The organism is Streptomyces avidinii (assembly GCF_045161815.1).
Taxonomy (GTDB): Bacteria; Actinomycetota; Actinomycetes; order Streptomycetales; family Streptomycetaceae; genus Streptomyces; species Streptomyces avidinii.
This window is the reverse complement of the sequence record NZ_CP108863.1, coordinates 3,669,033-3,781,887: the sequence shown is the minus strand read 5'-3', so window position 1 is coordinate 3,781,887 and position 112,855 is coordinate 3,669,033. Positions and strand designations below refer to the sequence as shown.

The window sequence follows — 112,855 nt, the reverse complement described above, 5'->3', positions numbered from 1 at the left end:
CCTCAGCCGCTTCGCGGATCTGCATCAGACGCCCAGAGACATCGAAGAAGCCGTGCGTTCCCGGATGAAGCGGCAAGAGGGGCTGTACGACTCCGGAAAGCGCTACCGAATCCTGTTGTGGGAAGCGGTTCTCCATGCTCGGATCTGTTCGCCCTCGGTACTCAGCGCCCAGCTCGACCGACTGCACGGTGTGATCGGCCTCGACACCGTGGAACTGGGGATCGTCCCCCTCGGGGCGGCTCTGCAGATCCCGCCAGGACTCGGATTCTGGATCTACGACGACCGGCAGGTGGTCGTGGAGACCTGGCACGCGGAACTCTGGCTGGACGACACCGACAGCGTCGCCACCCACCTCCGGGCCTGGCAGGCCCTCCGTGAATCCGCCGCCTTCGGAGCGGACGCACAGTGCGTGATCAGCCGGGCACGTCGGGCAGTGGAGGCGCCGGGATTCGGATGGTGAGACGAAGAGGGCCCGGCGTCCCCCGTTAGAATCGACAAAACAGCCACCTCTTCCGCCGGAAGGCCGCCCCGTGCCAGAAGCACCCTCCGCCGCCCACGACAGCGCCCCGGACACGGTTCTCGTCGTCGACTTCGGCGCCCAGTACGCCCAGCTCATCGCCCGCCGCGTCCGCGAGGCACGGGTCTACAGCGAGATCGTGCCGAGCTCGATGCCTGTCGACGAGATGCTGGCCAAGAACCCCAAGGCGATCATCCTCTCCGGCGGTCCGTCCTCCGTGTACGAGGCGGGTGCCCCGCAGCTCGACCGCGCGATCTTCGAGGCCGGCGTCCCCGTCTTCGGCATGTGCTACGGCTTCCAGCTGATGGCCGTCACCCTCGGTGGCCAGGTCGACAACACCGGCGCCCGCGAGTACGGCCGCACCCCGCTGGCCGTCTCCAAGAACGGCTCCACCCTCTTCGAGGGCACCCCGGCGAACCAGTCGGTGTGGATGTCCCACGGCGACGCGTGCTCCGCCGCCCCCGAGGGCTTCACCGTCACCGCGTCGACCGACGTCGTGCCGGTCGCGGCCTTCGAGAACGACGAGAAGAAGCTGTACGGCGTGCAGTACCACCCCGAGGTGATGCACTCCACGCACGGCCAGCAGATCCTGGAGCACTTCCTCTACCGCGGCGCCGGCCTCGCCCCCAGCTGGACCACCGGCAACATCGTCGAGGAGCAGATCGCGGCCATCCGCGAGCAGGTCGGCGACAAGCGCGCCATCTGCGGCCTCTCCGGCGGCGTGGACTCCGCAGTCGCCGCGGCCCTCGTGCAGAAGGCCATCGGCTCGCAGCTGACCTGCGTCTACGTCGACCACGGTCTGATGCGCAAGGGCGAGACCGAGCAGGTCGAGAAGGACTTCGTCGCCGCGACCGGCGTGCAGCTGAAGGTCGTCGACGCGCAGGAGCGCTTCCTGACCGCGCTCGCCGGGGTCTCCGACCCGGAGACCAAGCGCAAGATCATCGGCCGCGAGTTCATCCGCGTCTTCGAGCAGGCCCAGCTGGAGATCCTCCAGGAGGACGGCCCCGCGGTGGCCTTCCTGGTGCAGGGCACCCTGTACCCGGACGTCGTCGAGTCCGGCGGCGGCACCGGCACCGCCAACATCAAGTCCCACCACAACGTGGGCGGGCTGCCCGACGACATCGAGTTCGAGCTCGTCGAGCCGCTGCGCCAGCTGTTCAAGGACGAGGTCCGGATGGTCGGCCAGGAGCTCGGCCTGCCGGACGAGATCGTCCAGCGCCAGCCCTTCCCGGGTCCCGGCCTCGGTATCCGCATCGTCGGCGAGGTCACCAAGGAGCGCCTGGACCTGCTCCGCGAGGCCGACGCCATCGCCCGCCACGAGCTCACCGCGGCCGGCCTGGACCGCGAGATCTGGCAGTGCCCGGTCGTCCTGCTCGCGGACGTCCGCAGCGTCGGCGTCCAGGGCGACGGCCGCACCTACGGCCACCCGATCGTGCTGCGCCCCGTCTCCTCCGAGGACGCGATGACCGCGGACTGGACGCGCATGCCGTACGAGGTGCTCGCGCGGATCTCGACCCGCATCACCAACGAGGTGCCGGACGTGAACCGGGTGGTCCTCGACTGCACGAGCAAGCCCCCGGGCACCATCGAGTGGGAGTAGTCCCACCCGGATCGCCGTGAAGCCGCCGCCCGTACCCGCGGGCGGCGGCTTCGCCGTTTCTCTGGCCAGTTGGCAGGGCCCCGGGTACCTTGCGCGGCGAACCGAGCCGTCCGAGGGAGCGCCCATGCCGGATCAGCCCGTACCCGTGCCCGTGGAGCGGCTGGGTCTGGAGATGCCGCCCGTGCACGACACCGTCGAGGCGGCGCGCGCCCACCGCAAGGAACGGCTCGCCGAGGCGCTGCGGCTGCTGGCCCGCCTCGGCCACCAGGACGGGGTGGCCGGGCAGATCACCGCACGGGACCCGGAGTTCGAGGACTGCTACTGGGTGAACCCCTTCGGCCGGGCCTTCGGCGCGCTCACCGCGGACGACCTGCTGCTGGTCGACGGGGACGGCCGGGTGGTCCGCGGCGGGCGCCGGGTCAACCAGCTCGCCTTCGCCGTGCACGCGGCCGTGCACCGGCGGCGGCCCGAGGTGGTCGCCGTCGTCCGTGCGCAGGGCCCGTACGGGCGGGCGCTCGCGGCGCTGGGCGAGCTGCTGGCCCCGATCACCGAGGAGGCCTGCGCCTTCTACGAGGACCATGCGCTGCTCGACGAGTACTCCGGGGCCGACGAGCCGGAGCGGACCGCGCTCGCGCTGGGCCCCTACAAGGCGCTGATCCTGCGCAACCGGGGACTGCTGACGGTGGGGGATTCGGTGGACGCCGCCGTCTGGTGGTTCATCGAGGCGGAGCGGGCCGCGCAGGTGCAGCTGATCGCCCGGGCCGCCGGGAAGCCGGTGCCCGTCGACCACCGCGCCGCGGCGCTGACGCGGGAGCGGTTCGGCTCCGATCTGGCGGCCTGGGTGAGCTACCAGCCCCTCAGGGAACTGGTGGCGTCAACATCATGAACCGTTAATCACCTGCTCTGACATCGTGCGCAATCCGGAGCACTGTCGCAGTGGTGCACAATTCGCTGGCATTGCACCGTAGTTCAGAGAGGCGGCACGCACGTGGCTGTCCAAGAGATGTCCCGAGGTACCCACACCACCGCCTGTGCCTGCGACGAGTGCGCACGGGAGGGCCACCGTCGCGCCGTCGCCGCGTTCCTGGAGAAGCGTGACGAGTTCGCCTCCGGCCAGGGCGTACCGGCCGCCGTGGCCCACTCGCTCGGCGCCTCCCGGCAGTGGGTCTCCGACGAGCTGACCCTGTCCGCCCGCACCGTCGCCGACCGGGGCCGGGAGGCAGGCAGCTCCTGGCTGTACCTCTTCTCCCGGCGGGCCGTCCTGGCCGTCTGGATCGCCGCCGGGGTCCTGCTGCTGGTGCAGGTCGCCGCCGCGCTCGGCACCGGCTGGTCCACGGCGCGTACCGCCGGGCTGCTGGCCGCCCTGGTGCTGGCCGGGCTGCTCACGGTCGCGGCCCGCGCCCAGTCGGTGCGCGGCGGGCTGCTGGCCCCGCTGGTCGGTGAGGACAACCGGCTGTCCACCTCCAAGGCGGTGCCCAGCGCCTGGGTGGTGCTGACGGCCTTCGCCGCGCTGCTGCCCGCGCTGCGGCTGGCCGCCTCGGCGCCCGGGCCCGAGCGGCAGGCGCTGTACGCGGGCCTCGCGCTGGACCGGGCGCTGCCGCTGCTGGCGGTGGTATCGCTGACCTCCGCCGTGGCGGTGCTGGTCCGCCGGGTGGTGTCCGTACGGATCATGGGCCAGCGGTTGCAGAAGCTGCCGGCCGACCGCCCGCGCGGGGTGGACCTGCTGACGGACGACGCGGGCCGCGGGAGCTTCCCGGACGCCCAGTACGTGCTGGTCTCGACGGTGGTGCTCGGCTACGCCGCGGCCTCGCTGGCGCGCTTCCCGGACCGCTTGCCGCAGCTGCCGTGGGCGCTGGCCCTGCTGGTGGCGCTGTCCGCCGCGGTGTACCTGGCGGCGAAGTACGCGGAGGGCAGCCGTCCGCTGGTGCTGTCGGTGGTGCGCAGACGGGAGCCCGGGGATCTGGACGCGGCCGTCCGCCCCGGGGACGACATCGAGATCCGGGGCGTGGGCTTCGTACCGCCCGGGGCGCAGACGCCGGAGATGCTGGCCCGTCTGGTCGTACGGGTCGGGGCGGTGCACGTGCACGTGCCGCTGGTCCCGGTGGCGGGCGGATTCACGAATCCCTCCGACGCCGTGCTGACCGTGCCGGTCCCGGCGGAGGTGGAGCCGGGGCGCGTCGAGATCCAGGTGGTCACGGCCGCGGGGGTGGAATCCAACCGCTGCACCATCGATGTTGCCGAGTGATCGGGGTACACATGTCCCGTGAACCGAACCGATGTTCTTGAAACCGACGCCCCGCGCGGCGCCGTGGGGCTGCGCGAGCTGGCCTCCCGGCACGCGCTGCTGCCCCTGCGGCTCTTCCTCGGCGTGACCTTCGTGTACGCGGGGATCGACAAACTGACCGACCCGGCGTTCCTCTCCGCCTCCGGCGACGGCTCCATCGGCGACCTGATGCGCGGGGTGCGCGACACCTCCGCGATCCCCGGCCTCGTGGACCTGTCGCTGAACTCGCCCGTCGGCTTCGCCGTCGCCCTGGCCGTCGGGGAGATCCTGGTCGGCCTCGGGGCCCTGGTCGGCCTGCTGACCCGCGTCGCGGCCGTCGGCGGAGCGCTCATCGCGCTCAGCCTGTGGCTCACGGTGTCGTGGGCGGTGACCCCGTACTACTACGGCAACGACCTGATCTACCTGACGGCATGGACTCCTCTGATCCTCGCCGGAGCGCCCTACCTGTCGCTGGACTCGGTGATCCGGTCGCGCCTGTCCCGGCGTACGGCGTAGGTCACCAGCCCCACCAGCGCCGCCAGCGAGAGCCCGCCCAGGGTCATCGGGATGATCGCGAACCAGGGCAGGTCCGCACGGCCGGTGCTGTCCAGCAGGTAGAGCACGCCCGCCGCCACCAGGACCAGTCCCGCGATCAGCCGTCCCGGCTGGAACTCATGACGCCGCACGAGCCACCTCCACCAGTCCCAGACCCGCACTGAGGTGCAGGTCGATCGTTCCGCCGGCCTCGGTGCCGGCCGCCGGCGCGAGGGTCTCCGTACGGTTCTGCTCGCCGACCTGCTCGATCCGGTCCGCGCGGTCCCCGGGCAGCTGCACGTCGCCCGCGCGCCGGATGGTGACATCGGCCTGCGCGGTGACCTCCCGCGGCAGGACCACCTTGAGCCGGCCCGCGTCGATGGAGGCCTCGACGGCCACGGTGGTGCCCTTCGGCACGTCCAGCCCGCTCAGGTCCAGCGTGGCGAGCCCGGTGCCCGCCTCGTACACGGGCCGCACGTCGGCCACCGCGGCCGGACGCCACTCGACCCTGCGCCAGTCGGTGCCGACCTCGCGGGGCAGCACGGCCGCGCCCGCCAGCAGGCCCGAGGTGAACAGGGCGAGCACGATCGTGCCGAAGCCGGTGCGCCCCGCCAGGGAGCTGACCGCGAGCCCCAGACCGAAGACGACCAACGCGGCGGCGAGCCCGGTCTGCAGCGCCTCGCCGAGCGGATTGCCCTCCCAGGTGGCGGCGGTTCCCGCGATCCCGGCCAGCAGTGCCAGTACGAAGACCCGGCCCCCGATGCCGCCGCGCGGGCGGGCCGGGGCGGCGGGCGCCTTCGCGGGCGACCGCGGGGTGCGGCCGGCCGCCACGGGGTCCACGGTGTCGTCGGGCCCCCACAGGTACCCCGTCCCGCCGACCGGGCCGGTCGTACCGTCCTTGACCAGCGGATCCCGCCACCAGGACGGGCCGCCGGGGGTGGGCGGCGCCTTCGTCTCCGGCGGGGCCGGCGAGTGCCCGGCGCGGTGGGCACTGCCGGCCGGATCGGGCGTCTGCGCCTCGGGCTGGAAGGTGTGCCGCTGCCGCTGCGACCAGTACGCGGCTCCGCCCAGCGCCAGGACGACCAGTACGGAGAAGGCCGCCAGCCCGCCGTTGTCCAGCATCGACAGGAACAGCGCGCAGCCCACCAGCGCGGCGAACACGGCCGCCAGCGTCGCGCCCTCGACCCGGCCGGTCAGCAGCTTCTTCGCCTCGCTGTCCTCCTCGCCCTCCTGGGGGAGCAGCAGCCACGCGAAGCCGTAGAAGATCAGACCGACGCCGCCGGTGACCGCGAGGACGCCGAGGACGATGCGGAAGACCACCGGGTCCAGGTCGAAGTACCGGCCGAGGCCGCCGCACACGCCCGCGAGGACCTTGTCGCGCTTGCTGCGGCGCAGGGGCGGCCTGGCATCGGCCGCCCGGGGGGCCCCGGGCCCGGCCGGCGGGGCGTCGTGTACTTCGGTCATGGGTCCATGGTGACGGGCCGCGGAAGCGGAGGGCATCGGGCCCTACCCTGGTGCAACCCTGATATCCCCCCGGTACAAGTGGGGGGATGCCCTGATGACCGGCCCCCGCGGGGCGTGTGACCCTTGGTGACATGCCCGTAGCCGCCGCTCCCCGTACCCCGCACGCACAGGACGCCGACGAGGTCCCGCAGCGCAAGCTCTACCGCAGCGCCGACGGCCGGATGCTCGGCGGTGTCGCGCGCGGTCTCGCCGGGCATCTCGGACTGCCCGTGGGGTGGGTGCGCCTCGCCTTCCTGCTGCTGTTCATGTGGGGCGACGGGCTGGGCGTGCTGCTGTACGCCGCGTTCTGGGTCTTCGTACCGCTCGGCGTCGGCGGCCGGACCGGGCACCGCTCCTTCTTCGAGACGCTCCCCGACGGCAGCCGCCGGCTGCGCAAGCCCGACCGCGGGCAGATCACCGCGCTGATCGCCCTGTTCATCGGCGCGGGCATCTTCATCTCCAAGGTGCAGCTCGGCGGCGCCTCCGGCCGGTACGTGTGGCCGACGCTGCTGGTCGGCGCCGGGGTGGTGCTCGTATGGCGGCAGGCCGACAACGCCCGCCGCGCCCACTGGTCCACGGCCGTCGGACGGCACGGCCGCCTGCTGCAGGCGGCCCGCGCACTGGCCGGCGTCGCCCTGGTCGGTGTGGGCCTGACCGTCTTCATCGTCGTACGGGGCTCCGCCGCGCAGCTCGGCAACGTCCTCACCGCGACCCTGGCCGTCCTCGTCGGCGTGGCGCTGCTCGCCGGGCCCTGGCTGATCCGGATGACCCAGGACCTCTCCGAGGAACGGCTCATGCGCATCCGCGCCCAGGAGCGCGCCGAGGTCGCGGCCCACGTGCACGACTCGGTGCTGCACACCCTCACCCTGATCCAGCGCAACGCGGAGGACGTCTCCGAGGTACGCCGCCTCGCACGGGCGCAGGAACGCGAACTGCGGAACTGGCTCTACAGACCCGAGGGCACCGGCAAGGACGAGGCGGAGGAACCGGCCACCCTCGCGGAGGCCGTGAAGAAGACCGCGGCCGACGTCGAGGACCACCACGGCGTCCCGATCGAGGTCGTCGTCGTCGGCGACTGCCCGCTCGACGAGGGCCTGGTGGCGCAGATCCAGGCCGCGCGCGAGGCGATGGTCAACGCCGCCAAGTACGGTGGCGAGGGCGGGCCGGTACAGGTGTACGCGGAGGTGGAGGGGCGGACGGTGTTCGTGTCCGTGAGGGACCGGGGGCCGGGCTTCGACATCGACGCGGTACCGGGCGACCGTATGGGCGTACGAGAATCGATCATCGGCCGGATGCAGCGCAACGGCGGGACCGCACGGCTGCGGTCCGCGCCCGACGGCGGCACGGAAGTCGAGCTGGAGATGGAGAGGGCGGCGAACGCAGCATGACCGAGGCCGGAGAGAACGCAGGCGCGGGGGAGACCAGGCGGGTCCGGGTGGTGCTCGTCGACGACCACAGGATGTTCCGTACGGGAGTGCAGGCCGAGATCGGCGAGACCGAACGCACGGGCGTCGAGGTCGTCGGCGAGGCCGCCGACGTCGACCAGGCCGTCACCGTCATCACCGCCACCCGGCCCGAGGTGGTCCTGCTCGACGTGCACCTGCCCGGCGGCGGCGGCGTCGAGGTGCTGCGGCGCTGCGCCCCGCTGATGGCGGCGGCCGTGAACCCGGTGCGGTTCCTGGCGCTGTCGGTGTCGGACGCGGCCGAGGACGTCATCGGGGTCATCCGGGGCGGTGCGCGCGGGTACGTCACCAAGACCATCACCGGGACCGACCTGGTGGACTCGGTCTTCCGCGTGCAGGACGGGGACGCGGTGTTCTCGCCGCGGCTGGCCGGCTTCGTGCTCGACGCGTTCGCCTCGACGGACGCGCCGCCGGTCGACGAGGACCTGGACCGGCTCACGCAGCGCGAGCGCGAGGTGCTGCGACTGATCGCGCGCGGGTACGCCTACAAGGAGATCGCCAAGCAGCTCTTCATCTCGGTGAAGACGGTCGAGTCCCACGTCTCCGCCGTCCTGCGCAAGCTCCAGCTGTCCAACCGGCACGAGCTGACCCGCTGGGCGACGGCCCGCCGCCTGGTGTGACGTACGCCCTCCGACCTGCGGTGTGACCGACACCGCAGGCCGACCGGGCAACCGGGAGCGCGCACGCCGCCCTCTACGGTGGCGTGATGAGCTTGACGGGGACACCCTTCTTCGTGGCGGTGATCGCCCTGACCGCGATCGCCGTCATCCTTCCGCTGGCCGTGTGGAGCAAGGTGCGCGGCCCTGCCGTCGTACGCACCGCGCTGCGCGCGCTGATGGTGGTGTTCGCCCAGGTCACCGCAGTCGCCGTAGTGTTCGTCGCCGTCAACCGGGCCGAGCACTTCTATGCCTCCTGGGGCGACCTGTTCGGCACCGGCAAGTACGTCACCGCCGCCCCCGACCTCGGCCCGGACGGGCTCGGCGGCAAGAAGGTCGAGGAGGCGCCGAAGGTCAAGCAGGAGTTCCAGCCCGTCGAGGGGCTGGGCGGGCGGGTCAGGAAGACCGAGCTCGACGGCAAGATCTCCGGCGTGAAGGGCGACGTCATGGTGTGGCTGCCGCCGCAGTACGACGATCCGGCCTACAAGGACAAGAAGTTCCCCGTGGTGGAGCTGATCCCGGGCATACCGGGGACGGGCAAGTCCTGGTTCCAGGGGGTCAAGGCCCACGAGGTGCTGGAGCCGCTGATGAAGAGCGGCAAGGTGCAGCCGTTCATCCTGGTCTCGCCGCGCGCCATGCTGGTCGGCAACGGTGACACCGGCTGCGCGAACATCCCCGGCAAGGTCAACGCGGACAGCTGGTTCAGCGTCGACGTCCGCAAGATGGTCGTCGACAACTTCCGCGCCTCGGACGACTCCCGCACCTGGGGCGTGGCCGGGTACTCGGCCGGTGCCTACTGCGCCGCCAAGCTGGCGATCCTGCACCCCGACCGCTACAGCGCGGCCGTCTCCCTGTCCGGCTACAACGACCCCGGCCAGGAGCCCTCCTCGCTGGTCGCCCAGGACCCGACGCTGCGGACCACGCACAATCTGAAGAACCTGCTCAAGGCCACCCCCGCGCCGCCCGCGGTCTCGCTGTGGATGTCGGGGGCCGAGCACGACGGCTACCTGTCCGGCACGGACCTCAAGGCGATCGCGAAGAGCCCGACCGTGGTGCACGCGGAGAAGGTCGTCGGCGGGCACAACCTCGAATCGTGGTCCAAGCAGCTGCCGCAGACCTTCGGCTGGCTGAGCACCGTGGTCAAGAAGCCGTAGTGGTCACGAGGCCGTAGGGGTCAGGCGGGGCGGGAGGCGCCGGCCCAGGGCATCGAGTCGATCGGTGCCAGCCGGACCGTCGAGCCGGGCCGCGGGGCGTGGATCATCTGGCCGTTGCCGACGTAGAGGCCGACGTGGGTGACCCCGGAGTAGAAGAACACCAGGTCGCCGGGGGCCAGCTGGTCGCGTGAGACGCGCCGGCCGGCGTTGATCTGGGTGTAGGTGGTGCGGGGCAGCGAGACCCCGGCCGAGCGCCAGGCCGCCTGGGTGAGGCCGGAGCAGTCGAAGGACCCCGGGCCGGTCGCGCCCCAGACGTACGGCTTCCCGATCGCGGTGTGCGCGAAGGCCACGGCGCGGGCCGCGCGCGAGCCGTCGGACGGGGGCGGGGGCGCCGGCGTACTGCCCTTGGGGGCGCCGGGTGCGGCCGGTGCGGCGGCCGGGCCGCCGGGCGACCGGGCCTCGTAGGCGGCCCGTTCCTCGGCGGTGAGCCGGGCCAGCAGGTTCTTGGCGGCGGTGAGCTTCCCCTCGATCACGGCCTTGTGCCCGGCGATCTCGTCCTGCCGGGAGCGGAGGTCGGCGAGCCGTCCGGCGGCCTGGTCCCGCAGCTTGCCGACCTCGTCGAGCCGGCGGCGCACGGTGGTGATCCCGGCGGCGTTGCGGTCGCCGGCTCGGGCGATGAAGGAGGCCTGGGAGAGGTATTCCTGCGGGTCGGACGCGAGCGCGAGCCGTACGGTGGTGCCCAGGGAACCGCTGCGGTACTGGGAGGCGGCGAGCGTTCCGAGCGCGCTGCGGGCGGTGTTCAGCTGGTCGGTCTTGCGGGCGGTCTCCTCACGCAGTCCGGTCAGCGCGCGCTCGGCCTCGTCCGCCTGCTCCTTCGCCCCGTTGTACCGCTCGGTCGCCGCCTCGGCCTCCTCGTAGAGCCGGTCCACCTCGGACTTGACCTGGTCGGGTGTGAGCCGGGGGTCGGCCTGGGCGGTGCCTTCGAAGGCGGTGGCGGTGGCAGCGCCCGCGAGGGCGAGGGTGGCGGCGGTCGTCCGTGCCGGGCCGCCGGAGAGCGTGCGCTGCCTGGGCTTTCGATGACTGGCCACGAGGGCCTCACGTCCTTCCTCTGTCGGTGCTTGGAGGAGGACGCTAGACCCGCAGGTAACGGACGGATGACGAGATGATCGTAAGTGGCTCGATATGACCGGAGCTGGCCACCCGGGACCGGAGCGGATCGTTCCGGTGTGGGTCAGTGCCAGAGAACGGCGATGAAGATGTTGATCACGGTCAGCCCGCCGACCGCGCCGAACAGCGCCTTGTCCACGTGCTCGTCGTCCCGCTTGACGTAGACGAGACACAGGATCACGAAGAGGATCGCGAGCTTCACGCCGACCTTGATGTTGTTGACGGGGTTCCCGTCCATCTGGTTGAGGCCGACGAGCACCACACCGGTCACGAGCATGGTGAGCGCGCCGTGCAGCATGGCGGGCGTGAAGCGGGCGGTGCCCGCACTCATCGCCTTCATCTGCGTCAGGAAGCCGCCGAGGAGGGAGGCGATCCCGATGATGTGCAGGCCGACGAAGACATTGATGAGTACGTCCATGGCGTCGAGCGTACGGGGTGGCCTCCGGCGGATTTCCACCGGTCACCGCAGTGCCGGGGGCGACCGGATCGGCCGGCGGAACGGGGTCGGCCGAGGAACCGGATCAGCCGAAGAACCGGGTCAGTTCGGCCAGGACGGTCTCCGGCCGCTCCTCCGGGAGGTAGTGGCCGCTGCCGTCGACGCGGACGACCCGGGTGTCGGTGCCCAGCGCCGGGACCGCGGCGAGCAGGCGTTCGTAGTTGCTGTGCTCGCCGCCGAGCGCGAGCAGCGGGGCCGTCACGGGGGAGTAGCCGGCGAGGTCGTCGATGTCCTGGCGGAAGGCCCGGTACCAGGCGTTGCCGGCCCGGATCGCGTCCGGGGTGTCGTACGCCCGCGCGTACACGGCGCGGGAGCGGGCGTCGATGGAGGCGGGGTCGGTGGTCATGGACGCGAACAGCTGGTCCAGCAGCAGGTGGTAGCGGCCGGCGAGGAGCTGCTCGGGCAGTCCCTGCACCTGGTTGAAGGCGAACCACCACAGGTGGCGGGCCTCGGGCCGGGGCAGCAGCGGCAGCTGCGCCCAGGCCTCCTCGGGGTGCGAGACGTCGAGGAGGGCGAGCCGGCGGGTGGCCCCGGGGTGGTTGGCGGCGTGGGCGTAGGCGACCATCGCGCCGATGTCGTGCCCGGCGAGATGGGCCGAGCCGATGGCGAGGTGGCCGAGGAGGGCGTGGACGTCGGCCGCCATCGTCTTCTTGTCGTAGCCGCTGTCGGGCTTGGCGGAGCCGCCCATGCCGCGCAGGTCGACGGCGATCACCCGGTACCGGCGGGCCAGGTCCGGCAGCACCTTGTGCCACTGCCACCAGGTCTGCGGCCAGCCGCCGAGGAGGACGAGAGGTTCGCCGCTGCCGCCCTCCACGTAGTGCAGGCGGGTGCCGTTGACCTCGGCGTGGTGGCTGGTGAAACCGCCGTCGAGGGAGGCGGCGAGAGAGGCGTCGTCGAGGGAGGCGGCGAGAGAGGCGTCGTCGAGAGGGGCGGAGGGGGCGGTGGGCATGCGAAGTCCTCACGGAAGGGTGCACGGCGGATGACTGTTCGAAGATCTCGAACGGTCTGAATGTACGAGATCCTCGAACGGTTTGGCAATATCCGTACGAGATCTGCGTACAGTGAGGGCATGCCTGCCGCAGCCGAGCTGACCCACCCCGCCGCCGACCGCATCGAACTGGTCGAGGTCCTTGCCGCGCTCGGACATCCCGTCCGCCTGGAGATCGTCCGCAGACTCGCCTCCGGTCGGGCGGCCTTCTGCGGCGAGGTCGTGCCGGACCTGCCCAGGTCGAGCGTCACGCACCACCTCAAGACGCTGCGCGAGAGCGGTGTGATCTGCCAGCGCCCCCAGGGCCGCAAGCTCTACCTCGCGCTGCGCCGCGACGACCTCGAACGCAGCTTCCCCGGCCTGCTGGCGATCGTGCTGGGCGACGTCCCCCCGGCAGGGGAATTTCCCGCGGCGGAACCGGCTGTCGGTCCCGCACCCTAGACTCGGATGGCGATGAGCAGCCTCTTTGACGACAGTTTCCTGGCGGACCTCACCCCCTCCGACGAGGTCCCGCCGCCGCCCGAGGAGCACGCCGCCCCGGAAGCGGGCGCGGACGACCTCTTCGGGGGGCGGTTCGACGTACCCATGAGCGGGGACGCGTACTACCGGGACGGCGCCCCCCGGCCCGTCATCGACCCGGCGGCCCTCCTCGACGGCCTGAACACCGAGCAGGCCGCGGCCGTGGTGCACGCGGGGTCCCCGCTGCTCATCGTGGCCGGCGCCGGCTCCGGCAAGACCCGGGTGCTGACCCACCGCATCGGCCACCTGCTGGCCGCGCGGAACGTCCACCCGGGGCAGATCCTGGCGATCACCTTCACCAACAAGGCCGCCGGCGAGATGAAGGAGCGCGTCGAGGGCCTGGTCGGCCCGCGCGCCAACGCCATGTGGGTCTCCACCTTCCACAGCGCGTGCGTGCGTATCCTGCGCCGCGAATCCAAGCGGCTCGGCTTCACCTCCTCGTTCTCGATCTACGACGCGGCCGACTCGAAGCGCCTGATGGCGCTCGTCTGCCGCGACCTGGACCTGGACCCGAAGAAGTTCCCGCCGAAGGCCTTCAACGCCAAGATCTCGAACCTGAAGAACGAGCTGATCGACGAGGAGGCCTTCGCGGACCAGGCCGCAGGGGGCACCTCCCAGACGGAGTCTGGGGGAGGTTTCGAGAAGACGCTCGCCCAGGCGTACGCGATGTACCAGGGGCGGCTGCGCGAGGCCAACGCCCTCGACTTCGACGACATCATCATGACCACGGTCCACCTGCTCCAGGCCTTCCCGGACGTCGCCGAGCACTACCGGCGCCGCTTCCGGCACGTCCTCGTCGACGAGTACCAGGACACCAACCACGCGCAGTACACGCTGGTGCGCGAGCTGGTGGGCACCGGCTACCCGGACCTGCCGCCGGCCGAGCTGTGCGTGGTGGGTGACGCCGACCAGTCGATCTACGCCTTCCGCGGCGCGACCATCCGCAACATCCTCCAGTTCGAGGAGGACTACAAGGACGCGACGACGATCCTGCTGGAGCAGAACTACCGCTCCACGCAGACGATCCTCTCCGCGGCCAACGCGGTCATCGAGCGCAACGAGAACCGCCGCGCGAAGAACCTGTGGACCGAGGCCGGCACCGGTGCCGTCATCACCGGCTACGTCGCGGACACCGAGCACGACGAGGCCCAGTTCGTCGCCGACGAGATCGACCGGCTGACGGACGCGGGCGACGCCAAGGCGGGCGACGTCGCGATCTTCTACCGGACCAATGCGCAGTCGCGTGTGTTCGAGGAGATCTTCATCCGGGTCGGACTGCCCTACAAGGTCGTCGGCGGCGTCCGCTTCTACGAGCGCAAGGAGGTCCGCGACGTCCTCGCGTACCTGCGCGTTCTGGCGAACCCGGAGGACAACGTCCCGCTGCGGCGCATCCTGAACGTCCCCAAGCGCGGCATCGGCGAGCGCGCCGAGGCGATGATCGACGCCCTGGCGATGCGCGAGAAGATCACCTTCCCGCAGGCGCTGCGGCGCGTGGACGAGGCCTTCGGCATGGCCGCGCGGTCCACCAACGCGGTCAAGCGGTTCAACGTGCTGATGGAGGAGCTCCGCACGATCGTCGACTCGGGCGCGGGCCCGGCGGTGGTGCTGGAGGCGGTGCTGGAGCGTACGGGCTACCTCGCCGAGCTCCAGGCGTCGACCGATCCGCAGGACGAGACCCGGATCGAGAACCTGCAGGAACTCGCGGCGGTGGCGCTGGAGTTCGAGCAGGCGCGGGAGGCCGCGGCGGCGGAGGCCGCCGAGACGGGCGCCCCGGCTCCCGGGCCCGGCACCCTGGCCGAGTTCCTGGAGCAGGTCGCGCTCGTCGCCGACTCCGACCAGATCCCGGACGAGGACACCGAGGGCACGGGCGTCATCACGCTGATGACCCTGCACACCGCCAAGGGCCTCGAGTTCCCGGTGGTCTTCCTGACCGGCATGGAGGACGGGGTCTTCCCGCACATGCGGGCCCTGGGCCAGACCAAGGAGCTGGAGGAGGAGCGCCGCCTCGCGTACGTGGGGATCACCCGGGCGCGCGAGCGGCTGTACCTGACCCGCTCCAGCATGCGCAGCGCGTGGGGCACGCCCTCGTACAACCCGCCGTCGCGGTTCCTGGAGGAGATTCCCACGGAATACCTCCAGTGGAAGCGGACGGGCGCCACGCAGAAGCCGGCCGGCCCGATGCGCAGCTCGGGGTACGGGTCGTCCTCGTCCGGTTCGGGGAAGGCGACCTTCGGCACCTCGCCGGAGGCGTTCCTGTCCTCGTCGCGTACGAAGTCGGGCCCGTCCGGTTTCGCGACGCGGCGGGCCGCCGACAAGCCGGTCATCGCCCTGGTGGTCGGGGACCGGGTCACGCACGACCAGTTCGGGCTCGGCACCGTCATGGAGGTCAAGGGGGCGGGCGCGGACGCGCAGGCCACCGTCGACTTCGGGGACGACAAGCCCAAGCGGCTGCTGCTGCGTTACGCGCCGGTGCAGAAGCTGTAGGGCGGGGGGTACGGCGGGCGACCGCGCGGCCTTCGGGCCGCGCGGCGGTTACGTCGGGTCCAGGCCCTTGCTGCGCAGCCACGCCAGGGGGTCGATCGCGGATCCGCCGCCGGGCCGGACCTCGAAGTGGAGGTGCGGGCCGGTGGAGTTGCCCGAGTTGCCCGAGTAGGCGATCACATCGCCCGCCTTGACCTTGCCGCCGCGGATCTTGGTGGAGCTGAGGTGGCAGTACCAGGTCTCGGTTCCGTCGGGCGCGGTCACTATCGCCATGTTCCCGTAGGCGCTGTTGTACTGGGTGCGCACGGTGCCGTCGGTGGCCGCCATGACCGGGGTCCCGTAGGAGACCGGGAAGTCGATGCCGGTGTGCACCGACATCCACATGCCGCCGGCCTGACCGAAGTTGGCGCTGAGGCCGTGCTGGTTCACGGGGATGGCGAACTTGGGGCGGGCGGCCTCCTTGGCCGCGGCCTCCTCCGCCTTCTTCTTCTTTTCCTCTTCCTGGCGCTCGCGCAGGTCGATGCGCTCCTGCGTGCGGCTCGCGCGGTCCGCGAAGTCGCCCGCGTCGGCGCTGAGCGCGACCAGTTGGGTGTCGAGCTTGGTGTTCGCCGCGACCGGCTTCACCGAGGCCGGGTCGGGCGCGGCCATCGTGGTGGTGTCCTCGGCGGGCCGGTCCGTGCCGGTGAGGCCGCCGACGGAGGCGGCCGCGACGCCCGCGACGCCCATCACGCAGGCGGAGGGAACGGCCACGGTCAGCAGGGCGGAACGCTTCGCCGGGCTGCGGCGACGGCTGCCGGCGTTGCCGCCCGCCTTGGCGCTGCCGCCCGCTTTCGCGTTGCCGCCCGTCTTGGCGGCGGTCCGGCGTGCGGCGCGCGGAGCCGCGGTCACGGGCATGGCCTGGGTGGGGAGGTCGTGGACCTCGTGCAGCGCGTGCACCCCGGGCAGCTCGTCGACTTCGTGCGGCTCGTGAGGCTGGTGCGCCTCGTGGGTTTGCTGAGCCTCGTAGGTCTCGTAGGTCTCGTCGACCTGGGGCGTCTCGTCGGAGAGCACCTCGAAGACGGCGGTCTCGCTGTAGGTGTCGGCCCCGGTTCCGGTCACGGTCCCGTAGGCGTAGCCGACGGAGGTCGCCTCGTACGTGTACTCCTGCTGCACCGGTGCGGGCGCGGGCTGGTACTCGTAGGCGTAGGCCGCCTCGGGCCGGTCCTGGGTCTCGGTGACGGTGTTCCAGGCGGTGGCGTCGTAGGCGCCGGTCTCGGTACCGGTGGTGCCGTAGCCCGGCATCGCCCAGTGGCCGGTCTGCTCGCCGGTGGTGTCGTAGCCGAAGGAGGGCTGCTGGTAACCGGTGTAGCCGGCGTAGCCGGACTGGTCCGTGCTCGGCGTGGTCCAGGCGCTCGCGTCCCAGCTCCCGGTGGTGTCCTCGGGGGCGGCCTGGGTCGGGATCGTGGACAGGTAAGGGTCCTGCGAGGCCTGCGAGGTCCATGCCGTGGTGTCGTACGCGCCGGTGTCGTAGGAGCCGTAGGCGGCGTAATTGACCCCCTGGCCCTGCGTTTCGTAGGAAACGTAGGTCGAGTCACCAGCGAAAGCGGTGGTGGAAAGGCCGTCATACCCGGCATCCGGGTACTGGCCCGACGAGGGGCGGTCGTTCACCAACTTCTCTTTCGCCTCGGCAGTGGGGGCCTGGGTGGCCGGGAACTCGAAGTTCACCGGAGGAGAGCAGTGGCGTGACTGTACCCGGCGGTTACTCGCAACGACAATCTTCGCCGGGTCCTCAGATCTCCGGAACCGGGCATTCGGCCGTCTTTCGGTCGCCGAAAGACGCACCCTTGGCCTTGAGTTCGAAATTCGTTCGACTGTCGGCCGCTTTTCGGTCAGGCGACGGAAGCGGCATCCGCGCCCGCGACGGCGGTCGGGCCGGGCCCGTCGAGGGCCTGCCGGACCGCTGCGATGACGGCGGGATGGGCGGCCAGCGCGAGATGTCCGATGCCGGTGACCTGCACGTTCTCCACACACAGGTCCGGGTGTTCGATCCGCGCCGCGCCGACCGGGGACATCAGCGTGTCGAACTCGCTCCAGAACGCCACGCACCGGGTGGCGCAGCCGGGCGCGGGCTCGGCCAGCTCCGCCAGCACCTCGGAGTCCGGGCGTATCTGCCGTATCAGGGGGTGCGCGTCCATGAAGGGGGCGACCAGCGTGCCGGAATGCGGGGTGCCGAGGGTGACGAGGGTGCGGACGCGAGTGTCGCCGCCGAGCCGCTGCACGTAGTACCGGCCGACCAGCCCGCCCAGGCTGTGCCCGACCAGATCCACCCGGTCCTGTCCGGTGCGCTCGCACAGCTCCTCGACACGCCGGGCGAGTCGGCGGGCGGTGACGCGCAGGTCGAGGGTGAACGGTGAGTAGTTGTACGCCTCCACGTGCCGGCCTCCCGCCCCGAGGGCGCGGCGCAGCATGACGAAGACGGACCGGTTGTCGGTGAACCCGTGGAGGAGGAGGGCGGGCGGGCGTGTCGCGGGCGGGCGCGCGGTGACCTTCTCCTGGCACACTCCGGTGGGGTACAGCAGAAGGTGCCCGCCGAACACCATCACCTCGAGCGCGCCGGCCCGCAGCGCGGCGCCGGACAAGGGCACGGACATGGGTAAGCACAGCCCCATAGACGGCCTCCCCTGAGCCTTTGTGGGACGACGGCCGTCGCGCCACCGTGCCGTGCGGCTGTCGGCACGGTGGCGCAATGCCGTCCCACGTGTGATTTCCCCCTCGTGGTTGACCGCGAAACGGCGGCGTGCGCGATGCTGTACTTAACGTTCGTTCACTCGGGAGGCAGTGCGATGGGTGTGACCGGTCCGATCCGTGTGGTGGTGGCCAAGCCGGGTCTCGACGGCCACGACCGCGGGGCCAAGGTGATCGCGCGGGCGCTGCGGGACGCGGGTATGGAGGTCATCTACACCGGCCTCCACCAGACCCCCGAGCAGATCGTGGACACCGCCATCCAGGAGGACGCCGACGCGATCGGCCTCTCGATCCTCTCCGGCGCCCACAACACGCTGTTCGCGCGCGTGCTGGAGCTTCTCAAGGAGCGCGACGCGGAGGACATCAAGGTCTTCGGCGGCGGCATCATCCCGGAGGACGACATCGGCCCCCTGAAGGAGAAGGGCGTGGCCGAGATCTTCACCCCGGGCGCGACGACGACCGCCATCGTGGACTGGGTCCGCGGCCACGTCCGGCAGTAGTCCGGCCCCGCCGGCGCTTGAGGCGCGGGGCCAGGGCTCCCGGCCCCGCAGAGCCTGTGGGGCGGGGCTGCCTGCGCCAATCCGGCCCCGCCGGCGCTTGAGGCGCGGGGTTCGGGGCGGAGCCCCGGGTCCCGCGGAGCGGGACCCCCGGGCCTGGCCCCCCGCAGGGGCTAGGCCAGCTCGGCCAGCATCGCCGCGCGGAGCCGAAGCGTGGCCACCAGCCGCTGGAAGGCCTCGGCCCAGTACGAGGCCGCTCCGGGAGCCTCGTCAGGCAGGGCCTGCGCGGCCGCGGTCAGGGCCTCCAGCCGGTCCGCCTCCGCAGGGTCGAGGCAGCGCTCCGCCAGTCCCATCACTCCGCTGAAGCTCCACGGGTAGCTGCCCGCGTCCCGGGCCGTGTCGAGTGCGTCCACGACCGCCCGGCCCAGCGCCCCCGCCCACGGGACCGCGCACACCCCGAGCAGCTGGAAGGCCTCCGACAGGCCGTGGGCCCGTATGAACTCCGACACCCACTGCGCCCGTTCCGCGTCGGGCAGGGTCTCCAGCAGTTTGGCCCGCTCCGCGAGAGAGGCCGTGCCCGGACCCGCCGCGGGCGGCGCGGAAGCCGGGCCGAGCAGGGCCCGCGACCACGGGGCGTCGCGCTGGCGCACCGCCGCCCGGCACCACGCCGCGTGCAGCTCCTCCGTCCAGCCGTCGCCGGCGGCCACCGGCAGCGCCACTGTCTCCGCCGGACCGAGCCCCCCGAACCGCTCCCGCCAGCACGACAGCGGCGCCGCCTCCACCAACTGCCCCAGCCACCAGGCCCGCTCCCCGCGCCCGGCGGGCGGCCGCTTGACCACCCCGTCGCGGAGCATCCCCGCATCGCACTCGGCCGGCGGGGTCACTCCCTCCGGGCCGACGCAGGCCAGCGCGCGCTCCGCCATCCGCCCCGCCAGCGCCGAAGCCGGCAGAGCCGACAGCAGTTCGGCGGCCGTGGCGCGGACATTGCGGCTGCGGTCACCCAGTGCCGCCTCCAGGAACGGCTCGTCCCCCTCGGACAGTCCCACCCTCAGCGAATCGAGGAACATCAGCCGGTCCTCGGCCCGTTCGGTGGCCCAGGTCGTCGACAGCAGCCGTGGTGCGGCCGCCGCCTCGTGGGCCCGGACCGCCCCGAGCAGGGCGACCCGCTCCGCGAACAGTCCTTCCTGCCACAGCCGTTCCACCCCCGCCCGGTCCGTCACATCCGGTAGTTCCCCGGCGCCGCCCGCCCCGCCGCGCAGGGCGAACCGCCAGTCCGGATTCATCCGGGCCAGCCACAACCCCCGCGGCCCGGCCAGGGCCAGGGCCTGCGGGCGCAGGTCCGTACGGGCCCGGGCCGCGTCCAGCAGCGCCGGTACGAGCGCGTTCGGCGAGCGGTAGCCGTGCCGTGCGGCGGCGGCCAGCCACTGCGGGAGCAGCTCCGTCAGATCCGGGGCGGTCCCGCGCCGCCCCCCGCCGTTCACCGGTCCGCTGCGGTCGGCCAGCAGCTGGGCGAGCCGCCGGCCGGCCGCCTGCGGCGGCGCGGGCCGCGGGTCCCGGGGTGCGGGCTCCGGGCGCGGACGCGCCGCGGCCGGTCGCAGCCCGGCCCGGCGCCGTACGGCGTGCACGGCCGCCGCGTCCAGCAGTGCTTCCGGCGAGCCCGTCGGGCCCCCGCCCCGGCGCCGGTCGGTGCCCAGCAGCGCGGCGGCGACCAGCTCCTCCCACTCCCCGTACCCCTCGTCACCCTTCTCCATCGGGCCCCTCCCTCGTCGCTCGTCGCTCGTCGTGTGCTGTGCTCCGGTCCCGCCCCCTCCACGGGACCGGAGCGGTCGATGTCCCCGTCTGCCCGCGTTCAGCTGGCGTGGTTGTCGTTCATGCAAGCCCCCCGGCTCGTTGTCGTTCGGTGTGACGGCGCCCCCCGGCGCCGTACATCTCCTCGCCGTCCCGAAAGACGGCACAGGACCCCCCAGGCCCCCTGCGATGTGGTGTGTGTTCCTGCTCCTGGTCAGGCCAGGGCGACGGGCTCGGTCGAGCCCGGCTGCCAGGCCGTCAGCGGGGTGAAGCCGCGGTGGCCGCATTCGCCGAACACCGTCACCGGGCCCCCGCCCGACAACGCGGCCAGCTGCCACAGGCTCCCGCGTGAGCGGCTGCCGCCCCCGGTGAGGGGCACCGGCAGGGCGGAGGTTCCCTCCGCGTCCGCCAGCTGCCAGCCGAGCTCTCCCGGTATCGGGACCACCGGACCGAGCACCACAGGCCAGGACTCCAGCCACGGGTCCTCCCGCAGTGCCGCCCCGTACGCCTCCAGCGCCGCCCCCGTGCTCACCCCGGCCGGCACCTCCGCGCACGGCACGGCCGCCGCGAAGCTCTCACCGAGGTCCGCCCGCAGTCCCGCCGACCCGGGCCGGAAGCGCATCTCCGCCTCCAGCACCAGCCCCACCGGCATCGCCAGCCCCGGTGCCCGCCCGGGCGGACCGAAGTCCAGCACCAGAGCGGGCCGCCCGCCCGCCAGCCCGCGCAGCCATATCCGGCGGGTGGTGAGCCGGCCGTCCGGCGACACCGTGTCGTTCTGGGCGAGCACCAGCCAGCGGTCCCGTACGGCCTCCCCCTCCCCGGAGGCCGGTAGTCCCACGCGGCTGCGCACCGTCGCCGCCAGCCCTTCCGGCAGCCCGGCCACCCCCCACCACGCCCGGTCGAGCAGGTGCAGCAGCGCCGCCTCCTCCAGCATCCGGGCGGGCCAGCCGGGGCCGCAACTGGGTATCGTCCCCAACTCCCTTACCCGACCGGCCAGTCCGGGTGCCTGTGCGTCGACCATGCGGGCCGCCGTCTCCTCCCACCCCGCGTATCCCGCCTGCTCCTGGCCCGCGAGCCCGCCGCGCAGCAGATCGGCCAGCCGCTGCTCCAGCTCGGTGACGCCCGCGCCGATCCGGGCCGCCCGCCGCTCGGCCCGCCGCCGGGCCCCCTCCTCGTCGACCGGCGCGGCCCTCCCGCCCGCCGGCCGCGCGGCCTTGGCCGCCCGGTCCGCGAGCCACTGCGCGGCCCAATCCGGTGCTTCGGTCGGCTCGCCGGCCCCCTCCGCCGACCAGAGCAGCAGCAGCCCGAGCGCGTGCTTGCAGGGGAACTTCCGGCTCGGACAGGAGCACTTGTAGGCCGGTCCCGTCAGATCCACGACCGTGCGGTACGGCTTGCTCCCGCTGCCCTTGCACAACCCCCACACAGAACCGGAAGCGGAACCTCCGATCTGCAACCACGGCCCTGCGCCGCCGAGTCTGCCTCCCGCCTTGCGTGAGGCATCGTCAGGAGCCAGATTCAGTACCTGTTCCGCTGTCCAGCGGTCCCCCTGATCAGTCATGGGAACCACCGTAGAGACCGCCACTGACAATCGCTCTGACCTGCAACAACGCGAGGAGTAGGGTCCGTTGTCAGTGGCGTGGTGCACCTTGGATGCAGCAGTCGGAAGCGGCTGCCGAGCATTGGAGGGGGACCATGACCATGCCCGAGACCGAGCAGCGAGCAGAAGCTCTGCGGCCGCACGCCGAAGACGCCTTCGCACACGAACTGAAAGCCCTGGCGGCCGCCGACGACCGGCCCCGCCCGACCCGCTGGAAGCTCTCCCCGTGGGCCGTCGCCACCTACCTGCTCGGAGGCACGCTCGCCGACGGGACGGTGATCACACCCAAGTACGTGGGACCGCGCCGCATCGTCGAAGTCGCCGTCACCACCCTGGCCACCGACCGCGCCCTGCTCCTGCTCGGCGTCCCCGGCACCGCCAAGACCTGGGTGTCCGAACACCTCGCGGCCGCCGTCAGCGGAGACTCCACCCTCCTCGTGCAGGGCACCGCCGGCACGCCCGAGGAAGCCATCCGGTACGGCTGGAACTACGCCCGGCTGCTCGCCCACGGCCCCAGCCGCGAGGCGCTCGTCCCCAGCCCCGTCATGCGGGCCATGGCCGACGGCATGACCGCCCGCGTCGAGGAGCTCACCCGCATCCCCGCCGACGTCCAGGACACCCTCATCACCGTCCTGTCCGAGAAGACCCTGCCCATACCGGAACTGGGCGACGAGGTGCAGGCCGTGCGCGGCTTCAACCTCATCGCCACCGCCAACGACCGCGACCGCGGGGTCAACGAGCTCTCCAGCGCGCTGCGCCGCCGCTTCAACACCGTGGTGCTCCCGCTGCCCGCCACCGCCGACGCCGAGGTCGACATCGTCGCCCGCCGCGTCGACCAGATGGGCCGCGCCCTCGACCTGCCGGCCGCGCCCGAAGGCCTGGAGGAGATCCGCCGGGTCGTCACCGTCTTCCGCGAGCTGCGCGACGGGGTCACCGGCGACGGCCGTACGAAGGTGAAATCGCCCAGCGGCACCCTGTCCACGGCCGAGGCCATCTCCGTCGTCACCGGCGGTCTGGCCCTGGCCGCCCACTTCGGGGACGGCGTACTGCGCCCCTCCGACGTCGCCGCCGGCATCCTCGGCGCCGTGGTCCGCGACCCGGCGGCCGACAAGGTGGTCTGGCAGGAGTACCTGGAGGCCGTGGTCCGCGAGCGCGACGGCTGGAAGGACTTCTACCGGGCCTGCCGGGCGGTGACCGTATGAGCCCGGCCACCGCACGGGCCGGGGGACCGCTGCTGCTGGGCGTACGGCACCACGGGCCCGGCTCCGCCCGCGCCGTCCGGGCGGCCCTGGACGCGGCCCGGCCCGGGGCGGTGCTGATCGAGGGCCCGCCCGAGGGGGACGCGCTGCTGCCGCTCGCCGCCGACCCGGGGATGCGGCCGCCCGTGGCGCTCCTCGCGCACGCGGCGGACGATCCGGGCCGGGCCGTGTTCTGGCCGCTGGCCGGGTTCTCGCCCGAGTGGGTCGCCATCCGCTGGGCCCAGGAGCACGAGGTCCCGGTCCGGTTCATCGACCTCCCGGCGGCGCACTCGCTCGCCGCCGACGGGGACCGGCCGCAGGCGGACAGTCCGGAGGGGGGCGAGGCCGACGCCGTCCGGCTCGACCCGCTCGCCGTACTGGCCGAGACCGCCGGGTACGACGACCCCGAGGGCTGGTGGGAGGACGTGGTCGAGCACCGCGGAGCCCGGGGAGCGGGAGAGGACGTGCTCGGCGCCTTCGAGGCGCTCGGGGAGGCCATGGGAGCCCTGCGCGAGGCGTACGGCGACGGCGGCCACCACCGCGACCTGGTGCGCGAGGCGTACATGCGGCAGCGGATGCGCGCCGCCCGCCGGGAGTTCGGCGACGCCTACGCCGTGGTGTGCGGGGCCTGGCACGTCCCGGCGCTGCGGGCCAGGACCACCGTGGCCGCGGACAAGGCGCTGCTGAGCGGCCTGCCCAAGGTCAAGGTCGAGACCACCTGGGTGCCCTGGACGCACCGCAGGCTCGCCCGGGCCGGCGGGTACGGCGCGGGCATCACCTCGCCCGGCTGGTACGCCCACCTCTTCACCGCCCGGGACCGGCCCGTCGAGCGGTGGCTGACGAAGGTCGCCGGACTGCTGCGGGAGGAGGACCGGCAGGTCTCCTCGGCCCACGTCATCGAGGCGGTCCGGCTCGCCGAGACCCTCGCCGCGATGCGAGGCAGGCCGCTGCCCGGCCTGACGGAGACCCTGGAAGCGGTCCGGGCCGTGATGTGCGACGGCTCCGACATCCCGCTCGCACTGATCGAGGACCGCCTCGTCGTCGGCGACGTGCTCGGCGAGGTCCCGGACGGGGCACCGGTGGTACCCCTCCAGCGGGACCTGACACGGCAGCAGCGGACGCTGCGGCTCAAGGCCGAGGCCGAGGACCGCGAGCTGGAACTCGACCTGCGCAAGGACACCGACACGGCGAAGTCCCTGCTGCTGCACCGGCTGCGGCTGCTCGGCATCGGCTGGGGCACCCCGGTCGCCTCCCGGTCCGGCACCGGGACCTTCCGGGAGACGTGGCGGCTGCGCTGGGAGCCGGAGCTGTCGGTGCGCATCGCCGAGGCCGGAATATGGGGGACCACCGTCCTCGGGGCGGCCACCGCCAAGGCCGAGGCCGACGCCGCCGGGGCCGAGGAGCTCGGCGAGGTGACGGCGCTGGCCGAGCAGTGCCTGCTGGCCGGCCTCGCGCAGGCGCTGCCCGCCGTACTGCGGGCCCTCGCCGACCGGGCCGCGCTGGACACCGACGTGGCGAAGCTCGCCAAGGCCCTGCCGGCGCTGGCCCGCTCGCTGCGGTACGGGGACGTGCGCGGCACCGACGCGACGGCGCTCGGCGTCGTGGCGGCCGGGCTCGCCGAGCGGATATGCGTGGCGCTGCCGTCGGCGTGCACGGCCGGACTGGACGCCGACGCGGCGGCGGAGATGCGCACGCACGTGGACGGGGTGCACGGGGCCGTCGGCCTGCTGGCGGACACGGACGAGGGACTGCGGGAGCGCTGGTCCGCGGTGCTCGCGGTGCTGGCCGACCGGGACACCGTGCCCGGCCTGATCCGCGGCCGGGCGGCCCGGCTGCTCCTCGACGACGGCCGGCAGCCGGCCGAGGAGACGGCCCGGCTGATGGGGCTCGCCCTGTCCCCGGCCTCCTCCCCGGCCGATGCGGCGGGCTGGATCGAGGGCTTCGCGGGCGGGAGCTCGGGCGGGGGCACGCTGCTGGTCCACGACGACCGGCTGCTGGGCCTGATCGACACCTGGCTGGTGGGAGTGCCGGAGCGCGCGTTCACCGACGTACTGCCGCTGCTGCGGCGGACGTTCGGGGCGTACGAGCCGGGCGTGAAGCGGACCCTGGGCGAGCTGGTCCGCCGCGGCCCGGGCGGTTCCGCCGTCGCGGTGACGACGGGCGCGGCCCCCGAGGGCTTCGCCCCGGAGCTGGACCCGGTCCGGGCGGACGCGGTGGTGGGGCTGGTGCGGATGCTGCTCGCCGGGTGAGGTGCGGCGCCGCTGCCGGGCTCCGCCCCGGACCCCGCGCCTCGAACGCCGGCGGGGGCGAAGGGAGCGGGGCCGGGAGTGTGGGAAACGACGAGTGCAGGGGGACAGGAACATGAACGGTACGGACGTGAGTGCGGGAGAGCGGGACATCGCGGACCCCGCCGGAGGCGAACGGCTGCGGCGGTGGCGGATGGTGCTCGGCGGGGGCGAGGCCGACGGCACCGGCTGCGCGCTGACCGGGCGGGACGCGGCGATGGACGCAGCGCTCGGCGCGCTGTACGGCGGGGGCGGTGAGGCGGGGTCGCGCCGGACGTCGGGGGCCCGGTCGGCCGGCCTCGGCGGCTCCGCGCCGAACGTGGCCCGCTGGCTCGGGGACATCCGAACGTACTTCCCGAGCTCCGTGGTCCAGGTCATGCAGCGCGACGCGATCGAGCGCCTCGGCCTGGCCGCCCTGCTGCTGGAGCCGGAGATGCTGGAGGCCGTCGAACCCGACGTGCACCTCGTCGGCACCCTGCTCTCCCTCAACAAGGCGATGCCCGAGACGACGAAGGAGACGGCGCGGGCCGTGGTGCGCAAGGTGGTGGAGCAGTTGGAGAAGCGGCTCGCCACCCGCACCCGGGCCACCCTCACCGGCGCCCTCGACCGCTCCGCCCGGATCAGCCGTCCCCGCCACCACGACATCGACTGGGACCGCACCATCCGGGCCAACCTCAAGAACTATCTGCCCGAGTACCGCACCGTCGTCCCCGAACGTCTGATCGGCTACGGCCGGGCGGCGCAATCGGTGAAGAAGGAGGTGATCCTCTGCATCGACCAGTCGGGTTCGATGGCGGCCTCCGTCGTCTACGCCTCCGTCTTCGGCGCGGTCCTCGCCTCCATGCGCTCGATCGCCACCCGTCTGGTCGTCTTCGACACCGCGGTCGTCGACCTGACCGATCAGCTCGACGACCCGGTCGACGTGCTGTTCGGCACCCAATTGGGCGGCGGCACCGACATCAACCGGGCCCTCGCCTACTGCCAGTCGAAGATCACCCGGCCCGCGGACACCGTCGTCGTCCTGATCAGTGACCTCTACGAGGGCGGCATCCGCAACGAGATGCTCAAGCGGGTCGCCGCGATGAAGGGGGCGGGCGTCGAGTTCGTGACCCTGCTCGCCCTGTCCGACGAAGGAGCCCCGGCCTACGACCGCGAGCACGCCGCCGCCCTTGCGGCGCTCGGGGCGCCGGCCTTCGCCTGCACCCCCGACCTGTTCCCGGAGGTGATGGCCGCGGCGCTGGAGAAGCGCCCCCTGCCGACCCCCTGACGGCAGCGCCCCGGCCTTTGCTGTGAATCGGTGAATCACACGAACTTCCAGTTCAACCGTGAGGCGATCTGTGACAGGTATCACCGCTCAGGTGTGATCTGCGATTTAGGGTCCCACGTCCCTCGGGGATAACCTGCGGGACGGACATGCCGCGTCCACGGTCACCGTGTGCGCCTTCCTTGTGACAGCGCCGTCACGTTGCCCTCCGCGGCACGCCCACGCAGATAGCAGACAACCGCGAATCACTGCGAATCTTTAAAAAGACAAGGGACGGACGCGCGTGGACCTGTTCGAGTACCAGGCGAGGGACCTCTTCGCCAAGCACGGTGTACCGGTGCTGGCCGGTGAAGTCATCGACACGCCTGAGGCGGCTCGCGAGGCCACCGAGCGGCTGGGCGGCAAGTCGGTCGTCAAGGCGCAGGTGAAGGTCGGCGGCCGCGGCAAGGCCGGCGGCGTGAAGCTGGCCGCCACCCCGGACGAGGCTGTCGCCCGGGCGACGGACATCCTCGGCATGGACATCAAGGGCCACACGGTCCACAAGGTGATGATCGCCGAGACGGCTCCGGAGATCCTCGAGGAGTACTACGTCTCGTACCTCCTCGACCGGACCAACCGCACCTTCCTCGCCATGGCGTCCGTCGCGGGCGGCATGGACATCGAGCAGGTCGCCGAGGAGACCCCGGAGAAGCTCGCCAAGGTCCCGGTGAACGCCAACGAGGGCGTGACCATCGAGAAGGCCCGCGAGATCGTCGCGCTGGCGCAGTTCCCGGCCGAGGTCGCCGAGAAGGTCGCCGAGGTCCTCGTGACCCTGTGGCTGACCTTCATCGCCGAGGACGCGCTCCTCGTCGAGGTCAACCCGCTCGCGAAGGTCGCCAACGGCGACGTCATCGCGCTCGACGGCAAGGTCTCGCTCGACGAGAACGCCGAGTTCCGCCAGCCGGGTCACGAGGAGTTCGTGGACCACGCGGCCGCGAACCCGCTCGAGGCCGCCGCCAAGGCGAAGAACCTCAACTACGTCAAGCTCGACGGTGAGGTCGGCATCATCGGCAACGGCGCGGGTCTCGTCATGAGCACCCTCGACGTCGTCGCGTACGCCGGCGAGAACCACGGCGGCGTCAAGCCCGCCAACTTCCTGGACATCGGCGGTGGCGCCTCCGCCGCCGTCATGGCCAACGGTCTCGAGATCATCCTCGGCGACCCGGACGTCAAGTCCGTCTTCGTCAACGTCTTCGGTGGCATCACCGCCTGTGACGAGGTCGCCAACGGCATCGTCCAGGCGCTGCAGCTGCTCGCGGACAGGGGCGAGGCGGTCACCAAGCCGCTGGTCGTCCGTCTCGACGGCAACAACGCCGAGCTGGGTCGCAAGATCCTCTCGGACGCCAACCACCCGCTGGTCCAGCGCGTGGACACCATGGACGGCGCGGCCGACAAGGCCGCCGAGCTCGCGGCTGCGAAGTAAGGGCAGAGGTCACAGACTCACATGGCTATCTTCCTCAACAAGGACAGCAAGGTCATCGTCCAGGGCATGACCGGTGCCACGGGCATGAAGCACACCAAGCTGATGCTGGCTGACGGCACCAACATCGTCGGCGGCGTGAACCCGCGCAAGGCCGGCACCACCGTCGACTTCGACGGCACCGAGGTCCCGGTCTTCGGCTCCGTCGCCGAGGCGATGGAGAAGACGGGCGCCAACGTCTCCGTCCTCTTCGTCCCGCCGGCCTTCGCCAAGGCCGCCGTCGTCGAGGCGATCGACGCCGAGATCCCGCTGGCCGTCGTCATCACCGAGGGCATCGCGGTGCACGACTCCGCCGCCTTCTGGGCGTACGCGACCGCCAAGGGCAACAAGACCCGGATCATCGGCCCGAACTGCCCGGGTCTGATCACCCCCGGCCAGTCCAACGCCGGCATCATCCCGGGCGACATCACCAAGCCCGGCAAGATCGGTCTCGTGTCCAAGTCGGGCACGCTGACCTACCAGATGATGTACGAGCTCCGTGACATCGGCTTCACCTCCGCCGTCGGCATCGGTGGCGACCCGGTCATCGGCACCACGCACATCGACGCCCTGGAGGCCTTCGAGGCCGACCCGGACACCGAGCTCATCGTCATGATCGGCGAGATCGGCGGCGACGCCGAGGAGCGTGCGGCGGACTTCATCGCGAAGAACGTCACCAAGCCGGTCGTCGGCTACGTCGCGGGCTTCACCGCCCCCGAGGGCAAGACCATGGGCCACGCCGGCGCCATCGTCTCCGGCTCCTCCGGCACCGCGCAGGCCAAGAAGGAGGCCCTCGAGGCCGCCGGTGTGAAGGTCGGCAAGACCCCCACCGAGACCGCGAAGCTGGCGCGCGAGATCCTGAACGCCAAGTAAGCGCGACTCTGCACGGGCGTGGCCCGCACCCCCCCCGGGGGTGCGGGCCACGCCCGTTCTCATTCGCCCTTCGGGGCGATCCGCGCCGGTCCGGCCTCCGGATCGGCGAGCAGTTTGTCGTGGAGTTGTCTGCTGTGCTCGGTGAGCTGCTGGGGGCCGGCGAGCGGGGGCACGCCGGAGACGCTCTCGCCGGGCGCCAGCGGGGGCTCGTAGTGGGTGGGCGCGGTCATGAGCGTGTAGGCGGTCGAGACGGCGATCATCGCCGTCAGGCTGAGGGTCGCGCGGGTCCACGTCCGGGTGCGCCGCTCCCCGCCGCCACGGACGGCCGCGGCCGGGCGGGGATCGAGGTCGACGGCCGGTCGCAGTGCGGTGAACAGGTCCCGCAGCAGCGCGGACTGCTTCTCGGGCGGTACCTCGGCCAGTTCGGGGATCAGCTCGGTGAGGTCGGCGTGCGCGTGCACGAGCCGGTTCCCGGCGGTGGGGGTGGTGGCCTCGGTCTCGGCGGCGGTGTCGGGCAGGTCGAGGCCGACGCCGTCGTAGAGCAGGACGGTACGGCGGTGGACGGGGGGCAGCGAGAGCAGCGCGTCGAGGAGCATCCGGTCCGCGGGTTCGGCGGGGGGCTTGTCGGGGTGGCGGTGGGCGCGCCGGAACCGGTGCCAGGGGGAGAGGGCGTACTCGTACACGATCGCCCGCACCCAGCCCACCGGGTCCGGGTCGGTGGCCACCTCGGGCCACCGTGCCCAGGCCTGGACGAAAGCTTTCTCCACCGCCTCCAGGGCGAGGGCCCCGCGGCCGGTGAGCAGGTAGGCCTGCCGGGCGAGATCGCGTGCGGCACGGGCATAGAGGGCGTCGAAGGCCTCGGCCGGGCCCTGTGCCGGGACCGCCGTGGGCTGCTCGGCGGGCTCGGCAGGCTCGGCAGGCTCGTCGGGCTCGGCGGGCTCGCCGGTGGTGGCGACGGTGGTGGCGATGGGCTCGCCGGTCACGGCGGCGGGCCCGTCGGCGGTCGCCTCGGCGGTCGCGGGTTCGGCCGGAGCGTTCGCGGCGGGTGGGTCGGCGGCAGGGTCCTCCGCCGCCCGTGCCGGCTTCGCCTCCCCGGGCTCACCGGTGGGCGCTGCGGCTTCCGTGGGGTCCGCCAGCCGGGCCAGGAAGCGCGTGTACACCTCCCGCTTGCGTCCGCGGGGGGCCGTGCGGCCCGATTCCCAGGAGCGGACGGTCGCCGCGGTGACGCCCAGCGCCGCGGCGACCTCTTCGTGTGTCAGTTCCGCCGCCTCGCGCAGTCTGCGGCGCTCCTTCGGGGCGGGCAGGCTCAGCTCCGAGTCCGCTGAGGAGGCCGTCTCGACGCTTCGTGTCATGCCACACTCCCCGCGAACCGACAGCCCTGGGCGAAAAAGTACATAAACGTATATTGAGCGACACCACGGGCATTCGCCTGTTACCCGCCCATAGCGCGTGTCGTTGGCACCATGGCGGGGTGACCCAAGTGACCGAACGCGGGACCTCGTTGCCGACGGCCCCGCGAGCCGGCGTGCGGCGCCGTTCGCCGGCCGCCGCCGCATGCGTCGTGGGCGGCGCCGTGGCGGCCGGACTCGGGCTCGGCTTCCTCGCCGTGCTCGTCATCGTGCTGTGGATCAGTTCCCCCTACCCCGACAGCGGCCCCGGCGGGGCCCTGCACCTCGCCGCCGGGCTCTGGCTGCTCGCGCACGGGACCGAGCTGGTGCGGTACGACACCCTGTCCGGCGTTCCCGCGCCCGTCGGCATGACGCCCCTGCTCCTCGTCGCGCTGCCCGTGCTGCTCGTACGGCGGGCCGCGCGGCTGGGCAGCGCCGCCGAGGAGGAGGACGAGGAGGTGCTGCCCGCCGGAGCCGTGTTCTCCGCCGTGCTCTGCGGATATCTCGCCGTCGGGGCCGTCGCCACGGTCTACGCCGCGGGCGGCCCCATGTCGGCCGACCCCATCAGTGCGGCCTGGCACATCCCGCTGGTCGCGGTGCTCGCCGCCGCAGGCGGGGTGTGGGGAGCGCGGGGACGTCCGCTCGGGCCGCTGCCGTCCTGGCTGCCAGGGGGCGTACGGAGGGCCGTCGTGCGCCCCCGGTACGCGCTGGCGCTCCGGGCGGGCGCGGGTGGGGCCCTGGTGCTCCTCGGCGGTGGCGCGCTGGTCGTCGGCGCCTCGCTCGCGTGGCACGGCGCCGAGGTGCAGGCCTCCTTCCTGTCGCTGACCGGGGTCTGGTCGGGCCGCTTCGCGGTCCTGCTGCTCGCGCTGACGCTGATCCCGAATGCCATGGTCTGGGGCGCGGCCTACGCCCTCGGGCCCGGCTTCGCCCTCGGCGCCGACGTGACGGCCGGCCCGCTCGGCTTCCCGGGCGCGCCCGGGCTGCCCCGCTTCCCGCTGCTGGCAGCGCTCCCGTCCGACGGGCCCGGGACCCCGCTGACCTGGGCGGTCGCCGTGGTGCCGGTGGTTGCCGGGCTGGCGGTGGGCTGGTTCGCGGTACGCCGGGCGCGCGAGGTCTCGTACGGGGAGACCGCGCTCACGGCGGCCCTGGGCTCGCTGGTGTGCGGCCTCGCGATGGCCGGGCTCGCGGCGGCGTCGGCGGGGCCGATGGGCTCGCGGCGGCTGGCCGAGTTCGGGCCGGTGTGGTGGGCCACCGGGGCGGCGGCGCTCGCGTGGACGGCGGTGCTGGCCGTGCCGGTCGCGGTGGCGGTGCACGCGTGGCGGAACCGCCCGGCGATGGGGCCGGGCGCGCTGGATGCCGATGCCGATGCCGATGGCGATGGCGCGGTGGGTGACGGGTGGCACGACAGCGGGGTGCGGGAGGTCCGGTGGGCGGCGATGAGGAAGGCGGCGGGGGCGCTGATTCCCGAGATCGGGGTGGCGGTGCCTCCGGCGGTTCCTGAGGTTCCTGAGGTTCCTGCTGTGCCTGAGGTGCGGGTGCGGGTGCGGAGGGCTGTGACCGTGGTGTCCGGGCTGGATCTGGATCCGGGCCTGCTCGCGGGGAAGGCGGCGGAGCCGGTGCTGCCGTTGGCTCCGCCGGTGGTGGGGGCGCGGGTGCTGGCCCGGCGGAAGCCGCCGCCCGAGTAGGCCGTTCGGGTGCGGCGCCGCTGCTGGGGCTCCGCCCCAGACCCCGCGCCTCAAACGCCGGCGAGGCTGAAAGATCGCCTCAAACGCCGGCGGGGCTGGGAGGGAGTCGGCGAGGCCGAAAGACCGCCTGGCGCCAGCGGGGCCGGCAGGCAGTCGGCGAGGCCGAAAGAACGCCTGACGTCGGCGGGGCCGGGAGGGGGTGTCGGCCGTTACGGGCGGACCTTCAGGACGTCGCCCACCAGGTTGTTCGGGAGGAGGGTGTTGCACTGGAGTTCCGCCGACTTGGTGAGGGCGTCGTCGCGGCAGACGTAGAAGTCCTTGTACGCGAGCTGCAGCGCGTACGAGCTCATCGCCAGCAGGATCGCCAGTGAGGCCGTGACCAGCCCGCTCACCGCCGCCGTGCGCTGGGGGCGGGCCGCGGGGCCCAGGGCGTCCAGGCCACCCGCCGTTGCGGCCGGGGCGCCGTCGGCCGTCGCCGGTACGGGCTTGCCGCGCAGCGCGCTGATTCCCCAGTAGAGGGCGAGCGCCCCGAGCAGCAGTCCCACCGACGGGATGCCGAAGATCCCGAAGAAGAAGCCCCACATGCCGGCCAGCAGCGCGTACCGGGCGCGGCGCTGGATCGGGTCCGTCGGGTCCCAGCGAGCCGGCCCCCGCTGCCCGTCCGAGTCCTTCGGGCTCTCGCCGTTCCCGCCACCACCACCGTCGCGCGGCTGCCACGGCTGGTCGGGCCGGCCTTCCGGCGGAGCAGCGAAGGGGTTGTCGTCGGTGGGGGAGTCGGGCTGACGGCGGTCCGGCATCGGGTGTGTTTCTTCCCCTGTGTCATGGACGTCGGGAGGACGTCGTGGCGAGGTGAGCCCAGTTTGCGGCTTGTACGCCAGACGCTACCGCCCGGTCGTCCCCCCGTCCCTCGGGGGCTGTCCGGTGTACCGGTATCGTTGCAGGCGGTCGGTGGCTTCGTACGGTTGCCCATATATCGGTACCCCGAAGTTTCGTATGACCACACAAGACGAACACCGCAATCCCGCGAGAAAGGGCCTCCCATGGCCGCCTCCCGCCTGGTCGTGCTGGTCTCCGGTTCCGGCACCAACCTCCAGGCCCTCCTCGATGCCATCGACGCCCACCCCGGCGGATCCGAGGGCTTCGGCGCCGAAGTCGTCGCCGTGGGTGCCGACCGCGAGAACATCGCCGGCCTGGAGCGGGCGGAGAAGGCCGGGATTCCGACCTTCGTCTGCCCGGTCAAGGGCTACGGGAGCCGCGCGGAGTGGGATGTCGCCCTCACCGAGGCGACCGACGCGTACGCGCCGGACCTCGTCGTGTCCGCCGGATTCATGAAGATCGTGGGCAAGGTGTTCATCGACCGCTTCGGCGGCCGGTTCATCAACACCCACCCCGCCCTCCTCCCCGCCTTCCCGGGTGCGCACGGCGTACGGGACGCACTCGCGTACGGCGCGAAGGTCACCGGCTGCACGGTCCACTTCGTGGACAGCGGCGTGGACACCGGTCCGATCATCGCCCAGGGTGTGGTCGAGGTCAGGGACGAGGACGACGAAGCCGCTCTCCATGAGCGCATCAAGGAAGTCGAGCGCCAGCTGCTCGTCGATGTCGTGGGGCGTCTGGCCCGGCACGGCTACCGCATTGAGGGACGAAAGGTAACAATCCAGTGACCGCCGTAGAGAGCAACGACCCGACCACGACCCAGCGGCCGATCAGGCGTGCGCTCGTCAGTGTCTACGACAAGACGGGACTGGAAGAGCTGGCCCGCGGCCTGCACGAGGCGGGCGTCGCGCTCGTCTCCACCGGCTCCACCGCGTCGCGGATCGCCGCGGCCGGAGTGCCCGTCACCAAGGTGGAGGAGCTGACCGGCTTCCCCGAGTGCCTGGACGGCCGGGTCAAGACCCTGCACCCGCGCGTGCACGCCGGCATCCTGGCCGACCTGCGCCTGGAGGACCACCGCAACCAGCTCGCCGAGCTGGGCGTGGAGCCCTTCGATCTGGTGATCGTCAACCTGTATCCCTTCCTGGCGACCGTCCAGTCGGGTGCCACCCCCGACGAGTGCGTGGAGCAGATCGACATCGGCGGCCCGTCGATGGTGCGCGCCGCCGCCAAGAACCACCCCTCCGTCGCGGTCGTCACCAGCCCGGCCCGCTACGCCGACGTCATCGCGGCGGCCCAGGGCGGCGGCTTCGACCTCACCGCCCGCAAGCGGCTCGCGGCCGAGGCCTTCCAGCACACCGCCGCCTACGACGTGGCCGTGGCCTCCTGGTTCACGAACGCGTACGCCCCGGAAGCCCCCGAGGACGACGCCGCGGCGCTGCCCGAGTTCCTGGCCGGCGCCTGGGAGCGCAAGTCGACCCTGCGCTACGGCGAGAACCCGCACCAGGCCGCCGCCCTCTACACGGACGGTCAGCCCGGCGGACTCGCCAACGCGGAGCAGCTGCACGGCAAGGAGATGTCCTTCAACAACTACGTGGACACCGAGGCCGCGCGTCGCGCCGCCTACGACCACGAAGAGCCGTGCGTCGCGATCATCAAGCACGCCAACCCGTGCGGCATCGCGGTCGGCGCGGACGTCGCCGCGGCCCACCGCAAGGCGCACGCCTGCGACCCGCTGTCGGCCTTCGGCGGCGTCATCGCGGTCAACCGCCCGGTGACCGTCGAGCTCGCCGAGCAGGTCGCGGAGATCTTCACCGAGGTCATCGCCGCCCCCGCCTACGAGGACGGCGCGGTCGAGGTCCTGGCCAAGAAGAAGAACATCCGCGTCCTGAAGGTGGACGGCACCCCGCACCAGCCGGGAGACCTCAAGCCCATCAGCGGCGGTGCGCTGCTCCAGCAGAGCGACCTCTTCCAGGCCGAGGGCGACGACCCGGCCAACTGGACCCTGGCCACCGGCGACGCCCTGTCCCCGGCGGAGCTCGCCGAGCTGGCCTTCGCGTGGAAGGCCTGCCGGGCCGTCAAGTCCAACGCGATCCTGCTCGCCAAGGACGGCGCCTCGGTCGGCGTCGGCATGGGCCAGGTCAACCGCGTGGACTCGGCGAAGCTGGCGGTCGAGCGGGCGGGTGCCGAGCGCGCGCAGGGCTCGTACGCCGCGTCCGACGCCTTCTTCCCCTTCCCGGACGGGCTGGAGATCCTGACGGCCGCGGGCATCAAGGCCGTGGTCCAGCCGGGTGGTTCGGTCCGTGACGAGCAGGTCGTCGAGGCCGCGCAGAAGGCCGGCGTGACCATGTACTTCACCGGGACCCGGCACTTCTTCCACTGAGCCGTCCGGCAGACCCCGACCTACGGCGAAGGCCGCGTCCCGCACTGCGGGACGCGGCCTTCGCCGTATGCGTACGGGACGGTCAGTACTGGGGGCGCCGGAAGTAGTCCCCGGCCTTGGCGAGGCCGATGACGACGGTGAGGCCGAGGGCGAGGGAGATCAGGGACGGCAGCACGGTGATGAAGGTGGCGCCGGCCTGGGTGTGCTCGCTCGCACCGAGCGCGACCAGGTACACCAGCACGCCGAGGGCGGCGAAGAGGGTCTGGAGCGAGCCGTAGATGATGCCGGAGACGCGCACTCCGCCGCGGCCCTTGCCCATCTTGGCCGCGGTCAGGATGGGCCACAGGGCGAAGCCGATGAAGAGGAGGCCCAGGACGACGCCCGCGGTCCCGGCGACGGCGCCGGCGTCCTCCGTGGCGGAGCTGGACGAGCTGGAGTCCGAGAGCACAGCGGCGAACACGGCACCGCCGATGATGACGAACAGGCCGCCCAGCGCCTGCAGCGCGCCCACGATGAAGAGGATGACGCGGGCGGCCTTGGCGCCGCCCGGCATCTCCATGTGGGCTCCGGGGTATCCGCCGGGCCCGCCCGGGTACCCGGCCGGGCCGCCCGGGTAGCCCTGCGGGGCCTGCTGCGGGTAGGCGTAGCCGCCCTGCGGCGGGACGCCCTGGGGCGCCTGCTGGGGGTAGCCGTAGCCGGGCTGGCCCTGGGGGGCCTGGGGCGGCTGCTGTCCGTACGGGTTGTGCGGTTCGCCGAAGCTCATGGTGGGGTGTTCCTCCGTGGAAGTGCAGGGACGCACGGCACGAGCGCGGAGGAATCCTGCACGGTGCGGTCCCGCCCCCCGGCACTGCCCGCGGCACTCAGTCGTTTCATCGTCGTCCGACCGGCTGTTACTTGTCCAGTTGGTTGCGCTACGGGCGGTGACTTGTTGTGCAAGTGCAATGAACCCAGAGCCCCTGCGAGTGCCTTGACTGGAACCGGGACCACCTCATCCGGGAGGATGGGGTCATGACCGCCCAGATTCTCGATGGCAAGGCCACCGCCGCCGCGATCAAGTCCGAACTGACCGCCCGTGTGGCGGCCCTGAAGGCCCGGGGTATCACCCCCGGCCTCGGCACCCTGCTGGTCGGTGACGATCCGGGCAGCCGGTGGTACGTCAACGGCAAGCACAAGGACTGCGCCGAGGTCGGCATCGCCTCCATCCAGCGCGAACTGCCCGAGACGGCCTCCCAGGAGGACATCGAGGCGGTCGTACGGGAGCTCAACGCCAACCCGGAGTGCACCGGCTACATCGTCCAACTCCCGCTCCCCAAGGGCATCGACACCAACCGGGTCCTGGAGCTGATGGACCCGCTGAAGGACGCCGACGGCCTGCACCCCATGTCGCTGGGCCGGCTGGTTCTGGGCGAGCCGGGCCCGCTGCCCTGCACCCCGTACGGGATCGTCGAACTGCTGCGCCACCACGGCGTTGCGATCAACGGCGCGCACGTCGTCGTCCTCGGCCGCGGGATCACCGTCGGGCGTTCCATCGGCCTGCTGCTGACCCGTAAGTCCGAGAACGCGACCGTGACGCTCTGCCACACCGGTACGCGCGACCTCTCCGGGCTGCTGCGCCAGGCGGACATCATCGTCGCGGCGGCCGGTGTGCCGCACCTGGTCAAGCCGGAGGACGTGCGGCCGGGCGCGGCCGTGCTCGACGTGGGCGTCAGCCGCGACGGGAGCGGGAAGATCGTCGGCGACGTGCATCCGGGCGTGGCCGAGGTGGCCGCGTGGATCTCGCCGAACCCGGGCGGGGTCGGCCCGATGACCCGGGCCCAGCTGCTCGTCAATGTCGTCGAGGCGGCGGAACGGACCTCCAGTGCAGGCTGAATCGGACGCGGAGAACGCGGCGGGCGGTGGCGCGGCCCGGGCGAACGGCACCCCCGTCGCTCCGGTCGCACCCGTCACGCCGGTCGTCCCTGCCGTCGGGGCCGGGCCCGGTGCCCAGAGCGGTGCCGCCGCGTCCGGGGCCGAGGCGGCCAGGTCCCGCCGCTTCCCCTCCGTCACCCGGGACACCGCCCGCCCCGAGGGCAGCGGCCGCGCCGTGCCCGGGGCCGTGTCCACACCGGCCCGTCAGTGGCCGATGCTCAGCGTGCTCACCGCGACCGCGGTCGGGCTGCTGATCACGGCGCTCGGGCACCCGCGGGTCGGCTGCCTGTTCATCGGCGTGGCCCTGATCGCGGCCTCGGTGATGCGGCGCCTGCTGCCCTCGGTGGGCATGCTCGCGGTCCGGTCCCGCTTCACGGACATGATCACGTACGGGCTGCTGGGCGTGGCGATCACCCTGCTGGCGCTGGTGATGCCCAAGCCGTTGCTGCACATCCCCTTCATGGAGGACGTGGTCCGCTTCACCGTGCGCTAGGCCGTCTCTTCCGGATCTTGTCGGCCGACAACGCGGCCGGGTGCGGTGCCGGGCGTCGCGGGCCCGGCAAGATCCGGAAGAGACGGCCCAGCCGCGGTGGACCAGTGCGTCCGGCGTCCGCCCCGGCCCCGGCAGCTCCCGTACGGCGGCGCCGGGCGGCGGGGCGCCGCACAGCAGCTTCGGCAGGATCGACACGGCCTGCCCGGTGGCCACCAGCCACAGCCCGGACCGCAGGTCCCCGCACTCGTGGGCGAAGCGCGGGGTGAATCCGGCGTCCCCACTCCATCCGCGCCACGTACGTGCAAGTGGCCCAACGGGAGGGTGAAATCGACGCGGTGGCGTGCGCGGCCGGCAGCGTGCCGCGGCGAACGTCTGCGTCAAGGCCGTGGAGGGGCACCGGACGGGCCGGATCTTCCTGGTCGAACAGCGGCCCGCGGGCCGGTCGCGCCTTCGAACACCGGGGTCCGTGTGCCACGCACCACAGGGACCCGGGGGTTAGCCCGGTCCCGGGTCGGATAGCCTGACCGCGGATGTCTCTTCACGTCAAGATTTACAGGGGAGCGGCGTCCTCCAGCACATGGGGCAGGGACGCCCCACCGCCAGCTGTCTAACGGAGAAGGCCATGACCCGCACTCCTGTGAATGTCACCGTCACCGGCGCCGCCGGCCAGATCGGCTACGCGCTGCTCTTCCGCATCGCTTCCGGTCACCTGCTCGGCGCGGACGTGCCGGTCAAGCTCCGTCTTCTGGAGATCCCTCAGGGCATGAAGGCCGCCGAGGGCACCGCCATGGAGCTCGACGACTGCGCCTTCCCGCTGCTCGCCGGCATCGACATCTTCGACGACCCGAACCAGGGCTTCGACGGCGCCAACGTCGCGCTGCTCGTGGGCGCCCGCCCGCGCACCAAGGGCATGGAGCGCGGCGACCTGCTCGCCGCCAACGGCGGCATCTTCAAGCCGCAGGGCCAGGCCATCAACGCGCACGCCGCGGACGACATCAAGGTCCTGGTCGTGGGCAACCCGGCCAACACCAACGCGCTCATCGCGCAGGCCGCCGCCCCGGACGTACCGGCCGAGCGCTTCACCGCGATGACCCGCCTGGACCACAACCGCGCGATCTCGCAGCTGGCCGCCAAGACCGGCGCCGCCGTCTCCGACATCAAGCGCCTGACCATCTGGGGCAACCACTCGGCGACCCAGTACCCGGACATCTTCCACGCGGAGATCGCCGGCAAGAACGCCGCCGAGGTCGTCAACGACGAGCTGTGGCTGGCCGACACCTTCATCCCGACCGTCGCCAAGCGCGGCGCCGCGATCATCGAGGCCCGTGGCGCGTCCTCGGCCGCCTCGGCCGCCAACGCCGCCATCGACCACGTCCACACGTGGGTCAACGGCACCGCCGAGGGCGACTGGACCTCGATGGGCATCCCGTCGGACGGCTCCTACGGCGTCCCGGCCGGTCTGATCTCCTCCTTCCCCGTCACCTGCAAGGACGGCAAGTACGAGATCGTCCAGGGCCTGGACATCAACGAGTTCTCCCGCACCCGCATCGACGCCTCCGTCCAGGAGCTGGCGGAGGAGCGCGAAGCGGTCCGCGAGCTCGGCCTGATCTGATCCGGTCGCCCGACCCGATCCGCTCTTCCGAAAGGCCCCGGCGCACTGCGCCGGGGCCTTTTGGCGCGATCGCGCCTGTCGCGGTGCCGATGATCGCCTTATCGTTTCCCTCCGCACACCGAAAGGGGGATTCGGTGACAAGCACCGCGGATGACAGAACTCCCGTGCACCCTTCGCTCAGCGAAGCCGGTCGGCTGCTGTGCGCCGGCAGCTATCTCGACGCCGCGTACCGCGACAGGGTGATCCAGGAGCTCTATGTCCACGAGGAGCGCTTCGTGGCGCCCTCCTACGGCTTCGACGCCGCACGCGTCCTCGCCCACGCACTCCAGGCCCGCCGCGCCGAAGCGGCCTGGGCCTCGGCCGTCCTGGCGGTGTGGGGGCTCGGACTGGTACTGGCCCAGGCACTTGTGATCTTCCTGCTGATCCCGGCCGCGTTCCTGAGCGGGGCCGCTCGGCTCGAGCGCCGCCGGGTGAAGCGGGAACGCGGCAGCCGCTTCCTGGAACTCCTCCTGCGCGCATGCGGCTACGTCCTGCTCATCGGCGTCGTGCTGGGCGTGCTGGTCGGCGCGGTCGAAGGCCGGACGAGCGTCGGAGGGACCGACGAATCGCTCCTGGTTTTCGAGTCCTTCCTGCGGGAGTTCGAGGGAGAGCCCTTCGCCCTCGGCTTCGTTCTGGCGCTGCCCGCACTCGGCTACGCGCTCGCGGTCGCGTACGCCTGGACGGCCCTGATCGTCTTCGCCCTGCTGGCCCTGGTCGTCGGCCTCCAGCAGGGCCACTTCGCCCGCGTCATCAGCACCTCGCTCAGCCGCGACCGCTACGCCGACCCGACCGCCGACCCCGCCTCCGGCAGGCGCTTCGTCATGGCCCGCGACCGGATCCTGCGGACCCAGCACAGCCGCCTGGTCATCTACAGCGTCGAGGACCCGTTCTGCGGTGCGGGCGCCGCGTACCGCCCCTGGCACCTGTCGGTCGAGCTGCGCCCCCGCACGGACGGCGTCGAGCCCGAACCGCTGGACAACGAGCGGATCGTGGCCCGCATCCGGCCGCGGCTGGAGGCCCTGCGCGTCCCGTCCCCGCACGGCTCGCCCGAGGCCGAGCAGGCCGTACTGGACCGGCTGCGGGAACTGGTCGTCGACGAGTGCGTGTTCCTGCCGGCCTCCGGGCTGCCGGCCGCGTTCGCGCCGGACCTCTCGGACAGCGCGTTCGAGGCGCACCGGGCCGGAGCCGTGGAGGAGGGCGGGGAGCGCCGCCGGCACTTCCTGCGGGTACGGGTCGGCGGCTGGGACGAGAACCTCGTCGTCACCGTCTTCGTACGCGTCCACACGCAGGGCGGGATGCTGATGCTGGAGGTGGCGCCGCACGTGCTGCTGCCCATCCGGCCGGAGTTCCAGGAGGCCGACGACGTGGCCCGGCGCCACCTGCGCAACAACCCCTTCGCCAAGGTGGTCTGGGCGCTGCGCAACGCCCCGCGCTCGCTCGGCAAGGCCCTCACCACCCTGTCGGGCGGCAGCCGCGGCCCGTGGCAGATCGCCACGGAGGGCCACGGCGGCGCGCTCCCGGCCGGTCCGGCCGTGTCCGTACGCGAACTCGCGGCGCGGGAGGACGCCTCGCTGTTCCAGCTGATGGACCTGGACCGGTACCTGAAGACCATTCAGGACCGGATCGTCGGCGGCGTGACCCTCGCCCTGCACGAAGCGGGCTGGCACACGGAGGAGTTCGCACAGCGGGCGGTCACGGTGGCGGAGGGCGGGGTCTTCATCCAGTCCGTGAGCCACAGCGCGTTCAGCGTGGGCGGCAGCGGGCACAGCAACCGGACGAGCCACCACACGAGCCACCACACCAGCGGGGGGAGCAGCAATGACGCATGACGGGGGAGCCGGAGCGGGGTCGGGAGCCGGCACCGGGGAAGTGCGGATCAACAGCGTCAGCAACACGGCGTTCAGCATCGGCGGCACGCACATCACCAACACCAGCGTCCACCACGACGGTACGGGGGCGGGTGCCCCGGGCGCGGAGGAACTGCTGGAGGCCGTAAGGGAGCTGCGCGCCGCCCTCGTACGCCTGCCCCGCAGCGCCGACCGGGCGGCGCTCGACACCGAACTGGACGAGGCCGCGGGCGAGCTGGAGGGGGCCGGGGAGATCCGGCCCGGCCTGCCCGCCCGGCTGAGGGGGGCGCTCCAGCGCTGGGCCCCGCTGGTGGAGTCGGTGAACGCGGCCGCGGCCCTCGGCGGGCTGCTCGCCGCGTTGGGGAGCTGACCGGTGGCCACCGGCGGCGGCGCCCACTGGAATCCGCAGTCGCAGCGCTGGGAGTGGGCGGACCAGCCGCCGCCACCGCCGACGGGCGGCGGTGGCGGTCGTGGCGGCGGCCCGGATCCGGTGCGGAACGGGAAGGTCCTGCTGTGGGTGGCCCTCGGGGCCGCGGTGGTGGGCGGCTGCGCCATGGCGGGGTGGCTGCTCCTCGGCGACGAGGAGCCGAAGGCGCCGGCCGCGGCCCCGTCGGCTTCGGGCACCCCGGATCCTTCGACCGGTACGGAGCCGAACCCGGAGCCCACCGCCGCGTCCGCCTCCGCCTCCCCGTCGGCCGCAGGGGCGTACACGGTGGTCCGCGACGACGCCGGTTTCTCGGTCGCCGTACCCACGGGCTGGGCGCGCAGCTACGACGAGAACGGCAGCGGGTCCTTCTACCGCCGGCCCGGGGACCGCAGCGCGCTGGTTCAGATCTTCCGCGTCACCGAGCCGGACGGTGTCGGCGCGTGCGAGCTGCTCAGGGTCTCCTCGCAGACCCTCGGCGCCAATCCCGGCTACCGGGAGGTCTCCGTCGAAGCGGTGCCCGGGTCGTCCTGCGAGCTGGTCTACGAGTACGACAGCAAGGAGTCGCAGGGCCGCCGCCGCGGGATCGAGCGGATCACGGTCGCCCCGGACGGCCGGCGGTGGGCGCTGCTGGCGGCCGGTCCGGCCGCCGACGGCGCGGCGGTGCGCGCGAACCTGACGGCGGCCGTGGAGTCCTTCAGGCCGGACTGACCGGCGGGACCGTACTACTTGTACATGCCCGGGGTGTAGTGGCCCGGAACCATGCGGGTGGTGACGCCGATGCGGTTCCAGACGTTGATCGTCGCGATCACGGCGATCAGCTGGGCCAGCTCGCGCTCCTCGAACTGCCGGGCGGCCTTCTCGTAGACCTCGTCCGGCACGAAGCCGTCCGTCAGGACGGTGACCGCCTCGGTGAACTCGATCGCGGCGAGCTCCTTTTCGGTGTAGAAGTGCCGCGACTCCTCCCAGGCGCCCAGCTGGACGATGCGCTCGACGCTCTCACCTGCGGCGATCGCGTCCTTGGTGTGCATGTCGAGGCAGAAGGCGCAGTGGTTGAGCTGGGAGGCGCGGATCTTGACGAGTTCGACCAGGGAGGGGTCCAGACCCTTCTTGGAGGCGATCTCCAGGGCCAGGACGGCCTTGTAGACCTCGGGGGCGAGCTTCGCCATGTGCAGGCGCGGGGTGTGCTCGGGGGCGTGTTCGTGTGCGGTCGTCATGTGATCCACCCTAGGAGCCGGGCGGCCCACCGATATGGTCCATATTCATGACGGAATCGTGGGCCACTTTCGGCGCCGACCTGCACCTGCAGCTGGACCTCACGGCCGGACGCCGGCTGCGGGCCGGGCTCACCGAGGCCCTGCGCGAGGCCGCGCGCAGCGGGCGGCTGGCGGCCGGGACCCGGCTGCCGTCCTCGCGCACCCTCGCCGCCGACCTGGGCATCGCCCGGAACACGGTCGCCGAGGCGTACGCCGAGCTCGTCGCCGAGGGCTGGCTGACAGCCCGCCGCGGCTCCGGCACCCGCGTCGCCGAACGGGCCCGGCCGCGCCGTCCCGCGGCGGCCGGTCCCGTACGGCGCCCTGCGCGCAGGGGGCCCGCGTACAGCCTGGTGCCCGGCTCCCCGGACCTGGGGGGCTTCCCGCGCTCGGCCTGGCTGTCGGCGGCCCGCCGGGCCCTGACCGAGGCGCCGAACGAGGCCTTCGGCTACGCGGCCGACCCGCGCGGCCGCGTCGAGCTGCGGCAGGCGCTGGCCGGCTACCTGGCGCGGGCGCGCGGGGTGTACGCGGACCCCGACCGCATCGTGCTCTGCGCGGGCTTCCTGCACGGGCTGACCCTGCTGGCGGGCGTGCTGCGGGCGCGGCGGGTGCGGGAGGTGGCGGTGGAGGGGTACGGCCTGGACTTCCACCGGAACCTGCTGGTGCGGGCGGGGCTGCGGACCCGCCCGCTGGGCGTGGACGCGGAAGGGGCCCGGACGGGGGAGCTGACCGCGGCGGCGGGCGCGGTGCTGCTGACCCCGGCGCACCAGTTCCCGACGGGCGTGGCCCTGACCCCGGCGCGGCGGGCGGCCGCGGTCGACTGGGCCCGGACCACGGGCGGGCTGATCCTGGAGGACGACTACGACGGGGAGTTCCGCTACGACCGCCAGTCGGTCGGGGCGCTCCAGGGCCTGGATCCGGACCGGGTGGTGTACCTGGGCACGGCGAGCAAGTCACTGGCCCCCGGACTGCGGATGGGCTGGATGGTGGTCCCGCCGGGGCTGCTGGAGGAGGCGCTCGCGGCCAAGCAGCCCACGGACTGGGCGTGCGGCGCGCTGGACCAGCTGACGCTGGCGCAGTTCATCACCTCCGGGGCCTACGACCGGCACGTGCGCGGGATGCGGCTGCGGTACCGGCGGCGCCGGGACGAGTTGGTGGCGGCGGTGGGGGACCGGGTGGGGGTGTCGGGGATCGCGGCGGGACTGCACGCGGTGCTGGACCTCCCGGCGGGGTCGGAGCGGGTGGTCCTCCAGTCGGCCGCCTGGCAGGACCTGGCCCTGCACGGGCTGGCGCGGTTCCGGCACCCGGAGGCGGAGGTTTCGGGGCGGGATGCGGTGGTCGTCGGCTACGGGACCCCGTCGGACAGTGCGTGGTCCCCGACGCTGGCGGCCCTGGCAGCGGCCCTCCCGTGACCTGCGACCCCGTGTCGGGGGCGCCGCCCCGGACCCCCGCGCCTCAAACGCCGGCGGGGCTGAGGGAGCGCCTCAAACGCCGGCGGGGCTGGATCCGGGCGCGGCCGGGGGTTCGCCGAAGCGGGCCAGGGCCAGGGAGCCGGCGACGGCCACCGCGAAGCCCGTCACCGCCAGCCAGGCCAGGCCCTCGCGGGTGCTGTCGCCGAGCCAGGCCACGCCCACCACCGCCGGGCCGACCGTCTCGCCGAGCACCAGGCCCGCCGTCGCCACCGTCACCGAGCCGCGCGCCAGCGCCGAGGTGAGGAGCAGGAAGGCCGCGCCACCGCCCAGCAGGAGGGCGTACAGGGCGGGGTTGCGCAGGTCCCACGGCGAGTCGATGAGCCGGACCGAGACCTCCACCACCCCGAAGCCCGTACCCGCCGCGAGACCGAGGACCAGCGCCCGCGGTCCGTCCGGCAGCCGCCCCGCGACCACGCCGACCAGCAGCACCAGCCCCGCCACCGCCAGCAGCCCCAGCTTCAGCGCCAGCGACCCGGCCCCCGTGCCCTCCTCCCCGGCGGAGAGCCCGAGCATCACCAGCCCCGCGCACACCACCGCCACCGCGCCCCACTCGATCCGGGACAGCCGCACCCGCAGCAGCCGCGCCGCGACCACCGCCGTCACCGCCAGGCTGGCCGCCAGCGCGGCCCCCACCGCGTAGATCGGGACGTGCCGCAGCGCGATGATCTGGAGCACGAAGCCGGCTCCGTCCAGGCCGAGGCCGGCCAGGTAGCGCCACTCCCGCACGGCCCGCAGGAACAGCGCCGTGTCCACGCCGGACCCCGTACCCGGCTCCCCCGACCGCACCGCGACCGCCTGCAGGACCGACGCCGTACCGAAGCAGACCGCCGCACCGAGCGCGCAAATCATCCCAATAAGCACGAACTGACTCTAGATCACGGATCTCACGACGGCCGGATTCCATCGGCCGGGGACCCCGCTCTAGTCTGTCGGCAGCACGCGAGGCCCCAGGGGGAACAGCAGACATGGACAGCAGCAGCACCAATCAGCGCCGAATGCGCTCCGGCGCGGTCGCACTCGGCGGCATGGGCCTGCTCGCGGCCACGCTCGTGGCCTGCGGCAGCAGCGAAGAACCGGACAAGCGCTGCGCCTCCCGCTCCACCTTGCAGCACCTGAACAACAAGGAATGCAAGAGCGGCGGCACCGGCGCGTACTACTACGGCGGCCACGTCAGCGCCGGCAAGGTCTCCGGCGGCAGCTTCGACAAGTCCGCCGTCACCCGCGGCGGCATCGGCGGCCACAAGAGCTCCGGCTCCAGCGGCGGCTGACCGGCACCATGGAGCGGCACACCATCGAGCCCCGTCCCGGCTGGCAGAAGACCGTCGAGGAGCAGGGGGTGATCTACCCCCTCACCCGCTACCCCGACGACTCCCTGCGCCCCTACTGGGACGAGAGCGCGTACTACTCCTTCTCGCTCCCCGAGGTCGAGGCGCTGGAGAACGTCGTCGAGGAGCTGCACGCCATGTGCCTGGCCGCGGCCGCGCACATCGTCGAACACGACCGCTTCGCCGACCTCGGCATCACGGACCCGAAACTGGCCGCGCAGATCGCCGAGTCCTGGCGGCGCCGCGCCGAACAACCGTCCCTCTACGGCCGTTTCGACCTGCGCTACGACGGCACCGGCAGCCCGGCCAAGATGCTGGAGTACAACGCCGACACCCCCACCTCCCTCGTGGAGGCGGCCAGCCCGCAGTGGTTCTGGATGGAGGAGCGCTTTCCCGGCGCCGATCAGTGGAACTCCCTCCACGAGCGCCTCGTCGACGCCTGGCGGCGCCAGGCCGAGCTGCTCCCGCCCGGCCTGCTGCACTTCGCGCACTCCGAGACCGACGAGCTCGGCGAGGACCTGATGACGGTCGCCTACCTCCAGGAGACCGCCGAGCAGGCCGGCCTGGACACCCAGGCGCTCTCCGTCGAGCAGATCGGCTGGGACAGCCTGTCCGGCCGGTTCGTGGACGAGAAGCTCCGCTTCATCCGCTCCTGCTTCAAGCTCTACCCGTGGGAGTGGCTGGCGACGGACGATTTCGGTCCGCAGGTGCTCGGCACGTACGACCACGGCGGCGGCTCCGGCACCACCTGCTGGATCGAGCCCCTGTGGAAGATGCTGCTGTCCAACAAGGCGCTGCTCGCGATCCTGTGGGAGCTCTTCCCGGAGCACCCCAACCTGCTGCCCGCCTACCTCGACGGCCCGCGCGAACTGGCCGGGCCCGGGTCCACCGGCTACGTGGCCAAGCCGCTCCTCGGCCGTGAGGGCGCGGGGGTCACCCTCCACGAGGCGGGCGGAGCCGGCGAGCCGTTCGTACCGGAGGAGGGGGAGCGGTACTGCTTCCAGGGCCTGGCCCCGCTGCCCGACTTCGACGGCAACCGGGTGGTGCTCGGCGCGTGGGTCGTCGAGGACGAGGCGGCGGGGCTCGGCATCCGGGAATCGGCGGGGCCGGTCACGGACGAGTACGCCCGCTTCCTGCCCCACGTCATCCTTTAGGGCCTGTACTGCGCGTGGAGAGCCCGCCCTACGCGCCCAGCACCGATCGGAGCTGGTCCAGGCCCCAGTCCAGGTCCTCCTTGCTGATCACCAGCGGCGGGGCGATCCGGATCGTCGACCCGTGGGTGTCCTTCACGAGCACCCCGAGCTCCATCAGCTTCTCGGAGATCTCCCGGCCCGTGCCCCGCGACGGGTCGATGTCGACGCCCGCCCACAGCCCGCGGCCGCGTACGGCGGTCACCGCGCCCCCGCCGACCAGCAGGTTCAGCTCACGGTGCAGGTGCTCGCCCAGCTCGGTGGCGCGGCCCTGGAACTCGCCGGTCCGGAGCATCGCGATCACCTCCAGGGCGACGGCGCACGCGAGCGGGTTCCCGCCGAAGGTGGACCCGTGCTGGCCGGGCCGGAACACCCCGAGCACGTCCCGGTCGGCGACGACGGCCGACACCGGCACCACGCCGCCGCCGAGCGCCTTGCCGAGGATGTACACGTCCGGGACGACGTCCTCGTGCTCGCACGCGAAGGTCCGGCCCGTCCGTCCCAGCCCCGACTGGATCTCGTCCGCCATGAAGAGGACGTTCCGCTCGCGGGTCAGCTCCCGTACGCCGCGCAGGTACCCGGCGGGCGGAACCAGCACGCCCGCCTCGCCCTGGATCGGCTCCAGCAGCACGGCCACCGTGTTCTCGGTGACGGCGTGCGCCAGCGCGGTGAGGTCCCCGTACGGGACGATCTCGAAGCCCGGCGTGTACGGCCCGAAGTGGTCGCGGGCGTCGTGGTCCGTGGAGAAGGAGACGATGGTCGTGGTCCGCCCGTGGAAGTTGTCGGCGGCGACCACGATCTTGGCGTGCCCGTCCGGGACGCCCTTGACCTCGTAGCCCCACTTGCGGGCGGTCTTCACCGCCGTCTCCACGGCCTCCGCGCCCGTGTTCATGGGGAGCACCATCTCCTTGCCGCACAGCGCGGCGAGCTCGGTACAGAACTCGGCGAAGCGGTCGTGGTGGAAGGCGCGCGAGGTGAGCGTGACCCGTTCCAGCTGGGCACGGGCGGCGTCGATCAGACGGCGGTTGCCGTGCCCGAAGTTGAGGGCCGAGTACCCGGCGAGCATGTCGAGGTATCTGCGGCCCTCGACATCGGTCATCCAGGCGCCTTCCGCGGACGCGACGACCAGGGGCAGCGGGTGGTAATTGTGCGCGCTGTGCGCGTCTGCGGAGCGGATGGCATCAGCAGTTGTCGACACGGGGTCTCCGATCGTCCGTCCGGCGCGGTGAAGCGCCGGGTGAAGCGGTGACGAGGGTGGCGTCACCTTCTTATCGTCGCTCGAATACCGGACGCAGAAACCTCTCTTCCGGCGCGCCCGCTAAGGTGTCCGGTACGCACGGCGACTGGCGTACGGAGAACCAACTCCGGGGGAGTCGTGCGCGCTCGACCGCATACAGGGCCGCTCGCCTGGGCCTCGCGGGGTACCGATCACATCGACCCCGGAGGAGCCCGCCATGTCCGCGAGCCGCCATCCCGCCCTTTTGGCCACCGACCCCGAGCTGGCGTCGTTCGTCGCGGCGGAGGAAGTACTGCAGGCACAGACCCTGCGCCTGATCCCCAGCGAGAACTACGTGTCCGCGGCCGTCCTCGAAGCCTCCGGCACCGTGCTGCAGAACAAGTACAGCGAGGGCTACCCCGGCCGCCGCTACTACGAGGGCCAGCAGAACATCGACCGCGTCGAGGCGCTGGCCGTCGAGCGGGCCAAGGGCCTGTTCGGCGTGGACCACGCCAACGTGCAGCCGTACTCCGGCTCGCCCGCCAACCTGGCCGTGTACCTGGCCTTCGCGAAGCCGGGCGACACCGTGATGGGCATGGCCCTGCCGATGGGCGGGCACCTGACGCACGGCTGGGGCGTCTCGGCGACCGGTTCCTGGTTCCGGGGCGTCCAGTACGGCGTGCGGGCGGACACCGGGCTGATCGACTACGACGCGGTGCGCGACCTGGCCCTCGCCGAGCGGCCCAAGCTGATCTTCTGCGGCGGTACCGCCCTGCCCCGGACCATCGACTTCGCCGCCTTCGCCGAGATCGCGCGCGAGGCCGGCTCGATCCTGGTCGCGGACGTGGCCCACATCGCGGGCCTGATCGCGGGCGGCGCGCACCCGTCCCCGGCGGACCACGTCGACGTCATCTCGACCACCACGCACAAGACCCTGCGCGGTCCGCGGGGCGCGATGCTGATGTGCCGGGAGGAGCACGCGAAGGCCATCGACAAGGCGGTCTTCCCGGGCCTCCAGGGCGGCCCGCACAACCAGACGACGGCCGGTATCGCGGTGGCGCTGCACGAGGCCGCGCAGCCGTCGTTCGTCTCCTACGCCCACGCCGTCGTCGCCAATGCCAAGGCGCTGGCCGCGGCGCTGCTGCAGAAGGGCTTCGACCTGGTCTCGGGCGGTACGGACAACCACCTGATCCTGATCGACCTGACGGGCAAGGACGTACCGGGCAAGATCGCGGCCAAGGCCCTCGACCGGGCGGGCATCGTCGTGAACTACAACACGGTGCCGTTCGACCCGCGCAAGCCGTTCGATCCCTCGGGCGTGCGGATCGGTACGCCGTCGCTGACGTCCCGCGGGCTGTCCACCGAGCACATGCCGCTGGTGGCGGACTGGATCTCGCGGGCGGTCGACGCCGCCGCGAAGGGGGACGAGCAGGCCCTCGCCGCGATCCGCGCGGAGGTGACGGACCTCATGGCCGCCTTCCCGGCCCCGGGGCTGCCGCTCGCCTGACGCGCGGCCGGGGTCCGGGGGCGCCGCCCCCGGACCCCGCGCCCCGAACGCCGGCGAGGCCGGGTCTCCGGCCCGCCCGGCGTCCGGGGGCGTCCCGAGTCGCAGCGGTGCCCACGGAGCGGATCGGCGGAAATCGGTCGCTCGGCCGGGGTGGGATCGGGCCTGCGGCGGGCACGGGCCCGTCCCCGCACCTGAGAGAATGAAGCCATGGCTTCTGATCGTCCTCGCGCGCTCTCCGGCATCCAGCCCACCTCCGGCTCGTTCCACCTCGGGAACTACCTCGGAGCCATCCGCCAGTACGTCGCCCTGCAGGAGACGCACGACGCCTTCTACATGGTGGTCGACCTGCACGCGATCACCATGCCGCAGGATCCGAAGGACCTGCGCGCGAACACCCGCCTGTCCGCCGCCCAGCTGCTCGCGGCCGGCCTGGATCCCGAGCGCTGCACGCTCTTCGTCCAGAGCCACGTGCCCGAGCACGCCCAGCTCGGCTGGGTCATGAACTGCATCACCGGTTTCGGCGAGGCCAGCCGCATGACCCAGTTCAAGGACAAGTCCGCCAAGGGCGGCGTCAACAGCGCCAGCGTCGGCCTGTTCACGTACCCGATCCTCCAGGTCGCCGACATCCTGCTGTACCAGGCGAACGCGGTCCCCGTCGGCGAGGACCAGCGCCAGCACATCGAGCTGACCCGCGACCTGGCGGAGCGCTTCAACCAGCGCTACGGACGGACCTTCACCCTGCCCGCCGCGCACATCGTCAAGGAGGTCGCGAAGATCTACGACCTCCAGGACCCGGCGATCAAGATGTCGAAGTCCGCGTCGTCCCCCAAGGGCCTGATCAACCTCCTCGACGAGCCCAAGGTCACCGAGAAGAAGATCAAGAGCGCGGTCACCGACACCGAGGCGGAGATCCGCTTCGACCCGGAGAAGAAGCCCGGCGTCAGCAACCTGCTCACGATCTTCTCCACCCTCACGGGCGAGACGATCACCGAGCTGGAGGCGAAGTACGAGGGCAAGGGCTACGGCGCGCTGAAGACCGACCTGGCCGGCGTGATGGTCGATTTCGTCACACCCTTCAAGCAGCGCACCCAGGAATACCTCGACGACCCCGAGACGCTGGATTCGCTCCTGGCCAAGGGCGCGGAGAAGGCCCGTGCGGTCGCCGCCGAGACGCTCGCGCAGGCCTACGACCGCCTCGGTCTGCTGCCCGCCAAGCACTGACGAACGCAACTACGGACAGAGAGCCCTGGCACGAACGGGGGTGCTGCCGCCACACTGGGGCGGCAGCAGTCCACAGCGACAAGCGGAGGAGAGATACGTGGGGACCGTAACGCTCGGCGTTTCGATCGCGGTCCCGGAGCCGTACGGCAGCCAGCTCCAGGAGCTGCGCGCGGGCTTCGGGGACGCCGCCGCGCACGGCATCCCCACGCACGTCACCCTCGTTCCGCCGACCGAGGTGGAGGCGGACCGCCTCCCCGCGATCAGGGCCCACCTGGCCGAGGTCGCGGCCGCCTCCCGGTCCTTCCGGATGCGGCTGGGCGGCACCGGGACCTTCCGCCCCGTCTCGCCGGTCGTCTTCGTCAAGATCGTCGACGGGGCCGGCGGCTGCGATCACCTCCAGGGCGAGGTCCGCGACCCCGACGGGCCGCTCAGCCGCGACCTGGCGTTCCCGTACCACCCGCACGTCACGGTCGCCCACGGGATCTCCGAGGAGTCGATGGACCTGGCGTTCACGACCCTCGCCGAGTACGCCGCCGAGTGGATCTGCGAGGGCTTCGCGCTCTACGAGCAGGGCTCGGACGGGGTCTGGCGCAAGCTGCGCGAGTACCCGTTCGGGAGCGGGCCGACCTGCGTCCCGGCGCAGGCGGGCTCACCCGCCGACCAGGCGGCCGGGACGGCCGGCGCCGCCGGATCCTGACGGAGCGGCCGCAGGGCCAGGGGCAGGGGCAGGGGAAGCCGGGCGATGCGCCGGGCACGGAATCTCAGCCTTCGCAGGACCAGGGTGTGGAACGGGCGACCCGTGGGGCGCGCTTCGGGAAAAGTCACAATCGAGGACCGTAGCCGCCGCAAGCGACAATCCCGGCTATTTCCGGCGGCTGAATTACGGTGACCCCATGGACTGGCTGACGAAACTCCCGGTGATCGGGCCGCTCGCGTCCCGTCTGATGCGGACGCACGCGTGGCGTTCGTACCAACGCCTCGACCGGGTCCACTGGACCCGTCTCGCCGCCGCGATCACCTTCATCAGCTTCCTCGCACTCTTCCCCCTGATCACCGTCGCCGCCGCGATCGGCGCGGCGCTGCTCAGCCCGCAGCAGCTCGACCGGCTGGAGAAGAACCTCTCCGAACAGGTCCCCGGCATCTCCGACCAGCTCAACATCGAGGGGCTCGTCGCCAACGCGGGCACGGTCGGCCTCGTCGCCGGCGCCATCCTGCTGCTCACCGGCATCGGCTGGGTGGGCTCCATGCGGGACTGCCTGCGCGCGGTCTGGGAGAAGGACGACGAGGACGACGGGAACCCCTTCGCCCGCAAGGGCAAGGACACCCTCGTCCTGCTCGGCCTCGGCGGGGTCGGCCTGGCCTCCGCCGCCGCCTCCATCCTCGGATCCAGCGCGGTCGGGAAGTCCGCCGACTGGCTCGGCATCACGCGCGAGGGCGCGGGCGGCGCGCTGCTGCGCACCTGTGCGTTCCTCGTCGGCGTCGTCGCGGCCTTCCTGCTGCTGCTCTACGTCCTGACCCTGCTCCCGGGCGTCGAACCGCCGCGCGGCCGGCTGATCCAGGCGGCACTGATCGGCGCGGCCGGCTTCGAACTGCTGAAACTGCTGCTCAGCGGCTATATGAGGGAAGTCGCCGCGAAGAGCATGTACGGGGCCTTCGGCGTGCCGATCGCCCTGCTGCTCTGGATCAACTTCACTGCGAAACTGCTGCTGTTCGTCGCTTCCTGGACGGCCACGCGCGACGACGAGGACGGCGACGGCGCGCAGGACCCACCGGCCGCTCCGGCGGCTCCCGCCGCCCCGGAGCCCCGGTCCCCCGCACCCGCCTGAGCGGGGCCGGGACGCCGGGACGGGACGCGCCGGTGGCGCACCGGTGTGGGGCCCGGTGCGCCACCGGAATACCGGACGGGACGTGCTACCAGGTGCCGTTGCCGCAGCCGTACACCCAGCGGTGCGAGGCGGCGTTGTCGTGGACCTTCTCGCCCAGGCCGCGGTTGTCGCCGTTACGCGACCAGTTGAACGTGTTCGCGTTGTTGCGCAGGTTCCACTCCGTGCCGTAGCCGATGCAGGCGTAGGCCCCGGAGTTGTTGTCGCCCCAGTAGATGTTCACGTGGTGGCGGCCGACGGCGACACCGGAGTTGCGGACCCAGTCGACCTTGTTCTTGACCTGGCTCGGCCACGAGGACGAGTTGCCGCCCTCCTGGTAGAGGTAGTTGGCGTCGTCCGAGTACGCGCAGAAATTGCCGGAGCCACAACCGCCGTCGGCCTGGGCCGCGGTCGGAACGGCCACCACCGCCGCACCGGCGATCGCGAGACCCGCGAGGAGCGTCCTGAGCTTGTTCATGGGGTTCCCTCCCAGTTGTACTTCTGCCGTGCGTGGTTCACCGCCGGTCGGCGGTACGCGATGTCAGCTCCCGGAATGCCGGGCGACCACATCGCGAGCTGTGGGCAGGGCCGCCACCTGCATCCGCCGCATGGCGTCGAAGGCGGCCCGGTTCTCGGCGCGGATCCTGTCCGAGAGACGTCGGTGCAGGTCCTGCGCGGTGCCGGCGAAGCCGGTCGAACGGGCGCACTCGGCCTGGGCGATCGCCATCGGCGCGTCCTGCGCCTCGGCCTCCGGGCCGGTCCGCGCCAGTTGTTCCTCGCGCTGGCGGACCGGGTGCCCGGCCGGGAAACCGCGCCCGCCGACGCACGCGCTCCAGGCGGCCAGCGCCTTCCCGAAGACGGGGTCCTGATTGACCCGCCCGGTGCGCACCGCGGTCAGCTGGTTCGCCGTCTCGCTGGAGCGGTACCAGGCCCGCACGTCCCCGTAGAGCGTCCGCCAGGACTCGGTGACGCAGCCGCGGTCGCTGTGGCTCAGGGTGCCGCCGAGCGGGCTCTCCATCTCCAGCCCCGTGGGCTCCGGCCCGAGGAGGGCCGCGCCCATCGCGTCCCGCTGCCCGTCGGAGAGGCCGCGTACGTACTGCCCGGCCGGGCTTGAAGCCGCCTGCTCGTCCAGCTGCCGTTCGATCCCGCGCCCGAAGCCGTGGCCGCGGGCCCAGTCCACGTCGTCCACCCCGTACTGGAAGTCCCGGAAGTCCGGGTGCGGCACGCGCGGCACCGGCCAGTACGAGAATCCCCGCGCCCGCATGCAGTCCTGTACGAGCAGCTCTCCGGCGGTGTGCAGCAGGTCCAGCTCGGCGGTGTCCACCGCGCGCGCCGGGGCCCGTTCCCCGGCATCGCCTCCCGGAAGACCGGTCCAGGCGGCCACCGCGAGCAGCGCGCCGCAGGCCGCGAGGGAGGCGGCGATCCAGCCCCGCCGGGCGGTGCTCAGCACGGGGTCCTCACGCCGCCGGTCGCGTCGCCCTTCAGGTAGATCCCGCTGACGTGGCCGACACCGCCGGCGGCGAGCGGGAGGCGTATCCGGGGCCGGACCACGTGCCCGTTGGCGGTGGTCCCGCCGACCGGCCCCTCCCGGGTCGAGTACAGCCGGTAGGAGGCCCCGGCCGTGGCCGCCGCCCCCGTCTCCGCCTCCTCGGCGTGGGTGTTCCAGGAGGTCGGGGTCACCCCCGAGACCGTGGGCGCCCCGCCGTGCGCCGGCGTCAGTCCGACCCCCGTGCGGATGACGTTGACGACGGCCGACCATCTCCTCCGCATGGGAGGACCCCCTTCCCGAAGGCTCCTTGCCGACGGGAGTGAGCAAACCGTGCCGAAGTCCTGTGCATAACCTGTGAGTTGATAGGTGGCGCGGGCCCGGGAACCGAGCTAGGCGGTCTCTTTCGGATCTTGTCGGCCGAGCTCGTGGCGTCCGGTGCCGTGGATCGCAAGGCGGAGGGTCGTCCTTGTACTGGACGTACTGGGGCGGGCCCGACAACGCGGCGAGGTGCGGTGCCGGGCGTCACGGGCCCGGCAAGATCCGAAAGAGACCGCCTAGGCCGTCCCACCTGCCCCGCCACGGCACACGACCGCCCCCCGGCCGCCGGTGCGGACGGGGGGCGGTGGCGACGGCCGGAGGGCGCGGCTCGGCGGGCCGGCGGTCAGACCAGCTCCTCGCCCCGGCTGCGGCGGCCGCGGGGCCAGCGGCGGTTGATCACGAAGGCGCCGCCCGCCAGTACGGCCAGCGCACCACCCGCGACGCCCAGCGCGGTCCCCGCGCCGCCGCCGGCGCCCTTGCCGGCCGCCGACGAGTCGTTCTCGTGCGACTGGGCCGGGGAGCCGTGCGAGGAGGTGTCCTCGCTCTTCGGCGGCACCAGCTCACCCACCGGCTTGACCTTGCCCGCCGCCGAGAAACCCCAGTCGAAGAGCGCGGCGGTCTCCTCGTAGACCGAGTTCGCGCCGCCCGCGTCCGGGTTCATCACCGTGACCAGCAGCTTCCTGGCACCCTGCTGCGCGGCGCCGGTGAAGGTGGAGCCGGCCATGGTGGTGTTGCCGTTCTTCACCCCGGCAATGCCCTTGTAGGGGGAGATGCCGCCCGCGCCGGTCATCAGCCGGTTGGTGTTCTGGATCTCGAAGTAGTCGCGCGGCTTCCCGGCCTCCTGCAGGCCGGGGAACTTCGCGCTCACCGTGCCGCAGTACTCCCTGAAGTCCTGCTTCTGCAGTCCGGAGCGGGCGATGAGCGTCAGGTCGTACGCGCTCGACACCTGCTCCGGCGCGTCGTACCCGTCCGGGGACACCACGTGGGTGTCGAGGGCCTGCAGCTCCTCGGCGTGCGCCTGCATGTCCTTGACGGTCTTCTCGACGCCGCCGTTCATGGCCGACAGCACATGCACGGCGTCGTTCCCCGACCGCAGGAAGACCCCGAGCCACAGGTCGTGGACGGAGTAGTCGTGGTCCTCCTTGACGCCGACCAGACTGCTGCCCTGGCCCACGCCCTCCATGTCCGCGTCGGTGACCTTGTGGACCTGATCCTTGGGCAGGCTCGGTAGCACGGTGTCCGCGAAGAGCATCTTCATGGTCGAGGCCGGGGGCAGCCGCCAGTGCGCGTTGTGCGCGGCCAGCACCTCGCCGGACTCGGCGTCCGCCACGATCCACGACCGCCCGGTGAGGTTCGCCGGGAGCTGGGGCGCGCCCGGCAGCAGGTTCACCTGGGTCCCCGGCTGGCCGAGCAGCGACCCGCCGACCGTGGACATCGAGACGGGAGGCGCGGGCGCCGCCTTGACCTTGGGCGGCCGGCCCTTTCCGTCGGCCGGGGGGCTCGGCGCGGCGTGCGCGGGGGCCACCAGCATGGTGGGGACCAGCAACGCGGCGGATAGGACCGTCAGCGCGGTCGTCTTGGCAGACACGCAGGTGAAAGTACCTCCCGATGAGCTGGATGGCGTCGCGGACCGGCCCATTCGCGGCAACCACCCCCGGGACAGCCCACCCCGGCGCGTCCGTGCTGGGGACGGATCCGATACTGAGGCCATGAGACTCAGCCGTACCGCCTCCTGGTTCCTGCTCGCGTTCGGAGTGTGGAGCTGGATCATCTGGGTGTCTTTCGTCCGGAACCTGTGGAAGAACGGCAGTGGTCTTGCCTTCGATGCGGCGGGCGATCCCACTTCCTACTTCTGGGTGCACCTGACGCTCGCGGTGACGTCCTTTCTCCTGGGGACGGCGGTCGGTGTGATCGGGTTGCGCGGGGTCCGGGCCCTGCGTCGTGAATCACGTACGGACCACGCCGGAACGGATGTCCGGGCATGACGATCCTGATCTTCGCCCTCGTCGCGCTGGCGGTCTGCGCCCTGCTCGTCCTGGTGCACCGCTGGCTCTGGATCCGACTCGTCCGCGACACCACGGCCCCCGGCCGGCTGCCCCGGCGCATCGGCACGGCCTTGACCATCGCCCTGCCCCTCCTCTCTGTGGCCGCGCTGACCACGGGCCGCGCCGGCGCTCCGTTCTGGCTCCAGCAGACGGTGGCCTGGCCCGGGTACCTCTGGCTCGCGGTACTCCTGTACCTGACCCTGACGATGCTGGTCGCGGAGCCGATCCGCGCGCTGTTGCTCCGCCGTCTGGCCCACCGCGACCCCTCCGGGGCGGAATCCGGCGCGCCCCGGCCCGTGGAGGTGCCGACCGCCACGGCGTCCGCGGCCGCGACGGTCACCGCCGAGCAGCCGGCCACCGCCGAGCAGCCCGTCACCGACGAGCGGTCCGACACCGGTGAGGGCCTCACCCGCCGCCGGTTCGTCTCCCGGACGGTCGGCGGGGCGGCCGCCGCCGTGGCCGTCGGCACGGTCGGGGCCGGGACCCACGGGGTCCTGCGCGGACCGCGCGTGAAGCGGGTCCAGGTCCCCCTCGCCAAACTGCCGCGCGCGGCGCACGGCTTCCGGATCGCCGTCGTCAGCGACGTGCACCTCGGCCCGGTGCTCGGCCGCGCCCACACCCAGCGCATCGTCGACACCGTCAACCGGACCCAGCCCGACCTCATCGCGATCGTCGGAGACCTCGTCGACGGCAGCGTCCCCGACCTCGGGCACGCCGCGGAGCCGCTGCGCCGGCTCGCCGCCCGCCACGGCTCGTACTTCGTCACCGGCAACCACGAGTACTTCTCCGGCGCCCAGCAGTGGATCGACCATGTGCGCGAGCTGGGGCTGACCCCGCTGGAGAACGCCCGCCGCGAGCTGTCGCACTTCGACCTCGCCGGGGTCAACGACATCCAGGGCGAGCTGGAGGGGAAGGGCCCCGACTTCGGCGCGGCCCTCGGTGACCGGGACCGCACGCGGGCCGCCGTACTCCTCGCGCACCAGCCCGTCGTCATCCACGACGCCGTCCGCCACGGCGTCGATCTCCAGCTCTCCGGCCACACCCACGGCGGCCAGCTCTGGCCCGGCAACTACCTCGCCGAGCTCGCCAACCCCACCGTCGCCGGTCTGGAACGCTACGGCGACACCCAGCTCTACGTGTCCCGCGGGGCCGGGGCCTGGGGGCCGCCGGTCCGGGTGGGCGCGCCGTCCGACATCACCGTCGTCGAACTCGCCTCATATCAGGCCTGACCCGCCCCAAGCGTCGGATCCCCGTCCCCGACCGACCTTCCGGACGCCAATATTCCGTGATGGGATGACCGTTAATCGGACAGCACGTCGCTGTCATCGGGTCATGGGGTGGGGTTCAGGGGATGCGGTCTGTCCGCTCGAAGATAATCGCGGCCGGGCTGGTCCTCGGCGTGGCCGGCGTCGGCGCCTGGCAGTTGCTGCCCGAGGACGGCAGCGGCCGCGGGGCCGTCCGGGTCGGCACGAGCGACGTCGTCTCGTCGCTGGACCCCGCCGGGGCGTACGACGCGGGCTCCTGGGCCCTGTTCAGCAACATCTACCAGTCGCTGCTGACCGTCAAGCCCGGCTCCGACGCCCCCGTACCGGACGCCGCCGCCTCCTGCGGCTTCGTCGGCCAGAAGCTCACCACCTACCGGTGCGAGCTCCGACCCGACGTGAAGTTCGCTGGCGGCCGCACCATCACCGCCGAGGACGTCAAGCACTCCTTCGACCGGATCAAGGCCATCAACTCCGACCAGGGTCCGGCTCCCCTCTTCAACACCCTGGAGTCGGTCAAGGCCGAGGGGCGCACGGTCACCTTCAACCTCTCCGCCGGCGACGCCACCTTCCCCTTCAAGATCGCGACGGGCGCGGCCTCGATCGTCGACAAGGACAAGTACCCGGCGAAGGCCCTGCGCGAGGACGGCAGGGCCGACGGCTCCGGCCCGTACACGCTGGCCGCGTACAAGGCCGGTACGAGCGTCGAGCTCACGCCCAACAGCTCCTACAAGGGCCAGGGCAAGCTCGCCCACACGCCCGTCACGGTCAAGTACTTCAAGGACTCGCAGCAGCTCGACCAGGCCTGGAACGCCCACCGGATCGATGTCGCCCACCGGGACATGCCGCCCGCCGTGCTCGCCGGCCTCAACCCCGGTATGAAGGACACCCGCTACCAGGCCTCCGGCGGCAGCGAGATCCGTTCCGTCGTCTTCAACGTGCGCCCCGGCTCCGCCGCGGCCCCGCTCGCCGTCCGTCAGGCCGTCGCCGCCGTGCTCGACCGCCCCAAGGTGGCCGCCGAGGTCCACATGGGCACCGTCACCCCGCTGTACTCGCTGGTCCCGGCGGGCATCGCCGGCCACAGCACGCCGTTCTTCGACGCCTACCCGGCGCCCAACGGGGCCACCGCCAAGAAGCTCTTCAAGGACGCCGGCATCACCGCCCCGGTCCACCTGGGCCTCGGCGTGAACGTGCGCGGCGCGAACATGCCCGAGGCCGAGGAGCTCAAGCGGCAGCTGGAGTCCACCGGGCTCTTCCAGCTGACGATCAAGCCGGTCGAGCAGTGGAGCGACTTCCAGAAGGCTTATGCGGCGGGCGAGTTCGACGCCTACACCATCGGCTGGATCGCCGACTTCCCGGACGCCGACAACTTCATCGCCCCGCTCGTCGGCGTCGACTCGTCCATGAACAACGGCTTCTCCGACAAGCGCGTCGACGAGCTCATCACCCGCACCCAGTCCCACTCGGAGCGGGCCGACGCGGCCTCCGACTTCCGCGAGGTCCAGAAGCTGGTCGCCCAGCAGGCGCCGATGGTGCCGATCTGGCAGAAGAAGGACTACGTGATGTCCCGCGAGGGCGTCACCGGAGCCCAGTTCCTCTCCGACGGCACCGGCGTCTGGCGCCTGTGGGAACTCGACTGGCTGTAGCAGCCGCTACGCGCGGTCCGGGTCCGGGTCCGAGGCCTTGCGCCGGGCCCCCGCGGTGGCCGTCTGCGCCATGCCCGGCAGGAAGTCCGCGAACAGCTCGTGCACTTCCCGCACCAGCGGCCGCAGCACCCGGAAGCGGGCCAGGACGATGCCCCGCGTCGTCAGCTGCGCGCCGCGCTCGGCGAGCCCGCGCGTCTTCTCGCTGTTCGGGGAGCGGTCGAAGACCCAGTACAGGACCAGGCCCATCTGCGAGAGCCACATCAGCTCCGGCAGCACGTCGGCCAGCTCGGCCGGCACCTTGGTCTTCGCGCCCGCCAGCACCTCGCGGTGGATGTCGATCGCGGCCTGACGCGCAGGTTCCGATTCCGGCGAGAACGGGCTGAGCGGACTCTCGGGGTCCGCCGCGTTCTTGAAGAACTGCGAGGCGAACTCGTGGTACGGGGCGGCGATGTCCAGCCAGCTCGTCAGCACGCCCGCGAGCCGCTTCTGCAGATCGGTCTCGCTGTCCAGGATGGGCCGCACCGCCGCCTGGTGGGCGGCGCCGATCCGGTCGTAGAAGCCCTGGACCAGGTGTTCCTTCGACTCGAAGTAGTAGTAGGCGTTGCCGACCGAGACGCCGGCCTCCTTCGCGATACCCCGCATCGTCGTCTTGTCGAAGCCGCGCTCCTGGAAGAGGCGGAGCGCGGTCTCGAGAATGAGCGTGCGGGTCTGCTCGCTCTTGGGAGCCTTCTGATCAGTCACGGTGGATGAGCCTATCGGGGGACGGAGCACTGGTCGTCACAGGCCGGTCCCTCCGCCCCCTCGGGGTGACCCTCGGTGCGCACGGCCTGCCGCCAGGCGGAGGCCGTGTACATCGCCGCCCGGGCGAAGGGCCGCCCGGCCGCGGTGGCCAGCCAGTTCGCCTTCGGCCGGTGATCGGCCAGCGCCCACAGGCACACGATGAAGGCGTCGGTCCCGGTCCACACCTGCCCCGAGTCCCCGATGACGGTGATCTCCCGCAGCGTCGACGCGTGGTCGAGGCGGGGGAACCGCCGCTGCGCCTCCCACGAAGCGGCGGGGACCAGGGCGAGCGGGACCAGCCACCGCTGGGCGAGCAACCAGTGCCGGATGTGCACGCAGAGCGGGCAGCCGGCGTCGTAGAGGACGGTCAGTCTCCGCACGGGCGCAGGTGTGAAAGCGGCCGCGGGCGCGGTGGCGGTCGACATGGCTCAGGCCCCGACCGGCGCGGTCCACCCCTGCGGGGCGACGGGCGGGGTCTGCTGGCGCTCCATGATCCCCCGGCGGCGCATCCTGTTCAGCGCCCACACGTTCCCGAGGTGCATGACCCCGAGCACCAGCAGGACGACGCCGAGCTTGACCGAGAGCGCCTCGAAGAGGGCGCGGGGGGTTTCGATCTCCTCGCTCGACCGGAGGTAGAGGGTCACGAAGCCGATGTTCACGAGGTAGAAGCCGACCACGAGGAGCTGGTTGACGGCGTCCGCGAGCTTCTCGTTGCCGTGCAGGACGTCGCCGATGAAGACGCGTCCGTTACGGCTGAGCGTGCGGGCCACCCAGACGGTGAGCGCGATGCTGATGAGCAGGTAGATGACGTACGTGACTACGGTGAGGTCCATGAACCCCAGCCCCCTTGAACGTGTTCAAACTTGCTGACAGGGATGACTGTAGGCCTCTTTTTGAACAAGTTCAAGCGAATGTGGACGGCAGCACGAAGCCCCCGGGAATCCGCGTACGGACGCCCGGGGGCTTCGTGTTCGGGGTCAGGCGCGCGCCAGGAACTCCAGCATCAGGCGGGTGGTCTCCGCAGGACGCTCCAGCGAGGGGAAGTGGCCCGCCCAGGGCAGCTCGACGCCCTCGGCGCCCGGGATCAGGGAGGGCAGCCCGGCGGCGATGTCGCGGAAGTCCAGCAGGTCGTGCGCCCCACCGACGACCAGGGTCGGAGCGGTGATCGCGGCCGGGTCCACCTCCGGCTCGGGCAGCTCGTGGCTTTCGGTCACGGCCAGGGCGATCTCGAAGTTCTGCAGCTGCATGGCCCGTACGAGAGCATGCGCGTCGGCATCGGCGTCCGGGCCGAGCCAGGTGCGGGCGTTGAACTCGGCGGCGCCGGCCAGATCGCCCGCGTCCAGGAAGACGTCCTCGGCCGCCCCGAACTTCCGCAGCTCCGCACTCGGCTCGTGGCCCGGCCGCGCGGGACACAGCAGGAGCAGCGAGGAGACCCGCTCCGGATGCAGCGCGGCGATCTGCAGGGCGATCCGGCCGCCGTACGAGCTCCCGACGAGGGCCGCCCGCTGTGCGCCGAGGTGGTCCAGGAGGTCCAGCACGTCACCTGCGTCGCTGTACGGGGCCGTGCCGGCGGGGGAGTCCCCGCAGGTCCGGAAGTCCGGACGGACCACCCGGAACCCGGCCTCGATCAAGGGCTGCCACTGCGGCCCCCACATCCGCCGGTCGGCCACGGAGGAGTGCAGCAGGACAACGACGGGCCCGTCGGCGGGGCCGTCCACATCATGAGAAACGATCATCCGCTGATCCTCGCGGCGGCGGCGGCCGCACGCCAGTGTCTTTCGGAGGGTGCGGGGTGGCTCCGGCCCGCCGAAGCCGCACGAGGCCGTCCCGTTCCGCCCCCCGCCTCACATGCTCATCGACCGCGCGTAGTTGAGCTGCGACATCACCCACTGGTAGGTGTACGCGTCCACCGCCGGGATCATCGTGGAGTGGTGGCGGCCGCCGCTGGTGACCGTGACCTGGATGTAGCCCGTGGTGGTCTTCTGCTTCATCAGCAGGAAGAGCAGGCCGAGCAGGCAGAAGAGGAAGAAGACGATCGCGAGCACGATCGCGTGCGGCGGGATCTTCTCCTCGGTGCGCGAGAAGTCGGTCGCGTTCCACATCGCGCCCTTGAGCGGCATCGTGCCCGACGGGGTGATGATCTGGTCCCCGGCGACGGTGATGTCGCCGAGGGACATACCGGCCCCGCCGGTCGGGGCCGCCATCGGGTAGGCGGGGGTCGGCATGCCGGCGCCGCCGATGGTCGGCTGGTAGGCCGGGGCTGCCGGGTAGGGCTGCGGGTAGCCGTAACTGGCCTCGCCCGGGCCCCACCTGTAGTCCCCCTGGCCGGGCACGCCGGGCTGACCGCCCTGGCCGGCGGGGTCGCTCGTGTACGGATTCGGCTGCTGCTCGCTCATACCGCCGATCCTTCCACAGGGACTCCCACCCTGTACCCCGGGTCCCCAACCCAGGTCAGAGCGCCGCGCCGAGCGGAGCGGTGAGCGCCGACGCATCAACTCCCTTTCCCCGCCCGCCGGAAGGAGGGAGTGGACGACCGTACGGCGTCCGCCCTCGGTGGCGAAACGCTCGCCATGGGACCGGGTTCCATGAGTGCGGTCAGGGCGGCGGTGTCGGCCGTGTGGTGCGCGCGGACGGTGCCGGTCTCCCGTTGTCGGTGCTCACCCCTACTGTCGACGGCATGGGAATGGTGACCTTCGTCGATGAGACGACCGCCGGAGGCCGTGGCGACGGCTGGGCACTCGACATGGCCGAGGAGCGGATCGCGCTGCGCGAGCTGATCCGGCGCAGGGTCTTCCAGGAGGTCGCGGAGTACCACGCGAAGCGGCCGGAGGTCTTCCAGGGGCTGGTGCAGCCGGAGGGGGCCGAGCGCGCCCTGAGGTGGGCCGGGCCGAGTTCCGCATGGGCGAGGCCGTCGCACTGCTGGAGGTGCGCGGCAACCGGGCGGCGATCGGCTGGCGCAACGCCGCGGGCAAGCAGGTCAAGAGCGTGCCCGCCACGGTGCGACGGGACCACGCCGAGGAGCTGAAGGAGCTCAAGGCGGCGGCCAAGGACATCGACAAGGCACTGTCCGCGCAGGCGGAGCGGCTGGACGGCCAGTTCCTGGCCCGGCGCCGGTGGGCGTACGGGCAGTGGCGTGCCCGTTACCTGGACCACCCGCTGGTCGGGACCCTGGCCCGGCGGCTGATCTGGACCGTGGACGGCACGGCCGTCGGCTTCGCGGACGTGCAGCTGCGCACCCTGGCGGGCCGGCCCCTGGCCCGGGGCGCCGGGGAGGAGGCCACCGTCGAGCTGTGGCACCCCGTCGGCAGGGAGCCGGCCGAGGTGGTCGCCTGGCGGGAGTGGCTGGAGCGGTACGCCGTGACGCAGCCCTTCAAGCAGGCCCACCGCGAGGTGTACCTGCTGACCGACGCCGAGCGGAACACGGGGACGTACTCGAACCGGTTCGCCGCGCACATCCTGCGTCAGCACCAGTTCCACTCGCTCGCCGCGGTCCGGGGCTGGCGCAACAGGCTGCGCCTGTGCGTGGACGACTGTGCCCCGCCGGCCGTCCGCGAGCTGCCGCGGTGGGGGCTGCGCGCCGAGTACTGGATCGAGGGCGAGGGGAGCGAGTACGGGGTCGACACCACCGAGTCGGGCAGCTACCTGCGGCTGCGGACGGACCAGGTGCGCTTCTACCCGATCGACGCCCCGCAGAACGAGGCGAGCACGTACGGCGGCGAGTGCACGATGCGGCTGCCGGGCGGCCGGGAGCCCGTCGACCCGCTGCCGCTCGCCGGGATACCGGCGCTGGTGCTCAGCGAGGTGCTGCGGGACATCGACCTCTTCGTCGGCGTGGCCAGCGTCGGCAACGATCCGACGTGGTCCGACGGCGGGCCCGAGGGCCGCTTCCGCGAGTACTGGACCTCGTACGGCTTCGGCGAGCTGAACCAGAGCGCCGAGACCCGGCGGGTGCTGCTGGAGCGGCTGGTGCCCCGCCTGGCCATCGCCGACCGGTGCACCGTCGAGGGCCGCTTCCTGCACGTACGGGGCGAGCTGCGCACGTACCGGATCCACCTGGGATCCGGGAACATCCTGATGACGCCCAATGACCAGTACCTGTGCATCGTGCCCGGCGGATCGGCGGGCACCGCGGGCGCCGACACCGGCTACCTGCCCTTCGAGGGGGACCGCACCCTCGCGGTCATCCTCTCCAAGGCGATGCTCCTCGCGAAGGACACCGACATCACCGACCCGACGATCACCGGCCAGATCCGCCGCTGATGCCCTGAGGGAACGGCGAGGGCCCCGCCCCCGGACGAACCGGGGACGGGGCCCTCGCACACACGGACCGGAAGGTCAGAAACGGCGCGTGATCAGCGCGCGCTTGACTTCCTGGATCGCCTTCGTGACCTCGATGCCACGCGGGCACGCGTCGGTGCAGTTGAAGGTCGTGCGGCAGCGCCACACGCCGTCCTTGTCGTTCAGGATCTCCAGCCGCTGCTCGCCGGCCTCGTCACGCGAGTCGAAGATGAAGCGGTGCGCGTTGACGATCGCCGCCGGGCCGAAGTACTGGCCGTCGTTCCAGAACACCGGGCACGAGGACGTGCACGCGGCGCACAGGATGCACTTGGTGGTGTCGTCGAAGCGCTCGCGGTCCTCGGCGGACTGCAGACGCTCGCGCGTCGGCTCGTTGCCCTTGGTGACCAGGAACGGCATGACGTCGCGGTACGCCTGGAAGAAGGGCTCCATGTCGACGACAAGGTCCTTCATCACCGTGAGGCCCTTGATGGCCTCGACGGTGATCGGCTTCTCCGGGTTGATGTCCTTGATCAGCGTCTTGCAGGCGAGCCTGTTCTTGCCGTTGATCCGCATCGCGTCGGAGCCGCAGATGCCGTGCGCGCACGAGCGGCGGAAGGTCAGCGTGCCGTCGAGGTCCCACTTGATCTTGTGGAGACCGTCGAGCACGCGCTCCTTCGGGTCGATCTCGACCTGGAAGTCCTGCCACTGAGACTCGTCGGAGATCTCGGGGTTGAAGCGGCGGATCCGGAAGGTGACCGTGATGAAGGGCGAGGCCGCGGCCGCGGCCTCCATCTTGTCCAGGGTCGGGGTGGCCATCAGTACTTACGCTCCATCGGCTGGTAGCGGGTGACGACGACGGGCTTGTAGTCCAGCCGGACGGAATCCTTGCCGTCGTCGCCGACCTCGCGGTACGCCATGGTGTGGCGCATGAAGTTGACGTCGTCGCGGTTCGGGTAGTCCTCGCGGTAGTGACCGCCGCGGGACTCCTTGCGCGCCAGCGCAGACACGGCCATGACCTCGGCCAGGTCGAGCAGGTTGCCCAGCTCGATGGCCTCCAGCAGGTCCGTGTTGAAGCGCTTGCCCTTGTCCTGGACGGACACGTTCTTGTAGCGCTCGCGCAGTTCCGCGATCTTCTCGACCGCGGTCTTGATGGTCTGCTCCGTACGGAACACCATCACGCACGCGTCCATCGTCTCCTGGAGCTCCAGACGCAGCTCGGCGACCCGCTCGTTGCCCGTGGAGTTGCGCAGGTGCTCGACGAGGTCGATGACCTGCTGCGCCGGGTTCTCCGGGAGCTCGACGTAGTCGTTCTCCTGCGAGTACCGGGCCGCGGCGATACCGGAGCGCTTGCCGAAGACGTTGATGTCCAGCAGCGAGTTGGTGCCGAGGCGGTTCGCGCCGTGCACCGACACGCACGCGACCTCGCCGGCCGCGTACAGGCCCGGGACGACGGTGGTGTTGTCGCTGAGGACCTCACCCTCGACGTTGGTCGGGATGCCGCCCATGGCGTAGTGCGCGGTGGGCTGGATCGGGATCGGGTCCGTGTACGGCTCGATGCCCAGGTAGGTGCGCGCGAACTCGGTGATGTCCGGGAGCTTCGCGTCGAGCTGCTCCGGCGGCAGGTGCGTCAGGTCCAGGTACACGTGGTCACCGGCCGGACCGCAGCCGCGGCCCTCACGGATCTCGGTGTAGATGGAGCGCGAGACGACGTCACGGGACGCGAGGTCCTTCATGACCGGCGCGTACTTTTCCATGAAGCGCTCGCCGTCCTTGTTGCGGAGGATGCCGCCCTCACCGCGGGCGCCCTCCGTCAGCAGGATGCCCATGCGCCAGATGCCCGTCGGGTGGAACTGGAAGAACTCCATGTCCTCCAGCGGCAGGCCGCGGCGGTAGCAGGCCGCCTGGCCGTCACCCGTGAGGGTGTGCGCGTTGGAGGTCACCTTGAAGAACTTGCCGGTGCCACCGGAGGCGTAGATGACGGCCTTGGCCTGGAACACGTGGATCTCGCCGGTGGCGAGCTCGTACGCGACCACACCGGCCGACTTCTTGACGCCGTCCTCCTCGACCAGGAGCTGGTCCAGGACGTAGAACTCGTTGAAGAACTCCACGCCCTCCTTGACGCAGTTCTGGTAGAGCGTCTGGAGGATCATGTGGCCGGTGCGGTCCGCGGCGTAGCAGGACCGGCGGACCGGCGCCTCGCCGTGGTTGCGGGAGTGCCCGCCGAAGCGGCGCTGGTCGATGGTGCCGTCCGGGGTGCGGTTGAACGGCAGGCCCATCTTCTCCAGGTCGAGGACCGCGTCGATGGCCTCCTTCGCCAGGATCTCGGCGGCGTCCTGGTCGACCAGGTAGTCACCGCCCTTGACCGTGTCGAAGGTGTGCCACTCCCAGTTGTCCTCTTCCACGTTGGCCAGCGCGGCGGCCATGCCGCCCTGCGCGGCGCCCGTGTGGGAGCGGGTCGGGTAGAGCTTCGTCAGCACCGCGGTGCGGCTGCGCTTCGTCGACTCGATGGCGGCGCGCATGCCCGCGCCACCTGCGCCGACGATGACGGTGTCGTACTTGTGGATCTTCATTTGGTTCGCCTCAGCCCCGTTGCCTAGCGGATGTTCGGGTCGAAGGTGAAGATCACCAGCGTGCCCAGAAGGATGGTGAACACCGTGGCGGTGTAGAGCAGGCCCTTCAGCCACAGCCGCGTGTTGGCACGCTCCGCGTAGTCGTTGATGACGGTACGCAGACCGTTGGCGCCGTGCAGCATGGCCAGCCACAGCATCAGCAGGTCCCAGACCTGCCAGAACGGGGAAGCCCAGCGGCCGGCCACGAAGGCGAAACCGATCTTGGACACGCCGCCGTCGAGCACCAGCTGGATCAGCAGGTGGCCGATGACCAGGACGACGAGCACGATGCCCGAGAGGCGCATGAAGAGCCACGCGACCATCTCGAAGTTGCCGCGGGTCGAGCGCGGGGTCTTGCCGGTCCGCTTGCGCGGGGCCTCGATGTAAGGCGCCGGGTTGTCGACGTCGTAGAGGGACACGCCCTCCACGTCACCGACGCCCTTTTCGAAAGAAGTGTCAGAAGACATGCGTGTCACTTCCCGAACAGTTCAAGGTAGGCGTGGCCCAGGACGGGGTACAGGGCCCCGAACATGAGGACGATCCAGATGCCCATGACGGTCCAGAGCATCTGCTTCTGGTAGCGCGGGCCCTTGGACCAGAAGTCCACGGCGATGACACGGAGACCGTTGAGCGCGTGGAACAGGATGGCGGCCACGAGGCCGTACTCCAGCAGCGCGACGATCGGAGTCTTGTAGGTAGCCACGACATCGTCGTACGCCTCGGGGGAGACGCGGACGAGAGCGGTGTCGAGGACGTGTACGAACAGGAAGAAGAAAATGAGGACGCCGGTGACTCGATGAGCCACCCAGGACCACATTCCTTCCCGGCCGCGGTACAACGTTCCAGCCGGCACGGAAAACCCTCCGGAAGCGGGGCGGGGGCCAGCCGGCTTCGTTGTCGGTCGGGCCCGGCCGGGTACGGTCCTCCGGCCCCGGACATCGTAGCGACGCTTTGTCGGTTCCTTCGCCCGGGGGTCATCGGTGTGATCAAACAGGCACGTACGGACTATCCCACAGGGGCGAATAGGCCGATTTCCGTGGCAGTCAGCCCATCGGGCGAGGTCAGCCAGCGTGTCAGATCCCGAAGCCGGGCCTGGGCTACCCGTCGCAGCTCGTCGGCGGAGATCGAGCGCTCCTCGTCCACCTCGTGCCCCATCCGGCGGCGGATCGCGCCCAGCAACTGGTCGGCCTGTTCCTCCGGCGGGTGTTGGTCCAGGCAGATCACGAAGGCGTGGCCGAACTTTCGTTCGTACTCCGCATGGGCCGCGTCGAGGGCCAGCAGCGCGGCGTACGGGGCCCCGTGGTCCAGCTCGGCCGAGGACTCCGCGGCCAGCGCCTCGGTCAGGTCGCCCTGCGAGAGGTCGTACGAGGCCTCGTCCGCGGCGGCGATCAGAGCCCCGGGATCCGGGTAGGGGCGGTGGGCGGCCAGCCGGTGCGCCCAGCGCCGGCTTCCGCAGCAGTGCAGCAGGACGGCCAGGGCGGCTTCGGGGGACAGGGCGTTGAACCGCGCCAGTCCCGAGCCGTGGGAAGAGGTGGAACCTCCCCCGCGTTCGGTCCGGGAAATGCCCCCTGGGGCCTGTGCCGGAAGGTGGCTGGACAGCAGGGGGCTCCTCGGGGCGCGGCGGGGGTGTACCGCCACGCTATCGACGCAGGGCAGGGTGTGTCGTACCGATTCGAGGATTTCACCCGGAAGTGAGCCGAAAGGATGACGTGAGCGCCACGGGCAGGCATGGTGAGGGCCAAGGGAAGGGGAGGGCGACCGAGGCCGCCACCCCCCACAGGAGAGGCCCCGGCCGCCATCCGTCACGGGCTCGTGCGACAAGCCCGTATCCCTGTCAGCGCCGCAAGTGCGTTTTGTGTCACACCTCGCTCCGCACAGGGTTGGTTGCACGTTGTATCACTCGTGGACGAGAGGTGCTTGAAAGCCGTAACGTGCTGATTTGCGCCACACGTACAGGACAGTGAACGGGTTGGGGACTTTGCTGGGGGACGACGCGGAGCTGACCGCCGCGGTGCTCGCGGCACAGGACGGCGACGAGAACGCGTTCCGTGCTGTGTACCGCGCCGTGCACCCACGGCTGCTCGGTTACGTACGCACGCTCGTCGGCGACGGCGACGCGGAGGACGTGACATCGGAAGCCTGGTTGCAGATCGCCCGCGACCTCGACTCCTTCACCGGCGACGCCGACCGCTTCCGCGGCTGGGCCGCGCGCATCGCCCGCAACCGTGCCCTTGATCACATCCGCATGCGCGGCCGGCGCCCGGCCATCGGCGGTGACGACACCGAGCTGACCGGCTGGGCCGCCGAGTGCGACACCGCGGGCGCGGCGATGGAGTCCCTCTCCACCGGCCGGACCATGGCGCTCATAGCCCAGCTTCCGCAGGACCAGGCCGAGGCCGTCGTCCTGCGGGTCGTGGTCGGGCTGGACGCCAAGAGCGCGGCCGAGACCCTGGGCAAGCGGCCCGGCGCCGTACGGACGGCGGCCCATCGGGGCCTGAAGAAGCTGGCCGAGCTGCTCGGCGCGGACGGCGGCTTCGAGCCCGACCCGGACACCGCCTCGGGTGCGGGCGCGGCGGTCGGCCATAATGCCCGTGGCCAGGTCTGGGACGGCGGGGGCGGGAGGGATCTCGACGCCGTACCCGCACAGCGTGGCCGAGGTGGGGGCTTCGCAGAGCAAACCGGTGTGACGGATTCACGTTGGCGGACGCAGAAGGACATGTGATGGCCGACGAGCGCAACAGGTGGCTGGACAAAGCCGCAGCGGACAAACTGCTGCGCGGCGAACCGGTGGAACCTGTGGGGCCGGCCGCCGATCAGCGTGCCCGGACCGAGGCAGTGCGGCTGCGTGCCGCCCTGGACGCCCTGGGTGCCGTGACCGAGCCGCTGCCCGTGGAACTTCCCGGCGAGGCCGCCGCGGTGGCCGCCTTCCGCACGGCGCGCGGCGCCGCGCGGCCCTCTGCCGTGTCCGAGGTGTCCGACGTGTCCGCCGAACCCGTGGTGGACCTCGGCCGCATCATTTCCGCGCCCGTGTCAGCGGGCCGGCGCGGGCGGACCGTGAGCTTCGGCCTGGCGGCCGCCCTGGCCAGTGTCGCCGTCGGCGGACTGGCCGCCGCGGCCGGCGCCGGGCTGCTCGACCGGGCCCGGCACGACAGTGCGGGACCCGCTCCGGCGATGTCCGTCAGTGCCGGTGAGGGCTCGGCCCAGGGCATCGGCAGCGGAGCCCCGACCGCGAGCCCACTGCCGACGCCGACCCCGCTGCCCAACGGCTCGAACGCGACGGTCCTCCCGGACACGGCGCGGACGCCGGACGCGGACCGGACGGCACCCGGGAGCGGCGCGGGCGCCGGCACCTCCTCGGGTGCGACGGCGAGCGGCGGCGCGGGCAAGGACGCCCAGGACGGCCGGAGCGGCACGGGCGGCAGGGACGTGGACCGCGACACCTTCGGCGGCGGGGACACCGACAAGGACGGCACGGACCGCCGGGAGCTCCTTCTCAAGGCCGCGGACCTCTGCGAGCAGTTCAAGTCGGGCCGGATCAACGACGACCGCCGTGAGTGGCTCTCGCGCCAGGCCAACGGCATCACCCGGATCCCGGCCTACTGCAAGTCCCTGCAGGAGGACGACGGCTCCGGCGGCGGCAAGCGCAGCGACGCCCCGCCGGTGGGCGGGACGCTCCGCGCGCCGACCCTTTCGCCGTCGCTCCCGCAGGGTTCGATCGGCCTGCACACAGGCCGCTGATACATGTGCTGACCTGCCTGTAACACTTTTCGAACCGGTGGCGCAGTACATAGCGAGCCGACTGGTCATCGGCCGCGCATGAGCCGGGGTTCCCCCCGTACCCCTGGGCTCTGCGCAACCGGCGCGGGCGGGGCACGTTCCCCCGGCCCTGCCCGCGCCCATTACGTAGGACCGAAAAAGCCCGAGGCGTCGCCTCGGGCTTCTTGCTTGCCTGCTGCCTGCTTCCTGCTTCTTGCTTCCTGCTGCCACGGCCACGGGCCCCGCGGGACCGGAGGTCCGGTCCCGGCAACCCGCGGCATCACCAGTAGACGACGACCTTGTCGCCGACCTGCACCTGGTCGAACAGGGCCGACAGCTTGCCCTTGTCCCGGACGTTCACGCAGCCGTGCGAGGCGCCGTTGTAGCCGCGGGCCGCGAAGTCGGCGGAGTAGTGCACGGCCTGGCCGCCGCTGAAGAACATCGCGTACGGCATCGGCGTGTGGTAGATCGTCGACGTCCATTCCTTGGCCTTCCAGCCCACGTTGAACACGCCCTCGCGGGTCGGGGTGTTCTCGGAGCCGAAGCGCACGTCCATCGTCGAGACGACCTTGCCGTCGATCATCCAGGCGAGGGTGCGGCTCTCCTTGCTGATGCACATGACGCGGCCCGTCATGCAGCGCGGGTCCGGCGCGTCGACCTCGTTGACGGTCGGCGGGCGCAGCTCGTCGGCGGTGGGCTTCTTGCTGGAGCTCTGGATCTTCTTCCAGGTGGCCTCGTCGACCGAACCGGTGGCGTTCAGCCCGTGCTTCGACTGGAAGGCCTTGACCGCGGACGTCGTCTTCGAGCCGTAGAAGCCGGTCGGCGCGACCGACATCAGCTTGAGCTGCTTCAGGCGGGCCTGGAGCTCGCGGATCTGCTCGCTCTCGTCGCCGTTGGCCATGATCTGCTTCACCGAGGGCGAAGGCGAGGCCGAGGGGGATGCCGACGCGGAGGCGGACGGCGAGGGCGAGCCCGAGGGCTTGTCGTCGGTGGAGGGGGAGGCTTCGGGGGAGGCGCCCGCCGTGGGCGAGGACGGAGCCGAGGAGGCGGAGGCGACGGACTCCGTCTTCTGCGGTCCGCAGGCGGTCGCGGCGAGCGCGACGGCGGTTGCCACCCCGATCGTGCGGATTATGACTCTCTGGCGCTGCATTGCAGTCCCCCGGTTTCTACGTCGTGTATCTAGGTGATGCTCCGCACGCGTGGACAGTTGCACACGGCTCCGGGATGTTGCGGCATTGTGACCGGCAGTCGTCCGCAGCCTTACGAAGCGATTCGCGGCTGGGCACCCCAGCGGTGGCTCGGGGAGGTTTTATCAGTCCCGGGCCCGGTTGCTCTACGGAGGACTACGTCACACATGGCACTCACAGAGAGCGGTTTCCCCATCGAACCCGTCTACGGGCCCGGCGACCTGACGGGTTGGGACCCGGCGGCCGAGCTGGGGCAGCCGGGCGACTTCCCCTACACTCGGGGGATTTATCCGAACATGTACACCGGTCGGCCCTGGACCATGCGGCAGTACGCCGGCTTCGGCACGGCCGCCGAGTCCAACGCCCGTTACCGGCAGCTCATCGAGGGCGGCGGCACCGGGCTGTCCGTCGCCTTCGACCTGCCCACGCAGATGGGACACGACTCCGACGCCCCCCTCGCGCAGGGCGAAGTGGGCAAGGTCGGCGTCGCCGTCGACTCGCTCGACGACATGCGGACGCTGTTCGACGGGATCCCCCTCGACCGGGTCTCCACCTCGATGACGATCAACGCGCCCGCCGCGCTGCTCCTGCTGCTCTATCAACTGGTGGCGGAGGAACAGGGCATCTCGGGCACAGAGCTGACGGGCACGGTCCAGAACGACGTGCTCAAGGAGTACATCGCGCGCGGGACGTACATCTTCCCGCCCGGCCCCTCCCTGCGCCTGACGGCCGACACCTTCCGCTACTGCCGCGCCGAGATCCCGCGGTGGAACACCATCTCCATCTCCGGCTACCACATGGCCGAAGCCGGCGCCTCGCCCGTTCAGGAGGTGGCCTTCACCCTCGCCGACGGCATCGCCTACGTCCGTACCGCCCTGGCGGCGGGCATGGTGGTCGACGAGTTCGCGCCCCGGCTCTCCTTCTTCTTCGTCGCCCGCACCACCCTGCTGGAGGAGGTGGCGAAGTTCCGCGCGGCCCGGCGGATCTGGGCCCGCGTCATGCGGGAGGAGTTCGGGGCGCGGGACCCGAAGTCGCTGATGCTGCGTTTCCACACCCAGACGGCCGGGGTCCAGCTGACCGCGCAGCAGCCGGAACTGAATCTCGTACGGGTGGCCGTGCAGGCCCTGGCCGCCGTCCTGGGCGGCACGCAGTCGCTGCACACCAACTCCTTCGACGAGGCGATCGCGCTGCCGACGGAGAAGTCCGCCCGCCTCGCCCTGCGCACCCAGCAGGTCCTCGCGCACGAGACGGACGTGCCGCACACCGTGGACCCCTTCGCCGGGTCCTACGCGGTGGAGCGGATGACGGACGAACTGGAGGCGGCGGCGCTCGCGCTGATGCGCCGGGTCGAGGACCGGGGCGGGGCGGTGGCGGCGATCGAGGCCGGCTTCCAGAAGGCCGAGATCGAGCGGAACGCCTACCGCATCGCGCAGGAGACCGAGAGCGGGGAGCGGGTCGTGGTCGGGGTCAACCGCTTCGCGCTGGAGCGCGAGGACGCGTACGAGCCGCTGCGCGTGGACCCGGCGATCGAGGCGCGGCAGTGCGCGGCGCTGGCCCGGCTGCGGGCGGAGCGGGGCGGCGCGGCGGTGACGGCTGCGCTCGCGGCGCTGAAGGAGGCGGCGGCCGGAACGGCCAACGTGCTGTACCCGATGAAGGAGGCGCTGCGGGCCCGGGCCACGGTGGGGGAGGTGTGCGGCGCGCTGCGGGAGGTCTGGGGGACGTACGAGCCGAGCGGTTCCACCTGGTGAAACAGAGTGGCGCGACAGGTGCGTCCCTGTGGGACACTCCTGCCCATGCTGGGTGTGACCGATCTTCCGACGTATCTCGCAGGCCTGGTGCTGATCATTCTGCTGCCGGGGCCGAACTCGCTCTACGTGCTCTCCGTGGCCGCCCGCCGCGGGGTGCGCACCGGGTACAAGGCCGCTGCCGGGGTGTTCACCGGCGACGCCGTGCTCATGCTGCTGACCGCGGTCGGCGCCGGGGCTCTGCTGCGGGCGAGCCCGCTGGTGTTCACCGTGGTGAAGTTCCTCGGGGCCGGCTACCTGGCGTGGCTGGCCGTGGGGATGATGCGGGGCGCCTGGGCGCTGTGGCGCACGCGCATGGAGCGGGCCGAGAACGAGGCCGAGGTGCTTGCCGACCCGGCCGAGAACGAGCGGCCCTACCGGCGGGCGCTGCTGATCAGCCTTCTCAACCCGAAGGCCATCCTCTTCCTGATGTCCTTCTTCGTGCAGTTCGTGGACCCGTCGTACGCCTACCCGGCGCTGTCGTTCCTGCTCCTGGGCGGCCTGCTGCAGACCGGCAGCTTCCTGTACCTGACGCTGCTGATATTCGGCGGGACCCGCCTCGCGGCGGCCTTCCGCCGCCGCAAGCGGCTGTCGGCCGGGGCCACCTCGGCGGCGGGCGTGCTGTTCCTCGGCTTCGCGGCCAAGCTCGCCGTCAGCTGAGCGTTCGGCGCAGCCACGCCATCCGCCGGACGGCCCGGCGCACCGTCCGGCTGCGCGGCAGGAACGACAGCTGCGCCGGGATGCCGCCCGGCAGACCCAGGGAGGTCAGCCGACGGCGGGTGAAGTACCGCCAGGTGCGCGGGGTCAGATGCCTGGCCAGGTAGGCCTCGGCCGCCGGCCGGCGCGCGGCCAGGATCTGCGGCTGCATCGTGAACCCGACGGCGGTGAGCAGTGCGGCCGGCTCCGCCCGGACCTGCTCGGGGGTCGGGGGCGTCCAGGCGCGGACCGCCTCCGCGTCGGCGAGGTCCGGGAGGAGGGCGTCCACCAGGGCCAGCGGCACGCGGTTGCTGTTCGGGTACGGGGTCAGGGCGGCCAGCACCGCGTCGGTCCCGGTCCGGGCCACCGGGAGCCCGTACAGCGTGGCGGCGGTCAGCAGTCCGGTGGAGAAGCAGCCGACGACCAGCGCGGGGCGCAGTCGCTGGTAGAGGGTCTCGGCCAGGACCGGGGCGGCGATCACCGTCAGCCGGGCGCCGAGACGATCGGCCTCCTCCCGGGCCCGCCGGCAGTACGCGGCCGGGGCGCCGGGGTGCGGTTTGAAGACCAGCTCCCGGTGGCCGAGGGCGTGGGCGCCGCGGACCATCGAGACGTGCAGCTCCTCCTCCTCGGCCGGGCTCATCAGGTCGAGGGCCGAGAGGTACTGGCCCAGGAGGAGGGCCGGGGGCTCGGCCGACTCGGGCGGCTCGGCGAGCGCGGCCGCCCCGCCCGTCGTCGCCACGGTCTCCGCGGTGGCTTCGGCCAACTCGGCGAGGACCTTGAGGAACGGCTCCGTCGGGACCAGTTCGACCCGCACCCCGAACTCCGTCAGCAGCAGGGGCTCCAGCCCGGGCACCAGGTCCAGGTGGAGCACCCGTCGCACCCGCATCCCCAGCTGCGGGTCGAGGCGGAAGCGGGTGGGGCCGTAGCTCATGAGCCCGTCGGCGTAGACGTCGACGGCCGCGCCCGGGAAGAGCCGGCACAGGGTCTGGGCGGGCGGGACCTGGAGGGACTCCACGATCAGCTCGACCCGGTCGTCGCCGAGGTTCCACAGGGTGCGCAGCTGCCGTTCCCAGAGGGGGACGTCCTCCGCGCGGGGGGCCCAGGTACTCGGGTGCTGCGGCTCGATGACGCGGTTCCAGTCGAGGACCTCGTCGAAGCGGGAGCGCAGGGCGGCGAAGCCCGGCATGTCCGCGATCCCCGGGGTGACCTCGGCGGTGACGGCGTGGTTGCTGGTCAGCAGGATGCGCCGGCCGGCGGGCGGGAAGCCGCCCGCGTCGACGCCCGCCGCGAGGGTGGCCGCGCCGTAGAGGGTGGAGGCCAGGAAGATCTGGGTGGGCATCAGGCGCTCGCTCCCGACGGGGCGCGGCGGCCGCCGCGCAGGCGGCGGAGCACGGTGGAGCGTTCGACGTCCATCGAGTCCAGGACCTGGTCCAGTACGTCCTGCGGCATGCGGCCGAGCGCGGCCGTGCTCATGATGCGGAGTTTCTTGGCCACGTCCGGCTCGAACCTCTCGATGGTTCCGAAATGATGGGCGATAATTGCACAATAGGTTCGGACGGCTTTCGGAAGCAGCCGGTCGGATTCCCGGTCCCCGAGCACGTCCGTGAGTACTTGATCGAATGCGCGAATGAAATCGAGCTGCCGTTCGTCGCCCACTTGCGTCAACGAGGTGGAAACCCCGCGCCGGTAGAAGACGCCGGGCAGTCCGACTGCGGCGAAGGACGCCGCCTCCCGGTGCAGCCGCCAGATCCACGGCCGGTCCTCCGCGGTCCGCAGCCCGTCGGTGAAGTGCAGCACCCCGCGGTCCAGCAGCCGCCGGTGGTACATGCCGGCCCAGGCGTACGGGTAGTCCACCGAGGTGGCCCGGTCGACGGGGAGGATCGCGGTGCGCGGATCGGCGACCACCGCGTCCGGGCCGAAGGGAACGCGCTGCACGCTCCGCGACCGGCCGGTGCAGCGGACATGTTCGGTACGGACGAAATCGCAGTTCAGAGCCTCTATGGCGGCCAGAGTCCGGGCCAGGTGGCCGGGCGCCAGCCAGTCGTCCCCGTCCAGGAAGGCCAGGTACTCGCCACGGGCGGCGTCCAGACCGGTGTTCCGGGCGGTGGCCAGACCGCCGTTGCGCTCGTGTCTGAGGTGCACCGCCCCCGGCAGCTCGCGCGCGGCCCGCTCCAGCAGGTCGGGCGTCCCGTCCGTCGAGCAGTCGTCGACGAGCAGGAACTCGAAATCGTCCCGGGCGTTGAGTTCGAGACTTTTCAGGGCATCCGGTGCGTATGTCTGCACGTTGTAGAACGGCACGACAACAGAGAGCTTGGGCACCCGCGAGACATTAGGGCGCCGCCCGGCATTCACTGTGGCCCGGATGCGGATTCCATGTGAACGGCGCGGGGCGGGCGAGTTAACCCGTGCGCTTTCGCATTCAGTCGACGCGTTGTTAACCCGCTGTTGTGCGCTCGTTGGGCCGATCACCGAAATTGCGGAATAGCTTCTGCCGCGTGCCAGAACGCAAACGCGTCGCCGTACTCGCCGATTCCGATACGCGATGGAAATGGGGCGCACTCACCGCCCGCCGTCTCGTGCCCGACCACCAGCTCACCGGATTCCTGCTGCGCGGCCGTGCCACACCCACCGCGCGCCAGCTCGGTGAGGTGGGGGTGCGGGCCGACCGGCTGTCCGAGGTGACCTGCGCCGAGTTCCTCGCCGAGATCGAACGCGAGCGCTACGACGTGGTCGTCCTCGCGCTCGTCGGCGGGGCCGTCCAGGCCGTCCTGCACGGGGCCCGCGCCCTGTGGCCCGCCCCGGCCCGGCGCCCCGTACTCGTCACCGGCTACGTGGGCGTCGTGTACGAGAAGCTCGCCGACGGGCTGCTGTTGCGGCACGGCGCCGACCTCGTCCTCGCCAACTCCCGCCACGACGCCGAACGCTTCCGCGCCGTGTACGAGGGAGTCGGCGCGGACGCCACCGCCGTCACCGAGACCGCGCTGCCCTTCCTGGGCGGGGCGCCGTACGAGCCGGCCGGCAGCCGGGCCCACACCGTGGTCTTCGCCGTCCAGCCGTCGGTGCCCGACAGTCGCGCCGACCGCGCCTACCTGCTGGAACGGGCCGCCGGACACGCCCGACTGCACCCCGACCGGGAGGTGCTGATCAAGCTGCGCAGCAAGCCCGGGGAGCACACCACGCACCTGGAGGAGCAGCCGTACCAGCGGCTCGCCGAGAAGATCCCGGGCGGACTGCCCGCCAACTGCCGCCTGGTGTACGGAAACATGGGCGAGGTCCTGGACGGCACCGACCTGCTGGTCACCGTCTCCTCCACGGCCGCCCTGGAATCCCTGCACCGCTCCGTCCCGACGGCGATCCTCACCGACCTCGGCATCCGCGAGGCCCTCGGCAACCACCACTTCCTGGGCTCCGGCTGCCTGGCCTCCTGGGACCAGATCGACTCCGGGCTCCTCCCGGAGGGGGACCCGGTCTGGCTGGCGGCCCAGGGCGTCCGGCCCGCGCAGGGCGCCGGCCCGGAGGCGGGCGCGGACGCCTACGCCGTGGCCCGGGCCAAGGTGGCCGCACTGGTGTCCGCGACCCGGCTGCCCTCGCCCGCCCCGTACTACACGCGCACCACCGCCCCCGGATACCTCCCCGGGATCCTCGCCCGCCACCACCTCGCGCCCGACGGCACCCCGCTGCCCGGCACGGTGCGCCCGGCGGCGGGGGAGTCCCGGCTGCGCCGCCGGCTCCGCGCGCACCTGCGCGAGGCCGCCCGCGGCGCCTACCGGCACGGGGTGCAGCGCGTGGCCCCGGTGATCCGCAGGCTGGGGGAGCTGTGAGGGTCCTCGCCGTCGTCCCGGCCCGCGGCGGCTCCAAGGGGGTCCCCGGCAAGAACCTCGCCGAGGTCGCCGGCACCCCGCTCGTCGCCCGCGCCGTCCTGGCCTGCCGCGCCGCCCCGACCGTCACCGACGTGGTGGTCTCCACCGACTCCGAGGCCATCGCCGCCGCGGCCCGCGCCGCCGGAGCCGACGTGATCGCCCGCCCCACCGCGATCTCCGGCGACACCGCGAGCAGCGAGGCCGCCGTCCTGCACGCGCTCGCCGCCTTCGAGGAGCTGCACTCCCTCACCGTGGACGTGGTCCTCCTCGTCCAGTGCACCAGCCCCTTCCTCGCCACTTCCGACGTCGAGTCGGTCGCCGTGGCCGTCGCCTCCGGGGCGGCCGACTCGGCCCTGACCGTGGCCCCCTTCCACGGTTTCCTCTGGCGGGACGCGGCCGACGGCACCGGAACCGGGGTCAACCACGACGCGGCGTACCGCCCCCGGCGCCAGGACCGGCCGCAGGACCTGCTGGAGACGGGCGCCGCCTACGCCATGGACGCCGCGGGCTTCCGCACCGCCCGGCACCGGTTCTTCGGCCGCACCCTTCCCGTCGCCACCGACCCCGCACGGGTCCTGGAGATCGACGACCCGCACGACCTGGCCCGCGCCCGCCTGCTCGCACCCCTGCTCGACCCGCGCCCCGGGGCACACCCCGCACAGCCCGCCCCGGATCCCGGCGCGCCCTCCTCCCCGCACCCCGATCCACAGCCCGCACCCCGCACATCCCCGCACCGAAGGACGCCCCCTGCCATGACCTCCACGCCCGACCCCCGCATGCGTACCTTCGGCTCCCGCACCGCGGGCCCCGGTCGCCCCGTCTACGTCGTCGGCGAGATCGGCATCAACCACAACGGCGACCTCGGCAACGCCTTCGCCCTCATCGACGCCGCCGCCGAAGCGGGCTGCGACGCCGTGAAGTTCCAGAAGCGCACCCCGGAGATCTGCACCCCGCGCGACCAGTGGGACATCGAACGCGACACCCCCTGGGGCCGGATGACCTACATCGACTACCGCCACAAGGTCGAGTTCGGCGAGGACGAGTACCGCGCCATCGACGACCACTGCGCCAAGCGCGGCATCGACTGGTTCGCCTCCCCTTGGGACACCGAGGCCGTCGCCTTCCTGGAGAAGTTCGACGTCCCCGCCCACAAGGTGGCCTCCGCCTCCCTCACCGACGACGAGCTGCTGCGCGCCCTGCGCGGCACCGGCCGCACCGTCGTGCTGTCCACCGGCATGTCCACCCCGCAGCAGATCCGCCACGCCGTGGAGGTGCTCGGCAGCGCCAACATCCTTCTCTGCCACGCCACTTCGACGTACCCGGCCAAGGCCGAGGAGCTCAACCTGCGGGTGATCAACACCCTCCGCGAGGAGTACCCGAACGTCCCGATCGGCTACTCCGGCCACGAGACGGGCCTGCAGACCACGCTCGCCGCCGTCGCCCTCGGCGCCACCTTCGTCGAGCGCCACATCACCCTCGACCGCGCGATGTGGGGCTCCGACCAGGCCGCCTCCGTCGAGCCCGGCGGCCTCACCCGACTCGTGCGCGACATCCGCACCATCGAGACCGCCCTCGGCGACGGCGTCAAGCGGGTCTACGAGTCCGAGCTCGGCCCCATGAAGAAGCTCCGCCGCGTGCAGGGCGAGCCGGCAGCCGTCTGACCTCCCTCCGGCGCGTACGCGTTCCGCCCCCCGACAAGGAGCACGTGGTGACCCCCTCCGCCTCCACCCTGGCGTTCGTCGAGAGTCCGGTCCAACTCCTGAACGTGCTGGAGTGGGCGTACGCGCGCGCCGGGGAGCAGCCGAAGCTGGACGGCGTCCCGCGCCAGCGGGGGCGCCGCGCCGACGGCGGGACCGGGCCCGGCCCCGGCGCCCGGCCGGCGGGCGACGCGTCCCCCCTGCGGATCGTCGTCCTGCCGCCCACCGACCCGATGTCCCGCGGCCAGCTGCGCCGGGTGGCCGCACTGGCCCGGGACGAGGGGCACGAGGTCCAGTGGCAGGAGGCCCGCGGCAACCGGTTCGCGCCACTGAAGGCGCTGGCCGCGCTGGCGCGCGACGTACGCGCCGCGCGCACGGTCGTCGTCGGCGACCCCTTCTCGCGCTACGTGCAGCTGCTGCTCACCCTCGTGCGCGCCGAGGAGCTGGTGGTGGTCGACGACGGCACCGCCACCATGGAGTTCATGGCCCAGACCGCCCGCGGCGAACGCCTCGTACGGTGGCACCGGGTCGGCGGCGGCGGACTGCCCGGCCGGATCCGCGAGCTGGCGTACGCACCCGTCTCGGCGACGGCGCGCCGCCGCTTCACCCCGGCGGGACGCCCCGGCCACCGCGTCGAGGTGTTCAGCTCGATGCCCGTCACCGCCCACGGCGGAATGACACTGCGGACCAACGACTTCGCGTGGACCCGCGCCCGGTTCGGCCCGCCCCGCCTGACCAAGGGCACCGACCTGGTCGGCACCTCGCTGGTGGAGACCGGAGTGGTGGACCCGGACCGCTATCTGGACGCGGTGCGCGTCCTGACCCTGGAGCACGGCGCCACCCGCTACTTCGCGCACCGCCGGGAGTCCCCGGAGAAGCTGCGCGCGCTGAGCCGGGCGACCGGGCTGGAGATCGTACGTCCGGACCTGCCCCTGGAGCTGATCGCCCGGCGCGGTCCCGTCGGCCGGACGATCGTCAGCTTTCCGTCCACCGTCGTCCACACGCTGCCGTACGCCCTGACCGGTACCGGTGTCACAGTGGCCGTATGCGATGTGGACCCCGCCTGGCTCACCGGGTCCGCCTCCGCGCGCGCCCGCAGCTTCCTCGCCGGGGTCACGGACACCGCCCGCGATGTGCGCAGACTGCCTGCCCAGGCGGCTCCCACGGCCGGATGAGCGCGCGAGTTTACCCCCGGGCGCATCCGGTCATGCGTCCAGAGGTCGGGTTTCTTTCCCCTAACGGCATGAACTTTTCGTGATCCCCGGCCAGTTGACCCGTCCGTGGGCCTACCCTTCAACGGGTGAACCAGTTGATGTCCCGCGAGTCCCAGACCGCCCAGCCCGCCGCGTCCGACCGGCCCGAGCTGCCCGGCAAGCTTCCGGACCACCTGCGTACCGAACTGATCGCCTTCCGCCGGGACTTGCACGTGCACCCGGAGCTCGGACACCAGGAATTCCGTACCACCGCGGCGATCAAGGCCCGGCTGGAGAAAGCCGGCCTGCGACCACGGGTACTGAAGTCCGGTACGGGCCTGATCTGTGACGTCGGCACCTGGGACGGGGGCCGGCCGATGCTGGCCCTGCGCGCGGACATCGACGCCCTGCCCATCCCGGACGCCAAGACGCACGTCCCGTACCGCTCGACCTTCCCGGACCGCGCGCACGCCTGCGGTCACGACGTGCACACCGCGGTGGTCCTCGGCGCCGGCCTGGTCCTCGCCGAGCTCGACCGGCAGGGGCTGCTGCCCCGCCCCGTACGGCTGCTCTTCCAGCCCGCCGAGGAGGTGCTCCCGGGCGGGGCCACCGATGCCATCGAGTCCGGGGTCCTGGACGGCGTGGGCCGGATCGTCGCCGTGCACTGCGACCCCCGGGTCGACGCGGGGCGCATCGGGCTGCGGCCCGGCCCCATCACCTCCGCCTGCGACCGGCTGGAGGTCAGCCTCTCCGGCTCCGGCGGGCACACCGCCCGCCCGCACCTGACCACCGACCTGGTGACGGCCGCCGCCCGGGTGGCCGTCGACACCCCGGCGCTGCTGGCCCGCCGGATGGACGCCCGCTCGGGCATGTCGGTCACCTGGGGCCGGATCGAGGCCGGGCACGCCTGCAACGTCATCCCGATGCACGCCGAGCTGTCCGGAACGGTGCGCTGCCTGGACCTGAACGCCTGGCACGAGGCGCCGGACATGATCCACGCGGCGATCGACGAGATCGCGACCATGCACGGGGCCAAGTTCGAGATCAACCACGTGCGCGGGGTGCCCCCGGTCGTCAACGACCCGGTGATCACCGAACTGCTGCGTGAGGCGATGGGGGTCCGCCTGGGCGCGGAGTCGGTCGAGGACACCGAGCAGAGCCTGGGCGGGGAGGACTTCTCCTGGTACCTGGAGCACGTACCGGGCGCGATGGCCCGGCTGGGGGTACGTACGCCCGGCGACACAGCCAAGCGTGATCTGCACCGGGGCGACTTCGACGTGGACGAGTCCGCGATCGGCGTCGGCGTGGAGTTCTTCACGGCCACCGCACTGATCGACGGGCGTCGCGCAGTGGCCGGCCGGTAGCCGGCCGGGCCTGTCTCCTTACAGGATCTGCCGGGTTCCCGGCGGGGCACGTCCAGCCCTTGGTACACAAGGGTTGGGCGCGTAAGGAGTCACCAATCGGTCACTGTCCGGTTCGCGACGATCCGATAACGACTCATGAACGGGCCTTTAACTGACATCTACGCGCGTTACGATCGCCGCGAAACCAGCGCCGGTCGTGGCGCTTCGGTCAGGTTTTGAAGGAGCCTCCCCTTGCGCCGGATCACCAGGATCGCCACCGTGGGCATCGCGTCCGCGGCGCTGGCCCTCTCGGCCACCGCCTGTGGCGGAAAGAAGTCGTCGGACGCGTCCGCCTCCCCCTCGGAGTCGGGCCAGAAGTCCGCAGCCATCGCGTATGACATCGGTGGCCGCGGCGACCAGTCGTTCAACGACGCCGCCTACGCCGGCCTGAAGAAGGCCGAAACCGATCTGAAGATCAAGGGCGCCGAGGCGGAGCCCACCGACGGTGAGGGCGAGGCCGACAAGGTCCAGCGCCTCACCGAGCTTGCCCGCAAGGGCAACAACCCGGTCATCGGTGTCGGCTTCGCCTACGCCCCGGCCATCAAGAAGGTCGCGCCGAAGTTCCCGAACACCACGTTCGGCATCATCGACGACACCTCCGTCACCGGTGACAACATCGCCAACCTGGTCTTCAACGAGGAGCAGGGCTCCTACCTGGCCGGCGTCGCCGCCGCCAAGGTGTCGAAGACCGGCACGGTCGGCTTCATCGGCGGTGTCGAGGTTCCGCTGATCAAGAAGTTCGAGGCGGGCTTCACCCAGGGCGTCAAGGACACCAACCCGAACGCCAAGGTGCTCTCCGCGTACCTGACGCAGCCGCCGAACTTCGACGGTTTCGCCAAGCCCGACCTCGGCAAGGCCGCCGCGCTGGGCCAGCTCGACGCGGGCGGTGCCGACGTGGTCTACGCCGCGGCCGGTCTCGCCGGTTCCGGTGCCATCGAGGCCGCTTCGGCCAAGGGCAAGTGGGCCATCGGTGTCGACTCCGACCAGTACAACCAGGCCGGTCTGGCGAAGTACAAGGACGCCATCCTGACCTCGGTCACCAAGGACGTCTCGGACTCTGTCTTCAACCTGATCAAGTCGGTCGAGGACGGCAAGCCGACCATCGGTGAGATCCGCTACGGCCTGGACAAGGACGGCGTCGGCCTGGCCGACTCCAACCCGAAGTACAAGGAGATGGCTGACGTCATCGCCGCGGTGGAGAAGGCCAAGGCCGACATCATCGCCAAGAAGATCACCGTCAAGACCGCGCCGTAAGGCCGTTCCTGACATGTAGTCCTGGTCTCCGGGGTCCGGGAAGCGGTCGCGATCGCCTCCCGGGCCCCGAGCCACGTTCTGTGATCACTAGTCTGTGACCAAGTGGCCTGCCTGGCCGCAAGTTTTCACTTCCGACAGTGCTACGCGCGTAGAAGCATCGTGGACGCGATACTTTCACTCCCCGCCCTGTCCCCCCCCCTGCCTTCCGCTCCTTCCGCGCCAAGGAGAGTGCGTCATCAACGCGTCCAGCCCGCCCCCCGCCGTAGAACTGCACGGCATCACAAAGCGCTTCCCCGGCGTCGTCGCCAACAAGGACATCGCGATCACCGTCCGCAAGGGCACGGTCCATGCCTTGATCGGTGAGAACGGCGCCGGCAAGTCGACTCTGATGAAGATCCTCTACGGCATGCAGAAGCCGGACGAGGGCACCATCGCCATCGACGGGGAGCAGGTCTCCTTCAGCACCCCCGGCGACGCCATCGCCCGCGGCATCGGCATGGTGCACCAGCACTTCATGCTCGCCGACAACCTCACCGTCCTGGAGAACGTGGTTCTCGGCGGCGAGAAGCTCTACGGCATCGGCGCCAAGGCCCGTAAGAAGATCAAGGAGATCTCGGACGCGTACGGCCTCGGCGTACGCCCCGACGCCCTGGTCGAGGACCTCGGTGTCGCCGACCGGCAGCGCGTGGAGATCCTCAAGGTCCTCTACCGCGGCGCGAAGATCCTCATCCTCGACGAGCCGACCGCAGTGCTCGTGCCGCAGGAGGTGGACGCGCTCTTCGACAACCTGCGCGAGCTCAAGGCCGAGGGCCTGACCGTCATCTTCATCTCGCACAAGCTGGGCGAGGTGCTGAAGGTCGCCGACGACATCACCGTCATCCGGCGCGGCACCACGGTAGGCACCGCCGACCCGAAGACCGCCACCACCAAGCAGCTCGCCGAGTTGATGGTCGGCTCAGAGCTGCCGTCGCCCGAGACCCGCGAGTCCACGGTGACGACCACGCCGATGCTGCAGGTGACGGGCCTGACCGTGGCCGCGAACGACGCCGTCGTCGCCGAGCCGGAGGTTCTGGTGCCCGCGCCCGCCGCGGACTCGGCCACCCTGGAGCACATCGGTGCGGGCCGCCTGCTGCTGGACGACATCAACCTCACGATCCACAAGGGCGAGATCCTCGGTATCGCCGGTGTCGAGGGCAACGGCCAGACCGAGCTGATCGAAGCCCTCATGGGCATGGCGTCCGCCGACGCGGGCGTGATCACGCTGGACGGCAAGGACATCACCAAGACCTCGGTGCGCAAGCGCCGCGAGGGCGGCATCGGCTACATCCCCGAGGACCGCCACCGTCACGGCCTGCTGCTGGAGTCCCCGCTCTGGGAGAACCGGATCCTCGGCCACGTCACCGAGGCGCCCAACTCCAGGAAGGGCATCCTCGACCCGAAGGCGGCCCGCAAGGACACCGAGCGGATCGTGCGCGAGTACGACGTCCGCACGCCCGGCATCGACGTCACCGCGGCCTCGCTCTCCGGCGGCAACCAGCAGAAGCTGATCGTCGGCCGCGAGATGAGCCACAACCCGAAGTTCCTCATCGCCGCCCACCCCACCCGCGGTGTGGACGTCGGCGCGCAGGCGCAGATCTGGGACGCGATCCGCGAGGCCCGCCGCGAGGGCCTGGCCGTGCTGCTGATCTCCGCGGACCTGGACGAGCTCATCGGCCTGTCCGACACCCTGCGCGTGATCTACCGCGGCCGGCTGGTCGCGGACGCCGACCCGGCGACCGTCACTCCCGAGGAGCTCGGCACCGCCATGACGGGCGCCGCCTCGGGGCACCTGGAAGCAACCGACAACCACTCCGCCGCTGCCGACGGTGACACGACGGAGGACGAGGCCCGATGAAGAAATTCGACAAGGACCGGCTGCTGCTCGCCATCGCCGGGCCCGCGCTCGCGCTGGTGGCCGCCTTCGCGCTGACCATGATCGTGCTGGGGGCGACGGGCATCAACCCGATCGAGCCGCTGCGCATCATGGTGGAGAACGGTGGCTATGAGGACATCCAGGTCCTCATCGTCAACCAGGCCGGCACGTACTACCTGGCAGCCCTGGCCGTCGCCATCGGCTTCCGGATGAACCTCTTCAACATCGGCGTCGACGGCCAGTACCGCCTCGCCGCGATGATCTCCGCCGTGGTCGGTGGCGCCGTCGCACTGCCCGGCCCGCTGCACATCCTGCTGATCGTGCTCGTCGCGATGGCGACCGGTGCCTTCTGGGCCGGTATCGCGGGCGTTCTGAAGGCCAAGCGAGGCGTGAGCGAGGTCGTCTCGACGATCATGCTCAACGCCATCGCGACGAGCCTCATCGCCTGGCTGCTCCTGCCGAAGAACCTCGGCGTCCAGGTGGAGGGCTCCAACGACCTCACCACGGGCGAGATCGCCCAGTCCGGCTGGTTCCCGGCCCTCTCCCTCGGCGAGTCGGGCGAGATCTACGGCTTCACCTTCGTGGCCTTCGCGCTCGGCGTCGTCTACTGGTTCGTTCTCAACCGCACCCGCTTCGGCTTCGACCTGCGCGCCAGCGGCGCGAGCGAGTCCGCCGCCGCGGCCTCCGGTGTCGACTCCAAGAAGATGATCATCACCGCGATGCTCATCTCCGGTGCCGTCGCCGGTCTGTCCGGCATGCCGGTGCTGCTCGGTGAGAGCCACACGTACACCCTCGTCTTCCCCGTGGGCGTCGGCTTCACCGGTATCACCATCGCCCTGCTCGGCCGCAACAGCCCCGTCGGCATGCTCTTCGCCGCGCTCCTGATGGCGTTCATCGACAAGGCGTCCGCCGGTCTCGACACTGCCGGGTACGCCAAGGAGATCGGCACGATCATGAAGGGCCTGATCGTGATCGCGGTCGTCGTCTCGTACGAGCTCGTCCGTCGTTACGGCATCCGGCGCCAGCAGCAGAAGGTCGGCGAGGAGCTGGCCGCGGGCCACGCCATCAAGACCGACAAGGAGGTCGCGGCGTGAGCGCCAGCACCGTCTCCACGAAGAAAGCGGCACCCGCCAAGGGCGGCCGCAAGAAGCTCACCCTGCCCTGGATCCTGCTGATCGTCGCGGGTGGCCTCGCGCTGGTCTCGCTGGTCCGCCTCATCTCCGGGGCCAACGACCTGACCTCCGTCGGCCAGGTCTCCGGCGCCCTCTCCCTCGCGGTGCCGATCGGCCTCGCCGGTCTCGGTGGTCTGTGGGCCGAGCGCGCGGGCGTCGTCAACATCGGCCTCGAAGGCATGATGATCCTCGGCACCTGGTTCGGTGCCTGGGCCGGCTACCAGTGGGGCCCGTGGACCGGTGTGCTCGTCGGCATCGCCGGCGGCGCCGTCGGCGGCCTGCTGCACGCGATCATCACGGTGACCTTCAACGTCAACCACATCGTCTCCGGTGTGGCCATCAACATCCTGGCGCTGGGCTTCACCCAGTACCTGTCGAACTTCACCTTCGCCGAGGCCCCGGGCGGCTCCTCCAAGCAGTCCCCGCAGGTCGAGCCGATCTACAAGGTCACCGTTCCAGGGCTCTCCGACTGGATGAGCGACCTCCAGGGCAAGCACTGGTTCTTCGTCTCGGACCTGGCCGGCGTCATCGGCGGCCTGGTCACCGAGATCTCGCTGCTGACCATCGTCGCCCTGCTGCTGATCCCCGCCACCTGGTGGGTGCTGTGGCGGACCAGCTTCGGCCTGCGGCTGCGCTCCTGCGGTGAGAACCCGATCGCCGCGGAGTCCCTGGGCGTCAACGTCTACAAGTACAAGTACATCGCCGTGGTCGTCTCGGGCGCCCTCGCGGGCCTCGGCGGCGTGTACCTGTCCGAGGTCGCCAGCCCCATCTACCAGGAGGGCCAGACCGGCGGCCGCGGCTACATCGGTCTCGCCGCGATGATCTTCGGTAACTGGATGCCGGGCGGCATGGCGCTGGGCGCGGGCCTGTTCGGCTTCATCGACAGCCTCAAGCTGCGCGGTGGCGCCGAGAACGTCCACGCGATGCTGCTGCTGATCGCGATCCTGCTGGTGCTGGTCTGCGTCTGGCAGCTGTACAAGAAGAAGTACATCCAGGCCGGCGTCGCCGCGGCCTTCGCCGCGCTGCTGTTCCTCTGGTACGCGACGACGGACTCGGTCCCGAGCCAGTTCGTGGACGCCGCACCGTACCTGACCACGCTGCTGGTGCTCGCCCTGTCGGCGCAGCGCCTGCGGATGCCCAAGGCGGACGGCATGCCGTACCGCAAGGGCCAGGGCAAGTGACCTCCGACCAGGCGGTGGACTGGGAGGCCCTGCGGACGGCGGCCCGGGCAGCGATGACCCGGGCGTACGCCCCGTACTCGGGCTTCCCGGTCGGGGTCGCCGCCCGGGTGGACGACGGCCGCGTCGTGACCGGCTGCAACGTCGAGAACGCCAGCTACGGCCTGGGCCTGTGCGCCGAGTGCGGGCTGGTCTCCTCCCTCCAGGCCACCGGCGGTGGCCGCCTCACGCACTTCACCTGCGTGGACGGCAAGGGCGAGATCCTCGTCCCGTGCGGCCGCTGTCGCCAGCTGCTGTACGAATTCGGCGGCGACGAGCTGCTGGTGGAGACCCCGGACGGGATCCTCCCGCTGGCAGCGATGCTGCCGCAGGCCTTCGGGCCCGACCACCTGAGATAGCCGTGCCGACGGCCCTCCGCCCCTGCCGGGGCGGAGGGCCGTCGCTCTTCCATTCCCCGAACCCCTCTCCCCTCTCTCTATGCGCGTAGAAGGAAGCACCTCATGGACGTCATCTCCGTCATCCGGACCAAGCGGGACCGCGGTGAGCTGAGCCCCGAGCAGATCGACTGGGTCATCGACGCGTACACCCGCGGTGTCGTGGCCGACGAGCAGATGTCGGCGCTGGCGATGGCCATCCTGCTCAACGGCATGAACCGGACCGAGATCGCCCGCTGGACCGCGGCGATGATCGCCTCCGGCGAGCGCATGAACTTCGACTCCCTCTCCCGCCCGACCGCGGACAAGCACTCCACGGGCGGCGTCGGCGACAAGATCACCCTCCCGCTCGCCCCGCTCGTCGCCGCGTGCGGCGCGGCCGTCCCGCAGCTCTCGGGCCGCGGCCTCGGCCACACCGGTGGCACCCTCGACAAGCTGGAGTCCATCCCCGGCTGGCGCGCGCTGCTCTCCAACGAGGAGATGCTGCACGTCCTGGACACCACCGGCGCGGTCATCTGCGCGGCGGGCGACGGCCTGGCCCCGGCGGACAAGAAGCTCTACGCGCTGCGCGACGTCACCGGCACGGTCGAGGCCATCCCGCTGATCGCCTCCTCGATCATGTCGAAGAAGATCGCCGAGGGCACGGGCTCGCTCGTCCTGGACGTCAAGGTCGGCTCCGGCGCCTTCATGAAGAACATCGAGGACGCGCGCGAGCTGGCGCGCACCATGGTGGGCCTCGGCACCGACTCGGGCGTCAAGACCGTCGCGCTCCTGACGGACATGTCCACCCCGCTGGGCCTGACCGCCGGAAACGCGCTGGAGGTCCGCGAGTCGGTGGAGGTCCTGGCCGGTGGCGGCCCCGCCGACGTGGTCGAACTGACCATCGCGCTGGCCAAGGAGATGCTGGAGGCGGCGGGCATCAAGGACGCAGACCCGGCGAAGGCGCTGGCCGACGGCTCCGCGATGGACCACTGGCGCCGGATGATCGCGGCCCAGGGCGGCGACCCGGACGCGACCCTGCCGGTGGCCCGAGAGCAGCACGTGGTCACCGCCACCGAGTCGGGCGTCCTGACCCGCCTGGACGCGTACGGGGTCGGCGTCGCCGCCTGGCGCCTGGGCGCCGGCCGCGCGCGCAAGGAGGACCCGGTGCAGGCGGGCGCGGGCGTCGAGCTCCACGCGAAGCCGGGCGACACGGTGACGGCGGGCCAGCCGCTGATGACCCTGCACACGGACACCCCGGAGAAGTTCGACTACGCCCTCGCCTCCCTGGCGGGCACGTACGACATCGCCCCGGCCGGCACGGCCTTCTCCGCCACGCCGATCGTCCTGGACCGCATCGCCTGATCCCGGGCCCCCGTCCCGTCGGCGCGGCTCCCCGTCCGGAGCCGCGCCGGCGCCTTTTCACAGGCCCGGCAGCGCCTCCCCGGGCTCCGGCTCGCGCCGGGCGGTGGGCGTCGGATCCCAGTACGCGGGCTTGAGCGCGGGCTTCATCCCGCCATTCTGCGGACCGCCGATGACTTCCGGCGGGCGGGGGAGTCACCCTCTCGTGGAGATCCGACGACTCGTGCTGCCCGGCCCCGCACCGACCGCCCACGACGCGGCGGTGCTGTGCGCGCGCCTGGCGCGGCTGTACGAGGCCGGGGCACGCGCGGTGGAGTGCGACGCGCGGGCCGTCACCGCGCCGGGGCTGGGCGCCGTCGAGGTGCTGGCACGGCTGCGGCTGACCGCCCGGGGGCGGCCGCTGCGGGTGACCGGGGCCGCGCCCGCCCTGCGCGCCCTACTGGACCTCGTAGGACTCGTCGAGCTCCTCGGGGAGGCCGAACAGCGGGAACCATCGCGCGGTGTCCAGGAAGGCGTTGAGCCCGACGATCTTGCCGTCTGAGACCTCCAGCACCTGGAGCGCCCACGGGGTGTGGCCCGGCCGCCCGTCCTCGCGCGGACGGTACTGGCCGAAGGCCGGCATGCCGTTCGCCGTCGTCGGGACGAGGCGGGAGCCCTTGCAGCCGATGCCCTGGTTCAGGTGCCAGGCCGCGATGTCCTCGTGCCCCTGGAGCCACAGGTCGAACGGCGGCATGGACAGCACGGCGTCCTCGTGCAGGAGCGCGGTGAGCCGCGAGATGTCGTAGGCCTCGAAGGCGGAGAGGTACCGCGCCAGCAGCTGCGCCTGGTCCGCGTCCAGCGGATCCGCCGGTTCGCTGTCGCGCAGCGACTGTCCGGCCAGGGTGGCCCGGGCGCGCTGGAGGGCGCTGTTCACCGAAGCCGTCGTGGTCTCCAGGAGCTGGGCCACCTCGTCGGCCTTCCAGGCCAGCACCTCGCGCAGGATGAGCACCGCACGCTGCTTGGCGGGCAGGTGCTGGAGCGCCGCGACGAAGGCCAGGCGGACGGACTCCTTCGCCAGGGCCATCTCCGCCGGGTCGGCGGTCTGCGGCAGCACCCGGCCGTCCGGGACCGGCTCCAGCCAGGTCACCTCGGGGCGTTCGTTGAGCACGGCGGAGGCCTGGTGCTGCGGGGCGGTGAGGTCCATCGGGCGGGCCCGCTTGTTCCCCGCGTTCAGCAGGTCCAGGCAGACGTTGGTGGCGATCCGGTACAGCCACGACCGCAGCGAGGAACGGCCCTCGAACTTCTCGTAGCTCCGCCAGGCGCGGATGTACGTGTCCTGCACCGCGTCCTCGGCGTCGAAGGACGATCCGAGCATCCGGTAGCAGTACCCGGTGAGCTCGACCCGGTACCGGTCCATGGCCGTGTCGAGGTCCATATCGGTGGTGGCGAGATCACTCATGTCCGTCCGTCCCCCAGGTAGTTCCGCTACTTCGGAACCTACCGGAGGGGTCCGACAACGGCAGCCGGAAGCGCCGGGCGCGTGTCCGCCCGGCATGTATGTCGTCATCAAGTTTCTTGACGTCAAGATTAATCTGCGGCAGGCTTCCCCAGGTATCTCGATATCGAGATACCTGGACGGGTGGACGCGGTCGAACGGGGGACTGGGATGCGGCGCGGTGGGGAGATCCGGAAGCCACGACGGGGGGAACCGGGGCTGCTGGCGCAACTGCGCCGGCCGCCCGGTGGCCGTGACGCACGGATCATGCTGCTCACCCAGGCGCTGGACCGCGCGGGCACCGGCGTGTGGGCCGCGTCCTCCGTCCTCTACTTCACCTTCGTCGTCGGACTCGACGCCGGGCAACTGGGCCTGCTGCTGGGCGCGGCGGGGGTGGCGGGCATCGCCGGATCGCCGCTGGCGGGCCACCTCGCCGACCGCCTCCAGGTGCGCACCCTGCTGATCGGCTGCCACCTGATGCGCCTCGGAGCCCTGTGCGCCCTGCTCGCGGCCACCGACTTCCGCGTGCTGCTGCTCCTGTTCGCCGTCACCCACCTGGGAGACCGGGCCGCCAAGACGCTGGAGATGCTCTTCGCCACCCGGGTCGCGGGCGAGAAGCGCGCCACCTACCAGGCGCTGTCGCGCAGTTCTGCGAACGCCGGCTACGCCCTCGGCGCCGGCCTCGCGGCCATCGGTCTCGCCGTCGGCACCCGGGGCGCCTACCACGTGCTGATCCTCGCCAACGCGCTGTCGTTCCTGGTGGCCGCCGCCCTGGTGTGGCGCACCCGGGAGCCGCGCGGCCGAGGGCTCGTGGCCGCACCCGCCGACGGCACCGCCCCGCAGGCCACGAGCCAGGCCACGAGCCAGGCCACGGCCCCGGCCGGGGCGGGCGGACCGAGTCCCTGGCGGGACCGCGGCTACCTCCGGTTCGTCCTGCTGGACATCCCGATGAACCTCGACGATTCGATCCTCGGCGTCGGCCTGCCGCTGTGGCTGGTCGCCCACACCACCGCCCCGCACGCCCTGATCCCGGCCTTCCTGGTCATCAACACCGTGCTCGTCGTCGTCCTGCAGCTACGGGTGTCGGCGCGGGTCGAGGGCCCCCGCCGGGCGGCGGACGCGGTCGCCCTGTACGGCCTGATGACCCTCGCCTGCTGCGTCTTCCTCGCCGCCGCACCCCGCGGCGGGGTCCTGGCCGCCTCGGCCGCCCTGCTCGCCGCGGCGGTGCTGGCCACCGCGGCGGAGCTGATGCGCTCGGTCAGTTCCTGGGAGCTCGCCGTCTCCCTCGCGCCCCGGGAGGCGCGCGCCTCCTACCTCGGGGTGGCCGGCATGGCCCAGTCCGTCCAGAAGTCCGCGGGCCCGCTGCTGCTCACCGGCGCGGTGATGGTGGCCGGCCCGGCGGGCTGGCTGGCCCTCGGGGTGGGGGTGGCGGGACTGTCCCTCGTGCAACGGCGGGCCAGCCTCTGGCGGTTGGAGCTCCTGAGCGGGACACCGGCCGCCGCCCCCGCGTCCGCCGCGTCCGCCTGAGGCTACGTACCGGGCTTGCGGCCGTACACGTAGACGTCCTCGCCCTTCCCCAGCAGGTTCCAGTACGCCTTGGCATCGGCGGACCGCATGTTGACGCAGCCGCCCGAACCGGGCGGGTTCCACATGCTCTTGGTGGTCGAGTGGAAGGCGATGCCGCCGTCGAAGAACTGCGCGTACGGCATCGAGACGTTGTAGAGCGTCGACCAGTGGTCGATGCTGCGGTAGTAGATCTTCTTCAGGCCGGTCCGGGTCTCCGTGCCGTCCTTGCCGGTGCGGACAGGAACGGGTCCGTACTTCAGGGTGGCGCCGTCCTGGACCCAGCTCAGCTGCCGCGTCAGGTCCACGCAGGCGATCCGCCCCCGGTCGGTCGGGCACTGGCCCGCCCTGTTCGGGGTGCTGCCGGCCGCCCGCTGGGCCAGCATCGTGTTCATGGTCTGCCAGGTCAGCGGCCCGGCGTAGCCCTGGGTCGGGGTGATCCCGTGGCTCGCCTGGAAGGACCGGATCGCCGTGCAGTCGGCCGCCGACTGTTTCCCGTCCACCGGCCGCCCGAGGAACTGCTCGGCCTGCCGCTGGTACGGCCCCGTCGTGAGGTTGCAGGAGGCGGCGGCCTGCGCCGCCCCGCCGCCCGCGACCACCAACGGCAGTGCCAGCGCGGCCGCCCCGCCCAGCACCGCCGCCCGCGCCCCGATCCGCGCCCCGACCCTCGTACCCATCCGGTCCTCCCCTGCTCGCACAGCGTCGTTCTCCGTGTTGAATGCCCGGAAAACAAGCAGGGGTTGCTCATACAGGGGGCGTAGATTTTGTCAGCGCGCGCCCACGGCCGAGGCCGGCACACGGCGCTGCACGCGCGCCGCGTGCGACCCGTAGAGGGTGATCGACACGACGCCGAGCACCGCCAGCAGTGCGATGCCGACCGTGGCCGCCCAGCCCGCCCCGTGGTAGGCGAGGGCGCCCAGGGTGCCGCCCGCGCTGGAGCCGAGGTAGTACGCCGACTGGTAGAGCGCGGAGGCCTGTGCCCGGCCCGTCTTCGCCGTCCGGCTCACCGCGGCGGAGGCCACCGCGTGCCCCGCGAAGAAGCCCGCGGTGATCAGGACCAGCCCGAGCACGATCACCGGCAGCGAGTCGGACAGCGACAGCAGCAGCCCGAGCGCCGTGGTGGTCACGGCCAGGTACAGCGCGCCGCGCCGCCCGGTGCGGGCCACCAGCTTGCCGGCGGCGGCCGAGGAGACCGTACCGACCAGGTAGATCAGGAAGATCGACCCGATCACGCCCTGCCCGAGCGAGAACGGCTCGTCCACCAGCCGGTAGCCGATCACGGTGTAGACCGCGCCGAAGACCGTCATGAACAGCGCGCCGATCCCGTACAGCCGCAGCAGCAGCGGATCGCGCAGATGACCGGCGACGGTACGGCCCACCGCGCGCGGGTTCAGCGACGCGGGCCGGAAGAACCGCGCCCGGGGCAGCAGCACCAGGAAGGCCACCGCGCACGCCAGCGACATCAGGGCGACGGCCAGCAGGCCCGCCCGCCATCCCCACAACTGCGCGGCCCAGCCGGTGACGAGGCGCCCGCTCATGCCGCCGATGGAGTTCCCCGCCACGAACAGGCCGATCGCGGCCACCAGGGCCTTCGGCCTGACCTCCTCCGCCAGGTACGCCATCGCGGAGGCCGGGACCCCGGCGATCGCCGCACCCTGGACGGCGCGCAGCGCCACCAGCCACTCCACGTTCGGCGCGAACGGCACCAGCAGGCCGACGCCGACGGCGATCACCATCGAGCAGGTCATCATCCGGGTGCGGCCGAACCGCTCGGACAGCGCGCTCAGCGGGAGGACGAACAGCGCGAGCGCGCCGGTGGCCGCGGACACCGTCCAGCTGGCCTGACCCGCGGTCACCCCGAGGCCGGCGGAGATCGCGGGCAACAGCGCCTGGGTGGAGTAGAGGAGGGCGAAGGTCGCGAGTCCGGCGGCGAAGAGCGCGAGGCTCATCCGGCGGTAGCCGGGGCGGCCGGGGGAGAGGGGCTGCGGTGCGGGGGACGACGGGGTGGAGGCACCCGGGATGACGGGTGCCCCGGTATGAACGGGAGGCATGCTTCGACGGTAGGCCCGCGTTTTTCATGCGTCCAATGCACAGAATCGCGATAATCGATCCACTGATGCATCAACCCAGCTCAGAGGCGTGGATGTCGATGAACCGTTACGTAGAAGACATGGCCGTGACAACTTTGCTGGCCCCGCGGCTGGCCTACTTCGTCGCGGTCGCCCGCCACGAGCACGTCACCCGCGCCGCCCACGAGCTGGGCGTCCCGCAGTCCACCCTGTCCCGCGCCATGGTCCGGCTCGAACAGGACCTCGGCGTCACGCTGTTCGCCCGCAAGGGCCGTACGGTCGCCCTCACGACGGCCGGCCGCACCTTCCTGGCCTCGGCCGAACAGGCCCTGACGGAGATCGGCCGCGCCGCCGAATCCGTACAGCAGGACGCCGATCCGGCGGCCGGCAAGGTGGCGTTCGGCTTCCTGCACACCCTGGGCTCCGAGACCGTGCCCGGCCTCATCCGCGCCTTCCGCGCCGACCACCCGCGCATCCGGTTCTCCCTCGTCCAGAACTACGGCGAGGCCATGCTGGAGAAGCTCCGGGCCGGCGAACTCGACCTGTGCCTGACCTCCCCGCTGCCGGACGCCCCCGGCCTGGTCGCCCGGCGCCTGGACGAACAGCGGCTGCGGCTGGTGGTCCCGGACGACCACCGGCTCGCGACCCGCAAGCGCATCCGCCTCGCCGAGGCCGCCGAGGAAACCTTCGTCACCCTGGAGCCCGGCTACGGGATGCGCCGCATCACCGACGACCTGTGCGCGGAGGCCGGATTCACCCCGAGGATCGCCTTCGAGGGCGAGGAGGCCGAAACCCTGCGCGGCCTGGTCGCCGCCGGCCTCGGCGTGGCCCTTTTGCCACCCCCGGCCGTGGCCCGCCCCGGCGTGGTCGAACTGACGGTCACCGCCCCGCGCGCCGTCCGCGAGATCGGCCTCGCCTGGCTCGACGGCCACCCCGACACCCCGCCGGTGGCGGAGTTCAAGCGCTTCCTCCTCTCCCGCCGCGGCCGCCTGATCCCCGAACTGGACCCGCCCACCGGCTGACCTGGGCGGCGACACCGAAAAGCGCTGGCCCGTCCACCACGGGGCCGGGACAATTCCTGGGTCGCCGGGCCGAGGGAGATTTTGTTTGGACGTGTTCACGTGCGCCGGGTGCGGTACCGAGCTGACAGCTCCGGTCTCCCGGGTCGCCCTTCCCGTCCATACCCTCTACGCAGCGTGGGAGGAACTGCATCCGCCGCTGATGGAGCCGGCGACGTATGCCGTCGACCCCGAACCCTTCGGACCGCCCTGGCGGTTGTGGGACGAGGTGGGAGAGGAGGGGGCGGCCGGCCAGGGCGTGTACGCGCCGGTGTACCGGGTGTCCTTCGGGGCCCGCGGCAGGATCGTCATCGCACCGGGCGACTCCCGGGGCATGACTCTCGTCCCCGAGAAGTGCGACGGGTACTGCATGGGCGTGGACGGCCGTGACGGTCCCAACCTGGCGTGCGAGGGGTGCGGCAGCGCGGTGGCGACCCGGATGGACGACTGCGGCCTCTGGCAGGCCGTGTGGCTGGAGCCCGCCGCGGTGGAGCGCCGGCCCTCCGGGCTCCCCGCCGCGGCTCCGCCCGAATGGGACGACCTGCTGCGGGAGTCGTACGCCGTTCCGCCCGTCGAGCTCGACGGTTCGTGGAGCCGCCGCTGGGAGGCGGCGGCCGGGGTGGCCCTCGCGTACCTGGTGGCGGCCTGCGACCGCGCACCGGTGACGCTGCCCGGCGGTCTCGTCGAGGAGATGTTCGGCCCCGCCGTCGCCGGGTTCCGATCGTCCGGGCTTCCGGCCAGGTCCGTGGCCCTCGCCGGGCCGGGGATCGGAGCAACCGGGCACGCCGCCGACATCCTGCTCGTCCCGCGCCATCCGCTGACCGGGGAGCCGTGGCGGCCACCGGCCGGCACGGCGGCGGTCGTACCGCTGGACACGGGGGTCTGGGCGTACCTGGCTTTGCCCCGGGCCGAAGAGACCGCGCCGGTCCCGGCGTCGGGCCGGCTGCCGGAGGGCGTCCTGCGCGACGACTACCCGGGGCCGCACCCACCCTGGCCGCTCCGGCCCCACCCGGTCGCCTTCACGGGCACACTGGCCCGGCTGCCCGCCGCGCGCAGCCCCCGACTGCGCGGCTACTTCTACCGGGACAGCCCTTGGGCAGAGCCCGGACCGCCCGGTGGCGGGGAGGCGGAGGGGGGTTGCGGGGCGTCCGGTTGGGGGTCGCCGGACGGGCCGATGCGGAGTTCGAAGTTGCCGCCGTACTCCTCGTGGCCCGCGGCCACCGCCACGGCCATGGCTTCCTCGCCCTGTTCGCCCTGGACGATGAGCGGATCCCGGCGCAGGTCGCGCATGAGTGCCACGCACATACCGATCATGACCAGGGTGAACGGCGCCGCCACGAGGATCGTCAGGTTCTGCAGTCCGGCGAGCGCGTCGCCCTCGCCGTTGCCGATGAGGAGCATGACGGCCGCGACGGCGCCGGTCACCACGCCCCAGAAGACGACCACCGGCCGGGACGGTTCGAGGACGCCCTTCTGCGAGAGCGTGCCCATCACGATGGAGGCGGCGTCGGCGCCGGAGACGAAGAAGATGGCGACGAGGACCATGACCAGCAGGCTCATGACGGTGGGGAGGGGGAACTGCTGGAGCAGCCCGAAGAGCTGCCCCTCGGGGGTGGTCTCCCGGGCGAGTTCACCGCTCTCCCGCAGTTTCATGGCCGTGCCGCCGAAGACGGCGAACCACAGCAGGCTGACCGTGCTCGGTACGAGGATGACGCCGCCGATGAACTGCCGGATGGTGCGGCCGCGGCTGATCCGGGCGATGAACATGCCGACGAACGGGGTCCAGGAGATCCACCACGCCCAGTAGAAGACCGTCCAGCTGCCCAGCCATTCGGCGACCTCGCCGGCACCGGTGGCCTCGGTACGGCCGATGAGCTGGGGGAGGTCGCCGAGGTAGGCGCCCAGGGACGTGGGCAGGAGGTCGAGCACGATGATGGTCGGCCCGGCGATGAACACGAACACGACGAGCACGAGGGCGAGCACCATGTTGATGTTCGACAGCCACTGGATGCCCCGCTCCACGCCGGAGACCGCGGAGGCGACGAAGGCGACGGTCAGGACCGCGATGATGCCCACGAGGAGCGCCGTGCCGACCGAGTCCATCCACCCCAGCTCACGGAACCCGCTGCCGATCTGGAGGGCCCCGAGGCCGAGCGAGGCCGCGGAGCCGAAGAGGGTGGCGAAGATCGCCACGATGTCGATGACCCGGCCGGCCCCGCCGTGGGCGTGCCGGGCGCCGATCAGCGGCTCGAACGCGGCGCTGATCGTCTGGCGGCGGTTGCGGCGGAAGGTGCTGTAGGCGATGGCGAGCCCGACCACCGCGTAGATCGCCCACGGGTGGAGCGTCCAGTGGAACAGCGTGGTGGCCATCGCCGTCTGCATCCGCTCGGCGGAGTCGACCGGGTGCGTGCCGGGCGGGGGCGTCCCGTAGTGGGCCAGGGGTTCGCTGACGCCGTAGAACATGAGTCCGATGCCCATGCCGGCGCTGAACATCATGGCGACCCAGGAGACGGTACGGAACTCCGGGACCTCGTCCTCGCGGCCGAGGCGGATCCGGCCGTAGCGGCTGATCGCCAGCCAGAGGGCGAAGACGACGAAGCCGCTGGCGGCGAGCATGAAGGCCCAGCCGCCGTTGTGGATGAGCGCTTCGAGCAGGCTGCTCGACACGCTCTCCAGCGAGTCCGTTGCCACGGCGCCCCACAGTACGAAGGCGAGGGTCAGGCCCGCGGTGACCCCGAAGACCACCTTGTCCGTGCGGGAACGCGTGTCGGCCGGCAAGGAAGCCCCTTTCACCCGAGGACGGGAACGGCATATCGTGACAGATCGTCATGTATACCACTCAGCCTCGCCGGCGTTTGAGGCGCGGAGTCTGGGGCGGCGGCGAGGCTGGGTGCGGCCGGCGAGGCCGAAGGGGGCCTGACGGGGCTGACGGGGGCGCGGCGGGGCTGAGTGCGGTCGAGGGTTACGTGGTCGGGGGTGGCACGGCCGAGAGCAAGTAGCCCGCCTGGAAGCGGGACTTGGCGCCCACCGCGCGCATGATCTCCGCGATGTGCCGCTGGCAGGTCCGTTCCGACATGCCCAGACGGCGCGCGATCACCTTGTCCTCCAGCCCCTCCGACAGCAGCCGGACGATCGTCTGCCGCAGCTCGTCCGAGATGGACCGGGCCGCCTCCGGGCTCACCGACGTGGGGAAGGGCTCCGCGCCCGGCCAGGAGCGCTCGAAGGTCGCCGTCATGAAGTGCACGACGCTCGGCTCCCGCACCACCAGCGCCGCCCCGCTGCGGTCCGGCACCGCCATCAGGCCCGTGTGGTCGTCGAAGATCAGCATGCGCATCAGCCCGTCGCCCAGGGTGCGTACCTGCGCCCCCAGCGCCGTCACCCGCTCGACGTAGGCCGCCGTGGGCCGCGAGTAGCGTGCCGTGTGCTGGTAGATCGTCCGCATCGAGACCCCGCGCGTCAGCAGCGACTCGTCCCGCCCGATCGACTCCTCCAGGGTCTCCAGCGGACGGCCCCCGCCGGGCTGCGAGGTCAGCAGCTCCCGCTCGCACGCGGCGACCAGCTCCGTGATCAGTCCCCGTACCGCGCCGAGGTCCGTGACCAGCTCCAGGCGGCCCGACCCGCTCAGGTCCCGGTGCGCGGTCCCCGCCTCGTACGCGGGCACCAGCGCCTCCAGCCGCCCGCGCAGCCGGTCCATCTCGTCGTGGGTCTCCCGTACGAGCAGGGCCAGCGGGGTCAGGGCCCGGGCCGCCGCCGCCCGGGGGGCCACCGCGCTCCAGCGGTCCGGGTCCTCGCCCGGGGCCCGCTGGAGCAGGTGCGCGGCGGCCAGCTCGGTGATGGCGGCGGCCGCGCGCACGCCCAGGGCGCCGGTGGCCTCGCACGCGTCGAAGGCATGCCGCTCCACGGCGTACGCGTACAGGCGCCGGGCGGCGGGGCTCAGCTCCCCGGCGGCTCCGGCCGCCCCGGATTCCTCGGCAGGCATATGCACATGCGTCCCGAGTTATCCGGATTTATAAACCCCTCGTGTTCCCGCAAGGCGGCAAGACGACGCCTGGAATGCCGCCCTCGGCATATTCCGAAGAGGCACAGTGGGGGGCGCGGCGCGAGGGGGAAGCGCGGTGCGCGCAGCGGACACCCAGGCGAGGACGGGGGCCCGTGTCCTGCTGCGCCCGCGGCCGGCCGTGGTGGTCGCGCCGGGTCCATCGGTGCCATCCGACCGTGAGGGGGCGGAGCGGCGGGTACGGACGGACCGGCGCGACCCCCCAACCACAGGAAGGTCCGGTCCCGGCCCGCCCCGTCAGCCGGCGTCCGGCTTCGCGTAGTCGCCGTAGCCGGTCCAGTCCAGCACGACGCACGGCTCGTCACCCAGGACCCAGGCGTCGTGCCCGGGCGCGATCTGAATGAATTCGCCCGGACCGAGGTCGCCGCTCTCCCCGTCGTCCATGACCAGCTTCATCCTGCCGCTCACGACGTACCCGGTGTGCGCGGATTGGCAGCTGTCCGTGCCCGCCAGCGGCTTGATGTGCAGCGACCAGCGCCAGCCCGGCTCGAAGACGGCGCGTCCGACCGACCCGCCCTCGATGTCGAGCAGGTCCAGCCTGCCCGTCCCGGCCTCGAAGGGCCGCGTCTCGTCCGGCTGGTCGAAGTTCCTGTGGATCAGTCCACCCATGGCCGGTCGCCTCCGGTAGCGAAGCAGCTCCCCGAGTCCACTCCTCACGGTACGCGCGCCCGGGCCGCTCTTCACCTTCTCAGCGATCTCCCGAAGCCCGAGGCCAGCGGCATCCGCAGGCCGAGCGGCGGCGGCGCGGCCAGCGCGTCCGTCACCGGCCGCGAGTACCGCCCCGAGAACACCGCGCCCAGCACGAAGTCCACGGCCAGCGCCACCACTTCGGGCTGGTGCTCACGCAACCCGTGTCCGTCCGAATGCACCTCGAAGCGGCACGTCGCCCGGTTCGCCTTCTTCGCGCGCTCCGCCAGCCGGAAGGAGCTCTCCGGGTCGCTGCGCGCGTCGTCGGTGCCGTGCACGATCAGCACCTGCCGTCCCGACAGCTGTTTCACCGGCTCGGGGGAGTCCGCCCGGGTCCCGGCGGACGCTAAGCAAGGGGCCATCGCCACGACCGAGTTGACGGCCCCGTGGCCCGCCGCCCGCAGTGCCGCCAGGCCTCCCGCGTCGTAGCCGGCCAGGCAGACCGGCACGTCCCCGTACCGCCGCACCACCTCGTCCGCCGCCCACCGCGCCTGATCCTCCCGGGCGGAGTCCCCGCCGTGGATGACCATGTGGGTGACCAGCCCCTCCGCCCCGCCCGCACGGGCCAGCGCCCGCGCGAGCGGACGCATGGGTCCGGGGGAGAATCTGGACGCCCCGGGAAGCAGGAGCACCACCCCGTTGACCGCACTTTCCGTCGAACCCGAGCCGGTTCTCGCGCCGGCCGCCCGCCCCAGACGGGCCCCGCGCGCCGGCGGCGCATGCAATGCCATGGCGGAACAGTCTCAGACCTTCGGGTGTACGCCATCCGTCCGCACGGTCTCTGTTACATATCGACGCCTGCCGTCGAGGCTCCGCTCTACGCGCGTAGGAGTAGAGTGCGCAGATGACGAGCGAGACCCCCAACCTGCCGACCGCGGATCAGATCCGCCGTTCCCCGAAGGTGCTGCTGCACGATCACCTCGACGGTGGACTGCGCCCCGGGACCATCATCGAGCTGGCCCGCGAGGTCGGCTACGAGAACCTCCCCGAGACCGACGCCGACAAGCTCGGCATCTGGTTCCGCGAAGCCGCCGACTCCGGCTCCCTCCCGCGCTACCTGGAGACCTTCGCGCACACCTGCGCGGTCATGCAGACGAAGGCCGCCCTCTTCCGGGTCGCCGCCGAGTGCGCCGAGGACCTGGCCGAGGACGGCGTCGTGTACGCCGAGATCCGCTACGCGCCCGAGCAGCACCTGGAAGCCGGCCTGACCCTCGAAGAGGTCGTCGAGGCCGTGAACGACGGCTTCCGCGAGGGTGAGCGCCGGGCGAAGGCCAATGGCCACCGCATCCGCGTCGGCGCCCTGCTGACCGCGATGCGCCACGCCGCCCGCGCGCTGGAGATCGCCGAGCTGGCGAACCGCTACCGCGACAACGGTGTGGTCGGCTTCGACATCGCCGGCGCCGAGGCCGGGTTCCCTCCCACCCGCCACCTCGACGCCTTCGAGTACCTCAAGCGCGAGAACAACCACTTCACCATCCACGCGGGCGAGGCCTTCGGCCTGCCGTCGATCTGGCAGGCCCTGCAGTGGTGCGGCGCCGACCGCCTCGGTCACGGTGTGAAGATCATCGACGACATCGAGGTCGCCGAGGACGGTTCCGTGACCCTGGGCCGCCTGGCCTCGTACGTCCGGGACAAGCGCATCCCCCTGGAGATGTGCCCGACCTCGAACCTGCAGACCGCCGCGGCCGCCTCGTACGCCGAGCACCCGATCGGTCTGCTGCGCAAGCTGCACTTCCGGCTCACGGTCAACACGGACAACCGCCTGATGAGCGGCACCAGCATGAGCCGCGAGTTCGAGCACCTGGTCGACACCTTCGGCTACACGCTCGACGACATGCAGTGGTTCACCGTCAATGCGATGAAGTCCGCGTTCATTCCTTTCGATGAACGACTGGCCATGATCAACGAAGTGATCAAGCCCGGTTATGCGGAGCTGAAGTCGGAGTGGCTGTTCCAGCAGACCGCTTCCACCAGCGGTTCCGTCTCGGCCTAGGTCATGGCGTGACGTAACGGAAGCGCCCGGGAGCGAGAATTCCCGGGCGCTTTCTCGTATTTAAGGATGTTTGCGGGCGAGGGTTTGAAGTGACTAGTTTTCAGAGCCGCTCAATTCCCCGTCGCAAGGACAACTTTTCATGAAGAAGTCAGCTGCCAAGACCCTCGGTACCGCCGCTCTCGGTGTCGCCTTCGCCGCGGTTGCCGCCGGTACCGCCTCCGCCGCCGTCCCCGCGGTCGGCCTGACCGACGCGCTGGGCACCGCCACCGGCGCGCTCCAGGGCGTCACCAGCCAGCAGCACGTGAGCCCGGAAGGCCAGCAGTCGAGCGACCCCACCTCTCAGGTCACCGGTGTGCTGACCCCGCTCACCAACGGTCTGAACGGCCTCGGCGGCTGAGACCGGCCCCGTCGCGACGCGTACACGTGTGCGGTGGGTGGATGCCCCTTCGATCGGGTATGTGTCCCGCCGCACCGTGTGCCACGATCGCCACCAACTGCCCGCCGACGCTTTGGGTATGAGGTTCTCGGTCATGCGCATGAACGCACGAGCGACGATGGTCGCGCTGGTCCCCGCCCTGCTCCTCGCCGCCGTGGGGTGCAGCAGCACCACCACCCCCGCGACGGGCAAGGCCCCCGATCCGAAGGGCTCCGCGGGCAGCACCTCCGGCGCGTCCGGAGCCGCGGCGCCGTCCGCCGCGGCCAGCGGGGCGGCCGCGCCGAAGACCGGTGGCAGCGCGCTGGAGCGGTCCGCGCTGGCACCGGGCGACCTGGCCGGGTACCAGATCTCCGCCCAGGGCAAGAACCCGAACGCCCCGGACGGCCAGCCGCAGGCGGACAAGAAGGCCTGCCAGCCCCTGGCCGACATCATGGGCGACGAGCCGGACCCGTCCGCGCGCGAGACCGTCAGCCGCGGCATCGGCTCCCAGAAGCAGATCGGGCTCGCCGTGTCCGCCTCCGTCAGCTCCTACTCCGAGAGCGACGCCAAGGCGCTGATCGCCCGGCTCAAGGCCGCCGTCGCCGCCTGCGGTACGGGCTTCTCGGCCAAGGTCGAGAAGCAGAGCGGCAGTTACCGCGAGGTGAAGGCCGCCGCCTACCGGACGGGCGGCGACGAGAGCGTCAGCTGGACCATGACCGCGGCCGCCGAGGGCGTCTCGGCGCAGGTCCACCTGGTCGTCGTACGCGAGGGCGACACCGTCGTGCGACTGATGGCCCTCAATGTGGCGGCGGCCCAGCAGAAGGCCCAGGTGCCGCAGGAAGTGGCCGACAAGCAGGTGGAGAAGGTCCAGAAGGCCGGCTGACCGACCGGCCCTCCGCCGCGTGGGCGCGGGCTTCCGGCCGGACGAGCGGCCGGACGAGCGGGCGGCCGTAGGCGGTCTACCAGGCGGCCGAGGTGGGCTTCTCGTTCGGCAGCAGCACCCACAGCGCGATGTAGACCAGGAACTGCGGGCCGGGCAGCAGGCACGAGACGACGAATATGGCGCGCATCGCGTTCGCGGAAATTCCGAAACGCCGCGCCAGTCCGGTGCAGACTCCGCCGATCCAGCGGCCGTCACGGGGGCGGACCAGGGCGCTCATGAGGTTCTCCTTCGTCGGGATCGCTTTCTTGCGATGCCTCAATACTCCCGCTGGACCGCCGACAGAACGTCGGTCCAGGGACCGAGCCCGACCCTGGAAATCTTCGGGGTGTCCCCCTGATAAACGGTGTGTGAGCGCCTCATCCGGGCCCGCAGCGCCGGTACGACGGCCACGTGCGCGAGCACCACACCGAGGGTGTTCAGCAGCACCGAGTCCACGTCGACGACCTGGCCCGGCACCGCGGTCTGGAGCATCTCGATGCACACCGAGGCCAGCGCGCCCGCAGCGGCCGTCCGGGCCAGCGAGGACCACGCGGACAGGGCCGACGGCGCGAGCCGGCCGCTGATCAGCGGCAGCAGCACCCCGAGCGGGGCCAGCAGCGCGAGTCCCTCACCGATCCGCCTTGCGGCCTCCAGGGGCCCGAGGGCGAGATCGGCCGAGATCCCCTCCAGCGGGCTCAGATTGGGCGCCGCGGCCCAGGGCACGTCCAGCGGCCGCAGGGTCAGCCAGCCGACGACCACGAAATGGGCGGCGAGCAGGACCCCGGCCAGCAGGCGGAGACGGAGGTTGATCGCGGTGGCGGTGGCGGCACTTTCGCCGTCCTCATGACGCTGCACACCTGCGAGGACGCATCACCCGGTAGCCCTGGTTCCGGCCCGGAAGAGGGTGTGGTGGGGAGCACGCGAAACGGGTCGCAACCGGCGTCCCGGCCGGTCAGCCGGTCGCGATGAGGACGATCAGGATGAGCGCGCCGGCCAGGGCGGGCGCGATGATCTCGTACGACCAGCGCACCCGCACACTGCCCTGGGCGCCGGGCCGCGAGGCGCGGCTCTCGGCCAGTGCCTGGAGGTCGTCGACGATGCGGTCGGCACCGGCCCGCATCGGTTCGGACGGGGCGGTACGCGCCCGCGCGCCCGGGTCGGCCGAGGCGCCCGGGTCACGGCGGTCGTGGGCACTGTGGCGCATCTGCTGCCGGTTGGCCTTCTTCCGCTCCCGCAGCGAGACCGGAACCGACCAGAGCTGGTACTTCGATCCCTCGGCCAGCACCTCGGCCGAGTACCCGGCACGCACCGCGTCCACGGCCGCCCAGGGCAGCTCGATGATCCGGAAGGGGTTGCGGACGCGCAGCCGGTCGTCATTGGCGAAGACGGCCGGCCGGATCGTGAAGGCGACGATCAGCGGTACGACGCACAGTGCCACCGCCAGCGCGATCCACGGGGTGTTGCCCGAGCCCCGCACCACGGCGTCGCCGCAGAGCCAGGCGGTCAGCGCGAGCAGCAGTACCCCCGAGACGATGCCCATGGAGGATCGGTAGACCCGGTCTGCGTACACCGGCTCGTCGGTCGGCTGCTGGCTGCTCATGGGGTCGATTCTGCCCCACGCCCTCTCGGCCCACGAGATCGGCGTACAGGACGATGTCGTCGGGCCGGTGCCCGTCGGTGATCTCGCCGCCGCAGGTGATGACGCGCAGCTCAGGGCGGGCGGTGTTCCCGTACACCTTGGCGGTCGGGAACTCCTTCTTGCCGACCTGCTCCAGCTCGCGGACACGGAAGACGGCGGTGGTCCCGTCGGCCCGGGAGACGGCGATCTCCGCGCCGGTGCGCACCCGCGAGACGTCCTTGAGAACGGCCGGGCCGCGCGCGGTGTCGAAGTGGCCGATCAGTACGGCGGGCCCGGTCTCGCCCGGGGTGACGCCCTTCGTGTACCAGCCGATCCTGTCCCCGTCGGCCACGGAGGGCACCTCGACGGCGCCGTCGGCGGCGAGACCCAGCTTCAGTACGGGCGAGGTGTCCACCCCGGCCGCGGGGATCCGTACGCGTACGGGCTCGGAGGCGGGCATCGGGGAGGTCGTCGCGGACGGCGCCGGGTCGGCGGCGGGTGCGACGGACGGCGCCGCGGTGCCCGCGGGTGCGCCGGCGGGCGTACCGGTGGCCGTACCGGTGGCCGCGCCGCAGCCGGTGAGGGCGACGCAGAGGAGGGCGGCGGCGAGCGGGAGGCGCACGCGGTGGGGCATGAGGGTGCTCCGGGAGAGGCGTGCGGCGGGCCACCGGATCGGTGGCCCGCCGCACGGAGGGACGAGGAGAGGTGGGCAGGGGCCGTCAGCGCCGGGTGCGGGCGCGGCGGCTGAGGAGGACGGCGCCGAGACCGGCGACGACGGCGGCGAGGCCCGCACCCGCGTAGGCGGTGCCCGCGACCGGGGCGAGGAGGGCGCCGGCGAGGAACGCGGCGGCGATGGAGGTGCGGAGGGCGGTACGCATAACGACTCCTTGGAGCGAGGTCTCGGGAAAGTGGAGGAGAGTCGCATGCCGCGGTTTTCTCTGTCCGTGAGAGCCGGGTGAGTGTCTGGCGGGCTGCTGAGAGCAAAGTTATGAGTCCAGTACGCGCGGAGGATCCGGCTCCTGTCATGGTTCGGTGACGGAGAGTGGAGGTGTCGATTCCATAGCGGTTCGGGGGCGGGGGTGACAGGTCGCTACGCGCGTAGATATGCTCATCTGGTGACCATGCCCACCACCCTCACCGCATTCGCTGACGTGACGACGTCCGACAGTGCGCTGCGCCGCTTCCTGCACGGGCTGCCCGGCGTCGACGCTGTCGGCCTGGAGGCCCGCGCGGCCTCCCTCGGCACCCGTTCGATCAAGACGACGGCCAAGGCGTATGCCATCGACCTGGCCATCTCGATGATCGACCTGACGACGCTGGAAGGCGCGGACACCCCGGGCAAGGTCCGGGCGCTCTCCGCCAAGGCCGTCAATCCCGATCCGACCGACCGCACGACCCCGATGACGGCGGCCGTCTGTGTCTATCCCGACATGGTGGCCACCGCGAAGGCCGCGCTGAACGGCGCCGACGTCAAGATCGCCTCCGTCGCCACCGCCTTCCCGGCCGGCCGTGCCGCCCTGGCCGTGAAGCTCGCGGACACCCGTGACGCCGTCGCCGCCGGCGCCGACGAGATCGACATGGTCATCGACCGTGGCGCCTTCCTCGCCGGCCGCTACCTGGAGACGTACGAGCTGATCAGGACCATCAAGGAGGCCTGCGTCCGCGAGGACGGCAGCGCCGCACGCCTGAAGGTCATCTTCGAGACCGGCGAGCTGTCGACCTACGACAACATCCGCCGCGCCTCCTGGATCGGCATGCTGGCGGGCGCCGACTTCATCAAGACGTCGACCGGCAAGGTCGGGGTCAACGCCACTCCGGCGAACACCCTGCTCATGCTCGAGGCCGTCCGCGACTTCCGCGCGCAGACTGGAATCCAGATCGGCGTGAAGCCGGCCGGCGGCATCCGCACCACCAAGGACGCGATCAAGTTCCTGGTCCTGGTCAACGAGACCGTGGGCGAGGACTGGCTGAGCAACCACTGGTTCCGCTTCGGCGCCTCCAGCCTGCTCAACGACCTGTTGATGCAGCGCCAGAAGCTGAGCACCGGCCGTTACTCCGGTCCCGACTACGTGACGGTGGACTGATCACCATGGCATCTGTATTCGAGTACGCACCGGCTCCCGAGTCCCGCTCGGTCGTCGACATCGCCCCCTCCTACGGGCTGTTCATCGACGGCGAGTTCACCGACGCCGCCGACGGCAAGGTCTTCAAGACCGTCTCGCCGAGCAGCGAGGAGGTCCTCGCCGAGGTCGCCCAGGCGGGCGCCGCCGATGTGGACCGCGCCGTGAAGGCCGCCCGCAGGGCCTTCGAGAAGTGGTCCGCGCTGCCCGGCTCCGAGCGCGCCAAGTACCTCTTCCGCATCGCCCGGATCATCCAGGAGCGCAGCCGCGAGCTCGCCGTCCTGGAGACCCTGGACAACGGCAAGCCGATCAAGGAGACCCGCGACGCGGACCTCCCCCTGGTCGCCGCCCACTTCTTCTACTACGCGGGCTGGGCCGACAAGCTCGACCACGCGGGATACGGCGCCAATCCGCGCCCGCTCGGCGTGGCCGGCCAGGTCATCCCGTGGAACTTCCCGCTGCTGATGCTCGCGTGGAAGATCGCCCCGGCGCTCGCCGCCGGCAACACGGTCGTCCTGAAGCCCGCCGAGACCACCCCGCTCTCCGCGCTGTTCTTCGCGGACATCTGCCGCCAGGCCGGTCTCCCCAAGGGCGTCGTCAACATCATCCCCGGTTACGGGGACGCGGGCGCCGAGCTGGTCGCCCACCCGGACGTCGACAAGGTCGCCTTCACCGGCTCGACCGCGGTCGGCAAGGCCATCGCCCGCCAGATCGCCGGTACGGACAAGAAGGTCACCCTGGAGCTGGGCGGCAAGGGCGCGAACATCGTCTTCGACGACGCCCCCATCGACCAGGCCGTCGAGGGCATCGTCAACGGCATCTTCTTCAACCAGGGTCAGGTCTGCTGTGCGGGTTCCCGCCTGCTGGTCCAGGAGTCGATCCACGACGAGCTGCTGGACTCCCTCAAGCGCCGCCTCTCCACGCTGCGCCTGGGCGACCCGCTCGACAAGAACACCGACATCGGCGCGATCAACTCCGCCGAGCAGCTCGCCCGGATCACCGCGCTCGCGGAGACCGGCGAGGCCGAGGGCGCCGAGCGCTGGTCCCCGGCGTGCGAGCTGCCGTCCTCCGGCTACTGGTTCGCCCCGACGCTCTTCACGAACGTCACCCAGGCGCACACCGTCGCCCGCGACGAGATCTTCGGCCCGGTGCTGTCCGTGCTGACCTTCCGTACGCCCGACGAGGCCGTCGCCAAGGCCAACAACAGCCAGTACGGCCTCTCCGCCGGCATCTGGACGGAGAAGGGCTCGCGCATCCTCGCGGTCGCGAACCAGCTCCGCGCCGGCGTCGTCTGGGCCAACACGTTCAACAAGTTCGACCCGACCTCGCCCTTCGGCGGCTACAAGGAGTCGGGCTTCGGGCGCGAAGGCGGCCGTCACGGCCTGGAGGGCTACCTCGATGTCTGAGTCTTCGACGCGGCTGAGCGTCTTCAAGACCTACAAGCTGTACGTGGGTGGGAAGTTCCCGCGTTCCGAGAGCGGCCGGGTGTACGAGGTGAGCGCCAAAACATCGGGCGGGGGCAAGGGCAAGTGGCTGGCCAACGCCCCCCTGTCCTCCCGCAAGGACGCGCGTGACGCCGTCGTCGCGGCCCGCAAGGCCTTCGGCGGCTGGTCCGGCGCGACCGCGTACAACCGCGGGCAGATCCTCTACCGCATCGCCGAGATGCTGGAGGGCCGCCGCGAGCAGTTCGTCCGCGAGGTCGGCGAGGCCGAGGGGCTGTCCAAGTCCAAGGCGGCCGCGGTCGTCGACGCGGCCATCGACCGCTGGGTCTGGTACGCGGGCTGGACCGACAAGATCGGCCAGATCGTGGGCGGGGCCAACCCGGTCGCGGGCCCGTTCTTCAACCTCTCCACCCCGGAGCCGACCGGTGTGGTCACGGTCCTCGCCCCGCAGGACTCGTCCTTCCTGGGTCTGGTCTCGGTGATCGCCCCGGTGATCGCGACGGGCAACACCGCCGTCGTGATCGCCAGCGAGAAGTCCCCGCTGCCGGCCCTCTCCCTGGGCGAGGTGCTCGCCACCTCCGACCTGCCCGGCGGCGTGGTCAACATCCTCTCCGGCAAGGCCGGCGAGATGGGCCCGCACCTGGCGTCCCACCAGGACGTCAACGCGATCGACCTGGCGGGCGCCGATACGGCGCTGGCCAAGGAGCTGGAGATCGCGGCGGCCGACAACCTCAAGCGCGTCCTGCGTCCACAGCCTGTGGACGACTGGAGCGCCGACCCGGGCACGTCGCGCATGACGGCGTTCCTGGAGACCAAGACCGTCTGGCACCCCACCGGGTCGCTGGGCGCGGGCGGCTCGTCCTACTAGTCCACCCGGGACAGGCCCCCTACGAGACCGGCCCCGGCAGCGTCCCCCGCGCTGCCGGGGCCTTCTCGTGTGCTGTGCCGGTGCCCCTACGCCTTCGGGAGCACCGGGCCGAGCAGCGAGGAGGCGGCGGCGGTGGGCAGTTCACCGACCGAGGGCCCCTGGGTCAGGATGCCGGTGACCACGCCCGTCCCGACGGACGGGAAGTCGGCGACCTTCGTGGCGACGCCGTTGTCCAGCGGGTCCACACCCGTGTGCGCGAGCGGGTTCACCTTGAGGTTCGCGATCGGGTCGGTGACCCCGGCCAGGGCCGCCGGGACGTCGAGCTCGCCGGCCTGGGCGCCGCCGGCGGCCATCGCCAGGGCCGCACCGGCCATCGAGACGGTCAGTCCGGCGCTGCGGAGCCGGTTCGGTACGGAAGGGGCTGCGTGACGTGCCATGGAGATCCCGCCTGAGGTCGTAGTCGCGTGCGCACGCAGCGTAGTTGAGGTGTGTTCCTGGACACCAACCGGCCACCGGGAGGATCCCCTACCCGGGGGAATGGTTCAGACTGGTGTCCCGTGAGCTCCTCCTCTCCTTCGCCGACCCGAGTCGTACTGCTGACCGGTCCGTCGGGCTCCGGAAAATCCTCGCTGGCCGCCCGATCGGGGCTGCCCGTGCTGCGCCTCGACGACTTCTACAAGGAGGGCGACGACCCCTCCCTCCCGCTCGTCGACGGCAGCTCCGACATCGACTGGGACTCCCCGCTGTCCTGGGACGCGGACGCGGCGGTCGCCGCGATCGCCGAACTGTGCGCGGTGGGGCGGACCGACGTCCCGGTGTACGACATCGCGACGAGCTCCCGCACGGGCGCCGAGAGCCTCGACATCGCCCGTACCCCGCTGTTCATAGCGGAGGGCATCTTCGCCGCCGACGTGGCCGCCCGCTGCCAGCAGCTGGGCCTCCTCGCGGACGCCATCTGCCTGCGGGGGCGTCCCTCGACGACCTTCCGCCGCCGGCTGGCCCGCGACCTGCGGGAGGGCCGCAAGTCCGTGCCGTTCCTGCTGCGCAGGGGCCTGCGGCTGATGCGCGCCGAGCGGGGCATCGTGGCCCGGCACGTCGCCCTGGGCGCGCACGCCTGCGCCGGCGACGAGGCCCTCGGCCGCCTGGCCGCAGCCGCGGCGGGCCGCCACCGCACGGCGACCCCTGCCTAGGCCGTCCCTTCCGGACCCTGCCGGGCCCGGTTTCCGGCCCGGCCGGCATCCGGGGTGCGGCGCATTGCCGGACCCGCGCATGCGAAAAGGCGGGATCGCACGGACCCCCGTCCGCTCGATCCCGCCTTTTCCCCCCGCGACCCCCGTCCCACCCCCGTAGGACGGGCCCCCTGGCCCGATGGCTTTTGTGTGTGCCGCGTTACGCGACGAGCTCCTCGAAGGACTCCGCCTCGTCACGGCCGAAGCTCAGCGCCTCGTCCTCCCGCAGGCGGCGCAGCGAGCGCCAGATGCTCGACTTCACCGTGCCGACGCTGATGCCGAGGATCTCCGCGATCTCCGGGTCCGTGCGGCCCTCGTAGTAGCGGAGCACCAGCATGGTGCGCTGCGGCTCCGGGATGCGGGTCAGCGCCTGCCACAGGACCGCGCGCAGCTCCGTACCGCGCATCGCGTCCGTGTCGGAGGCCGTCTCCGGCAGCTCCTCGGTCGGGTACTCGTTCAGCTTCCGCCGACGCCACGCGCTGATGTGCAGGTTGGTCATCGTGCGGCGCAGGTAGCCCCCGACGGCCGCCTTGTCGCTGATCCGGTCCCAGGCGCGGTACGTGGAGAACAGCGCGCTCTGCAGCAGGTCCTCGGCCTCGTACCGGTCGCCGGTGAGGTGGAAGGCCGTCGCGTACAGGGCGGCACGCCGCTCCTGGACGTACGCCGTGAACTCCGCCTCCGAGGTGGAGGAGGGCGTCTGCTCGGCGGCGGGAACCGCCTGGTACTGGTTTGCGTCAATGGCTACGACGTGGGCCGGCCGGGGACGGGCGACCGCCACCGTACGGACACCCGCCCGGCGGTTCACATCGTGCAGCCGCGTGACAACCGCGCTGGTCGTGGTGCTGTGCAGCGTGTTCATCTCGCGCCCCCCGTCGTGGAGTGTGTCTGCTTCGGTCCGTTGTGCGTTGATAGAAGATTGCCCCGCCGACTTAACCGGGGTGTCCGTCGACTGTCACAGCCCTGTCACAGCGACTTCTGACAGGACCCCGACAGGATCACGTCGCCCGACGGTCGAACTCCCGACTGCCGATGGGACAGAATGAGCCCGTGCCTTTCCTGTTGCTGATCGAGGACGACGACGCCATCCGCACGGCCCTCGAACTCTCCCTGTCACGCCAGGGCCACCGTGTGGCCACCGCGGCGACGGGCGAGGACGGCCTGAAACTGCTGCGCGAGCAGCGGCCGGATCTGATCGTGCTGGACGTGATGCTGCCCGGGATCGACGGTTTCGAGGTGTGCCGGC

Annotated in this window: 106 protein-coding genes, 2 pseudogenes and 1 riboswitch (2 of these 109 only partly in view); of the genes and pseudogenes, 62 read left to right on the top strand and 46 right to left on the bottom strand. The window is 71.9% G+C overall.

Features of this window, described 5'->3' with window-relative positions:
• The 5 genes from OG373_RS16530 to OG373_RS16510 form a co-directional block, all read left to right on the top strand.
• Positions 1–460 carry the 3' portion of a helix-turn-helix domain-containing protein gene (locus OG373_RS16530; protein WP_405439065.1) on the top strand. Its footprint begins 404 nt before the window's first position, so 460 of the gene's 864 nt are visible here — the last part of the coding sequence; its start codon lies beyond the left edge, outside the window; the stop codon is at positions 458–460.
• 70 nt (positions 461–530) lie between these two features.
• Entirely contained in the window at positions 531–2,117 is a 1,587-nt protein-coding gene (gene guaA, locus OG373_RS16525) for a glutamine-hydrolyzing GMP synthase (protein WP_405439064.1), read from the top strand.
• Between the two features lie 124 nt (positions 2,118–2,241).
• Complete coding sequence (locus tag OG373_RS16520) at positions 2,242–3,003, top strand: class II aldolase/adducin family protein (RefSeq protein WP_397733092.1); 762 nt, start codon at positions 2,242–2,244, stop codon at positions 3,001–3,003.
• A 102-nt stretch (positions 3,004–3,105) separates the two neighbouring features.
• Positions 3,106–4,362, top strand: coding sequence for a hypothetical protein (locus OG373_RS16515; RefSeq protein ID WP_405439063.1), 1,257 nt, complete (start codon positions 3,106–3,108; stop codon positions 4,360–4,362).
• Positions 4,363–4,380: 18 nt separating this feature from the next.
• Positions 4,381–4,896 carry a TQO small subunit DoxD gene (locus tag OG373_RS16510; protein ID WP_405439062.1) on the top strand — a complete coding sequence of 172 codons (516 nt, stop codon included), beginning with the start codon at positions 4,381–4,383 and terminating at the stop codon, positions 4,894–4,896.
• On the opposite strand, the gene OG373_RS16505 is transcribed toward OG373_RS16510, so the two are convergent.
• Together OG373_RS16505 and OG373_RS16500 are read right to left on the bottom strand one after the other, a co-directional pair.
• The gene (locus OG373_RS16505; RefSeq protein WP_397733087.1) at positions 4,842–5,066 is read right to left on the bottom strand and encodes a hypothetical protein; all 225 of its coding nucleotides are present in this window, start codon (positions 5,064–5,066) and stop codon (positions 4,842–4,844) included. The genes OG373_RS16510 and OG373_RS16505 overlap by 55 nt on opposite strands.
• On the bottom strand, positions 5,053–6,378 hold the full coding sequence (locus tag OG373_RS16500) for a PspC domain-containing protein (RefSeq protein WP_405439061.1): 1,326 nt from the start codon (positions 6,376–6,378) through the stop codon (positions 5,053–5,055). The genes OG373_RS16505 and OG373_RS16500 overlap by 14 nt, the downstream gene beginning before the upstream one ends.
• 131 nt (positions 6,379–6,509) lie before the next feature.
• On the opposite strand from OG373_RS16500, the gene OG373_RS16495 reads away from it, so the two are divergent.
• The 3 genes from OG373_RS16495 to OG373_RS16485 all read left to right on the top strand — a co-directional run bounded on the left by OG373_RS16495 (position 6,510) and on the right by OG373_RS16485 (position 9,690).
• On the top strand, positions 6,510–7,805 hold the full coding sequence (locus tag OG373_RS16495; RefSeq protein ID WP_405439060.1) for a PspC domain-containing protein: 1,296 nt from the start codon (positions 6,510–6,512) through the stop codon (positions 7,803–7,805).
• The gene (locus OG373_RS16490; protein WP_030389128.1) at positions 7,802–8,500 is read left to right on the top strand and encodes a response regulator transcription factor; all 699 of its coding nucleotides are present in this window, start codon (positions 7,802–7,804) and stop codon (positions 8,498–8,500) included. The genes OG373_RS16495 and OG373_RS16490 overlap by 4 nt, the downstream gene beginning before the upstream one ends.
• An 86-nt stretch (positions 8,501–8,586) precedes the next feature.
• Positions 8,587–9,690: an alpha/beta hydrolase gene (locus tag OG373_RS16485; protein WP_397733081.1), complete on the top strand. Its 1,104-nt coding sequence runs from the start codon at positions 8,587–8,589 to the stop codon at positions 9,688–9,690.
• A gap of 20 nt (positions 9,691–9,710) precedes the next feature.
• Here OG373_RS16485 and OG373_RS16480 read toward each other — a convergent pair whose 3' ends face one another.
• From OG373_RS16480 to OG373_RS16470, 3 genes are all read right to left on the bottom strand, one after another.
• On the bottom strand, positions 9,711–10,778 hold the full coding sequence (locus OG373_RS16480; protein ID WP_405439059.1) for an NlpC/P60 family protein: 1,068 nt from the start codon (positions 10,776–10,778) through the stop codon (positions 9,711–9,713).
• Positions 10,779–10,921: 143 nt separating this feature from the next.
• A complete protein-coding gene (locus OG373_RS16475; RefSeq protein WP_397733077.1) occupies positions 10,922–11,275 on the bottom strand; it encodes a hypothetical protein in 354 nt (117 codons plus the stop codon).
• A gap of 103 nt (positions 11,276–11,378) precedes the next feature.
• Entirely contained in the window at positions 11,379–12,302 is a 924-nt protein-coding gene (locus OG373_RS16470) for an alpha/beta fold hydrolase (protein WP_405439058.1), read from the bottom strand.
• 120 nt (positions 12,303–12,422) lie between these two features.
• Here OG373_RS16470 and OG373_RS16465 point away from each other — a divergent pair, with 120 nt between their 5' ends.
• The gene (locus OG373_RS16465) at positions 12,423–12,782 is read left to right on the top strand and encodes an ArsR/SmtB family transcription factor (RefSeq protein ID WP_405439057.1); all 360 of its coding nucleotides are present in this window, start codon (positions 12,423–12,425) and stop codon (positions 12,780–12,782) included.
• Positions 12,783–12,794: 12 nt separating this feature from the next.
• Positions 12,795–15,344: a DNA helicase PcrA gene (gene pcrA / locus OG373_RS16460; protein ID WP_405439056.1), complete on the top strand. Its 2,550-nt coding sequence runs from the start codon at positions 12,795–12,797 to the stop codon at positions 15,342–15,344.
• A gap of 48 nt (positions 15,345–15,392) precedes the next feature.
• On the opposite strand, the gene OG373_RS16455 is transcribed toward pcrA, so the two are convergent.
• Both OG373_RS16455 and OG373_RS16450 read right to left on the bottom strand, forming a co-directional pair.
• Positions 15,393–17,045 (bottom strand): M23 family metallopeptidase, encoded by a 1,653-nt coding sequence (locus OG373_RS16455; RefSeq protein WP_405439055.1) that lies wholly within the window; start codon positions 17,043–17,045, stop codon positions 15,393–15,395.
• Between the two features lie 164 nt (positions 17,046–17,209).
• On the bottom strand, positions 17,210–17,971 hold the full coding sequence (locus OG373_RS16450; protein WP_405439054.1) for an esterase/lipase family protein: 762 nt from the start codon (positions 17,969–17,971) through the stop codon (positions 17,210–17,212).
• A gap of 192 nt (positions 17,972–18,163) precedes the next feature.
• Here OG373_RS16450 and OG373_RS16445 point away from each other — a divergent pair, with 192 nt between their 5' ends.
• Complete coding sequence (locus tag OG373_RS16445; protein WP_189970495.1) at positions 18,164–18,565, top strand: cobalamin B12-binding domain-containing protein; 402 nt, start codon at positions 18,164–18,166, stop codon at positions 18,563–18,565.
• A gap of 170 nt (positions 18,566–18,735) precedes the next feature.
• On the opposite strand, the gene OG373_RS16440 is transcribed toward OG373_RS16445, so the two are convergent.
• Both OG373_RS16440 and OG373_RS16435 read right to left on the bottom strand, forming a co-directional pair.
• Complete coding sequence (locus OG373_RS16440) at positions 18,736–20,313, bottom strand: DUF5691 domain-containing protein (RefSeq protein WP_405439053.1); 1,578 nt, start codon at positions 20,311–20,313, stop codon at positions 18,736–18,738.
• Positions 20,314–20,564: 251 nt separating this feature from the next.
• Positions 20,565–21,908: an SWIM zinc finger family protein gene (locus OG373_RS16435; protein ID WP_405439052.1), complete on the bottom strand. Its 1,344-nt coding sequence runs from the start codon at positions 21,906–21,908 to the stop codon at positions 20,565–20,567.
• 134 nt (positions 21,909–22,042) lie between these two features.
• Here OG373_RS16435 and OG373_RS16430 point away from each other — a divergent pair, with 134 nt between their 5' ends.
• The 5 genes from OG373_RS16430 to sucD all read left to right on the top strand — a co-directional run bounded on the left by OG373_RS16430 (position 22,043) and on the right by sucD (position 29,105).
• On the top strand, positions 22,043–23,149 hold the full coding sequence (locus OG373_RS16430) for an AAA family ATPase (RefSeq protein ID WP_405439051.1): 1,107 nt from the start codon (positions 22,043–22,045) through the stop codon (positions 23,147–23,149).
• On the top strand, positions 23,146–25,434 hold the full coding sequence (locus tag OG373_RS16425) for a DUF5682 family protein (RefSeq protein WP_405439050.1): 2,289 nt from the start codon (positions 23,146–23,148) through the stop codon (positions 25,432–25,434). Before OG373_RS16430 ends, OG373_RS16425 begins: the two co-directional genes overlap by 4 nt.
• Before the next feature lie 112 nt (positions 25,435–25,546).
• Positions 25,547–26,737 carry a VWA domain-containing protein gene (locus OG373_RS16420; protein ID WP_397733060.1) on the top strand — a complete coding sequence of 397 codons (1,191 nt, stop codon included), beginning with the start codon at positions 25,547–25,549 and terminating at the stop codon, positions 26,735–26,737.
• A 280-nt stretch (positions 26,738–27,017) separates the two neighbouring features.
• Entirely contained in the window at positions 27,018–28,196 is a 1,179-nt protein-coding gene (gene sucC, locus OG373_RS16415) for an ADP-forming succinate--CoA ligase subunit beta (RefSeq protein WP_397733058.1), read from the top strand.
• A 21-nt stretch (positions 28,197–28,217) separates the two neighbouring features.
• A complete protein-coding gene (sucD, locus tag OG373_RS16410; protein WP_030230875.1) occupies positions 28,218–29,105 on the top strand; it encodes a succinate--CoA ligase subunit alpha in 888 nt (295 codons plus the stop codon).
• Positions 29,106–29,164: 59 nt separating this feature from the next.
• Here the strand turns inward: sucD and OG373_RS16405 are convergent, their stop codons facing one another.
• Complete coding sequence (locus OG373_RS16405; protein ID WP_405439049.1) at positions 29,165–30,457, bottom strand: helix-turn-helix domain-containing protein; 1,293 nt, start codon at positions 30,455–30,457, stop codon at positions 29,165–29,167.
• A 119-nt stretch (positions 30,458–30,576) separates the two neighbouring features.
• Between OG373_RS16405 and OG373_RS16400 the strand changes: the two genes are divergently transcribed.
• Positions 30,577–32,178 (top strand): DUF6350 family protein, encoded by a 1,602-nt coding sequence (locus OG373_RS16400; protein ID WP_405439048.1) that lies wholly within the window; start codon positions 30,577–30,579, stop codon positions 32,176–32,178.
• Positions 32,179–32,387: 209 nt separating this feature from the next.
• Here OG373_RS16400 and OG373_RS16395 read toward each other — a convergent pair whose 3' ends face one another.
• Entirely contained in the window at positions 32,388–32,975 is a 588-nt protein-coding gene (locus OG373_RS16395; RefSeq protein WP_397733051.1) for a hypothetical protein, read from the bottom strand.
• A 243-nt stretch (positions 32,976–33,218) separates the two neighbouring features.
• On the opposite strand from OG373_RS16395, the gene purN reads away from it, so the two are divergent.
• Positions 33,219–33,842, top strand: a complete 624-nt coding sequence (purN, locus tag OG373_RS16390; protein WP_189733222.1) for a phosphoribosylglycinamide formyltransferase — start codon at positions 33,219–33,221, stop codon at positions 33,840–33,842.
• A complete protein-coding gene (gene purH / locus OG373_RS16385; protein WP_405439047.1) occupies positions 33,839–35,434 on the top strand; it encodes a bifunctional phosphoribosylaminoimidazolecarboxamide formyltransferase/IMP cyclohydrolase in 1,596 nt (531 codons plus the stop codon). Before purN ends, purH begins: the two co-directional genes overlap by 4 nt.
• Positions 35,435–35,516: 82 nt before the next feature.
• Here purH and OG373_RS16380 read toward each other — a convergent pair whose 3' ends face one another.
• Positions 35,517–36,197: a hypothetical protein gene (locus OG373_RS16380; protein WP_405439046.1), complete on the bottom strand. Its 681-nt coding sequence runs from the start codon at positions 36,195–36,197 to the stop codon at positions 35,517–35,519.
• Positions 36,198–36,442: 245 nt separating this feature from the next.
• Between OG373_RS16380 and OG373_RS16375 the strand changes: the two genes are divergently transcribed.
• The 6 genes from OG373_RS16375 (at position 36,443) to OG373_RS16350 (ending at position 42,468) form a co-directional block, all read left to right on the top strand.
• On the top strand, positions 36,443–37,303 hold the full coding sequence (locus OG373_RS16375; protein ID WP_405439045.1) for a bifunctional methylenetetrahydrofolate dehydrogenase/methenyltetrahydrofolate cyclohydrolase: 861 nt from the start codon (positions 36,443–36,445) through the stop codon (positions 37,301–37,303).
• Positions 37,293–37,835 (top strand): DUF3017 domain-containing protein, encoded by a 543-nt coding sequence (locus tag OG373_RS16370; RefSeq protein WP_397733042.1) that lies wholly within the window; start codon positions 37,293–37,295, stop codon positions 37,833–37,835. The genes OG373_RS16375 and OG373_RS16370 overlap by 11 nt, the downstream gene beginning before the upstream one ends.
• 622 nt (positions 37,836–38,457) lie before the next feature.
• Positions 38,458–39,447, top strand: coding sequence for a malate dehydrogenase (locus tag OG373_RS16365; protein ID WP_405439044.1), 990 nt, complete (start codon positions 38,458–38,460; stop codon positions 39,445–39,447).
• A gap of 134 nt (positions 39,448–39,581) precedes the next feature.
• Positions 39,582–41,315, top strand: coding sequence for a hypothetical protein (locus OG373_RS16360; RefSeq protein WP_405439043.1), 1,734 nt, complete (start codon positions 39,582–39,584; stop codon positions 41,313–41,315).
• Complete coding sequence (locus tag OG373_RS16355) at positions 41,305–41,703, top strand: hypothetical protein (RefSeq protein ID WP_405439042.1); 399 nt, start codon at positions 41,305–41,307, stop codon at positions 41,701–41,703. Before OG373_RS16360 ends, OG373_RS16355 begins: the two co-directional genes overlap by 11 nt.
• 3 nt (positions 41,704–41,706) lie before the next feature.
• On the top strand, positions 41,707–42,468 hold the full coding sequence (locus OG373_RS16350) for a hypothetical protein (protein ID WP_405439041.1): 762 nt from the start codon (positions 41,707–41,709) through the stop codon (positions 42,466–42,468).
• Positions 42,469–42,482: 14 nt separating this feature from the next.
• On the opposite strand, the gene OG373_RS16345 is transcribed toward OG373_RS16350, so the two are convergent.
• Positions 42,483–42,974 carry a carboxymuconolactone decarboxylase family protein gene (locus OG373_RS16345; protein WP_397733038.1) on the bottom strand — a complete coding sequence of 164 codons (492 nt, stop codon included), beginning with the start codon at positions 42,972–42,974 and terminating at the stop codon, positions 42,483–42,485.
• Positions 42,975–43,021: 47 nt separating this feature from the next.
• Here OG373_RS16345 and OG373_RS16340 point away from each other — a divergent pair, with 47 nt between their 5' ends.
• Positions 43,022–44,422: a PLP-dependent aminotransferase family protein gene (locus OG373_RS16340; RefSeq protein ID WP_405439040.1), complete on the top strand. Its 1,401-nt coding sequence runs from the start codon at positions 43,022–43,024 to the stop codon at positions 44,420–44,422.
• A gap of 72 nt (positions 44,423–44,494) precedes the next feature.
• Here OG373_RS16340 and OG373_RS16335 read toward each other — a convergent pair whose 3' ends face one another.
• Complete coding sequence (locus OG373_RS16335) at positions 44,495–45,331, bottom strand: hypothetical protein (RefSeq protein WP_405444082.1); 837 nt, start codon at positions 45,329–45,331, stop codon at positions 44,495–44,497.
• A 116-nt stretch (positions 45,332–45,447) separates the two neighbouring features.
• Between OG373_RS16335 and OG373_RS16330 the strand changes: the two genes are divergently transcribed.
• Positions 45,448–45,750, top strand: coding sequence for a hypothetical protein (locus OG373_RS16330; RefSeq protein WP_405439039.1), 303 nt, complete (start codon positions 45,448–45,450; stop codon positions 45,748–45,750).
• An 8-nt stretch (positions 45,751–45,758) separates the two neighbouring features.
• A complete protein-coding gene (locus tag OG373_RS16325) occupies positions 45,759–46,961 on the top strand; it encodes a glutathionylspermidine synthase family protein (protein WP_405439038.1) in 1,203 nt (400 codons plus the stop codon).
• Between the two features lie 28 nt (positions 46,962–46,989).
• Here OG373_RS16325 and rocD read toward each other — a convergent pair whose 3' ends face one another.
• Positions 46,990–48,195 (bottom strand): ornithine--oxo-acid transaminase, encoded by a 1,206-nt coding sequence (rocD, locus tag OG373_RS16320; protein ID WP_397733032.1) that lies wholly within the window; start codon positions 48,193–48,195, stop codon positions 46,990–46,992.
• 131 nt (positions 48,196–48,326) lie between these two features.
• A riboswitch (ZMP/ZTP riboswitch) is annotated at positions 48,327–48,417 on the top strand.
• Between the two features lie 34 nt (positions 48,418–48,451).
• On the opposite strand from rocD, the gene glyA reads away from it, so the two are divergent.
• From glyA to OG373_RS16300, 4 genes are all read left to right on the top strand, one after another.
• The gene (glyA, locus tag OG373_RS16315) at positions 48,452–49,720 is read left to right on the top strand and encodes a serine hydroxymethyltransferase (protein WP_397733030.1); all 1,269 of its coding nucleotides are present in this window, start codon (positions 48,452–48,454) and stop codon (positions 49,718–49,720) included.
• A 207-nt stretch (positions 49,721–49,927) separates the two neighbouring features.
• Positions 49,928–50,941, top strand: coding sequence for a tryptophan--tRNA ligase (gene trpS / locus OG373_RS16310; RefSeq protein ID WP_397733028.1), 1,014 nt, complete (start codon positions 49,928–49,930; stop codon positions 50,939–50,941).
• 97 nt (positions 50,942–51,038) lie between these two features.
• Positions 51,039–51,638: a 2'-5' RNA ligase family protein gene (locus OG373_RS16305; protein WP_405439037.1), complete on the top strand. Its 600-nt coding sequence runs from the start codon at positions 51,039–51,041 to the stop codon at positions 51,636–51,638.
• Positions 51,639–51,834: 196 nt separating this feature from the next.
• Entirely contained in the window at positions 51,835–52,767 is a 933-nt protein-coding gene (locus tag OG373_RS16300) for a YihY/virulence factor BrkB family protein (protein ID WP_405439036.1), read from the top strand.
• An 85-nt stretch (positions 52,768–52,852) separates the two neighbouring features.
• Here OG373_RS16300 and OG373_RS16295 read toward each other — a convergent pair whose 3' ends face one another.
• The 4 genes from OG373_RS16295 to OG373_RS16280 form a co-directional block, all read right to left on the bottom strand.
• The gene (locus tag OG373_RS16295; RefSeq protein ID WP_405439035.1) at positions 52,853–53,281 is read right to left on the bottom strand and encodes a hypothetical protein; all 429 of its coding nucleotides are present in this window, start codon (positions 53,279–53,281) and stop codon (positions 52,853–52,855) included.
• A 63-nt stretch (positions 53,282–53,344) separates the two neighbouring features.
• On the bottom strand, positions 53,345–54,253 hold the full coding sequence (locus OG373_RS16290) for a hypothetical protein (protein WP_405439034.1): 909 nt from the start codon (positions 54,251–54,253) through the stop codon (positions 53,345–53,347).
• Positions 54,247–54,573, bottom strand: coding sequence for a hypothetical protein (locus OG373_RS16285; RefSeq protein WP_405439033.1), 327 nt, complete (start codon positions 54,571–54,573; stop codon positions 54,247–54,249). The genes OG373_RS16290 and OG373_RS16285 overlap by 7 nt, the downstream gene beginning before the upstream one ends.
• Before the next feature lie 380 nt (positions 54,574–54,953).
• Positions 54,954–56,381 (bottom strand): D-alanyl-D-alanine carboxypeptidase, encoded by a 1,428-nt coding sequence (locus OG373_RS16280; protein ID WP_405439032.1) that lies wholly within the window; start codon positions 56,379–56,381, stop codon positions 54,954–54,956.
• On the opposite strand from OG373_RS16280, the gene OG373_RS16275 reads away from it, so the two are divergent.
• The 3 genes from OG373_RS16275 to OG373_RS16265 all read left to right on the top strand — a co-directional run bounded on the left by OG373_RS16275 (position 56,320) and on the right by OG373_RS16265 (position 59,563).
• Positions 56,320–56,595, top strand: coding sequence for an SCO4848 family membrane protein (locus OG373_RS16275; RefSeq protein ID WP_397733017.1), 276 nt, complete (start codon positions 56,320–56,322; stop codon positions 56,593–56,595). The two genes, OG373_RS16280 and OG373_RS16275, sit on opposite strands and share 62 nt — an antisense overlap.
• Positions 56,592–57,884 (top strand): metallophosphoesterase, encoded by a 1,293-nt coding sequence (locus tag OG373_RS16270; protein WP_405439031.1) that lies wholly within the window; start codon positions 56,592–56,594, stop codon positions 57,882–57,884. The genes OG373_RS16275 and OG373_RS16270 overlap by 4 nt, the downstream gene beginning before the upstream one ends.
• Positions 57,885–58,006: 122 nt before the next feature.
• Entirely contained in the window at positions 58,007–59,563 is a 1,557-nt protein-coding gene (locus tag OG373_RS16265) for an ABC transporter substrate-binding protein (protein ID WP_405439030.1), read from the top strand.
• Positions 59,564–59,569: 6 nt separating this feature from the next.
• Here OG373_RS16265 and OG373_RS16260 read toward each other — a convergent pair whose 3' ends face one another.
• The 5 genes from OG373_RS16260 to OG373_RS16240 form a co-directional block, all read right to left on the bottom strand.
• Positions 59,570–60,304 (bottom strand): TetR family transcriptional regulator, encoded by a 735-nt coding sequence (locus tag OG373_RS16260; protein ID WP_405439029.1) that lies wholly within the window; start codon positions 60,302–60,304, stop codon positions 59,570–59,572.
• Between the two features lie 11 nt (positions 60,305–60,315).
• The gene (locus tag OG373_RS16255) at positions 60,316–60,768 is read right to left on the bottom strand and encodes a thiol-disulfide oxidoreductase DCC family protein (protein WP_405439028.1); all 453 of its coding nucleotides are present in this window, start codon (positions 60,766–60,768) and stop codon (positions 60,316–60,318) included.
• A gap of 3 nt (positions 60,769–60,771) precedes the next feature.
• A complete protein-coding gene (locus OG373_RS16250) occupies positions 60,772–61,176 on the bottom strand; it encodes a hypothetical protein (protein ID WP_052875437.1) in 405 nt (134 codons plus the stop codon).
• 144 nt (positions 61,177–61,320) lie between these two features.
• Positions 61,321–62,079, bottom strand: coding sequence for an alpha/beta fold hydrolase (locus OG373_RS16245; protein WP_405439027.1), 759 nt, complete (start codon positions 62,077–62,079; stop codon positions 61,321–61,323).
• 108 nt (positions 62,080–62,187) lie between these two features.
• A complete protein-coding gene (locus tag OG373_RS16240; RefSeq protein WP_397733011.1) occupies positions 62,188–62,739 on the bottom strand; it encodes a hypothetical protein in 552 nt (183 codons plus the stop codon).
• A 502-nt stretch (positions 62,740–63,241) separates the two neighbouring features.
• Between OG373_RS16240 and OG373_RS16235 the strand changes: the two genes are divergently transcribed.
• The gene (locus OG373_RS16235; protein ID WP_405439026.1) at positions 63,242–64,603 is read left to right on the top strand and encodes a DUF4132 domain-containing protein; all 1,362 of its coding nucleotides are present in this window, start codon (positions 63,242–63,244) and stop codon (positions 64,601–64,603) included.
• Positions 64,604–64,678: 75 nt separating this feature from the next.
• Here OG373_RS16235 and OG373_RS16230 read toward each other — a convergent pair whose 3' ends face one another.
• The 5 genes from OG373_RS16230 to OG373_RS16210 form a co-directional block, all read right to left on the bottom strand.
• Positions 64,679–65,437, bottom strand: a complete 759-nt coding sequence (locus OG373_RS16230) for a succinate dehydrogenase iron-sulfur subunit (RefSeq protein ID WP_052873174.1) — start codon at positions 65,435–65,437, stop codon at positions 64,679–64,681.
• Positions 65,437–67,191, bottom strand: a complete 1,755-nt coding sequence (sdhA, locus tag OG373_RS16225; RefSeq protein ID WP_327264098.1) for a succinate dehydrogenase flavoprotein subunit — start codon at positions 67,189–67,191, stop codon at positions 65,437–65,439. The genes OG373_RS16230 and sdhA overlap by 1 nt, the downstream gene beginning before the upstream one ends.
• 23 nt (positions 67,192–67,214) lie before the next feature.
• Positions 67,215–67,697, bottom strand: coding sequence for a succinate dehydrogenase hydrophobic membrane anchor subunit (locus OG373_RS16220; protein WP_030712574.1), 483 nt, complete (start codon positions 67,695–67,697; stop codon positions 67,215–67,217).
• A gap of 5 nt (positions 67,698–67,702) precedes the next feature.
• On the bottom strand, positions 67,703–68,083 hold the full coding sequence (sdhC, locus tag OG373_RS16215) for a succinate dehydrogenase, cytochrome b556 subunit (RefSeq protein ID WP_397733009.1): 381 nt from the start codon (positions 68,081–68,083) through the stop codon (positions 67,703–67,705).
• A gap of 152 nt (positions 68,084–68,235) precedes the next feature.
• Positions 68,236–68,868 carry a 2-oxo-4-hydroxy-4-carboxy-5-ureidoimidazoline decarboxylase gene (locus OG373_RS16210; RefSeq protein ID WP_405439025.1) on the bottom strand — a complete coding sequence of 211 codons (633 nt, stop codon included), beginning with the start codon at positions 68,866–68,868 and terminating at the stop codon, positions 68,236–68,238.
• 340 nt (positions 68,869–69,208) lie between these two features.
• Between OG373_RS16210 and OG373_RS16205 the strand changes: the two genes are divergently transcribed.
• Complete coding sequence (locus OG373_RS16205; protein ID WP_405444080.1) at positions 69,209–69,952, top strand: RNA polymerase sigma factor; 744 nt, start codon at positions 69,209–69,211, stop codon at positions 69,950–69,952.
• A complete protein-coding gene (locus OG373_RS16200) occupies positions 69,952–70,968 on the top strand; it encodes a hypothetical protein (protein ID WP_405439024.1) in 1,017 nt (338 codons plus the stop codon). Before OG373_RS16205 ends, OG373_RS16200 begins: the two co-directional genes overlap by 1 nt.
• 298 nt (positions 70,969–71,266) lie before the next feature.
• On the opposite strand, the gene OG373_RS16195 is transcribed toward OG373_RS16200, so the two are convergent.
• Positions 71,267–72,136 carry a peptidoglycan-binding protein gene (locus tag OG373_RS16195; protein WP_397733006.1) on the bottom strand — a complete coding sequence of 290 codons (870 nt, stop codon included), beginning with the start codon at positions 72,134–72,136 and terminating at the stop codon, positions 71,267–71,269.
• A 204-nt stretch (positions 72,137–72,340) separates the two neighbouring features.
• Between OG373_RS16195 and OG373_RS16190 the strand changes: the two genes are divergently transcribed.
• Positions 72,341–73,921, top strand: coding sequence for a methylmalonyl-CoA mutase (locus tag OG373_RS16190; protein WP_405439023.1), 1,581 nt, complete (start codon positions 72,341–72,343; stop codon positions 73,919–73,921).
• A 45-nt stretch (positions 73,922–73,966) separates the two neighbouring features.
• The gene (leuE, locus tag OG373_RS16185; protein ID WP_405439022.1) at positions 73,967–74,617 is read left to right on the top strand and encodes a leucine efflux protein LeuE; all 651 of its coding nucleotides are present in this window, start codon (positions 73,967–73,969) and stop codon (positions 74,615–74,617) included.
• Here leuE and OG373_RS16180 read toward each other — a convergent pair.
• Positions 74,610–75,992 carry a polysialyltransferase family glycosyltransferase gene (locus OG373_RS16180; RefSeq protein WP_405439021.1) on the bottom strand — a complete coding sequence of 461 codons (1,383 nt, stop codon included), beginning with the start codon at positions 75,990–75,992 and terminating at the stop codon, positions 74,610–74,612. The genes leuE and OG373_RS16180 overlap by 8 nt on opposite strands.
• The gene (locus OG373_RS16175) at positions 75,992–76,972 is read right to left on the bottom strand and encodes a glycosyltransferase family 2 protein (protein ID WP_405439020.1); all 981 of its coding nucleotides are present in this window, start codon (positions 76,970–76,972) and stop codon (positions 75,992–75,994) included. Before OG373_RS16175 ends, OG373_RS16180 begins: the two co-directional genes overlap by 1 nt.
• A 176-nt stretch (positions 76,973–77,148) precedes the next feature.
• Here OG373_RS16175 and OG373_RS16170 point away from each other — a divergent pair, with 176 nt between their 5' ends.
• From OG373_RS16170 to OG373_RS16115, 12 genes and pseudogenes are all read left to right on the top strand, one after another.
• Positions 77,149–78,474, top strand: a complete 1,326-nt coding sequence (locus OG373_RS16170) for a DUF6716 putative glycosyltransferase (protein ID WP_405439019.1) — start codon at positions 77,149–77,151, stop codon at positions 78,472–78,474.
• Positions 78,471–78,836 (top strand): annotated as a pseudogene (locus OG373_RS16165) (cytidylyltransferase domain-containing protein); the annotation flags it as partial. The gene OG373_RS16170 and the pseudogene OG373_RS16165, both read left to right, overlap by 4 nt.
• Positions 78,837–79,265: 429 nt before the next feature.
• Positions 79,266–80,174, top strand: a complete 909-nt coding sequence (locus OG373_RS16160; RefSeq protein ID WP_405444078.1) for an N-acetylneuraminate synthase family protein — start codon at positions 79,266–79,268, stop codon at positions 80,172–80,174.
• A gap of 47 nt (positions 80,175–80,221) precedes the next feature.
• A complete protein-coding gene (locus OG373_RS16155) occupies positions 80,222–81,385 on the top strand; it encodes a hypothetical protein (RefSeq protein ID WP_405439018.1) in 1,164 nt (387 codons plus the stop codon).
• Positions 81,386–81,522: 137 nt separating this feature from the next.
• Complete coding sequence (locus OG373_RS16150) at positions 81,523–82,767, top strand: amidohydrolase (RefSeq protein ID WP_405444076.1); 1,245 nt, start codon at positions 81,523–81,525, stop codon at positions 82,765–82,767.
• A 231-nt stretch (positions 82,768–82,998) separates the two neighbouring features.
• Entirely contained in the window at positions 82,999–84,060 is a 1,062-nt protein-coding gene (locus OG373_RS16145; RefSeq protein WP_397732999.1) for a BMP family protein, read from the top strand.
• Between the two features lie 235 nt (positions 84,061–84,295).
• Positions 84,296–85,954 (top strand): ABC transporter ATP-binding protein, encoded by a 1,659-nt coding sequence (locus tag OG373_RS16140; RefSeq protein WP_405444074.1) that lies wholly within the window; start codon positions 84,296–84,298, stop codon positions 85,952–85,954.
• Positions 85,951–87,066: an ABC transporter permease gene (locus tag OG373_RS16135; protein ID WP_397732998.1), complete on the top strand. Its 1,116-nt coding sequence runs from the start codon at positions 85,951–85,953 to the stop codon at positions 87,064–87,066. The genes OG373_RS16140 and OG373_RS16135 overlap by 4 nt, the downstream gene beginning before the upstream one ends.
• Positions 87,063–88,325 carry an ABC transporter permease gene (locus tag OG373_RS16130; protein ID WP_405439017.1) on the top strand — a complete coding sequence of 421 codons (1,263 nt, stop codon included), beginning with the start codon at positions 87,063–87,065 and terminating at the stop codon, positions 88,323–88,325. Before OG373_RS16135 ends, OG373_RS16130 begins: the two co-directional genes overlap by 4 nt.
• Positions 88,322–88,720 (top strand): cytidine deaminase, encoded by a 399-nt coding sequence (locus OG373_RS16125; protein ID WP_405439016.1) that lies wholly within the window; start codon positions 88,322–88,324, stop codon positions 88,718–88,720. The genes OG373_RS16130 and OG373_RS16125 overlap by 4 nt, the downstream gene beginning before the upstream one ends.
• A 102-nt stretch (positions 88,721–88,822) precedes the next feature.
• Positions 88,823–90,100 carry a thymidine phosphorylase gene (locus tag OG373_RS16120; protein ID WP_405439015.1) on the top strand — a complete coding sequence of 426 codons (1,278 nt, stop codon included), beginning with the start codon at positions 88,823–88,825 and terminating at the stop codon, positions 90,098–90,100.
• 202 nt (positions 90,101–90,302) lie between these two features.
• Entirely contained in the window at positions 90,303–90,638 is a 336-nt protein-coding gene (locus OG373_RS16115) for an STAS domain-containing protein (RefSeq protein ID WP_405439014.1), read from the top strand.
• Here OG373_RS16115 and OG373_RS16110 read toward each other — a convergent pair.
• Positions 90,534–91,535, bottom strand: a complete 1,002-nt coding sequence (locus OG373_RS16110) for a sigma-70 family RNA polymerase sigma factor (RefSeq protein ID WP_405439013.1) — start codon at positions 91,533–91,535, stop codon at positions 90,534–90,536. The genes OG373_RS16115 and OG373_RS16110 overlap by 105 nt on opposite strands.
• A gap of 303 nt (positions 91,536–91,838) precedes the next feature.
• On the opposite strand from OG373_RS16110, the gene OG373_RS16105 reads away from it, so the two are divergent.
• On the top strand, positions 91,839–93,098 hold the full coding sequence (locus OG373_RS16105; protein ID WP_405439012.1) for an MFS transporter: 1,260 nt from the start codon (positions 91,839–91,841) through the stop codon (positions 93,096–93,098).
• A gap of 2 nt (positions 93,099–93,100) precedes the next feature.
• On the opposite strand, the gene OG373_RS16100 is transcribed toward OG373_RS16105, so the two are convergent.
• Positions 93,101–93,811 carry a L,D-transpeptidase family protein gene (locus OG373_RS16100; protein WP_405439011.1) on the bottom strand — a complete coding sequence of 237 codons (711 nt, stop codon included), beginning with the start codon at positions 93,809–93,811 and terminating at the stop codon, positions 93,101–93,103.
• A 90-nt stretch (positions 93,812–93,901) separates the two neighbouring features.
• Positions 93,902–95,185, bottom strand: coding sequence for an MFS transporter (locus OG373_RS16095; RefSeq protein ID WP_405439010.1), 1,284 nt, complete (start codon positions 95,183–95,185; stop codon positions 93,902–93,904).
• Positions 95,186–95,247: 62 nt separating this feature from the next.
• On the opposite strand from OG373_RS16095, the gene OG373_RS16090 reads away from it, so the two are divergent.
• Positions 95,248–96,225, top strand: coding sequence for a LysR family transcriptional regulator (locus OG373_RS16090; RefSeq protein ID WP_405444073.1), 978 nt, complete (start codon positions 95,248–95,250; stop codon positions 96,223–96,225).
• A gap of 1,113 nt (positions 96,226–97,338) precedes the next feature.
• On the opposite strand, the gene OG373_RS16085 is transcribed toward OG373_RS16090, so the two are convergent.
• The 4 genes from OG373_RS16085 to OG373_RS16070 all read right to left on the bottom strand — a co-directional run bounded on the left by OG373_RS16085 (position 97,339) and on the right by OG373_RS16070 (position 101,736).
• A complete protein-coding gene (locus OG373_RS16085) occupies positions 97,339–99,039 on the bottom strand; it encodes a BCCT family transporter (RefSeq protein WP_405439009.1) in 1,701 nt (566 codons plus the stop codon).
• A 184-nt stretch (positions 99,040–99,223) separates the two neighbouring features.
• Positions 99,224–100,240, bottom strand: coding sequence for a LuxR C-terminal-related transcriptional regulator (locus OG373_RS16080; protein ID WP_405439008.1), 1,017 nt, complete (start codon positions 100,238–100,240; stop codon positions 99,224–99,226).
• Between the two features lie 315 nt (positions 100,241–100,555).
• Positions 100,556–100,927 carry a cupin domain-containing protein gene (locus OG373_RS16075; protein WP_405439007.1) on the bottom strand — a complete coding sequence of 124 codons (372 nt, stop codon included), beginning with the start codon at positions 100,925–100,927 and terminating at the stop codon, positions 100,556–100,558.
• A 71-nt stretch (positions 100,928–100,998) separates the two neighbouring features.
• Positions 100,999–101,736: an alpha/beta hydrolase gene (locus tag OG373_RS16070; RefSeq protein WP_405439006.1), complete on the bottom strand. Its 738-nt coding sequence runs from the start codon at positions 101,734–101,736 to the stop codon at positions 100,999–101,001.
• Positions 101,737–101,849: 113 nt separating this feature from the next.
• On the opposite strand from OG373_RS16070, the gene OG373_RS16065 reads away from it, so the two are divergent.
• The 3 genes from OG373_RS16065 to OG373_RS16055 all read left to right on the top strand — a co-directional run bounded on the left by OG373_RS16065 (position 101,850) and on the right by OG373_RS16055 (position 104,296).
• Complete coding sequence (locus OG373_RS16065) at positions 101,850–102,998, top strand: adenosine deaminase (protein ID WP_189970356.1); 1,149 nt, start codon at positions 101,850–101,852, stop codon at positions 102,996–102,998.
• Positions 102,999–103,137: 139 nt separating this feature from the next.
• Positions 103,138–103,395 (top strand): hypothetical protein, encoded by a 258-nt coding sequence (locus OG373_RS16060; RefSeq protein ID WP_030387576.1) that lies wholly within the window; start codon positions 103,138–103,140, stop codon positions 103,393–103,395.
• 139 nt (positions 103,396–103,534) lie between these two features.
• A complete protein-coding gene (locus OG373_RS16055) occupies positions 103,535–104,296 on the top strand; it encodes a hypothetical protein (RefSeq protein WP_405439005.1) in 762 nt (253 codons plus the stop codon).
• A 76-nt stretch (positions 104,297–104,372) separates the two neighbouring features.
• On the opposite strand, the gene OG373_RS16050 is transcribed toward OG373_RS16055, so the two are convergent.
• The 5 genes and pseudogenes from OG373_RS16050 to OG373_RS16030 form a co-directional block, all read right to left on the bottom strand.
• Positions 104,373–104,573 (bottom strand): PspC domain-containing protein, encoded by a 201-nt coding sequence (locus OG373_RS16050; protein WP_405439004.1) that lies wholly within the window; start codon positions 104,571–104,573, stop codon positions 104,373–104,375.
• A gap of 38 nt (positions 104,574–104,611) precedes the next feature.
• A complete protein-coding gene (locus OG373_RS16045; RefSeq protein ID WP_405439003.1) occupies positions 104,612–105,190 on the bottom strand; it encodes a VanZ family protein in 579 nt (192 codons plus the stop codon).
• Between the two features lie 97 nt (positions 105,191–105,287).
• Positions 105,288–105,773 carry a PH domain-containing protein gene (locus tag OG373_RS16040; RefSeq protein WP_405439002.1) on the bottom strand — a complete coding sequence of 162 codons (486 nt, stop codon included), beginning with the start codon at positions 105,771–105,773 and terminating at the stop codon, positions 105,288–105,290.
• Between the two features lie 193 nt (positions 105,774–105,966).
• Positions 105,967–106,587: pseudogene (locus tag OG373_RS16035) on the bottom strand (class F sortase); the annotation flags it as partial.
• An 85-nt stretch (positions 106,588–106,672) separates the two neighbouring features.
• Positions 106,673–106,831 (bottom strand): hypothetical protein, encoded by a 159-nt coding sequence (locus OG373_RS16030; RefSeq protein ID WP_405439001.1) that lies wholly within the window; start codon positions 106,829–106,831, stop codon positions 106,673–106,675.
• Between the two features lie 243 nt (positions 106,832–107,074).
• Here OG373_RS16030 and deoC point away from each other — a divergent pair, with 243 nt between their 5' ends.
• Genes deoC through OG373_RS16015 form a run of 3 tightly spaced genes read left to right on the top strand, consistent with a single transcriptional unit; the run spans position 107,075 to position 110,383 of the window.
• Positions 107,075–108,037, top strand: coding sequence for a deoxyribose-phosphate aldolase (gene deoC, locus OG373_RS16025; RefSeq protein WP_405444071.1), 963 nt, complete (start codon positions 107,075–107,077; stop codon positions 108,035–108,037).
• A 5-nt stretch (positions 108,038–108,042) separates the two neighbouring features.
• Positions 108,043–109,479, top strand: coding sequence for an aldehyde dehydrogenase family protein (locus OG373_RS16020; RefSeq protein WP_397738655.1), 1,437 nt, complete (start codon positions 108,043–108,045; stop codon positions 109,477–109,479).
• Complete coding sequence (locus OG373_RS16015; protein ID WP_405439000.1) at positions 109,472–110,383, top strand: aldehyde dehydrogenase family protein; 912 nt, start codon at positions 109,472–109,474, stop codon at positions 110,381–110,383. Before OG373_RS16020 ends, OG373_RS16015 begins: the two co-directional genes overlap by 8 nt.
• Before the next feature lie 86 nt (positions 110,384–110,469).
• Here the strand turns inward: OG373_RS16015 and OG373_RS16010 are convergent, their stop codons facing one another.
• Complete coding sequence (locus OG373_RS16010; RefSeq protein ID WP_405438999.1) at positions 110,470–110,820, bottom strand: hypothetical protein; 351 nt, start codon at positions 110,818–110,820, stop codon at positions 110,470–110,472.
• Positions 110,821–110,871: 51 nt separating this feature from the next.
• On the opposite strand from OG373_RS16010, the gene OG373_RS16005 reads away from it, so the two are divergent.
• Positions 110,872–111,573 (top strand): uridine kinase, encoded by a 702-nt coding sequence (locus tag OG373_RS16005; protein ID WP_405438998.1) that lies wholly within the window; start codon positions 110,872–110,874, stop codon positions 111,571–111,573.
• Positions 111,574–111,772: 199 nt separating this feature from the next.
• Here OG373_RS16005 and OG373_RS16000 read toward each other — a convergent pair whose 3' ends face one another.
• The gene (locus tag OG373_RS16000; protein WP_053705143.1) at positions 111,773–112,471 is read right to left on the bottom strand and encodes a SigE family RNA polymerase sigma factor; all 699 of its coding nucleotides are present in this window, start codon (positions 112,469–112,471) and stop codon (positions 111,773–111,775) included.
• 188 nt (positions 112,472–112,659) lie between these two features.
• Between OG373_RS16000 and afsQ1 the strand changes: the two genes are divergently transcribed.
• On the top strand, positions 112,660–112,855 hold the beginning of the coding sequence (gene afsQ1, locus OG373_RS15995; RefSeq protein ID WP_063754818.1) for a two-component system response regulator AfsQ1. It continues 482 nt past the right edge of the window; 196 of the gene's 678 nt are visible here — the first part of the coding sequence; its start codon is at positions 112,660–112,662; its stop codon lies off the right edge, out of view.

Bases quoted from the DNA above. Each gene is read 5' to 3' on its own strand.
- OG373_RS16080 (WP_405439008.1), bottom strand. From the start codon at position 100,240: ATGCCTGCCGAGGAATCCGGGGCGGCCGGAGCCGCCGGGGAGCTGAGC.
- OG373_RS16065 (WP_189970356.1), top strand. From the start codon at position 101,850: ATGACGAGCGAGACCCCCAACCTGCCGACCGCGGATCAGATCCGCCGT.
- OG373_RS16445 (WP_189970495.1), top strand. From the start codon at position 18,164: ATGGGTGTGACCGGTCCGATCCGTGTGGTGGTGGCCAAGCCGGGTCTC.
- OG373_RS16280 (WP_405439032.1), bottom strand. From the start codon at position 56,381: ATGATCCAGCTCCACACTCCGAACGCGAGCAGGAACCAGGAGGCGGTA.
- OG373_RS16325 (WP_405439038.1), top strand. From the start codon at position 45,759: ATGGAGCGGCACACCATCGAGCCCCGTCCCGGCTGGCAGAAGACCGTC.
- OG373_RS16255 (WP_405439028.1), bottom strand. From the start codon at position 60,768: ATGTCGACCGCCACCGCGCCCGCGGCCGCTTTCACACCTGCGCCCGTG.
- OG373_RS16015 (WP_405439000.1), top strand. From the start codon at position 109,472: ATGTCTGAGTCTTCGACGCGGCTGAGCGTCTTCAAGACCTACAAGCTG.
- OG373_RS16075 (WP_405439007.1), bottom strand. From the start codon at position 100,927: ATGGGTGGACTGATCCACAGGAACTTCGACCAGCCGGACGAGACGCGG.
- glyA (WP_397733030.1), top strand. From the start codon at position 48,452: ATGTCCGCGAGCCGCCATCCCGCCCTTTTGGCCACCGACCCCGAGCTG.
- OG373_RS16195 (WP_397733006.1), bottom strand. From the start codon at position 72,136: ATGCAGCGCCAGAGAGTCATAATCCGCACGATCGGGGTGGCAACCGCC.
- OG373_RS16070 (WP_405439006.1), bottom strand. From the start codon at position 101,736: ATGGCATTGCATGCGCCGCCGGCGCGCGGGGCCCGTCTGGGGCGGGCG.
- OG373_RS16420 (WP_397733060.1), top strand. From the start codon at position 25,547: ATGAACGGTACGGACGTGAGTGCGGGAGAGCGGGACATCGCGGACCCC.
- OG373_RS16330 (WP_405439039.1), top strand. From the start codon at position 45,448: ATGGACAGCAGCAGCACCAATCAGCGCCGAATGCGCTCCGGCGCGGTC.
- OG373_RS16265 (WP_405439030.1), top strand. From the start codon at position 58,007: ATGCGGTCTGTCCGCTCGAAGATAATCGCGGCCGGGCTGGTCCTCGGC.
- OG373_RS16250 (WP_052875437.1), bottom strand. From the start codon at position 61,176: ATGGACCTCACCGTAGTCACGTACGTCATCTACCTGCTCATCAGCATC.
- OG373_RS16200 (WP_405439024.1), top strand. From the start codon at position 69,952: ATGGCCGACGAGCGCAACAGGTGGCTGGACAAAGCCGCAGCGGACAAA.
- OG373_RS16135 (WP_397732998.1), top strand. From the start codon at position 85,951: ATGAAGAAATTCGACAAGGACCGGCTGCTGCTCGCCATCGCCGGGCCC.
- OG373_RS16105 (WP_405439012.1), top strand. From the start codon at position 91,839: ATGCTGCTCACCCAGGCGCTGGACCGCGCGGGCACCGGCGTGTGGGCC.
- OG373_RS16495 (WP_405439060.1), top strand. From the start codon at position 6,510: ATGCCCGTAGCCGCCGCTCCCCGTACCCCGCACGCACAGGACGCCGAC.
- OG373_RS16295 (WP_405439035.1), bottom strand. From the start codon at position 53,281: ATGAACAAGCTCAGGACGCTCCTCGCGGGTCTCGCGATCGCCGGTGCG.
- OG373_RS16110 (WP_405439013.1), bottom strand. From the start codon at position 91,535: ATGAGTGATCTCGCCACCACCGATATGGACCTCGACACGGCCATGGAC.
- sdhA (WP_327264098.1), bottom strand. From the start codon at position 67,191: ATGAAGATCCACAAGTACGACACCGTCATCGTCGGCGCAGGTGGCGCG.
- OG373_RS16230 (WP_052873174.1), bottom strand. From the start codon at position 65,437: ATGGCCACCCCGACCCTGGACAAGATGGAGGCCGCGGCCGCGGCCTCG.
- OG373_RS16030 (WP_405439001.1), bottom strand. From the start codon at position 106,831: ATGCGTACCGCCCTCCGCACCTCCATCGCCGCCGCGTTCCTCGCCGGC.
- OG373_RS16180 (WP_405439021.1), bottom strand. From the start codon at position 75,992: ATGCCCACCCAGATCTTCCTGGCCTCCACCCTCTACGGCGCGGCCACC.
- purN (WP_189733222.1), top strand. From the start codon at position 33,219: ATGGCCGCCTCCCGCCTGGTCGTGCTGGTCTCCGGTTCCGGCACCAAC.
- OG373_RS16435 (WP_405439052.1), bottom strand. From the start codon at position 21,908: ATGACTGATCAGGGGGACCGCTGGACAGCGGAACAGGTACTGAATCTG.
- OG373_RS16150 (WP_405444076.1), top strand. From the start codon at position 81,523: ATGTCCCGCGAGTCCCAGACCGCCCAGCCCGCCGCGTCCGACCGGCCC.
- OG373_RS16465 (WP_405439057.1), top strand. From the start codon at position 12,423: ATGCCTGCCGCAGCCGAGCTGACCCACCCCGCCGCCGACCGCATCGAA.
- OG373_RS16440 (WP_405439053.1), bottom strand. From the start codon at position 20,313: ATGGAGAAGGGTGACGAGGGGTACGGGGAGTGGGAGGAGCTGGTCGCC.
- OG373_RS16270 (WP_405439031.1), top strand. From the start codon at position 56,592: ATGACGATCCTGATCTTCGCCCTCGTCGCGCTGGCGGTCTGCGCCCTG.
- OG373_RS16425 (WP_405439050.1), top strand. From the start codon at position 23,146: ATGAGCCCGGCCACCGCACGGGCCGGGGGACCGCTGCTGCTGGGCGTA.
- OG373_RS16365 (WP_405439044.1), top strand. From the start codon at position 38,458: ATGACCCGCACTCCTGTGAATGTCACCGTCACCGGCGCCGCCGGCCAG.
- OG373_RS16160 (WP_405444078.1), top strand. From the start codon at position 79,266: ATGACCTCCACGCCCGACCCCCGCATGCGTACCTTCGGCTCCCGCACC.
- OG373_RS16520 (WP_397733092.1), top strand. From the start codon at position 2,242: ATGCCGGATCAGCCCGTACCCGTGCCCGTGGAGCGGCTGGGTCTGGAG.
- OG373_RS16240 (WP_397733011.1), bottom strand. From the start codon at position 62,739: ATGAGCGAGCAGCAGCCGAATCCGTACACGAGCGACCCCGCCGGCCAG.
- OG373_RS16340 (WP_405439040.1), top strand. From the start codon at position 43,022: ATGACGGAATCGTGGGCCACTTTCGGCGCCGACCTGCACCTGCAGCTG.
- OG373_RS16335 (WP_405444082.1), bottom strand. From the start codon at position 45,331: ATGATTTGCGCGCTCGGTGCGGCGGTCTGCTTCGGTACGGCGTCGGTC.
- OG373_RS16020 (WP_397738655.1), top strand. From the start codon at position 108,043: ATGGCATCTGTATTCGAGTACGCACCGGCTCCCGAGTCCCGCTCGGTC.
- trpS (WP_397733028.1), top strand. From the start codon at position 49,928: ATGGCTTCTGATCGTCCTCGCGCGCTCTCCGGCATCCAGCCCACCTCC.
- OG373_RS16380 (WP_405439046.1), bottom strand. From the start codon at position 36,197: ATGAGCTTCGGCGAACCGCACAACCCGTACGGACAGCAGCCGCCCCAG.
- OG373_RS16395 (WP_397733051.1), bottom strand. From the start codon at position 32,975: ATGCCGGACCGCCGTCAGCCCGACTCCCCCACCGACGACAACCCCTTC.
- OG373_RS16475 (WP_397733077.1), bottom strand. From the start codon at position 11,275: ATGGACGTACTCATCAATGTCTTCGTCGGCCTGCACATCATCGGGATC.
- OG373_RS16285 (WP_405439033.1), bottom strand. From the start codon at position 54,573: ATGCGGAGGAGATGGTCGGCCGTCGTCAACGTCATCCGCACGGGGGTC.
- OG373_RS16430 (WP_405439051.1), top strand. From the start codon at position 22,043: ATGACCATGCCCGAGACCGAGCAGCGAGCAGAAGCTCTGCGGCCGCAC.
- pcrA (WP_405439056.1), top strand. From the start codon at position 12,795: ATGAGCAGCCTCTTTGACGACAGTTTCCTGGCGGACCTCACCCCCTCC.
- OG373_RS16000 (WP_053705143.1), bottom strand. From the start codon at position 112,471: ATGAACACGCTGCACAGCACCACGACCAGCGCGGTTGTCACGCGGCTG.
- OG373_RS16190 (WP_405439023.1), top strand. From the start codon at position 72,341: ATGGCACTCACAGAGAGCGGTTTCCCCATCGAACCCGTCTACGGGCCC.
- OG373_RS16450 (WP_405439054.1), bottom strand. From the start codon at position 17,971: ATGTCCGTGCCCTTGTCCGGCGCCGCGCTGCGGGCCGGCGCGCTCGAG.
- OG373_RS16405 (WP_405439049.1), bottom strand. From the start codon at position 30,457: ATGACACGAAGCGTCGAGACGGCCTCCTCAGCGGACTCGGAGCTGAGC.
- OG373_RS16120 (WP_405439015.1), top strand. From the start codon at position 88,823: ATGGACGTCATCTCCGTCATCCGGACCAAGCGGGACCGCGGTGAGCTG.
- leuE (WP_405439022.1), top strand. From the start codon at position 73,967: ATGCTGGGTGTGACCGATCTTCCGACGTATCTCGCAGGCCTGGTGCTG.
- OG373_RS16245 (WP_405439027.1), bottom strand. From the start codon at position 62,079: ATGATCGTTTCTCATGATGTGGACGGCCCCGCCGACGGGCCCGTCGTT.
- sucD (WP_030230875.1), top strand. From the start codon at position 28,218: ATGGCTATCTTCCTCAACAAGGACAGCAAGGTCATCGTCCAGGGCATG.
- OG373_RS16060 (WP_030387576.1), top strand. From the start codon at position 103,138: ATGAAGAAGTCAGCTGCCAAGACCCTCGGTACCGCCGCTCTCGGTGTC.
- OG373_RS16050 (WP_405439004.1), bottom strand. From the start codon at position 104,573: ATGAGCGCCCTGGTCCGCCCCCGTGACGGCCGCTGGATCGGCGGAGTC.
- OG373_RS16220 (WP_030712574.1), bottom strand. From the start codon at position 67,697: ATGTCTTCTGACACTTCTTTCGAAAAGGGCGTCGGTGACGTGGAGGGC.
- OG373_RS16055 (WP_405439005.1), top strand. From the start codon at position 103,535: ATGAACGCACGAGCGACGATGGTCGCGCTGGTCCCCGCCCTGCTCCTC.
- OG373_RS16010 (WP_405438999.1), bottom strand. From the start codon at position 110,820: ATGGCACGTCACGCAGCCCCTTCCGTACCGAACCGGCTCCGCAGCGCC.
- OG373_RS16345 (WP_397733038.1), bottom strand. From the start codon at position 42,974: ATGACGACCGCACACGAACACGCCCCCGAGCACACCCCGCGCCTGCAC.
- OG373_RS16490 (WP_030389128.1), top strand. From the start codon at position 7,802: ATGACCGAGGCCGGAGAGAACGCAGGCGCGGGGGAGACCAGGCGGGTC.
- OG373_RS16100 (WP_405439011.1), bottom strand. From the start codon at position 93,811: ATGGGTACGAGGGTCGGGGCGCGGATCGGGGCGCGGGCGGCGGTGCTG.
- OG373_RS16235 (WP_405439026.1), top strand. From the start codon at position 63,242: ATGGGCGAGGCCGTCGCACTGCTGGAGGTGCGCGGCAACCGGGCGGCG.
- OG373_RS16355 (WP_405439042.1), top strand. From the start codon at position 41,305: ATGACGCATGACGGGGGAGCCGGAGCGGGGTCGGGAGCCGGCACCGGG.
- OG373_RS16485 (WP_397733081.1), top strand. From the start codon at position 8,587: ATGAGCTTGACGGGGACACCCTTCTTCGTGGCGGTGATCGCCCTGACC.
- OG373_RS16470 (WP_405439058.1), bottom strand. From the start codon at position 12,302: ATGCCCACCGCCCCCTCCGCCCCTCTCGACGACGCCTCTCTCGCCGCC.
- OG373_RS16300 (WP_405439036.1), top strand. From the start codon at position 51,835: ATGGACTGGCTGACGAAACTCCCGGTGATCGGGCCGCTCGCGTCCCGT.
- OG373_RS16375 (WP_405439045.1), top strand. From the start codon at position 36,443: ATGACCGCCCAGATTCTCGATGGCAAGGCCACCGCCGCCGCGATCAAG.
- deoC (WP_405444071.1), top strand. From the start codon at position 107,075: ATGCCCACCACCCTCACCGCATTCGCTGACGTGACGACGTCCGACAGT.
- OG373_RS16275 (WP_397733017.1), top strand. From the start codon at position 56,320: ATGAGACTCAGCCGTACCGCCTCCTGGTTCCTGCTCGCGTTCGGAGTG.
- OG373_RS16500 (WP_405439061.1), bottom strand. From the start codon at position 6,378: ATGACCGAAGTACACGACGCCCCGCCGGCCGGGCCCGGGGCCCCCCGG.
- OG373_RS16095 (WP_405439010.1), bottom strand. From the start codon at position 95,185: ATGCCTCCCGTTCATACCGGGGCACCCGTCATCCCGGGTGCCTCCACC.